The following is a 101,825-nucleotide window of genomic DNA, read 5'->3' as shown; positions in this document are numbered from 1 at the left end:
TTTCAGGGGATCACTTTGGCCTGGCGAAAGGGGGACACTTTGCTTTGGCAGAAAGGGATCACTTTCCTTTGGTAGAGGGGGACAGTTTCTGATGGTTTAGGGGGATCATTTTGGAGTGGTTTATCCAGCTACTGTCATAATCAAGCTAAATATTCCATTTTTTTATTAAGGAGTGGGAAGTCGATTTCTCGTTTTACTATTTCATCTACTTCATCAAAAGTGAGCAATCCGTACGCTTCAAATTCTCCACCATTTGGCACTTTGTACGTATATTCAAACAAATCACGTTTGTATATTTCTTCTAATACTGCGATTTGGTTTTCTGTTAAATATGGTTGATGTGTCCGCAATTGATTAAGCAAATGTGTTTTGATTTGCTCCTCAGAATCGCCTTCAAACATCGAATACTCATCCATTTCGGTTAATGACTCTAACAATTGTCTGAAAATAAAATCTTGAAAATTTTTAGCTTGTACCTCAAGTTCATCATCATCGTGTGGAAAAAAAGAAATCGGAATTTCGCCATTTTGTTCCAAATCGTACTGAAAAACATACATGTCTCCAGCTCCATTTTTGGCAAATGGAACTAATTTAAATTTTTCGTGGATATCGTACACTTCGTGATTGAGGATTTCTTCTATTCCACCTTTCCAATCAATCGGATCCCAAATTTCGATATCTGCCCCAAAAAGTAGGAGTGGAGGATTTTCTTTCAGTTTCGGAAAAACATTGGTGTACCAACCATTTTCTTCTGTTCCCCAATCGAGCATACCGTTAGTATATAGGCTTTTATAAATTTCGGGATAGCTGATATTGAGTTCTTTTTCAAGTTCGTTTAGAGACTTCATTTTTTCAAAAGTTTCATTAAAATTACTAAACGAATCATATTTTTTACTCACTGATAATGGCTAATTTATAAGCTTAAATAATATCTTTAAAGTAAGTTGTTAATTTTGGATTTATCATTTGTAACCTTTGTTGCAGTGCTTTTTGTAGGGAAACAGTTACCAGGTATTTTTGTTGAATAAAGTCTAATTTCTTTAGTAAAAAAGCGAATTTTAACCATTCTTCAAACGTGATTTCAATTTTTTTAGCGATCACATTATTTTCAATTTGTTCGTAATACATGATATGATTGTCACTTGTAAAAGACCAGTATTCGACTTCAATGCTTGTTGCAAAAATCCATTCATCTTTTTTTTGTGAAGAATTATTGATTTTTATTGCATCGTCCAAACTTAATAATTGACATTCTATAGCGATAAGTTGGGTGTTTTGTTTTGAAAGAATGTTTAAATATAGCTGCGATAAAAAATGAGGAAACACAAAATTTTCCTTAATTGAAGTATTCTTTTGATCAAGCAGATTAACAATCTCATTTAAAGTGAATACATCTAAATCAAAAGTTGGAGCAAGTTCATTTTTTGCTTTTATAGCATCATAACAAAGGACGCAGACGATTTTAAAATCACATGCATCTTCCCACTTTTCTCGTTCAGTTTCTGTGTCATTTTGCAATTGCCAACGTTCATTACAGGCATCGCACCAGGCCTCTGGTCTATATGCACCAATTTCAACTTCATGAAAACCTAAGTTTTCACTTTTTTTGCTTAGGTGCTTACAAACTATTGAAAAGGCTTGTAAGTAATGATTATCACATTGAATTAATTCTTCGTTCATAACTTTATTCTTACTTAACTAGAAATTCATTTAATTTTTCGATATGTTGTTTGTATCCTTTGGGATCATTTTTTTTGTGATGTTTGATCAATAAATCTTTAGATTTTGATAAAGCGATAAATTCGGTCATGTACGGAATTAAAAACGATTTATAGGGTTCACATTCTTCTATGTCATCGTCGTCTTCATCTGGTAATCATTCTTTTTCAATAGATTCAGCATATAATTTAAAAGCATGATAATAGCTGATAAAATGTTCTTTATTTGAGGTAATTAATTCAAAATCGTCTATCTCAATTTGAAGCTTGTTCATCAAAGAACTGTAAATATTGAAAATTTGTAAACGATCATTTTCTAAGTTATTAAATGAAAGATTAACGGCCTCAATCAAGTTTTGATATTCCTGTGATGAAATATAGTATTTAAGATTTTCTATGGTAACCATACTTTAATATTTCTTATTTTCGACTTTTATTTAACACAATTATCACTGCATTTACAATTTCGCATATCAATACCAAATTCTAGATTAGGCATATCGAAGAGAAAATCAACGTTTTTATTGTCTGTTAATTTCCCACCGTTTTCAATGTTTAGTTCTTTCAAATGGCTCAATTTTTTTAAAGGTTCTAAAGTTTCAAAGTCGCCCATGTAACTTAGGAAAATAGTATCTAAAGTCTTGATGTTAGCTATATTTTCGATGCAGTTTTCAACCTTTTTGCAGTTACTCAATTCTATATCTTTTAAGTTTGATAAATGAGGCATCCACGAAATATCTATTAAAGATGGAACTTTGACCAAATACAAGGATATTAAATTATTGAAATTAGTTAGGGAGCTCCAATCACAATCTTTACTTTTTTCGATGGATAAAGTTTCTAAAACGTTGTTTTCTGGAAAAATGAATTTAGGTTGATTAAAATTTTCCAACATAATCATTTTCAATTTTGGATGATTGAAAAGATTGACAAATCGTTTAGAGTAAGGCATTACAACTTCCTCTAAATTGGTAAAGTTCAGAAAATCAATCGGTTCTTTGCAGTGATGCGTACAATCTACAATTTCGAACCTTTTCAGATTTTGAAAAGCGTATAATTTTTCACTTTCACCGATTTCTATTTTGTTAAGATGTAAAATTTCAACTAGCTGAAAAATAGATTTGAAATCAGGATTTCCTAAAAAATCTTCCTCTTTTATTTCCCTCGAAATAATCAAATTTTTGATGTTTTTTTCGGTTATTAATTCTTGAACACTTTTAGCATCATCTCCTTTTTCTAAAACGATAAAATGATCTTTTCGTCCAGCTGTTGTTGTTCCTATGTACATGGTTTACGTATTACGTTCTACACAAATAAAATTTTTGTCACTTTTTGAATAATAAATTTCAATAAATGGTTCATTTTGAACACCAACCTGATAGACAAATTCTAGATTTTCGTCCCATTGCATAGGGATATCATCATCAGGCCAAATCATTGCCCAACCGCCTTTATAGGAATAGACTCCATCATTATTATACATTGGGTGATGATCCATCCAAAAATCAATATAACCTTCATCATGAATGGATTGGAGGTCAAACAAATCATCTTTATCGCAATCGTTTTGTTTTACAAAATCCTGAATTTCTTCATCTCCAAAATGCAAAAGATGTTCAAAATTGGGATAAACTAACTGGTTTTTAGTTGTTAAAGCTGTATAATTTTTCAAATCGACAGTAGATACATCAATTGGTTCGAAAAAATATTCGAAATCATTGTTTTCTGAAAGTGCCATCCATTGATTGTTATGATTAACAATAAAGGATATCGCTTCGTTTTCATTCGAATAGGCGACAATTTCGTCCGTTTCAGAGGCTTCCACAAAAACTTCTGCTTGGCGTACGAATGGTTTTGCTTTTTCTATAAAATTGGGAATGTTCATATTACTGGATTATTCGTATAATTTATCTAATAATGATTCAAATGTTGAAGAAACTTTCTTAGTAGCTCCATTCTTTTCATGAGAGCACAAATAAACACTTCCAAAATCATTTGATTGATTATCAATGTTTAATAAAATATAATCGCCGTTAACAGTATCGGCTATTGCTAAAAAGTTGTTCGGAAAAGATCGTATGTCATTATTGTTGTTCTGCCTTAAAGTGTACATTTCTACCTTTGAAAGAAGTGTGAAAAAATGACCTATCACAAAATTCTTCTTTGAGGTTAAATTGTAAACATTCTTTGAAGGACTGCCTCCATTCGTTTTTAATAAAAATAATTTGTATTCATCTGGAAGCAATACATTCGATTCATTTTCATACTGAATAATATCTTTGTCACTAATTTCAGTAGGATTTTTATACTCTTCTATTAATGATTTTTTTAACTTTTTATCATAATTAATACCTATTAAAGACAACTTTTGAAGTTGAGCTTCACTTTTTGAAATATTTTCAAAAATTATATTTTTATAATTCATTCCTATAGCTGTTTACTTGATTGTTTTTATTAATTCTTCAAATACATTATCAATGAATTCTATACTATTTTCGTTTTTTGATGTTGGATAAAGATTAGGAACGATTTGATGACTTTTGTTTTCTATTGTATTTCTACACCAAAGAAGTATATTTTTTATACCATGATTGGTCATAATATTATTTTCGTTTTCAAATTTTGGACAATAAAATCGAAGGTGAGCCCCATCTTTTTGTAAATGAATGGATAGAAATCTTCTATTTTCAATTTGGTTAATACCATAACTGATTTGAAACGATTGATTTGACGGAATTATTCTGATTTGCACCCCATCAAATTCTGTACGTCCCCATTCATCCAAAACATACCAATAATATTTTTGGTTGTCTAAAAGTAGTTTACGTTTTCCTTTACTATTGATTGCCATCAGAATAGATCTTCGTTATCTAAATAATCACTATAAATGGTATAATATTGAACAAAATTTCCTAATTTATCTTGTTCTATTAATTCTTCTAAAATAGCGATGGCTAAGTGAATAGGATCTTTTTCAGAACAAAATAAATGACTATTGCACTCGATACCGGCATAAGTGTAATCTTTTTTCATGCCAATACACCAATTCTTCAGGAACAAATCCAACGGAATTTCAACCAATTCGTGATTTTTCCATTCGGCTTGTTTGCATGCATTTGAATACGCTTCTTTCGACCAAAAACACAGCAATAAGGCATCTTCGCCATCTTCGTCTTCAAACTGATTCGAATATAAAAAAGCAAAACCACGTGGTTCTTTTAAGGTATAAACGATTTCGGTTTCGCAAACGGTTTTTATAAAACGGTTGTATTTGGCTTCTAATGTTGCGCTGTCTTTTAACATTTTCTATTCGTTTATAAGTTCATCTTCTCCAAAATCACCTTCCAACCAATCGTGGTACGCCATACACATCCCGTCACCATCTAGCGTATTGATTACTTCAACCACTTCTTCATTTTTAAAAAGCACAATATTACTTTGCAATTCCAAACGGTATTGCTCATTTTCTAAAGGGTCGAAAACGCCATCCATTTGCATCATCAAACCATAAACAGTATCGTTGATGCCTTTTATAATTTGTGCCTTTGTTGTTTCATCGGTTTCAGGATTTATTTTATCTAACGCATATTTTCGAATGTTTTCAAAAACTAAAAAGCCTGCGCCGTGTTGCATCCACAGTTCTTTTGCACGTTCTTTTTCAGGAGGATTTACTAAGGTATGTTTCATGTTGTTCTAAATTTCATACGGAAAATTTTTGCTTAAATTCGGGTGAATTTGATTCAAAGTTTCATTAAATTTCTTTTCATCATCCCTTTTAAACGAATCTTTATCAATGCATTCATCCATTTGTTGACAAAGATTTGCCATTTGCAACCATTGTTCAAATGTTATTGCCATGGGGGCAAGATCTTCGTCATAATCGTGATCGTAATAAAAAACGTATCCATTTTTGTCGAACAACCAACGATTTCCTTGTCCGTCACCTCCAAAACACCAATATTCCTGGCTTACAAACTCTTTAGATTCATTCACAGCTTCCACCGAATTATACAACACACAATCCGCTGAAATCTCAGTCGTTTTAATTTGTGTTACCAAATTTTTATAATGGTCGGAAAAAGGAAAATCTACCGTTTTCGGCCTCTTTTTGCTGCTCACAAAACCAACAGATGAGCCATTTTTACTTGAGGCCAAATGAATACATAAGAAACCAAAATCTTGTAATCCATGTTTTGCACAATGTACTTTCTCTTGAATCATTTTTTTGATTGATAATTTTCTTGAAATTAGGAAAGATTTTCTTGCTAAAATATCCCTTTAAATGGTGGTTTTTAGTGAAATCATTTTAATTAAATTAGACAAAAAATGTACCCGTATGAAAATTAAGATTTTTATTACTTTTTTGCTTTTCATTTTTGCTGGTTTTTCGGTGAAAGCGCAGCAGAATTCTGAATTAGAAAAAGCGATCAAAAAAACAATAACAGCGTTAAATAATCAAGATTTCAATACGTTGAATGCAATGATTTTAAAAGATTTTGGAGTTGCTGTTTTATTTCGTAGAGGTGCATTTGATAACTTGGCGCTTGTAGAAAAATTAAATAAAAATGAACCAATTCCTGAATATTTGCCGTATGATTTTTTTGGTAAAGTAAAAGCCAATCAAAGGGTGAAATATGAAACTTTACCCGAATTTGATTGTGATACAGAAAAGTTTACTAAAAAAGAAGGAATCTATTGTGATATGGCTTCAAAATACAAGGATATTTCTGGAACAGCACTTTCTGAAAACGAGTATTTAGAGGCGGGTTGGAAACCTGAGCATATCGAACAAATGAAAGAAATAGAAGCCAGTAGTAAAAGAATTGTCGCATATGGTAAGGAAGGAACACATATTTTCTATTTGACATGGTATAAAAATAATTGGTATTTAACGCTTTTGGATCGTTTTGAAGTGTGTAGCGCTTAATTATTGCCAGATTTTTTCTAAAACATTGAATAAGCGTATTGACAATTTAATATCAGCTATTAATGAAATTTAAAAAAGTAAGAGGAACAAACAGAAGACTAAGAGCGATCCAGACATGGGTAAAGAATAATAAAATATTGAATTTAGAACTCTTAGAACAACAACATCGTGAGTATGTCAAATTTTGGGTAAGACCATGGTCGGATTTTGTGATTGGCAATGGTTATGAACCGCTTAAGGGGCAACTAAAATCAACTTTTTTGGAAGGCTTGCAAACCATTTTTCGTCACTGGGATTTGCAATTGAAAACATTAAATAAACCTTATTATTTGAAAATTTGGCTGTTCGAAAATCAATTGGAACGATCACAAGTAGTTTGTGCCATCACCGATAAAATAAATTTTTATCACAATACTTTTTTAAAAAGGCCTTCTTCAAAATCTTTTGAATCGTCTTCTAAAAACTCGGGTATTCAACGTTTTGGAAATTTAGTTTGGGAAGAATATACCGAGATAGATATTTTACCAATAGATTTTCGAGATTCTGATTTGTACAAACCTATTGAAGAATCTAGAATCATTGGAACATATAAAATACAAAACGAGGATTATTACATTTTTGAAAAACAGAAAGTTTGGCTAGGTGAAAGTGAGTTATGAAAACAAGATACAAAACAAAAATAATGGTGATAGGTGCTGGACAAGCAGGACTTTTGGCAGCATATCACTTAAAAAAAATGGGGCTACAATTGGGGAAAGATTTCTTGATTGTAGATGAAGCTCCAAAAGCCGGTGGTGCATGGCAATTTAGATGGGATTCGTTAACGTTAAGTACTGTCAATGGTATTCACGATTTGCCTGGGATGACCTTTGCAGAAGCTTTGAATATAGAAAATAAAGATGTGCGTGCGAATGTCGCAGTACCTATATATTTTGAGGAATATGAGAAAAAATTCGATCTAAAGGTAATTCGACCTACAAAAGTACATCACGTTTCTTGGGAGAAAGATCGTTTTCATATTAATACCGATAATGGTTTATTTTCTTCGTTAGGGATTATTAATGGAACTGGAACTTGGGGAAATCCTTATATTCCGAAATATCCTGGTGCAGAACTTTTTAAAGGTGAGCAATTGCATACGAAAGATTATAAAAATGCTGAATATTTCAGAGGAAAACACGTTGTAATTGTAGGAGCTGGTATTTCAGCCATTCAACTGTTAGATCAAATATCCGAAGTTGCTACAACTACTTGGGTAACACGGCGATCTCCTCAGTTTAGAGATACAGCTTTTGATACTGATGCTGGCAGCAGAGCAGTAGCAATGGTAGATGAAAGAGTGCGAAAGGGTTTAGAGCCTTTATCCGTTGTTTCAGTGACAGGGATTCCAGTGACAGAAGAGGTTAAAAATATGGAAAAGCGTGGTGTTTTGAAACGATTACCTATGTTTTCGGAAATAACAGAAACGGGAATAAAATGGGAGGATGGTACAGAACAAATTGCGGATGTTATTTTATGGAATACAGGTTTTAAGTGGGATTTGAAGCACTTAGAAGCTGTTTTACCTTTTGAAGAAACTGGTGGAATCATCATGTCAGGACGATTAGCAACTGAAGTGGAGAAAAATCCTCGCATCCATTTAGTGGGTTATGGACCTTCAGCCTCAACAGTAGGGGCAAACCGTGCAGGAAGTGCCGCTGCAAGAGAGTTGTGGAAAACGTTGCGTTAACTAGACCATATTTAGTGCTTATCCAAACTATTTTGAATCATTGTATCTCAACCCCATCCCAACTGTTTCATTTTTGTAATCATAATATGCGTTAACCATCCCCCAATCAAATTCCCTTTGTTCGCCAATATTTTTGGTCAACCATTTTTCGTAGATTTTTAATCGTTTTTGTTCTTTTTCTCTTGAAAAATTTTCCCAAGATGGCTTTTTCTCATAAATTCCATAGAAATTGAATAAGATGGTTTGAATTTTATTTTCGTAAAAACATAAGGAAACATTAAATACCAATTGTTCCTCTTTGATCTCATGAAGATAGATCCATTTATAGCCATTTTGTATATCGTGGATTTGTTTTGGTGTAATTCCATCTATAAAATTTTCAAATTGTGAATTACGAGTGATTGTTTTCGTTTCAGAAATCTGAAAATCACCGTTTATTTTATTAATTATAGCAATCATACAAACGTTTTATCTCGGTTGAAAAACTTATTTTTTCGGCAGCAATAAAGACATTGTTTTGATAATATTCAGTGACAAATTCAAATAGCTGATAGCTTTCGATATTTAAAAAATGCTTTCATGCTTGCAATGTTTGCAAATTGTGGTAATGGTGTAACTCATTTCATTTTAAATTCAAATTGAAACTTTTTAGTAGGTTGTGCTAAAATTCTTTAAATGCATCATTTTCAAAATAATAAATAAAAGCTTCTAGTAATTCGTCTGGCGTTGCATCTTCTTTTTGTTCTTTCGCATTATAGACGACATCTTCAATCATCGCAGCTTCTAAAGTTTCTATCCAACCATTGTCTAGTAATTCTTGTGTTTGCTCTTCCTCTTCACTAAATTCATCATTTACAAATATTCCTATGGTTTCAAGATTCCAATTATTGCTTGAGTTGGGCAAGTAAAGCCACCCTTCGGGATTATTTTCAGTGTCAACTAAAACAGCGTAAATTTTTCTATTAATTAGCATAACTATTTTTTATCAGATTCGCGATATATTCCATTTTGATTGATTCTGCAATTCCATTACGCTATTGCTCCCCAACCTTTGGTAATCATATTTCGTTCTACTATACCTTCTGCAAGAAGATTCTCTTGATTTCCCATTTCGTCAACATCATCCATATAAATTTTAACAGTTAAACCTTCATATAGCCTAATTTCATTTCCTTCGGAATCATTTTTGACATCTGATTTTGATACGAGTACTAAATTGTGTTCCAGCATATCGTTAAAATCGACATATAGGCGTGTTTCTTTCATTTGCTTGCTTTTATCAAAAATAAACTAAAACTTAAAGGTAAAGAATCCCTGATTTTGGCTATTTTGAAATATAATATTTACCTTAATTTTGAAGAATTGATAAATATTTATGAAGACTTATACTTGCACTAAATGTGGCAAAATACATGAAGATTTACCATCTATTGGATTTTCTGAACCTTTTTATTATCAAATTCTGAATGAAGAAGATAAAGAAAATGGAGCACTAATTAATGAAGATTTATGCCGAATTGAACATGAAGATCAGACCGATTATTTTATTTATGCCGTGTTGCAAATCCCTATTCAGAATCATGACGAGACGTTGGATTATGGGGTTTGGGTTTCGGTAAGTGAAAAATCTTTTAAAGACTATTTTTTACAAATAGAAAACGATGAACCTGAGGAGAATACTTATTTTGGGATGATTAGTAATTGGATTGGCGATTACGAAACGGATACGAAAGGTTTGCATATGGATGTTGAAACTCAGTTGGGGAAGATCAGGCCGTTGTTAACGCCTCACGAATCGATGCATCCTTTGGTGTTGGATTGGAAAAATGGTATTACTTACGAAGAAGCGCAACGCAGAATTTCGAAAGCTTTTGGAAACGAATAATTGATGTTTACTCTTACATTTTTTAAAGAAAATAGCGAACAAAATCCTTTATCTAAAACACCTTACTGGACTTTGTTGGGAGATGAAAATGATTTGGAGAAAATTCCAGCTCACCATCGTGAACAATTGTTATTTCTGAATGAAAAGGTGTCAGATTTTATCTATCAATATGTGGAAGATTTACAGATTTTGAACAAAGATTTGTGGCAACCTTTTGACCATTTTCAATTTCAACATCAAGAAAAATATAAGTTGTCTTCGAATAAAAAGGCTTATAAAAAATGGTTGTACCAACGAGGAATTCCTTTCGCAGATTGGATTTTGGTAATACCTAATTTTAACGTTCATCCTATGTTGATGACCTGGAAAATGCTACTGAATTACGCCGAAGATATTTTTGCTATGTCTGATGATCTCTTAATTTTTGATTTTTCTCAAACTTGGTTTCTTTTCCATTATCATGAAAGAGAAACGACTTTAATAAAGCGATAAAGAATGAACGATTCTAAAATTTATGTTTTTAACGGAAATAATGCAGCCTTTCCGTCGGCTGTATTTTCTTCGTATAAAAAAGCTGAAAAGTGGATTCAACTACATCAACTTTCAGGTACTTTGACTGTTTATCCTTTGGATATTTCAGCATAAGATTGGGCAGTGGAAAAACAATATTTCAAACCGAAATCTGAAAAGGATAAATCGGCTATATTTATGTCAAAATTTAGCTCTGCTTATCAGGAACATTGGAATTTTATTGATGGTGTTACAGGTTAAATAGGCGTACTATTTCCTCATTCTCCTCATCAATCAGATCAATTGGAGCGACTTCGCTTTTGTTTTGAAGATTTGGATTCGCTCCATGTTTCAATAAAATTTCAATAATTTCTACAGAAACATCATTCATCACAGCACGCCAAAGAGCCGAATTTCCATAATTATCTTGCAAGTCGATGGAAATATTGTGCAACAATAATAAATTGATACTTTCCAAATGTTGTTCCTGAATCGCAAAATGCAAAGCCGAAAATCCAATGTTATCTTGATGATTAATGTTCGCTCCATTTTCCATCGCAAACTGTACTAATTCCAGATTATTGTAAAAAGTGGCGTTCAAAAGCAACGTTCTACCATCACGATCCAACGCTTCAATTCCAACTTCTGAAAAAAGAGCTTTTACATATTCATTATCTCCTTTTTCTATTGCTATAAAGCTATTGTCTATTCTTTTATCTTTCATTTTGTGTCGTATTACTCTTAGTTATCTTCTACTTTTTTGATGAGTTTTTTGAAATGTTTTAAATCCATACTATTTTATTTTAATGAATTAATCTTCGTATCTAACAAAAATCCAACCTTTAAAAGCTTCTAATTTGCCAATTGGCAAATGATTTTCTTCAATTATAATTTCTTGCTTCAAAAACTGTGGTGCTGAAGCCAAAATTTCAGTCACCGCCATATCCACAATTTCGTAGTCCTTTTCATTAGGCTTTCGGTTTAGATAAACGATAATTTTGATGGTAGTATCCAAAAAATCAAAAGCTACCGCTCGGAAACCTTCTGCAATATAACCGATAAAAGCATCTTGGATTATTCTTTTCAGTTGGATTTTATTCATAGTTTCAATTAAATGTAAAGGCTTTCAATTAATTCATTTACTTTTTGGGAGGCAGGTTGGTTAATTGCTATTGCCGAATTTTTTGTAATTTCTGGTTCGCCAGGAATTGTTAAGAAAAAGGCTATTTCTTGAATTTCATCACCATATTTTTGAATGATTTCTTCCTTTGCCAATTGCATGGCAATAGTGTAAAGTTGTAAACTTTTTTGTCGAATAGGTTCATAATCAAACCCTTTTTGAAATAGCGGAGCGATTGATTCATCATAATAATTAATTAAAATATCTGTGAATTTATTAAGCCCAAATGCTACATCCTCTTCTTCGATTCCCAAACACCATTCTTCAGCGTTCCATTCTCTGTTTTTGTGAATTTTCTTTAAACTTTCTGTGGTAGAAACAACCGAATAGGCAGTCAAAACATCATCATCCAAAATCAAAGCAAAACCATAAATATGTTGTTTTTTCTTTTGCATATAGTGAAATAAAAACTCAAAATCGTTGATGATAGCGGTTTTTAAAGTCAATACATTTTCCTCATGCCAATTGGGGTTTTCGGGAAGAATTTCTTCAGAATTTCCTTTCGGTTTCCAATAATTGTTGTGTTGACAAGCTCTTTCGATTTCGTCCATATCATCCGCACCTACTTCCAAATCAAATTTTGAGCTCAACAAACCTCTGATATACGCCAATTGAATTGCTACCTGATTTTCTATCACAAAATTGGCAATCGTTTCGTTTTCTTTTTCTGTATCAGGATTTAAGCCAAAGTGAGATTTTATTTTATCGAAAGAAACCACCATTTGATCTAATTTTTTGATGATTTCGATGCCTTCGTCACCACTTATCGTAATTTTTTTGGTCTTTTTCATCTTTTTGTATTTATCCATTCTAGTAAACATTTTTCATAGAAATTGATTGAAATGTTTTTTAGAATTTTATCTGTAAACATGTTTTCAATTTGGATGGTTTCTTTAAAGAAAGTTAAGTCAAAAGCGTTTCTAACGCCAATTTCTTTCATTTCCAACCCGCTTTTTTGAAATTCGCGTAATAATCCCAATTCATATTCACCCCCATTAGATTGTACATCCATCTGAAAATATTCTGACAGTAGTTGATATTCTTCAGTTATAATTAGTTCTTTGTAGCTATTTACGTCAAAGATTACTTTCATTTTATTATTCATTCAAAAATTTGCTCCAATCATCTTTTACGATGTTTTCGCTATTTTCTAAAAATTCGTCTAATGAATTCGCCAATTTTGCGATGGACTTATCATCATGCCAAAACTCCCAAATACTCCAATCTTTTAGGTGAAAGAAAAGTGCCGAATCATCTCCTAAACTTGCGAAATATAAATTATTAAAAAAATCTTTTCCTTCAATTTCTGTTGCTGTATCGCGATTGAAAAGTGTTGTAGTTTGGATGCGTTGAAAATAATCTTCCATAAAAACCTGAACCATTTGATACCTTTTGTGTTGTTTGTCGTAAGGTTGAAATAATTTCTGAAGCGAAAGGAAATCAACCTCATCACCGTTCGCAGTTTCTATCAATAAGATATTCTCAAAAGAGTGTAGTACCTGTTGATAAGAGTTGGGAATTGTTGTATTGGTTTCTTGTTCGAGTTGTTGAATTGATGGTGTCATTTTTTATTAATTTTTAATTTCGTTAATTGTTTCATCAATTAATTGATCTAATTTTTGATTACTGAAACCTACTTTATTTCCCACTTCGTACATCCAATCGAGATGATAGTCGAAATAATCAAAATCAATATGAGGATTTAGACTTAATTCAACCACTTTTAACTCTAAATCTGCGTTAATATCGTATCGTTTCTTTGACGTAGCTCGTAATTTCGTAATATAAGATGCGTTTTTATCCATTTGATCTTCCGAGATTTCAAAATCTCCATTATTCGTCCAATAGATGGTTGCCTCATCTGCAATTTGCTGTATTTTTTCGGGTAATTGATGATAAATTTTCCGAGTCATTTTTAACGCGACCAAAACATAAATCAAATAGGCTTTTTCCTTCGATTCTTCATCGAAAATATCGTACAATTTCCTCACTATTTGTGTTTTACATTCAACAAATGTACTTTTACACCTTTAGCTTTCAATTCCTCTAAAACAGATAAATCTTCAATATTTTGGATACTTTCCAAATTAATGGTTTTGATGCTTTTACATTTTTCTAAGGCAGATATATCCGTAAGATGACGACAACGAGCGAATCGAATATCTTTCAAGTTTTCTAGATTTTCTATACCATCTAGCGATTGTAATTTGGAAAAATAAATATGCAACGTTTCTAAACTTTTAAGTGGCTCAAATACTTTCAAATCTTCAAAAGGAAATTGTTTCGCAAAAACAATGGTTTTCAGTGTTTTGGATTCATTAAAATTTGATAGATCATTCCAATAAATACATCCCAATTCTTCTAAATGAGCTAATTTTGTAAAATCTAACGTGAATTTTTGCTTGTTATCGATATAAATTGCTTTTAAATACTCTAATTTATATATACTTTCAAAGTTGATGATGTCAAAATCTTTAGTGCCATTCTGAAAAGAAAAAACTTCCAAATGACTGCTTAACTTTTCTAATAAAGAAAAATCTAAAGGTTTTGCGAGCGATTCTGGTCCTAATTTATCACGAAGTTGAAACTCATAAATTTCATGTTCGGCTGCAAATGCAACGGCTTCTTCAAAATGATTGGCGTAGCAGAAAATCCTGCTTTTACCATCAATTGTTTCTCGTATTTGTCTGTCAAATTTTATTTCCATAATTTAAAATAGATTTTGAAGATATTCAGGTAAAGTCTTAGCTGTTATTTTTTCTAAAAATGAAGTAAAATCATCAGCAATCCATTCTACTTCTTCATATTCTGGCTCTTCACCAAAGTATATTTTTCCAAAATTTTCTTCAGAAACGCCAATGGCAAAAAATGCATATCCATTTTTAACCGAAAGAACAATAGGTAAATGAGCATCCCAAAATTGGGTAACAAGAAGCTGTCCGTTCAGGTCGCCTTCAAAAGCTTCTAAACTTTGTAACTCGAACTCATTCCATTTAAAGTCAGATTCTTCATTCGTTTCGTTAAAATCCGAAATACTATTGAACCAAGTGGTTTCACTCGCATTGATTAATGAAGAAAAAGATTTTATAAAAGCTAAATATTCGCTTGGAATACGAGGATATCGAGATGTAAATTCAGCATTTAGATCTTCGTTTGTATTTGATTTTATAATGAAATTGGAATTTTCTTTTAATGGATTCATATGTATTTTATTTAATTCCACATGGATTTTGGCACTGAATACGAAATTTGGAGGTAAATATTTGTAAGGAAAATGATTTTATAAAATGTTCTATTTCTTCGGTTTTCCTATTATGACTTTGTTTTTATTGTTTTTTCTTATCCGCTTTTGGTGAAGGCCAATTGTTGGAAAATTCTATTTCTACTGTATCATCTTGATACACATGCAATATTGTGAAATCACTAGTGATATTTTCCGGAATTAGAATTTGATTTTTAGATTTATATACTTTGCCAGTTCCAGCATCTGCCCAAGTTACCCAATATTTGCCTGGGTTTAGGGTGACGTCGGTTGATACGCCGCCAGCTCCCATACCATAATCTATCCCATCACAAACAATTGACATTGTAGCGTATGGCATATATGAAAATGCAGCAACATCCGATACGTGATTTGTTGATTTGCAAGAGTTTACTGTTAATAACAGTAGTAAAATTGATAACGTATAAATTTTTTTCATTTTGATAATTTTATTTTATTGTTCTAAGATTTTAAAGTAAATAGTTTCATTATTTTGTGGAAGCATTGAATAGAAAATTAATTGGATCAAAAGTCCTTCTAAATTTAAATTGGCAGCTGACAACATATTCTTTTAATTATTAAACCACATGGATTGTAACGTATTATAATTGAATTGAGTATTGATTTTAGTGAAACTGAATTCTATAGAAATCATCAAAACAAAATATATGGTTGTAAAAGCGAAAATCACACTGGTAACAATAGTCGAAACCCTATTGAATTTAATATTGAAACCCCTACAAATCAGTAGAAATAAGATGTAAAAAATGAATAGTTCTAATAAAAATTTCCCTAAATCCATTTGTACACTCAAACTATTAGCCCCGTCTTGTAAAACAGGGAAGAAGTGACCATATAATTTTGGCGACCATTCTACATGCTCTTGAACCATAGCTTCACCTTTCATCATCGTCACCACAAAAACAATAAAGGCAACAAAAAATGGAACGATGTATTTGTGAAAAATCAGCTTCATTTTTTTAATTTATTATAATTCAAATAGGAGAGGTTCTGCTTAGACATGATGGTACAATTCAGATTTTATCCTCTATAAAATCGATCGGTGATAAAATATTCTAATAATCCATAAATAAGTATACCTACTAAAATGCTTGATATTCCACCAATAATGAGGTAAAAAAGGACTGTTTTTTTACGCTTTATAAAATAATTAAACAGAAAAATTACTAAACTCATTATTGATCCAGAAACTAAACTAACTAGGGTACAAATAAAGATTAATAGACTGTCTGTGTTCATAATTTGTATTTTTAATTCAACTCAAAATGTAGCGGTGTCTGATAAAATTTGCTGTACAATTCGGCTTTAAATGATTTTTTAGGTATAAGAATGATTGAATTTTTCACCACATTTATTTTATCTACTAAGGCATAGACATCTTCATAAAAACGAATTGGAAACTGAAAAACTTGTTGAATGTTTACGATTTTGTCAATATACTTTACAAGCATTACAGATGTTTTATCATCGGGAGCGATTTGATAAGAAATCTCAACTTTGTAACTTTTAGTTTCCTTTGTTTTGTAATGAATCTCCGTTTTTTTGGCTTGTTCTTTTATAATAGAAAGACATTCGTCTAAAATGTTTTTTTGTTCTTCATTTGCAATAAGGTTCAATGCTCTAAAAATAGCTTCAACTACGTTGTTTTCTTGCTCTTTTAAAGATTTTGTGTTGAATTCTTCAAAATTGATCTGCACATCAACATATTGAATCCACGAAGTTGGTTTTCGATCCGAAATTTGCAATTGATCCGTCTCCAAACAATTGGTAAAGTTGATGTATAAATGATCTGCCTCCAAAAGTGTAAATTGCAATTCGTTCAGTTTTCTAGCGATACGAATGGCCCAAAATGTAAATGAAGTATCCGAATGCATCAGTTTCCCTAGTTCTCCAGGTAAGGAATTTTCCGAAACATTGGGCTGATTACTTTCGTATAAGCGTATATCTTTAATAACTTTAGTTTTCATTTTTTACTATTGTATTTTTAATATCAAAAGTTTGTTGAACCACTAGTTTAGGATTTTCTTTGTCTTTTAGGTATTGATCATAACTGCGATCTAGTCGTTCATGATACAATTCCACATGGATAACCTTCACATCCTCTGGGATTATGTAAGTTTCTTCCTTTGTATAATTGTAACCTCCAACATTTGCACTTTCTTTTCCTGGAATACGTTTAATTTCTACAAAATATTTTAAAGTAATTGTGTTCCCGTTTTGTTTCCCTTTTTCGAACCGTATTTTTTTTACCTTATTAATAGTATGTCCTCCAGATGAAATATTTCCTTGAATTAAAAAAGTCAATTTATCTTCGTACTGCATTTGCATTATAATTGCAGGCTCTGTGCGTTTCGTTTTGGGAATGTTTGTCGATCGGTTAATCACTCGACCAGTTTCTGGATCTTGAGAGGTGACACGAGCGGGTTGCGTAAGAATGGTTTCAATCTGAAGTTTTTTTTGTGCAGAACAGCTCAAAAAAGGCAATATCATCAGTATATAAAGTAGTTTCATTTTTATTTTAAAATTACTTTAATTTCTAAACAGAAATAATAGCTGATTTTGGCTATTTTTCAAAAGTTACCTGACTTAAATCCTTTAGTATTTGCAAAAATGTTCCTTTAGGTAGAACGATTTCATCATACGTTTTTTCAAAATCATTGGTAAAAAATATTCGTTCTGTATTTCCATTAAATCCAATAATTAGAGCAAAACCGTATTGAAATAATTCGCCAGAATTTATCCAAACCAAATTATTTTTTTCATAATTACCAAAATCAATTTCATCAATCGGGAGATTTCCTATGTCCAATTGTAGATTTTCAATCATAGGAATTTCAGACACTAATTCGTAAAAGAGTGAATTCAATGTGATATTAATTCCTTTGGCAGGATATGCTTTATCATCAATCCAGAAATTGAAAATACCTAAGTTTAAATTACCATTTACGATAAAAACAGTTTCCCATTGAATGAAAAAATCATCGTGATGTTTTATGAGCATATTGTTGGATTTAGAATTTCTTGTAAGTTTTCAAAATTGAGTTTTACCGTTTTAGTGGAATCGATGGCAATTAATAATTGATTTTTATTGTTTTTATCCAAATAAATTTCATTGATTCTGGCTCCTAATGTAGCTTCATGTTCTTCTTGAAAAACAAGCTTTACTTCTGCTATCCATTTCTGGCAAGTAATGACATTGGATATTCCAATAATTTTCAATTTTATTTGTTGATGATTGGGGTAGAAGACGGGATATAATGCAATGGTCAACACCAAATCGTTTTGTTGTAATACAACCGTTTCTAAGATTGCATCGTGGTAGTTGTAGGTTAAATTGTTCATGATAAATGAACCACTTCCACCGTTGCTCCCAAATTTTCTAACTGTTGCACGTCTTTTTCGATCCATTTAAGATAACCTTTTCTAAGAAGGATACGTTCTTGTTTGCTCATTTGCAAAGCTTCAGTTCCAGAAAGATTAAAATTTTCTTTCAGCAAAGAAACAATCTTCATTTTATTGGGACCTATGTTTGTGATGTACAATTCGGCTTCTTGCCAATCTGTTTCCTCATATTTTTGCGCTTGTTTTTCTTCCGTTCTTTCAGGTAAATTCAAAATACTTTCATGCACTTCTTCCCAAAATTCATTAGGCGAAACAATTTCGTTTGCTACAATTTTTATTAATTCTTCTTTATTAAATCGATGTTGATAAATCGTTTTTAACTTTTCTTGAAAAGCTAAAATTGAATTCGAAATCTGAATTGGTGACCATTTTCCAGCACCATGATAGGCAAAATAAACGGGGAAATTTTGTTGAACCTCATCAAAATCTATAAAAAAAGGATCTGCAAAATAATTCGTTGCAATCACAAGCCAACTTTCTTTAAAATCGCCCTCACTTTCTCCGTATAAAAAGGTATTCGTTACTGAATTATAGGCATAACCATCTTGAAAACCAAAAATAGCTTCTAATTTGGGGTAATTTTCGGGAAGACATAAGTTTTTAATTTTATAAGTGTTTTTGAAAAACGTGATCAATTCTGGAAATTGACTCATTTTTAAAGAAATTTTATCTTCTTCTAAATGATATATGTTCTGTTGATTCTCTAATGATTGATTATCATCGTATTCTTCACTGCCAAAAGAGAATTTTCTAGACATCCAATGCACTAAATTCCGATCTAGTATTTTAAAATCACTTTCAATCAAGGTTCCGTAAGACGTTAAATAGACTGTAGTATCCTTTTCATTAGTCGAAATAACTGCTACTTGACCGCCCGAATCATCGGCAATCGGAATATAATTAGGCAAATAATCAGTAAATTCATAAGTAGTGTAACGTTCTTCTATTTCTTCTTCATTTTGAAAAACACGAACGATGTCATAAACAATTTCTGAATCGAATTGTTGATGGAATTTGTCGATAAATTCTTGCCAGTGTTGTGGAATTTTCATGGTTAAATTATTTTTGGTAAAATGGAAATGCTTTTTGAAATAGTTCCACTATTTCAGGAGATTCTTCTAAAGCTTTCAAAACGGTTTTCTCTTTATAATTTACATCACCTAATGTACCTCCTCTTTTTGTTGCGATGCCATACAATGCCTTTTCTTGTTTTGCTGTTAAATTAGAATCGGGTACAAAACCAATTATTTTGAATATCTCATTATTTTGATATTTTTCAGTCGCTAAATCAAATATATACAATGGAATATCCTCCGTATCATAAAACTCTCGATGATATGATAGCACCATTGCAACAATTCGTCTTTAGTGATAGCACCTTCGAAAAAGGAAGTAATAACAAAACCTAAATCTTCGCTATCGTCTCTAGTTAATTTATACATATAATTTTTTTATCCTAAAATATCTTTAAAATGTCTTTTATAATTCACAGAATCCGTTAAATATTTTTGGCAGATATTGTAAAATCTAGCACCATCTTTTCGTTTATCTAAAGTTTTGAAAAGTTGCTCGACTTCATTCTCAAAACCTTTAATTTTTCTTTTGACTAAAGAATTAATTGTTGGAAATTGTAATCTCGGAATTAGGAAGAACTCAGGATGATTCGATATTATTTCAACAAATAAATGATCTAATTTATTTTCTTGTAACAGATAAATAAATCCTTCGCGACCACCTGCATATTTTTCATTCTCAAGAATTCTTTTTATCTCATGAACGATTTTGGAATTCTTTAAGTACTTTGGATAAAACAATTTAAATCCTTTTGTTAAACGTAAACCTAAAGTAGTTATCCAAAATTCATATTCATAAAGGCAGCCTTCGTAGTCATCATTAGGAATTTCAAAATGTTTAACGAAATAATCGGGCATTTTTTTCAAAATATCCAAAACACGTTCTTCAGAAACCATATTTTGATCGTCGATAAGCGAATTACACGTTTTTAGTGCCAAAGTTGATGGTTCCATATTATTCTAATTCAAGATTGATAAAACTTAATGCTGCTAAGTTGTGTTCTTTTATGTATCGACTTTCCCAATTATCAAACCCTTCTGGCTCGATAGAACTAATTCCCTTGTGCCAATACAATTCTCCATAAGTCAGCAACATCGCCCAATGGTATTCTAGCTCATGTTGATAAAAAAACAAACCTTCATAATCCTTATTGCGAATATCTTCGAGCAAACATTTGTAGAGATTCGAATTTTCTAAAATTTTTGATGCTTCCTCGGGAGCTTTATTAGCGTATTTTACCATGATTCCTTCAATGAGCATACACCAAGTCCGAAAATTGAAGATCGCTTGTTCTTTAGGATTTTCGGGATTAATGAATAGGATACTGTCTATTCGTTGCATCATTTAAAGCGTTTTTAAAGTTTCCACATTGGTTTCACCTCTTAATTCTGCAAAATAATTATCCAATGAATCACCTTTTAGCCAAGGTGTATGGGCAATTTCGAAGAATTTTGTTCCACGGATTTTTTCTTTTTCACAAGCGATTTTAAATTCTTCAGAGCAAATAGGTGTTTGATTTTTTATACCAATTTCGTCTAAAATAAAAAAGTCGACTTCTAAGTTTTCATTCGGTTTTAAGATTAATACATCTTCAATAGAATTGTATTCATCATATGTAAACTTGCTTTTTACTAGATCTATGGTATTTTCAATGGATAATATTTCGATTTGGATATAAAAAAATTGATTTTCTAATCTCAACTTGTGATTTCGATGTTCTACAACAACCAACGGAATGATATGATGAATTGGAATTTGAAATGATTTTAATATTTCCAAAAATTTAACTGAAACAACATAGCGATTGGGGTCATCATGAAGAATATCAAATGTATACTTTTTGAAGTCTTTTGTTACCATAAACAATGATTTGAAAGATTTAATATCACTTTTCCGGTAAAAGGGATAATCTTCATAATTCTTACAATGCGTTAAATCTTCCACAAAATAAGCTACCGAAACGATATTCTGGATCATGTTTTTTTCGGGTTGATACCCCATTACAAAGTAATTTTTCATGGTTTATTTTCTTTATTAAACTGTTGGTTTCTGTACTTTAATTGAAAATTACCTTGCTTCGCGTTAGGATTCCAACCCATTTGAAGAGCTGTTTCAATACCTAATCTTACAAAATCCGGCGTTACAATTTTGGGTTCGTAATCTTCGGGTTCGTTTTCTTTGTCATTCACATAAAGCCAAGAATCATAGTAACCAAAATCAATTTCTAACTTATTATTATAAAGCCCTTCTGGACAAATCTGGATAATGGAATTAAACTGCCATTTGTATACTTTATCTTCAATGACAATTTTCCTGAAATTTCTTCTGGTCATAGTTATTCAATATCAATCCATTTTTTTTCAAAAAATATGGGTTCACCACCAATATCTGTCGCATCAATGAACTTCATTTCTATAAAATCTCCTTTTGTTCCAACATATTTTAATTTAAACCCTTGATCATCCATTCCTGAAATATCATAATAGGCTCCATAAGGCATTTTGAAAGGATTTTTATCCACATCATTTGTATAAATAGAGAATAAAATCATTCTTTTTGATTTCAAATCAGGTTTTTGAAAGCCATAAAAGCGATGTTCTCCATATTTGCTAGAATATACCTTAAATAGACTATCGCCTTCACTTAATCTTATAAAGGCTTTGTTCACTTGCTCTCCAACTGAAAGAATGTTTTCGTTATTATCCTTTTCTATTTTTTCTAAAGGGGAAAGCTCATTGATTTTACTCGTATTAACAGAATCGATCGATTTACGAAGTATTGTATCTTTTTTTACAACCTCAGTTTTCTCTATTTCAGATTTTGGATTGCTACAACCTATTAAAAAAATTGCTAAAAGACCCATTAGAATATATCTTGTATTCATTATTTTATATTTTTTGATTTGAAAGTCTGATTGAAAAAGAAATTTTTCTAAAATTTCTTTTAATCAGTTCTTACTCTTTATATTCTTTACCTGTTAAAATATCGATGTAATAATAAATTTGTTTTTTATTTTCGGAGGTATATCGAACACAACCACTGCCATCAATTGAATCATATGATTTTGTACCTATTTGCTGTTTGGTTTTGTTGTTGTACAAAATGAATTTTCCTTCTTTTTCTTTCTGCAAAGCATAAATTTGGCGTTCTGAGTCTAAAATTTCAACGGTATAATTTTCGGGAGATAAAATCCACGATTTAGAATCGGCATTCCAAATTCCTTCTTTCAATTTCTTGTCATCTTTTGTTGTTTGGGTAATGTATTGATTACCTGATTGATAAACGTATGATGTTTTGCCAATTTTCTGATCTTTCTTCAGTTCATTCTCCGATAAAATCATGTATTTATCGGGCCAGACGACATAACCAACTCGATCTTGTATAAAGAAATCTTTTACAGAAACATTCTTTAGCAAATTTCCTGCTGTGTCCACATACAACCAATCGTACGCCCAAACGCTGTGATCGTAATTAAAACGACCCAACACAAAATAAGGCGAATTGTTGATGGAATACACCAACGAAACATCTTTCATAAAATTAATTTGTTCGGCTGTGGCATTTTTTATCTCTTTTGGAAAAGCTTTGTCATATTGCGGATACGGGAAAATTGCTGTGGTTTTGAGATCTTGAAAAAGTTGCGGAATTGGAGGAGCGTAACGATCTTGATTGATAGAATCTAAAACAAAAGGCTTGTTGTTTACCGAGATTTCAATACGATCGGTTCCTGTAAGGCCAGAAAATAAAGGCTTTTTAGCATCAATACTATAAATTTCAAATTGATTTTCGCTTGTGGGGATATATCTTTTTTGGTCTAAAGAAAGTTCGATATCGCTTCTTATTTTCTTGAACTTATTGTCTTTGATTTCGTACAAAATATCGTTCATCTCAAGGTGATTTTCATCCATTTTATTCGGATTTAGATAAAAATTATCTTCGTCATAAGGCACATCTTTACTCAACAAAACTTGTTGAGTTTCTAGCACACTGATTTCTATTTTCTTATAAGTTTTGGTCTTTTTAATATCACCGCCCATAATGTTCCAATCCCATTTCCACAAAGGCATTTTCTTTTCGTACTCAAGTTCTTTCATCATCAATGTTAACTGATTAAACACTTCTAATTCTATAGATTCTTCTGTGTAGTCAACGATAATATTTCCTTTGGTATCAATAACAGCCGACTTTCTATCCTTATTGTTAACAATCGTAAAACCTGTTAAAGTAAATTTATACGCACCAGCATAAGCCGTATTTATTTGTTGTTTTAAGTTGCTGTCCACATAAATGTAATCACCATTTTTAGTTAGATAAGGTATCCAATTCACTGTTTTTTGAGTTTGAATATTGATCGTGTTTTTTTGTCCACAAGCCGTTAAAAACAAAAGATTTAGACAAGAAAGAAGGATTAAATTTTTCATAAGATTTGTTTTGAAGTTTTTAAACTTCTTCTTTAAAAATAAATTCTAACCAAGGTTTCAAATCAACTTTTTTTGATAGTTGAAGTTTCAAATTAAACTTTCCATCATCAAAAATGAATGTTAAATCATCGTTTTCGTAAACATAAGAAGTCAATGTTGTGATTTCTCCATCGTAATCAATTTGCAAATCCCACTCAAAGTTTTCTAGAGGTTTTCCACCTTCCATTTCGCTGGATTGCCTTGTTAAAATCAGATAAGATTCGGGATTATTGCTACTATCAGAAGCAAATGAAACGACACAGCAATAATCTTCTATATAAGTGACTACTTTTTCAATTTTTAGAATCTTAGTCGTTCTGTCCATTTTCATCATCATTTTATTTCAATTTTAAATAGTTTTTCAAATCTTCTATTGTTGAGATTCCTTCTTTTATAAATACAGCTTTACCGAATGTGGGTTGATAAAATGATATTGTTTTACCATTTGTATTTTTGATGCGTAAACTACCTTCTACAAAATCATCCTTTGGTAAAGAAAGCCAAACTTCGATTAACTTTTGTTGACAGAATTGCGCCTGGTTTTCTAAAATTTCAACAGCTAACGGATTGTGTTTGAAAAAATATTTTTTTTCACCAATTGTCATCTCATCCGAAAACCCATTATCAATCGCAAGAAATGGGTGATTTTTGGTTAAAGGTTTTCCTACAAAAGATTCTTTTGCTTGTTCGTACCAAAAACCTTTGGTAATCACTTCAACAAATTCGTCATGAAAGCGGAAAAAATAATGAGTATAATCCGTCAACATTTCATCTACCGAATTGCCCCATTCATAAGCTTGTTCATAATGTTCTTTTTCATAGTGATAACGCTCGTGCAACCAATCTGAATTTTCTACTTTGTACACCCAAGTTCCAGGGATATAATCTTCAATTTCGGTAGGATCGTGATAAGGCGGGAGTTCTCCTCGACATATTTTAATAGCATCAAGATTCTGAATCGTTATTCGTCCAAAAGCTTCGTCTTCAGTTTCGAAATTGATGGACGTGAATTCGTCATTGTAAATAACAATCGGACTCAATACATAATCTGCAATAACAGGAATTTGTATAGGGATAATTTGTTCTTTATTACTTTCGTTTTTCATTCCAAATATTTATAATCGATTTCATGTTATTGTTCTCTAATTTATGGTATTAAAGTTAGGTATAGTTGATGTACTTGTTTATCCCTGATTTCAGCCAAAATGATTACTTGTAGAATCGATATTGTTAAATATCCCTTTTTTCGGCTATAGTAATTGTTTTGACTTAGATTTAATTTTGTCCCACATAAAAGAAGAAAAAACTATCTAATCATGGAAAAAAAGCAAATTAATTTAGGAGAAGTAAGTCAAGGGAAAACAGTTGCTATCGTATCATATCTTACAATAATAGGGCTTATTGTAGCATTGGTGATGAATAATAAACAACCAACTAGTTTGGGACGTTTTCATATTCGTCAAAGTATTGGTGTTACTGTATTAGGTATTGCGATAGGTTTTTTAACTTATATTCCTGGTATTGGAGGTATTATCTCCACAGTAGGGGGTATTATTTTATTGATTGCTTTGATATTGGGTATCGTTAGTGCTGTGAAATCTGAAGAAAAAGGATTGCCTGTTGTGGGAAGTTTTTTTCAATCTTGGTTCTCCATGATCTAAAAATAAATTTTAAGGAGTAGCTTTTAAAAGTTACTCCTTAAATTCCTATTTTGGGATTTAAATACAAAATCGACTTTCAACTACTAAAATTCCTGCACGGTTGAAGGTTTATATTTTGATTGAATTGCAGTTCTAAACTAAAATCTGGTCTATAATCCTATCCTTGATCCTCAATTGTCATTGTTGTAATTTTATGTGCTGCAAAAATTGTCACAATTTCATTCTTTAACTATATATCTAGAAAGCTGAGTAAAAGATTAGTTTCTTGCAATTCGTTAAAGTGTAAAGATCAACTTCCATTTGTTTGAAGAAGTGTTTAGATCGACGTTCACTTTTACGGTAATACCCTCATTTAACTTTATTTGGTAATACCCAAATCTCAGAATCTTTGTATTGATACCTATAATTAGGGTGACCAATATCTATTATGCTGTGTTTATACATTTGAAGTCGAGAATGAGCTCAATTTCTGCCGACATTTCTTTTAGGGATTTGGCCGTTTCAATTTCTAATTCATCAAGGTTTGATTGTTTAATAGGTCAACCAATTCTTTTGTAAACATAATACCTAGTTCTTTTTGTGCAGTATCTAACCTTTCTGTTGTTAAAGATGGCTGTATGTAAGGGACATATCTTGGTGTGCTCCATATATTTTTTTATAAAATTCAGTTTCTTTACCAAGTTTTTTAAATATTCTGAATTCATTTTTAATAACTTAAGTCCCTACAATATTAATTGGATTCAATTTTGGAAAATATTTTACCGTTCCATTCAATGGGTTTATTAGGCTGTTCTTTATCAAAAAATAGAAAAGAGAAATTTGCTTTTATAATTCTTTTTTTCCAATACATCTTATCCATTTCTAATTTTCCTTCAATGCACGGATATATTATTTTATCTCCAACATGAATACTTATTAATTCTACCGTAGGTATAAAATAGTGATCTTTTATGATTTTGATTTTTAGTGCGCTATGTGTAGCACTATTGAGCCTTGTAAAGGCTTCTATTGTATCTTTATCGATGCGTTCTGCTGTCATTTGTGTAGGATCTGTAAATTCTATCGCAGTACTTTGAGATTGCATTGTGGAGTAAATATGTGTGGTATCTACTACCTTGTAAAAAGCTTGCAATGAGTCTTCATAAATTTTGCCATTTTCGTCTTTCATCAGATCTGTTTCTGGAGGACAAATACCGTCACAACTTAATTGCCCGAATTTATTCTTATAAACACCCTCTGGGTAGCTCCATTGTTCAGTAAAACTAAAATCTCCCGCAACACTGTCTTTCCAAGTGATATCTATAGCGCTGCTTGCTTTTCTTTCCTTACATGCTCCATAGCAAAGGAGCAGTATAATACACAGTATAGCAGGACTTATATTTTTCATTTTGTTTAAGCTTTTATCATGCATTAACAATAGTGAACTAATAGTTTCTTTTCTTGTATAGGATCTCATAATAATCGAGTAAGGCATCCTCGTCTCGCACAAGTTCTGGAAGATTCTGATAGGTATACTTTTTATTTCTAGAGGTATCTATAATTATATATTCGGGCTGTGCGCTTTTTTTACTAAGGAATAACATCGCTTTTTTCTTATGCTGAAGAACAGCATAGCCTAAGTAGGAAATGCTTATATTCGTATTAAGCTGAATATGATCTTCAAAATAGGAGTCAGGGATGCTGCTAAGCAACGCTATATCCTCCGCTTCAATGGCATGAATCAACAAATTATCGAAAGAGCTGTCCAATTCTTTATCAAAATAGGTATTAGCATCTTTTGGGCTGTATAATTTTTTGTAAACTTCCTTTGCCAGTTCATAATTACTATCTGCCAGCATCGTTCTTATAAATAGGTTATTGATGTTTTCTACATAAGGGATCTCAAATGCGTAATAAGAACTCAGCAGGAAGTGAAACTGATAAGGAAACCTATCCTGATTGGCCATTACGGTATTCAACTTTTCTGGTGTATCTATAAACAGGTCAAATACGATTGACTCAATATCCTCACTTAAAATTTTGTAGGTTTTAATTTCCAATTCTTGCTGACGTTCAGGGGTGAGGTAAATATTTAATTGTGTATTGCTAATATCAAATTTAAAAGAGCTAAATTGATTATCGGGCCTTGTTAAATAGATGGTGTTATCTCTTATTTCAAGCATATCTGCTGACTTTAGACTTAAGAAGTAAGCATTATTCTGTTCCACAAGTAGGATGAATTTTAAATCACGGTCAACGCCAATGATACTATTTATAGTGCTGTTATTTATGGGCGTAGACAGTTCATCTTGCGTTTGCGCAAAGGCGGAAGCGAATGATATTAATGCTAGGAGTAGAATAGGTGCCTTTAAGCTTTTCATGGTTGAAAAAATGATATGTGTATAATCTTACAAATTTTAGGAATCTAAGCAGCATAAACAATCCCAAGAATCAGCTATTTTTAGCGGAAGGAGATTAAGCTATTTCTTCGATTTTTTTAAAAAATTCCAGTAGTAAGATAATTGCTTAGTGCCTTGTCATGGTTTTGTGTTGAGGTATATGTATAGGTCAAATGGGTTTTAATTTTATCCAATGAAACGACAATTTTGTCTAAAGCCATTATCATTTCTAAAGTTTCATTTTTTGTCAGTTTTATGGTCGAATGTTCTTCTTGCATACTTTTGTTTTTAAAAATTTATTATCCATAACCATTTGTTAATAGTATATGGAGGTTGATTTTTTGCTTCTTTGTGCTTTGAATGATTAATACAAAATCTTTATGATGTCCTTCGAAAAAACCTAAATGAGCTAAGTTTTCATCAATGTCATTAACTTTCCATAAAAAATTAGGAATGACTTGATAAAACAATACTTCTTCCTTAGATGGTTCAAAAAATTGAAAAAAATGATTCGTTAGGATTTCTGCTTCTTCAATAGAAACGAATTTCCCATTAATCGTTTTTGAAAAATTTTGACCATTTCCTGTTAATAATTCGATTATGTATTTCTTAGCATCAGCTTCTGAAATAGGGTAAAGAGCCAAATTGGTCTCCCCATTGTAAGTTGTTCCCGATAATACTTTTCTTCTTAATACATCATTCTCAATTAAAAGTTCGACATAATTGTCAAAACCTCTATCGCAATCGCTTTGTACTAAAGCTTGATGAAATTCACCACTTTTGAATTTTTCTAATAAGAAATCAGAGATTGTATAATTCACCGTATTTTCTTCCTCAAAAAAAAGATATAAAGAACTACTGTTTAGACTTTCGTCCAATTTATTGAGTAATTCATTTATTGTTTCTTTCATCATTTATATTTTTTATTTCAATCCAAGATTGCAGACATTTCTCATAAAAATCTATTGGAATATCACTAAGTAATTTATCCGTAAACATATTTTCAATCGTGACAGAATCTTTTTTGAAGATTAAAGGGAAAGCATTTCCGACTCCAATTTCTTGATAATCTTTATCACTTTCCTGAAACTGATGAAGTAACATTAACTCATATTCGCCACCAACAGATTGAATATCTGTGCTAAAGTATTCGGTTAAGAGTTTATATTCTTCAGGGACAATGAGTTCTTTGTAACCTTCCTTATCCAAGATTACTTTCATTCTATATGTTTTTATATTCTTTTAAAAATAAACATTACTCGTTGATACGTAGGGGTTACCAACAGTTATAATGTTTCACTTCCCTTAGTTTCTACAGCTTTTATCAGCCATTCTTCAAATGTACGCCAAGAGTTGAGTTCATCTGAAGTCGCTACATAATCGTCAATTGGATATTCGTGACAATACACATCAAAGTTTTTTTCTTCTTTTTTTGTGGTACAAAATCCCATCCAATCGCCCATACAAAGATGAGATCCGATAATTATAAATTGATCTTTCACTTCTTCTTCGCAATCTTCAATTTCTTGTTGAAACAGCGTGTTGTATTCTTTTAACTGTGCTAAATTGTACATATCAAAACCATCGATATATTTAGAAAAAAAGAACGATCCTGCACCAATTTCTTGAAGAAAATGATAATACGACTCTGGAAGTGAGTGATTCGTGTAGGATTTAATTTCTTCTAACTCAACATTAGAAATTCTTTCTACCTTAAAATTCAATTCTTCTGACGCTGTAATTTCTAAACCATCTTTCCACTTTTTGGTTTCCAAAACAACTTTACCGTTGGTAATCCAACTTTTTAAAGTTTCTATTGATTTAATAAATACTGTTGTAGCTTTCATTTTTATTCTTTTTTCTGTTTAAATAATCTTTTCAGAAGGGATTGTTTTTGTTTACCTTCTATACCTAATAAAACTTTATCAATTTCAATTTCGTTTATTTCAGCGTACTGCAACCATACTTCAAACTTTTCCTCATTTTCAAATTCTGATTCTTTTCGATAATGAAATAAAAGCTGTTTTACAGCATGCGGATATTCCATGATGTTCATTGCTTTTTCGAAATATGAAATGGCTTTTGCAATATTTATTTTTAAACCACCAAGCCCTTCTTCGTACATAATTGCATAATAAATGGGTGAATATGCTTCTGCGTAATCTTTTTTCAAGTAGGTTAACACTTTTTTATGCTCGTCTTTTTGGTAATAGATATACGTAAGCTTGTCATAATTGGTTTCATGCAGTTTGGAAGCTTTTAAGTAATACGCTAAAGCAATATCCAAGTCTTTTTCTACCAATTCGCCAAAATAATACAAATCACCTAAATTCGTCCAACCTAGTCCATTACCCAAATTTCCAGCTTGCGTGTAGGCTTCAATTGCCTTTTGCGTATCTTGCTCAAATCCATATCCATTCTGATAATGGTATCCTAAATTGTTCCAAGCATCTTTATTATTTAAGGTAGAAGCTTTTTTGTACAGTTCATTTGCTTTGGATACATCATAAAAATCTACATTCTCTTCATCAGCATACATAATGCCTAGTTCGGTCATGATTTTAGCATGATTGCGAGAAGCTCCTATTTCATAGACAGCTTTGGCTTCTGAAATATTATTTTCTCTAATAAAATTCAATCCCATTTGATACAGCGTATCTTCATCAAAAAGAGTGTAAAAGTCAATTCCTTGTTTCGTTTTCCATTTTTGAAAAAATTGTTCGAAAGCAGTTTTATCTTCTGTTGGTAGTCGATTGGCATGATTGTACAGATGACCTATTTCTGCTGAGGTAATAGTTCTCAGTTCATTATCGGGCTGTAAAACCAACAATTCATCCTCTTTATAAATAAGAACTTGATATCGATTGCGATCATAAGTTTCTGAAACATGGTTATAAATTGGACTCAAAAAATGAGTGTTAGCATCCCAATATTTCATTCCAGTTTTATATGTTATTTTTAGAAATTCGTTGTCTAAATGCTGAACTTTTTTGATGTTTTCATCGGGAGCAATTAACCATTTATCGTTTTTAGCATCGTACATACCAATACCAACAGCAGTTGTTAAAACAAATAAATCTTTCACATAATGATTAATCTGATCGAAATGAGCATGCGAAATAACTTCTGATGTTGCTACATGTTTTTCCGACTTTGTATCGTACAAAAACCATTGTTTTTCTTTTTTGTAAGCTAAAGTTTGATAATTGTCAGAGAAAAGAATTTGATCTACATCTTCCGCTAACAAATGACCATTCGGTTGAATAATTACAATCTTTTTTTGCCATTTATTTTGTTTAGCATAATAATGTTGATTCGCCAATGCAACCAAAGAATCTTCCACGAAAGAACCTAGATAAACCCCAGAATAAGAAAAGTAATCACGTTTTGAGCTTCCTTTTACTTTTTTGAAAAATAAATTGGGATATTCATGCTCATAGGGTTCCAAGTTTTCTTGGTTGATGATGACATGATTTTGAAAGTCAATTAGCTGATAAGAATTACCTTTTTTAGCATTAAAATATTGATGATTTAACCATTCCAAGTTATCATATGCTGTAGGAATGAGTATCAGACTATTCTCAATATTGATTAATCCATAGGCACCATTGCGTACGATGATAGCTACTTTTAATGTAGAAAAAATATCATCAGAATGAATACCATAAATCTCAAATACATCAAAAGCTTCATCATAAATAGGTTTTATAATTTCGAAACCACGATCATTGATGTATCCAAATTTGTTGTCCTTCTGAACAATTGCAGTATTAAACTCAAATTCATATATTTCATGGTATTGCGCAGGAACAATGATGTTATTTTTCAGATCTTTTAAACCTTTTAAATCATTTTCGATGAAAACTTCTGTATACACTTCTTTGTAGATTACATCGTTCCAATAACCTAAACCATAATTAATCCACTCCGTTTGTAAGGCGTCTAGAAAAGATTCGTAACCAAAACTTTTTACAAAATCTGTTAATACATCTAAGCTTCTAGTTGAGATTGCCTTTTCAAATAGTGTAATATTTTCTTTAATCTGTAACACCCAATCTTTAGCCTGGCTGCTGTGACTTTCTTCGTTCATATTAAATACATCTCTTCCTTCTATTAGGAAGGTATTAAAAGGTAATTCTTCTAATAAAGTAAACATTTGATGAACTGCTTCTGTAAAAGTAGCATTGCTATTTAATTGATATACTTCAGCTAATAAATCATAAAATTGCCTTAATAATTCAATTCCTTGTTTGCGATCTGCGTATAATTGTGATCTTTTTGAACGAATATTATGTCCAAATAAGGGTAACAATAAGGGAGGTAGTTCATAATTCCACTCGCCTAGATAATTTGGGTAGCTTTCTCCTGTAGAGAAATCAATATTATAGATGTAAATGCGATGCGCCATGAAGATTGATTATTATTCTTGGTAAACTTTTAGAATTTTGATTGCATATCAAAAATGAGAATAAATATTGAGTTAAAAAATCACTGTTTTAAGGGAATAATTTATTACAAAAGGGAAGTTCAGGTAGTTCTTTGTGTTGTTTTTAATTAAAAATTAACCTTGGTTTTTAGTTGAATTAGTTCTCATGATTAACATATTTTAAGATTAAAAAGGAGGTAGAATTTTAACTCAATATCAAGTTGTAAAAGTGTTTTATAGGGAGGTCACTTATAAATATGAAATTACCTTAATTTTTTGAAAAATTGAAAAGGCTATAGATGGTATATACGAGGAATATTAGAGAGGAGGGAATAGTCAATAGCCCAGTTAATTGAATTAAGAATAGGTATCCTAAATTCAGCGAACCCTATGATACTAAAGGTAAATTAGAGTTGTGGTTTTGATATCATTAACAATCCGACCTAACAGTATAATTTTACTGAATATTATTATAGGGCGGATTGTTTGTTGTGCATTAATGCGTTTGTTCTTTTATTGAGCTTTGAAACCTCTAACGGTACCTTTTATTACTGTAGCACCGTCTTTTTTCTGTGTAATAGCAATGGTATTTGTGCTATTTTTATTCCATACGACATCCTGCAATTTGATGGCGCTATAAGGATTCGGTATACTACTATCAGATCTAAATGTGAGAGGCTCAAGTGGCGCTTTTGATGATTTTGCTCCAAATAATGACACTTTTCCTGAAGGAGAGATAACAACGCGTATAGTAGGGTGTTTGAGTTCACCTATCACAGACCAAATTGATGGAACAGAAGAACTATTGGTAACCCCACCATTGATTGCGTAGCCCGCTATTCTTTGTCCTGTGCTATTTAAATAATGATCGTACATGTTATTGTCTTTAAATTGAATATTAGCTTTATTACCAGCTGCAGCTCTAAAGGCAGACTGAAACTCAATTTCATAGGATGGAGCTGTGGATGTTTCATGTTCAATTACCTCACTCGTTGTGGATAATATAGCTATTGGTCTATCATTAATAATTAAATTAAAAGAGTTGTCTAATTCATGAATATCTACGGTTAATCCATATGTAAGATCAGCTGCTGAATTGTACCTGTAGTAAGTGTCAGTTGCTGTTTCAGCCGGTACTGATCTAGAGAATTCGTGATTATTAAGCGCAGGTGTGTTTACATCGTTTGTAATAGTACCTGGAGTTGTTGACGGCTTGTATATTTTTATCGTTAAATTATATCTATATCCTGGTGTGATTTTGATGTTTTCAATAGGTATATTACCTAAAGTATGCTCATTAGTTCCTTCTGTAATCGTTATGGCAGGGATAGTAACTTTTGCTGTGGTAGTGTTGGGGGAAATCAAGATTGTAGGCAATGTTGATTTTTGTTTTTGAGAGGTTAAGTAATCTGGTGCAGTTTTGTTAAATAATGCTCTTTTAGTCGTCTGGGTTGAAGGTTGTGCAAAGACGATTGAGTTGTCATTCAAACTTAATGTTGCAGAAGATGAGATGTTGCTGAAGACAAGGTCATTTACATTGTATATGTTTCTAATGTCTGTACTAGGAATATCTTGACCATCTTCCTGTGAAAGTTTTACAGTTGTTGTTATTGAAGAAAATTGATGTTTCAATATAATGCTTAGCGTATTTTCTTGTGAGGCTATTATGCTAATACGTTCTTTAAAATACATCAAATCTTCTGTGATATCTTTTAATTTAGCTGTTGATAGATTGTTATAGTTCTCGAGTGTAGGAAGAGATGTCTTGCTATTGACCGAAAATGCTACAAAAATAAAATCTCTTCCTCCTGATACACTTAGTGCAGGTGTGCTGTTTTCTTGCCCAGCGATATATTCGCGATGATCAACGTATGTGCCATCTACATTGTAAACATATAAACTATACTTAGTTTCAGGTGTTAAATCTGAATGTTGAGGAAGTACCCCAGTATTAGCATTCTTATTAACGCTTTTTAAATTATTGTTTTTATTAGAAGTTAAAGTTGCAAAAGCAATAATTCCGTCTTCCAAATGAATGACTTGTTCTTGTTGTGTATTTGAATTTGGAACGCTGGCCATTAGATTAGACTCAGACGTATTGCTAACTTTTGGTATACTAATTTTTATGATTGTATTTTCTACAGGACTGTTGTTTTCAGAAGAATTCTTTTGGCATGAAAAAAGAAAGACAGTGTTTAGTAGTATGATTGTAATAAATAGTATGTTAAGATTTTTCATTTTCTCTTCTTAAATTAAAACCAATTGATAATTTTTTCATCAGAAGAATCGTCTAACCATTCTTCTCTAACCATAGTGTTGTCTTCTACTATTTTTAAAGTGCTAATAGATGAATTTGAAATAGTGTCCTCTATTTCAATAGAAAGCATAGTAATGCTAGGTGTGATATACTGTTTTTTCATTTTAATCGAATTGCCAAATTATCATCCCTGCGGATTGTTAATTTGGTTTATTTTTCATAGTTAATGTGTAAATCTCTATTAGTTGAGTGTCTAAGAGATTATTTGTGATTTTTACTTAGGGCGCAAAAGTAACAAATGAAATGATTAATAAAAATTTTTTTGCTTATAAAATAAACTTTTTTTAGTCATTTAATTCGCGGTGCTTCAACTTTTCTCTATTTTTTTTAAATTATTATCATACTTAATTCTATAGAATTTGAAGGTAAATACTTCTTATTGTGTCTAATTTTTGCAGCATCATTTGTTAATGATATCACGTTTGTCTGGCTTAATATGGGGATAGTTTTTTATTAGAATGACTCTGATAGAAGAGAATGAATGCTGAGTTAAAAACGACTTTAACTTTAAATTAGAAGTTTATCTTATCTATTTTTTTGATACAGATCATATAGGGTATAGGTTAGATGTGTTGATCAACAAATTTTCCTTCTTAAATTCTTGTATTAGATAAATATTCATTTATTATTGTGGTGTAGTCCTAAATGGTGAATGATATCTAGAGTTGGCATTATATTAACAACTTCTTACCAAGATTTAACCTGTTTAAGTTATTGTTGATAGATGTAATAAATATTTGTATAGATTTATCAACTGATTATAGCCAATTAATTTTATATGATTCAATTTAATACTGTGTAAAGAATTTTATTACACAAATCAATAAGTGTTTATTTAACACTTTATTGTTGAAATACAATTATACAACCTACAAATACCAATTATGAGAGACAATTATTACTTAAAATCAAACAAACTTAGGCGGTTATTAACAACGCTATTATGTCTCTTGATCGTAGCATCAGGTTATGCTCAAGAGGATTTGATACGAATAGCGGGGGTAATTACTGGAGCTGAGGGGCCAATATCGGGTGTTACTATTTCAATTAAATCAGGCAGGACACTAGGTACTACAAATGAAAAGGGGGCATTTCAATTTGAAGTTTCTAGATCATCTACTCTTTCATTTAATCATATGGCTTATGAGAATGCTGAAGTGAAAATGTCAGATTATCAACCCAATTCAATGGGGGTGTATGTTATTGATCTGATATTGAATGAAAAAATAGGCAATGCAATAGATGAGGCTGTAGTTGTTGGATTCGGAACGCAGAAGCGAGCTTCTTTAGTGAGCTCTATTACTGTTGTCAATCCAAAGGAACTTAAAGGTCCAAGTTCAAATTTGACTACTATGCTTGCGGGGCGAGTATCGGGGATGATAGCTTATCAGCGTTCTGGAGAGCCGGGGTCTGATAACGCTCAATTCTTTATTCGAGGATTAGGATCTTTTGGGTCGGGGAAAACAGACCCTTTAATTTTGATCGACGGTATTGAGTCGTCTGCAACCGATATGGCTCGCCTTCAACCAGATGATATTGCAGCATTTTCTGTATTGAAAGATGCAACAGCTGCTGCCGTTTATGGAGCGCGTGGCGCAAATGGTGTGGTGTTAATTACTACTAAAACGGGTGCCCAAGGAACTACGAAATTTATGGTGAGAGCTGAAGGTAAGTTATCGACTAATACAAAAAACATTCAACTAACAGATAATATTACATATATGAATTTGGCAAATGAGGCTGTGCTTACTAGACCGACTCCAAAACCATTACCATATACTCAAGCCAAAATAGAACACACATTAAGGGGGACGGATGAATATTTGTATCCTAATAACGATTGGATTAATATGTTAATTAAAGATTATACATTCAATCAAGGGTATAATTTGAGTGCTAGTGGTGGCGGTAGCCGTGCTAGATATTATGTCTCAGGAACGTATAATGTGGATAATGGTATCTTGAAAAAACATGGGACAAGTAATTTTAACAACAATATATCATTGACTAATTACTCATTACGCTCTAATGTAAATATTGATCTTACCAGCACAACAGAGGCTCGTATTAATTTGTACGGACAGTTCGATGATTATAATGGACCAATACGTGATGGTGCTGAATATTTCAGAATGGCATTATGGTCTAATCCAGTACAATTCCCAGCCGTGTATCCTGCTGATTATTTGCCATATATCCAACATCCATTATTTGGAGGACACGTAGTTATGGATGGTAATTCAACAAATGGTATATTATTATCGAATCCTTATGCGGAATTGGTCAGAGGATATAGACAATATAATCGCTCTACATTAATGCCTCAGGTGGAAATTAAGCAGAATTTGGATTTTCTAACCAAAGGATTGAATTTTAGAACAATGGCTTATGCAAAGCGTTATTCTTATGGTCAGACATCACGTTCATACAATCCATTTTATTACTCTTCAAGACTGGATCCCGCCACTAATGCTGTGAATTTAAGTGTTATCAATGATGGTACTACAGGTTCCGTAGGTCTAGTCGGCCAGGAATTCTTGGGATATGGATCTTCTGGCTCGGATATTAATGCAACATTATATCTTGAAGCTGCTGCAAATTATGCACGCATATTTGGTAAGCATAGTGTTTCGGGGATGTTAATTACGTTGTTTCAGGATTACAAAATTGCAAGAGATAATATTACATCTTTACAATTGGGGCTTCCACGTCGTAATAATGGGCTATCTGGACGTTTTACGTATGGTTATGATGATCGTTATTTGGCTGAAATTAACTTTGGTTATAATGGATCTGAACGCTTTCATGAATCAAAACGTTTTGGTTTCTTCCCTTCATTTGGTTTGGCATATAGAATTTCGAATGAAAAATTCTTTGAATCGTTGAAACCCGTTATTTCCGATATGAAATTCAGAGCCACATACGGCATTATAGGTAATGATGCCATCGGACGTGATACTGATCGTTTTTTCTATCTGTCAGAAGTAAATATTGGAAATTATGATTATTTGTCAACTTTTGGCTATGATTATGGCTATTCGCGACCTGGTGTAAGTGTAAGTCGTTATGCAAATCATGATATTTCTTGGGAGCAATCTCGGCAGATAAACTTGGGGGTTGATTTATCCTTATTAAATGGAAGTATTAATATCGTTGCTGATGCCTATAAAGATTACAAATCGCATATCCTAGAAGCTAGATCTCATATTGGCACTACAATCGGTTTGCAAGCTACACCGATGGCAAACACAGGCAAGGTAGAAAAGCAAGGTTTTGATATTGCGGTAGATTATAACAAGAGTTTATCAACAGGTTGGTTTTTTCAATACAGGGCAAATATGACATTTGCACAGTCAAAGATCACAAAAAGAGACGAGCTCTTGTATCCTGATAATATGGGATATCGGTATCAAGTTGGTCATTCAGCTGCTCAAGCATTTGGTTTAATTGCTGAAAGATTATTCATTGATGAATATGATGTCGCTAATTCACCTATCCAACAATTTGGCGATTACATGGCCGGAGATATAAAGTATCGTGATATGAATGGTGATGAAATGATTACTTCGAATGATGCTGTACCTATTGGTTACCCTACTTCTCCAGAATTCATTTATGGATTTGGTGGTACGACTGGATATAAAGGCTTTGATTTTTCGTTCTTTTTCCAAGGTTCAGGTAAATCTTCATTCTTTATTAACCCAGAAAATATTACACCTTTTGTGCGTAATGGTGGAGCACAAAACGGTTTATTAACAGCGGTCGCAGAGAGTCATTGGTCTGAGGAAAATAGAAATATGTATGCTTTTTTTCCAAGATTGAGTGATTATTTCGTAGGAAATAATAATCAACAATCGACATGGTGGATGCGTAACGGTGAATTTTTAAGACTTAAGAATATTGAATTAGGATTTAATGCCCCTCGTACATTACTTGAGCGATATAAATTAGGGTCAGTTCGCTTTTATGCGAATATGATGAATGTATTTACCATCAGCAATTTTAAGTTGTGGGATGTAGAAATGGGAGGAAATGGATTGGGATATCCTATCCAACGTACATACAATTTTGGTATTCAAGCAAATTTTTAATCATGAGAGCTACAAACATTAAAAAATATATAACACTAGCTTCTATATCGGCTGTATTGATAGGTTCAACAACTTCGTGTAAGAAATTCTTAGATATTGTACCAGATAACGTTGCTACTATCGAGTATGCATTCAGGCTACGAATTGAGGCAGAAAAATACTTATTTACATTATATAATTATATTCCAAAAGAGGGAAATGTATGGAGTAATCCAGCTTTTCTTGCTGGTGATGAGATTTGGATTCCTTATCAAACGAGTATATCGCCATGGTCATTTGAGATTGCACGAGGGAATCAACGTGTTACAGATCCATATGTTAATTATTGGTATGGAAATTATGATGCAAGCCGAGGTCTATATCAGGGGATAAGACATTGCAATATTTTTATTGATAATATGTCTAAGCCGAGTTTGGTGCCTGACATAAGCCCTACCGAACGAGCAAGGTGGATTTCAGAAGCTAAATTTTTAAAGGCATATTTTCATTTTTACATGATGCGGATGTATGGTCCAATTCCTATTATGGATGAAGATATTCATGTAGGCGCTTCCAAAGAAGTAATGGATGTGTCTCGAAATTCTGTTGATGAGTGCGTAAATTATATCGTTAATCTGCTTGAAGAATCTTATTCTGATTTGCCAAATCAAATTGTAGATAGAGAAAATGAGTTAGGGCGAATTACGCTGTCAATTGCAAAAGCTGTCAAAGCGCAGACATTATTGTTGGCAGCAAGCCCTTTGTTCAATGGTAATACGGATTTTTCTAATGTTAAAAACAAAGATGGTAAGGTTCTGTTTCCTCAAGAATATGATAATACAAAATGGGAAAGCGCAGCAGAGGCAGCGAAGGATGCTATAGATGAAGCCGAAGGTAATTTGCATCAATTATTTGCATTTACACAAGGAGGTAACCTTAATATATCTGATGCTACGAAGCTAGAGCTGACACTTAGGCAATCGGTGACGGAACGATTCAATGATGAACATATTTGGGCAGATCCTAATAGTTTGACAAGGGATTTACAGCGTGATGCTATGCCTCCTTTGAGTGCGGATGAAAATCATAATGATAACCGTAAAATATTTTCTCCTCCATTGAAGATTGCAAAAATGTTTTATACGAAAAATGGAGTGCCAATTAATGAAGACAAGACATTAAGTTTTTCAGATGATTCAGAGTTAAGGACAGCTACTCAAAATGATAGATTTTATATTGAACCTAATTTCATAACGGCTAGATTACATTTTGATCGTGAGCCGAGATTTTATTCGTCCTTAGCTTTTGATGGCGCCAGATGGTTTAAATATGATACACCAGGGTATTCGGATGAAAATTCAAAAGTAGTCCGCAGTAAAAGACCTGATTATGCAGGTAGTACGCATGCATTTCATTTTAATGAAACAGGTTATTTTATCAAAAAACTAATTGATTGGAACCAAGTTACGACTGCTTCGGGTGTAACTTACAAAACATATCCTTGGCCTAAGATTCGTTTAGCTGATCTGTATTTAATGTATGCGGAGGCATTGAATGAAGCTTATGGACCTACCAATGAAGTTGCATTTGAATATATTGATAAAATAAGGACTCGAGCAGGGTTAAAGGGGGTGAAAGAGTCTTGGAGTAATTATTCTATCAATGCTCTTAAATTTACTACAAAGGAAGGTTTTCGCGAGATAATTAGACGAGAGAGACTTATTGAACTAGCTTTCGAGGGACAGCGTTTTTGGGATTTACGAAGATGGAAAACTGCTGCAATAGCTCTTAATGAACCTATTACTGGATGGAATATGCAAGGTGAAAATACAGCATCATATTATGTGATTCGTACAATTTTTAACCAACGCTTTGTAGCTCCAAGAGATTATTTTTGGCCAATTAGTGAAAATACGGTTATTCAAAATTTGAACCTTGTTCAAAATTATGGTTGGTAATTAATAAGTTATATACTATGAAAAATTTTTTATATGGATTAATAATACTAATCAATATAGTATTATTAAATATCTCTTGTGAAGAGGAAACTATGCTAAAGCCATTGGAAAGCAATATGACTCCTCCAGGCAAAATTAGTAATGTATCCGTAACAAATAAAAATGGCGCGGCTGTACTTACATATTCCTTGCCTTCTGACGATGATTTATCATATGTCAAGGCTGAATATATTTTGCCTAATGGTACTATGCGTACTATTAAAGCATCATATTATACGAATCAAATGGTGGTTGATGGTTTTTCGGAACCAGGTTCTTTTAAAGTGAAATTATATGCTGTAAATCGCTCAGAGGCAATTTCGGAGCCCTTGGAAGTTACTGTTAATCCAGAAGAATCCCCAATATGGGATATTTATCGGTCATTAGAAGTTCAGCCGTCTTTTGGAGGATTGCAATTAAAGGCTTTGAATATTGAAAGAGCTAAGATTGCTATTCTCATCATGGAAAAGAATGAATATGGAGAATGGGTAGCTGACCCAAATAGTGTGTACACCTCAACAGATAAAATTCATGCTACTATGCGTGGAATGGATACAATTGCTAGAGATCTTGCCTTCGTTGTTCGTGATCGCTGGCTCAATAATACAGATACCTTATTTGCACAGATAAAACCATTGTATGAAACTGCTATTTCTAAATCAGGTTATAGAGGATTTAGATTGCCTGGCGATGCTCCTAATCATACATCTACATCACATACTGGTATGTGGGATGGAGATATCATGAATTGGCCGCGTATATATATGACACAAGCTGCCATTTCAGGCCCTCATTATACAACGGTAGATATAGGTTCTATGGCAAAATTAAGTCGTATCGTGATTTGGGATTATCCAGAATATTACAATGGTCGTACATACTATTATAAAGGCAATTTAAAAGAATTTGAAGTATGGGGTTCGAATAATCCTCCTGCAGATGGGTCGTGGAATAATTGGCATTTATTGGGATCATTTAATGCTACTAAACCTTCTGGATTACCATTTGGACAACAGTCGGATGAGGATTATCAAACTGCTGTAAATGGGTTGAACTGGGAGTTTGATATCAATGCTCCAAAAGTAAGGTATATACGTATTCGCAGTACTAAGAATTGGGATGGATCAAGTTACATGGCTATTGGGGAGATACAATTGTATGGAGATCCAAGATAAATTTAATTTTTAAGAACATGAAGAAGATAAATAATCATAGAATCCTTACATGTGTCGCTGTGTTGTTTTATTTAATATCAGCGGTATCATGTAAAAAAATGGACGACTATAAAAAATATATCGAGGATAAGCCGATTGTTAATTATACAGGAAAAGTTGATTCTGTCAAAGTATTTTCTGGAAAAAATAGAGTGCTAATAACTGGACTCTTGGTGTCCGATCCAAAGATTAAAGAGGCTCGAATCTATTGGGACGGTAGAAGAGATTCACTTTCGATTCCCATTACACGTACAGAAGGTGTAGATACTTTGAAAGCTAATATTTCAAACCTAGAAGATCGTGTTTATAATTTTGAGATTGTAACATTCGATAATGAGGGGAATAAATCTGTTCGAGTTTATGCATTTGGACGCTCATATGGCGATAATTATCAAATGTCACTAATTAATCGACCTATTTCAATGAATAGTTTAAAAGCATATGATAATACCTTCTCATCTACCTTTGGGAATGTCGACCGTACTTTTGGTATTTTCGCTACAGAAGTTAAATATAAAAATAAAGCAGGTCAGGAAAAGGTGGCTCGGCTTAATATTGATCAGTCCGTATTGAATTTTAATGATGTAAAAATTGGAGAGGCAATGTCGTACAGAAGCTTGTATCTACCTGATACATTATGTCTAGATACTTTCTATACTGCTTTTAGTGATTTCAAGCCCATATTAACTTTTTATAGAAATATGGGATATCCTTTTGCAGCGACCAATTTGTCAGGTAGATGGGGGGTATTGGCTAATTGGAATTCTAATGCAACAGCAAATGGTATAAGTGGGAGAGGAAGTTACGATCAAAATAGTGGTATAGGTGTTTTAGCAGCAGAAGCAGGCTGGGGCACGCCTAATATTAGTAATGGTAAAATACATCAGACTTCTACTTTACCGCAAGGAAAGTATAGAGTACAAGTTGAATTTAGACGTAATAATGTAACGAACAATGTAGATGCTACAAATAACCTCATTTATTTTGTGGTAACAAATAATGGCGATTTGCCAAATGTCGCTGATGTCTTAAATGCAAATAAACTAGCATCCTATGATCTGAAATGGATTCATGACGATTATCGTATTGTAAGTTTTGAATTCGATAACCCTACAACACAGGCTGTAACAATTGGTGTTGTAGTCAACTTGACAAGTTCAAGTAATCAATATTTTAATGTTAAAGGCATAACAATACATCAACTCAACTAAAATAAAAATGTGTGATAGATGCTCTATGATTTCTCTATAGAGCATCTATACGTTTTTTGATTTTCAATTTTAATAGTTATGATGAAATTTCTGTTTCTTCTAATAGTTCCATTTTTAGGTTGTGGGAAAACTAGTTCTTCTGCACCGGATAAGGGTAGTGGTATCGAAGTACCATCTATTGATTTTCCATCAGTGGGAAATATTTCTCTTTTCAGTAAATCAACTACGAAAGCTATCTTAAAATCAAAAGTGGAAAATACAGGAGGGGCATCAATTATCGAGCGTGGAATCTGCTGGGCAATACATAATAATCCAACAATAGATGATTCTAATGCACCTCCTAATAGTTTATCTGGAACTGGTGAATTTGAGGTAGAATTAACAAATTTGGAAGGAGGAAAAACCTATTATGCTAAATCGTTTGCTTCCAATAGTAAGGGAAGGTCTTACGGCCCATTATTTGAATTTAAATCGGAGAGTTATAATGACGCGAAGATGGGTTCAGCATCTGTTCTTTTCTATAAATTGAACAGTATAGAAGTAAGTTCTAAGATTGAAGATACGGGGGGCGCAAATATTATAGAAGCGGGTATTTGTTTTGGGACTACACAGAATCCAACTGTCGATAATAATAATGTAATCGCTGATAAAATAGAAAATTTAGCATTTAAAGTTAATGTTATAGATTTAGAATTGGGTAAAAGTTATTTTATTCGCTCCTATGTCAAAACATCGAAAGGAGTTTATTATAGTAGTCAAGGGGCTTTTCAAACATACAATAAGGGAAAAATAACCGTTAACTTCCATAATCAGTCAAATATTCCAACGGATGTGTTTGCAAGATTGAAAACAATGGCTGATCATGGTGTCAAATTGTTAGAAGAATATACAAGCATTGTAAAAACGGTAACAATTGAATATAATACTGGTGTAGGAACAGCTGACGCAAGTATATCTGGTTGGATGCGTTGGGGAAGTAATACTTCTTATCAAAAAACGGGTACATTTTTACACGAGTTTGCTCACGCTATTGGTGCAGGTACATCCAATGTGTGGAAGCAGACTCTTATTCAAAATGGAATTTATCTTGGACAAAATGCGAATTTGGCATTGCGCAAAGCTTCCAATGATTCTAGTGCACAATTGAAGGGGGATTTACAGCACTTTTGGCCATATGGCATTAATGGTGCACACGAAGATACAGGTAGAGAATCTGATTACATCATTACCTGTCTAATCATTGAAGGATTCAAAAGAGATGGGGTGCCAATTAATTAAATAATTTATTCAAATAATTTTTTCAAACATGCGTTATCAATCATTAATTATACTATTCATATTAACGAATTCCGTATATGCTCAACAACATGAAAAAAGTACTTATAAGTTAGTATGGTCAGAGGAATTTGATAAAAATGGAAAAGTAAATGAGAAAATATGGAATTACGAATATGGATTTGTTCGTAATCGAGAAGATCAGTGGTATCAAAAGGACAATGCTTATTGTAAGGATGGCTTTTTGATTATTGAATTAAAAAAGGAAATTAAACCAAATCCATTTTACGAGGACGGTAGCCAAGATTGGAAGAAATCTCGTAGAGATATTAAGTATACCTCATCATCATTAAATACTTCGGGTAAAAAATACTGGCAGTATGGTCGGTTTGAAATGAGAGCAAGAATTCCTGTTGGGTCAGGGCTGTGGCCCGCATTTTGGACATTGGGAGTGGATAAAGAGTGGCCTTCAAATGGAGAGATAGATATCATGGAATATTACCGAGGAAATATACTTGCTAATATTGCTAATGGTACTAATAAAAGGTGGACAGCGGAATGGCATAATGGCGTTAAATCTGTTGAGTCTTTAGGTGGTGAGATGTGGGCAAAAGAATTTCATGTTTGGAGGATGGACTGGGATGAAAACGAAATCACATTATATTTAGATGATGTATTGTTAAATAAAGTTTCATTAGAACGACTTGTTAACAAAGATGGAACTAATTTCAATCCGTTTAAGCAACCTCATTATGTGTTAGTGAATTTAGCATTAGGTGGAGATAATGGGGGGCAGATAGATGAATCATTGTTGCCTGCGAAATATGAGATAGATTATATCAGAGTTTATCAAAAGAAATAAAATATCCATAAAACACGGGAGGTTCTAAATCACAGAAGATCCTATGTTTTCTTAAATACTTTTATCTACAAAATTTCAAAATAGCTGCTTAATTATTGCGTATTATATGCACTCTAGGATTTCGTAGTTGCTATTCCTTGTATTTATAAGTCAAGCAGTAAAAGTTATTGGTCCAAAGCTTTCAATAGAAACTTTTAAAAGAATTACCATCATTTCTTAGATATTCAACAGTATTACTAGTTACCATTTCATTTATTGATAATGTGATTTGTTTATTAGGGAGATTATTTTTGAATTCTTATTAGGTGATAAATTACATCATTTAATCATGAAGTGGGTGATTTGTGGTTTGTTTATTTAATATTTTCTGTTTATATGTGTTTTGTCGAAAAAATATTTTGAATACCAATGGTGCTATTGAAAATAATTCTGATTTGATGCATTTTTGTGTAGTTGTTAAATAAGATTGATAAAGAGAAATGTCTACAGAGTCTATACACAGTAAATGTTTATCGCCAGAATTAGATAGTCGTTTCAAACATTTATGGTGTTTGGTGGGAAATACGCCTATGTTGGAATTGCAATATGTATATAAAGGCAAGCCGAATAGGATTTTTGTGAAGTGTGAAAATTATAATTTGACGGGAAGTATTAAGGACCGTATGGCATTATATATTTTGTATAAAGCATATAAAAATTGCCAAATAAGTCCAGATGATATGATTGTAGAAGCTACGAGTGGTAATACTGGTATAGCTTTCTCTGCTATAGGTAAAGCTTTGGGGCACGAGGTGAAAATTATCATGCCTAATTGGTTGAGTAAAGAACGTATCGATATTATCAAAAGCATGGGGGCTGATATTCAGCTTATCAGCAAAGAAGAAGGTGGTTTTTTAGGTAGTATCAAGTTGAGTGAGGAATTAGCTGCTAAGGGAGGTGTATTTTTGCCTAGACAGTTTGAAAATTTGTTCAATGCTGAGGCGCATGAGATGACTACCGGAAAGGAAATTGCTTTACAATTGGAGTCTAAAGGTTTGGTTGCAGATGCTTTTGTGGCAGGTGTAGGTACAGGAGGTACAGTGATGGGAGTGGGTAAGCAATTGAAAAATTATAACCCATTTGTAAAGATTCACCCTTTAGAACCGCAAGAAAGTCCTACGCTGACAACAGGGTACAAAGTAGGTGCGCATCGTATTCAAGGTATTTCCGACGAATTTATTCCTGCAATTGTAAAATTGGATGAGTTGGAAGAAGTCGTATGTGCTTCAGATGGTGATTCAATTATAATGGCGCAAAAAATTGCTAAACAGCTGGGATTAGCAGTTGGGATTTCATCAGGTGCAAATGTGATTGGTGCAATTAAACTGAAAGAGCAGTTAGGTGATGATGCGGTTGTAGTTACATTATTATGTGACGATAATAAAAAATATTTGAGTACTGATTTGGTAAAAGACGAGCCTGTGAAGGAAGGTTATATTTCTACAGATTTGGATTTTAGAGGATTCATGCCAATTGCGAGATTAGAAAAGCCATTATTTGGCTAATATAAATTTTTGTTTCATCCTATTTGTTTAGGATTGTTTGTGTTAGAATAGATTAAGCCGAGTGCTAACTCGGCTGATCTTATTTAAGAGAATAAAAAAACTAATGTTATGAAATTGTTTTTGAAATTATTTTTTGTTGTCTTTTTATTTTGGTCTACGACTCCTAGTATTGCTCAGGATACCATAATTAATTTAGATGACGTTGAATTTTCTGATGGCACATCATCGGAGGAGGCAAGTGTAGATAGCTCGGCTGTTGTCGACTTTGGCGATGTCGAGTTTACTGATGGACAAGATTCTAGTCAACTATCAGCTGCTACATCTCCGGTTGATTCTTTGCAGAATGCAGATATCTCTACTTCAAGTGAAACACAAAAAGAAGATGCTTCGTTGTGGGGAATTTTTATAGCAGGTTTGTTGGGTGGTTTCGCAGCATTTTTCATGCCTTGTATCTTCCCAATGGTACCGCTGACAGTGAGTTTCTTTACCAAAAAAGCAGGTTCTCGTTCCAAGGCTATTTCGCAGGCCTTTATGTATGGATTGTTTATTATTGTTATCTACGTGGCGTTGGGTATGCTTATTACCATAGCTTTTGGTCCAGAAGCATTAAATGAACTTTCGACAAATGGTATTTTTAACTTCTTCTTCTTCCTATTATTGGTTGTCTTTGCGACATCATTCTTAGGTGCATTTGAAATTACATTACCTAGTTCTTTTGTAAATAAAATTGATTCAAACTCTGATAAAAGTGGCCTTGTTGGACTGTTCTTCATGTCTGCAAGTCTTGCTGTAGTTTCATTCTCTTGTACAGGTCCAATTATTGGTACTTTGCTGGTAGAGGCTGCTACACGTGGTGAGCGTTTAGGTCCTGCGATAGGCATGTTAGGCTTTTCATTAGCATTAGCTGTACCTTTCGTGTTGTTTGCTATGTTCCCTTCTATGTTAAAATCCTTACCTAAATCTGGCGGTTGGTTGAATAGCATAAAAGTTGTTTTAGGTTTCTTAGAATTAGCATTAGCCTTGAAATTCTTATCAAATGTAGATTTGGCATACAACTGGAACTTATTGGATAGAGAGGTTTACTTAGCGTTATGGATTGTAATTTTTGGCTTATTAGGTTTGTACTTAATTGGTAAAATAAAATTCTCACACGATAGTAACTTAGAGTTTTTATCTGTTCCACGTACGATGTTTGCTATTATGGTATTCACGTTTGTAGTCTATATGATTCCAGGAATGTGGGGCGCTCCATTGAAAGCTATTTCCGCATTTTTACCACCAGTAGGTACGCAAGATTTTGACTTGGCATCGGGAGTGTCACATGCTCCGAATGCAGCTGGTACAGATGCTGCTAAACGCAAACATTACACATATTTCCATAGCAAAGCGACGATCAAAGGGTTAGATCCTTATTATGATTACGAGGAGGCTTTGGCTGCTGCCAAAGAACAAAATAAACCATTGCTGGTTGATTTTACAGGTTGGAACTGTGTGAACTGTCGTAAGATGGAAGCAGAGGTTTGGAGTGTGCCAAAAGTACGTGACATGATCAACAATGACTTCATCTTGGTAGAATTATATGTAGATGATAAGGTTTTAGAATTGCCAGAGAGTGAGCATTATGTTTCAGAAAAAACGGGCAAAAAAATCAATACAGTAAGTAAGCGCAATGCTGATTTTCAAATCACAAGATTCGAGAGCAATTCTCAACCATTATATGCACTGCTAGACACGAATGGAGAATTATTAGTTCCAACAAGTGGTGCTGTCTACAATGTAGATAAGTATGCTGATTTCTTGAAGTCTGGATTAGAAAAATTTAAAGCAAAGTAAGAAGTATATTCAACCTAAATAGAATCTAAGAATGCCCAACGATGTTGGGCTTCTTTAGTTATCTCTACTCCATATTTCATAAATTGGATCACCTTTTGAACTTTTTCCACTGTGATGCCATTCATTGTTTTTAATTTCTCCACTAAAATTTAATGTCGCTCCCACACGATTATTGTCTCTAGAGAAGAATAGTATGTTTTCCTGATAATTTCTATTTTGAAAAGTATATTTTCCTCCACCTGTACCGTAAAATCCTTTTTCAATCGGATTAATTGCTATCCATTGGAAGTAACCATCTACAAGTAATTTTATTGTCTTGCGATCAGCTCTTTTGATAGTATTCACCGTTTGGTTGTTTTGTCTTCCTGTAATACGCCACAACCCATCTAAATCTTGTTTAGACTTTGCTTGTTTTTGGAAAGGGGTATTATCTAAATACAAAGTTTCAGACTCAAATCGAATAGGAAAATGGTGTTCTTTCCCGATATTTGATGGGTTTTTATCATCAAATTCACAATTGACTACTAATTCGTTATTAGCTATTTTATAAGTACCACCCTGTGTATTTTTATACTCGCTCGCACTAAAAATAGTGTGGGTGATATAGCCGTCTGCAATTAATAATAGATGTTTATCATTATTGTTGGTGGCAATGTAAACACCTGTTGGATTTTGAGCAACTGCACAAGAGATGCTGCAAATAATAAGTAGCACTAATATTATCGTATTTCTCATAGCTAATGGTTGTTTTTAAATTTAAATATAGCCATTAAATATTTGAAAAACAATATGTTAAAATGTTTCTTCTTAGAAATGGTATGCAGTTTCGCTTTTGGTTTCAGATAACACAAAGTATGTTTGCACTGTGTTTACTTGTGGTAATACAGCTAATTTGTGTCTTAGAAACATATGGTACGCTTCCATGTCTTTTGTTGCGATGCGCAACATAAAGTCGTAGGATCCAGCCATTTGATAGCACTCCATGACCTCAGGAAATTTGGCGACTTCCTTCTCAAACTCATTAAGAGTTTCGAAAGTGTGTGCTTTTAAAAAAACTTGAGAAAATGAAATTAAACCAATGCCAATCATTTTTCGATCTAATATAGCTACTGTTTTTTTGATATATCCAGCTTTCTTGAGTTTTTTAACTCTTTCGTGGATAGCTGCTATAGATTTGTATAGTTTTTCAGCCAACTCCTTGTTGCTTAAGGTTGCATCTTCCTGAAGTAGTTTGAGCAATTTGATATCAGTTGGGTCTAAATTCATGACTAATAGGTTTTGATAATATCAAATATAGTTAATCACATGTTAATTATGTAATATTTACAGGTAATTTTTAATTTACCTGTAAATATTTAGCTATTGAAAGATTAATTCGGAACTTTATATAGATGGTTTACCAATAGTGAGATCTAAACTTTGTGATTGTATAATATGCGAAAAAAATTCTTTTAGATCATGATATTCATCTGGTAGAAATAACGCTTTATTCAATTGTGAAAGTATTTGAATTGATAACATACCTTCATTCTCCTTTATAATATAGAGATAGCGTGCTTCTTTGTTAGGTAATGTTAAGTGTAGATTTTTAGGTTTATTTGCAATTTTATATGCACTAGGAAGTTTAATATTTAGAATATAAGATTCTTCAATGTTAGATCCTAAGTCAACAGGATAAGTTCTTTCGTCAAGATTGAATGGGTTTTTAGATGTCCTACCAGTTATAAATGGAATAAATTTGAGTTCATTTTCTTTTTTAGATGCAAAATTATTGAATTCGATTTGATGCACCTCGCTTAGGATTTCTGAAGGATTGTCTAAGTGATCTATTTGATGATTTTTGATTTTGTAATGTACAGTCGATTCTTCTAAATTTTCGACATACTCTTCAATAGAATTGAAGCTTTTTATTTCTTCTCTTTTATTTGTTGCAAGATAGCCATTCCTATGTACGGTTAGTTGACCTTTTAGGTTTCCATTTTCATCCAAATCGCCATGGAATTCATAGCCTATTTTACTAACAAGATTTGATTTTAGTTCTATAGATTTGTCGCCATTTTCTTTGAATAGGTATCCTTGATAATTCACACAACGGAAAGGTATTTGGCCAAATGGGGAGTAAATATCGGAGGCATCTAGTAGGTATTCTTGTGAATCAATTAATACATGCGTAATGACATAATTGTAATCTGTAATTGTAGGTCTGAAGAGGGAGGGCAAGCCATTATCTCTTGTGGATAGAATAACGGGGTTAGCATCAATTTTTGCGGCTCTCAAAGCACTAATGAGCGCTAGATTTATGTCAGCGACATTTCCGTTTTTTTGTTCCAACGCTTCCTTTGCACCATTTTCACAAAAAAGTCCGTATGATTTATTCCATTTTATATGTGATTTTATGTAGTCATAAATTGCATTTGCTTTATCATAAGTATTCATGTTGTCTTTTAGAATGGTAGGAAGAATATTTTTAAAAAGACTTGCTCTGTTCAATTCTTTGCCAAATGATTCTGACTTAAAAAGTTGATCTTTAACGTCGGTCCAACTTCTTGAAAAATTATGTCTGGGACCAAATGGGATAGAAAATGAAGCTAGTTCGAAGGTTAATCTCCCCATGAAATTTTTAGCTGAAGTCATATAGTCTTCATTTATGAAGGCAGGAATGTCTTTTGCGATATAGGTGGTTTGAGTACCTCGCACATCACCTACTCCCGTAACAATCTTCGTATCATAAGGTAAGTCTTTTTTCGATTCAAGTTTCACATATCCTTTCATATTTACATTGTACAGGCATAATTCGGGTATTTCTGTTACAAATTCGGAATGTATTTTTGGAATAAAATCTTGAAATTTCCAAGACTCTAGATTATATAGAAATGGTGATTCTGTGGTGTAGCGTAATTCAACAATACAGTTTTCTTTTACATTTGGCAGAGCTATCTTTACCAAATTGATATTGTCTGTTGATTTTTCAGTAATTATATTTTTTTTGTCAAGGTCTGTTTTTTCAATTTTGCCTTCGGCTGATATATGGTAAGTCGTCCCTTTAATGCCATGAATAGTTTCGCTGCTATTGTTGCTGCTTTTAAATAGCGGGATTGTAAAGTTTCCATATTCTAACCCCTCTTTATTTTTAATTAAGATTTTGGTATGGTAATAAAACCGTAGTACCAGGTCTTGCTTAATTTCTTGGTATTCAACTCTTGCTTTCCCAAACTCTTGAAGTACAATCGCTTCAGCATGTGGGGCATAGGTGCTCTTTTCAAATTCCTCCTTCGCTATTTTTCCGTACGAAAAATCTTGAGAATTACTCACTAAATAGAAGCATATGGATAAGATGATTAAGTAATAACGTGTCATGGTTTAATTACGGTTAATAGTTTGTCTAATTTATTTATTTTTTACTATTTTGTGTAATGTTTATCTTTTGCTGATGTTCGTGTATTTAAATACTATATTTGTTAGTGATGTTATAAACCCATATGTTTATTTTAATATGAAATTTAAAAGAAATTGTAATTATGCTTTGTTAGCTGCTTTATCATTAGCTACAATGTTTTCGTGTAATTCTGAACAAACCAAAGAGAGCAAGGAAGAGATTCACAATCCTGCTACTCAAGTGATTCCAGAAGAGGCTAAACAAATTATTGGAAGATGGGATATTACTGTCGAGAAGGAAGGTAAGCAAGTACCTTCATGGTTAGAGGTGAAGCTTTCGGGATTCAATACAATTGTTGGCTATTTTGTAGCGGATGCGGGTAGTGCTAGACCTGTGTCTCAAATAAAATATGAAAATGGTAAGTTTTATTTTGAAATTCCACCGCAATGGGAAGGTGGTGATGGATTAATTAATGTAGAAGGTGCCCTAGAGGGTGGCAAATTGAAAGGAACTATCACAAGTAATAAAGGTAATGTCTTTTCATATGAAGGAGAAAAAGCTCCTTATTTAGTTAGGGAAGGTGATATGCAGTTAGGGCAAGCAATTGATTTATTCAATGGCAAAGATTTAGCAGGATGGAAAGCTTCTTCTGAAGATAATCAATGGGAAGTTAAAGATGGTGTATTGGTTAATAAAAAGGCTGGTGCGAATTTAATTTCTGATCAAACATTTGAAGATTTTAAATTAGAAGTTGAATTCAAATATGCAAAAGAAGGCAATTCGGGGATTTATTTACGTGGTCGATATGAGGTGCAAATAGAGGATTCACCATTAGATAGACACCCAGGGTCGTTGTATTATGGTGGTGTTTACGGATTTTTAACACCAAGCGAAATCAATACATTAGGTCCAGATCAGTGGAATAAATATGAAATTACGTTAAGAGGTCGTATGGTTACTATTGTTTCTAATGGTAAGACTGTGATCAATAATCAAGAAATTCCAGGTATTACTGGTGGAGCGTTAGATAGTAAAGAAGGGGCTCCTGGTCCAATTTATTTGCAGGGAGATCATACAGGTGTTGAATTTAGAAAGATAACAATTACACCAATAAAATAATCAAAAGGTGTTGCTCGTAAGAGTAACACTTTTTTTAATTAGTAATACCTCAATAGTAATGAGAAAAATAAAATTATCTATAATCTTCTTAATTTCTTGTGTATTAGGCGCTAAGGCGCAACAGGATTCAATCATAATGAGCAAGATTTACGATCATTCTTTTTATAAAGGACAAGCTTACGATGACTTGAGGTCGCTGACGAAAGATGTTGGAAACCGTATTTCAGGTTCGAAAAATGCTGAAATAGCTGTTAAATGGTCTTATGATTTAATGAAAACATTACCTTTTGATTGTGTTTATCTTCAAGATGTCCAAGTTCCTTATTGGGATAGAGGGAGTAAGGAGGTATTAAAGCTTGATGGAGGTGAAGATGAGTTTGAAATTTTAGCACTCGGTGGTTCTGTAAAAACGCCACAAGGTGGTTTAACAGCGGAAGTATTGGAGCTTGAGTTGTTGTCAGATTTACGTAAGTATGGCGAACAAGTAAGAGGGAAAATAGTATTTATCAATAAGCCATGGGATGAATCAATGGTAGAAACTGGTGTTGCTTATGGATTGAATAGTTTTCAACGAAGTAGGGGCCCTTCAGAAGTTGCAAAATTAGGTGGAGTTGGTTATATTTTTCGATCATTGGCGTCTTCGTCTCGGGATGATTTTCCACATACGGGAGGGACACGGTATACGGATGGGATAGATAGTATTCCTGCTGCTGCAATATCTGCAGTTGGCGCTAATAGATTAAGTTTAATTTTGAAAAGTAATCCTCGTCAAAAGGTATATTTTAAAATAAACTCGCAATGGAAGGGTAATGTTAATTCTCATAATGTAATTGCTGAGTGGAAAGGGCGGGTGTCTCCAGAGAAAATTATTACTATTGGAGGTCATTTGGATTCTTGGGATGTAGGAGAGGGGGCGCATGATAATGGGACAGGAATAACTGGTACTTTAGACGCGATCAGAACATTAATGAATTTGGGCTATAAACCTAATCATACAATTCGTTTAGTGTATTATATGAATGAAGAGAACGGTGTTCACGGTGCTGTAAAATATGGTGCTGATGCAAAGGAAAAGAATGATCAAATAATTGCTGCTATTGAAAGTGATGCAGGTGGTTTTGCTCCGAGAGGATTTGATATAAAGGCTTCTTCTAGTGCGGTTACTTGGATTCAACAAGTTTGGAAACCTTTATTTGAAAATAAATATTGGGTTTCTAGATTTTTAGAAGGTAGCCCAGGCGTAGATTCAGGTGTGTGGGGTAAACATTTTCCTAATACCATCATGTTTAATTTTAGGCCCGATCCACATCGATATTTCGATTTACATCATACGGCGAAAGATGTTTTTGAGGCTGTAGATAGGAGGGAGCTTCAATCTGGAGTTGCGGCGTTAGCCTCTTTACTTTATCTAGTAGATTCTCAGTACGAGAGCATTCCGAAATAGGTGTATACTTTATACACCTATCAAAACTATAACAATATCCTCGTTGTGATAAGCGGGGTAATAGCTCGCGATACTACCTGCATTTTTGTAGTCTCTTAATTCTTCATAAATACATTCTTTCAATTTACCCTTACCTTTTCCATGAATAAATTTTATTTCTGCATAATCCCAATATATCGCAGCATCTAAACTCTCTCTGAAAAGATCAATAGATAGTGTTAATAATTCATCAGCATCATAATCTTCCCAATCATCTACAAAAGAATCGGTATGCAGATCGACTGTTTTTGGAGGTTTTACTAAAGTTCTCATCTTTTAAAAAAGTAGTGGTTTGTCTGGATTAGTCCGAATGTAATCTAACTTGCTTTCAAACATAATAGCCATTTTTTTTGCTCTCCATATAGCTTCGTTGGCTTTCTCACCTTCAAATAGGCTATTTACCGTTTTTTCAAAAAGTGCTATCCATTGATCAAAATGAACTTTTGAAATAGGTAAATGTGCATGAGCAGGAAATGGTCTGCCATCATAAGTATATTCTTCAAGTAAGATTGTTTGCCAAAATCTATACATCTTTTCTAGATGTTGAGGCCAGCGATCTTGAATATTTTGATTGAAAATTATCCCCAACATATCATCTTCTCTTATTCGAGAATAAAAGCTGTCGACCAATATCTTAATATCGTCTAGGGATGTGATATCTTCTTTTTTCATGATGGTTTTAAGTAGTGTAAAGGTGCTATTTTATTGACTAATTTACATCAGTTTTGTGTAAATCTTTAACTGTTGTAATTTGATTGAAATTTATCTTTCAATAAATCAGCGCTTTTCTCAGCTATTTTTAATTATTGTTTGGAAATAATTAAAATCGCTGTATATTTGCATCACAATCAACAAAGGTGATACCTTTTCGGGGTGTAGCGTAGCCCGGTATCGCGCCACATTTGGGATGTGGAGGTCGTAGGTTCGAATCCTGCCACCCCGACAAAAGCCACTGAAATTCAGTGGCTTTTTCTATTTTCGGACTTTTTTTTATTTTTTCATAAAAATTCCACTGGACTGTTTTTTTATCAATATCGTGATTTGTTGTAGAATTTCATCATCTTATATGGGTCTATTTATAGCTAGTGATTTTTTTTTCAACCCTCAAAAGTTGTGCTTTTAGTTTGTCATACTTTGGACTATAATTTGAAAATTTTTGCTTGTCAGCTTTAGATATTTTTAAGTGAATCACTCTTTGAAATTTTCTCATTTAAATAGTAAGGCTATTGAGGATGGTTATCAAATTATCGTTTTATTTCATAAATGGTGTTTTTTCTGACATTATAAGGCTAGTGAAAGAGTTGCAAGATATAATATATGTATATAGTCAACTATTTTTGGCATATTTTCAACTTATTTTGTCCAAGTTTATAAATATGGTCTACTTATGGAAATAAATTCACCATGTGCAACTAGTGTTTAGATCCGTTTTTTTAAGCAACTGTATTCTTTTTTTAATTACTAGGATATGTAGTTGTGCGCTATAGCCTATAATAGCTTTTAGCGTAGTCGTACTTATTTTAAGTAGATTTGTAATACATTATGTTACACATAATTCCAATTTAACTAAATATCTATGAAATTACAATTCTACCTCGTATGGATAATATGTTTTTTCGTTTTCGAGCACTCTTATGGACAAGACCGTTTGATTACAGGAAAAGTATTTTCTGCCAGAGATTCTACTGTCTTAATTGGTGCTAGCGTACTCGTTAATGGGACTAATGTAGGATCTGCAACAAATCAAGCAGGGGAGTTTTCAGTTCAAATTCCTCCTAATTTTAGCACTTTGGATTTTAATATAGTTGGTTTTGAAAAACAATCCATTAATATTACAGGAAAAAGTTATTTAAATGTTTACCTACAGCCAGCTGATATTGGTATTGAAGACGTAGTAATTACTGCTTTTAATCAACGGGTGAAGAAAACAGATATGATCGGAGCTGTAACAACTGTTTCTCCTAAAGATCTAAAAATTCCATCAAGTAATCTTACAACTGCGTTGGCTGGACGTATGGCCGGGATGATTTCCTTTCAAACAAGTGGTGAACCAGGTGCTGATAATGCTAGCTTTTTTATTCGTGGAGTAAGTAGTTTTGGCGAAGGAAAAAGAGATCCTCTGATCTTAATTGATAATATGGAAGTTTCGGTTAATGATCTTGCAAGGTTACAAGTTCAAGATATTGAAAGTTTCTCTTTGTTAAAGGATGCTACTTCGACTGCAGTTTATGGAGCTCGTGGTGCTAATGGAGTAATATTGGTATCTACTAAATCTGGACAACAGGGGCAAGTGCAAATTATGTTAAATACAGAGGCGGCATTGTCTGCGCCAACAAGAATCGTAGAAACGGCTGACCCTATAACATTTATGTCGTTGTATAATGAAGCCTTATTAGCTAGGAATCCTTCTTCTGCTGTGTTTTATTCTGATGATAAAATACGAAATACGATGCTCGGACATGATCGAGTTTTGTATCCTCAAGTAGATTGGATGGATGTAATTATGAATGAGTACGCATTTACACAACGTAATAATATTAATTTAAGAGGGGGTAATAATTTAGCTCTTTATTATGTCTCGGGTACTTATAATAAGGATAATGGTCTTTTTAAGAAGAACGGAACAAGTAATTACAATTCTAATATTAGTTTAAATACGTATCAATTAAAAAGTAATATTGACTTAAATTTAACAGAGAAGACAAAATTTGTTATTCGCTTAGGTGGTACTTTTGATGAGTATATAGGTCCTATCCCTGGTGGTAGTACTGCGTATAATTATGCTGTAAAGGCAAATCCAGCACTTTTTCCAGCATTCTATGGTGATATTCCTGGATACGAATATATTAAACATACAAAATATGGGAATTTCGGTGATAATGGAGATTATTTAAATCCATATGCAGAAGTTTCTAAAGGGTATAGAGAGAGCTCTACATCTAATATGTTTGCACAATTGGAATTTAATCAAGATTTATCTAGTTGGTTAGATGGTTTGAAGTATCGAGCTATGTTTAATACAACTCGTTATTCCTCAATGAATTTGATGCGTTCGATTAATCCTTATTTCTATACGGCTGGAGCTGTAAATCCTGAAACTGGATTAGCAAGTATTCGCTTGTTAAATGAAACTCAAGGATCTGAATTTTTAAATTATAATGCTGGAGGTTTAGCTGATCGCGTAATTCGTAAGAATGTATATTTTGAAAATACATTGATGTATAGTAAGGTCATTGATGAAAAGCATGCTATTAATGCTAATGTATATGGATTGTTGCGTAATTCATTACATAATCAGGGGACTAATCTACAAGCTTCTTTAGCATTTAGAAATGTGGGGTTAGCAGGTAAGTTCGGTTATATTTATGATAGCCGTTATATGGCAGAATTTAATTTCGGCTATAATGGGTCTGAAAGGTTTCATAGAGATCATCGTTTTGGTTTTTTCCCATCTATCGGAGCGGCTTGGACTTTGTCCAATGAATCATTTTTTCCTTTAAAAAATGTATTCAATATGTTTAAGATTAGAGCCACATATGGGATGATCGGTAACGATGCTATTGGTAGTGATTCCGATCGATTCTTCTATTTGTCTCAGGTTAATTTGAATAACTCAAATAATGGCGTGCGTTGGGGTGAAGAAGGTGGCAATTTTGTGAATGGGGTCTCAATAAGTAGGTATGGTAATAATAGTATTACATGGGAAACGTCATATAAGACAAATTTAGGTTTAGATATTACTGCACTAAATAATAAAATAGAGTTGAACTTGGACGTGTTTCAAGAAACACGTAAAAATATATTGATGCCTCGTATCGATATGCCGATTACGATGGGGGTTCCTGTTACGCAATATGCTAATATAGGTGAAGCCTATAATAGAGGGTTGGATGCTACAGTAATAGTTAATCATAGGTTTACGCCTGATTGGTCAATTCGTGTGAACGGTAATTTTACATTTGCGACCGGAAAGTATACTAAGTATGAACAAATAGATTATGGTTTAGATTATTTATTATTTGAAGGAAAGCCTATTAATTCGCATTATGGTTATGTTGCAGATCGTCTATTTATTTCTGATGAAGAAGTAGCCAATTCACCTCAACAAAATATTGGTGGTGTATTAAGAGGTGGGGATATTAAATATTTAGATTTAAATGGTGATGGTCTAATTAATTTTATGGATAGAACGCCAATGGGATATCCTAATATACCAGAAGTTATGTATGGTTTTGGATTTTCCACGAGCTTTAAAGGGTTAGATTTTTCGATGTTATTTCAGGGGTCGGCAAGATCATCTTTCATGATTGATTATACATCTGCTGGTGTTCATCCTTTTGTTGATGTGGCTGTAACAGATGCTTTTAACGGTGTGTCAAAACGTGGGGTTAACCAGTTGTTACAAGTTTTTGCAGATAGTCATTGGTCTGAAAATAACCAAGATTTAAATGCATTAGCCCCAAGATTTTCAGTCAATCCTTTATCTAATAATACAGCTGCTAGTTCTTGGTGGTTACGTAATGGTGAGTATTTGAGATTAAAACAAATTGAATTAGGTTATACTGTACCTAATAAATGGTTGGAGAAGTATAAAGTAAGATCTCTTCGTCTATTCAGTACAATGACTAATCCTATGGTATGGAGTAAGTTTAAGGATTGGGATGTGGAATTGCGAGGGGGAGGTTTGAATTATCCAATTCAACGTGTGACAAACTTTGGTTTAAATCTAAATTTCTAAGATGATGAAAGTATTAAGTAAAATTTTTATTATATCAGCAATAGCATTTTCTACAATTTCTTGTAATAAATATTTGGAAATTATCCCAGATAATATTGCAGAAATAGATATGGCATTTAATATGCGAGAACCTGCTCAGCGTTACCTAGCAACTTGTTATGCACATTTACCTGTAAATGGAAATCCACTAAATGGAAATCCAAGTACTCCTGCTGGTGTTTTACCTACAGGCGGTACCAATCCTGCATTTTATGCTGGATTAGAAGCGCATCATTATTATGGAGACTGGAGCAACGGCTATATGGGGGTTATTCCTGCAGGAGGTCAAAATGCAGCATTGCCCACAGGTTCGTATTTTGAATTAAGTAGATTTTGGGAAGGAATTAGACATTGTAATATATTTTTAGAAAATATAACAAAAGTACCTGATATGTCTGAGATGGAGAAGCTAAAATGGACAGCAGAAGTGAAGGTCATCAAAGCGTATTTGCATTTTTTGATGTTTCAACAGGTAGGACCGATTCCAATTGTCGATGAAAATTTAGATTTGAATACAAGCTCTGAAGATTCAAGACCTTATCGAGAAAAGGTTGATGATGTAATTGATTACATTGTTGGGACTATAGATGAAGCAGCTGTAGATCTTCCAGAAATAGTTGATATGCCAATGACTGATGCTGGAAGAATTACTAAAATAGCAGCGTTGGGTATTAAAGCAAAAGTATTGTTAACAGCAGCTAGTCCGTTGTATAATGGGAATTCTGATTATACTAATTTTAAAGATCATAATGGAGAGAATTTCTTTAATCCGGTATACGATGCTAATAAATGGGTGATGGCTCGAGCTGCGTTGAAGGAGATAATAGAATTGGCCGAAAGCAATGGTTTTGAATTATTAAAGTACGCTGATGCTGATTATCCTTCAACTACATTATCTCCAGCGATGAAGCTTCATCTAAATTTGAGAGGTGTAGTTTCTGAACGTTATAATTCGGAAGTAATTTGGGCTAATCCTGCATCATACTTTAATAGTACTCAATTTAGCTATATGGTGCCAAAACTGGTTCCGTTGTTGACAGCTTATCCTACATATAGTGTTACAATAAATCATGCACTTGAATATTATTCTAAAAATGGAGTGCCTATTGATGAGGATAATTCATGGAATTATGATGGGCGTTTTAATGTGGTAAATACCGGGCAAATTAATTCATTGTTTGTTCAGAATTCTTATCAGACATTAAGTTTGAATTTAGATAGAGAGCCTAGATTTTATGCGAATCTAGCTTTTGATGGATCAAAATGGTATGGTCAGGGACGTTATGATGAGAATAATCAATTTTCGGTGGCTGTAAAGAATGGGGATCCGATGGTGTCAGCTCGTTCGGATTATAGCAACACAACAGGATATTACCCTAAGAAAAATATTCCTTGGGATTACGAAATTCAAGAAAGTAATGGTTCTGTTATTGCTAAACTTTATGCTTGGCCAGTAATTCGATTAGCTGACTTATACCTTTCTTATGCTGAGGTTATAAATGAGATAGATGGACCTACTGCAGAAGCTTTAGGATATATTAATAGAGTAAGGGAGCGAGCAGGACTTTTGACTGTAGAAGAAAGTTGGACTAGGTTTTCAAAATCTCCTAATAAATACTCTACTAAGGAAGGATTACGTCAGATTATACATAAGGAACGTAGTATTGAGTTGGGGTTAGAGGGAATTCATTTTTATGATGAATTGAGATGGAAAACAGCAGAGCAAAATCTAAGTGGTGCTGTATATGGATTAACAACAAGTGGTCGTATCCCAGCGGATTTTAATCGCATTTCAACAAAATATCAACGTCAATTCACGAAGAGAGATTATTTATTCCCGATTTCGTTACAGAGTATTTATACAAACAAAAACCTGATTCAAAATCCAGGTTGGTAAACTAAAAGAGCTATGAAAGTACAATATTTATTATTTGCTTTGACTACCTATTTCCTTTGTTCATGTACAGAAGAGATTGATTTTAGTCAAAAGCCAGGAGAAATCCCAAATATTATAGAAAACATATCATTTGTGCCATTACCAGGAAAGGTAGAGCTAACGATCAATACACCTCAAATAGATGATTATATATATACTAAAATTGATTTTACAGTCCGTGAGGGTGTTAATAAAAGTGTGAAAATTTCTAAATATGAGTCTAAAGTTGTTTTAGAAGGATTTGCGAAGGAAGGTGTTCATTCTGTAACATTAACACCATTTAGCAGGGGAGATGTTGCTGGACCTTCTAAGATTTTTGATGTAGAAGTCGCTAAACCCGGTTATATCCAAGCATTAGAAAGTTTAGATCCATATTTTTCATTTGGTATGATGGGAGTTCGTTTTACAAATCCTATGGAAGATAATTTGACAATTTATTTGGCAACGTATCACGAAGATGTGAAAGAAATTTTAACAGATCAAAATAAACAAGTAAGTGCAGCAGAAGGTAAGGTGAATTTTTTAGATCTTCCTATGAAAGATCAAAAGTATTATTTGTATATCGCTGATCGCTTTGGTAATAAATCAGACTCTGTCGTAATTGAAGGTAGTCCATTATACGAAGAGCAATTAAGTAAAAGTGGGTATCGTAATTTTGCACTACAGGCTGGATCTTTAGCGTATTATACATCCGAAACTTCTTTTGGTGTAGCTAATTTGTGGGATGATTTAGTGGGTAATGTAAATAATGGCACAGCATTTTTGAGTTACCAAGCTATCAACACAAATGCAAATCAGCATCTTAATTTTGCTATAGATTTTGGAAAGCAAGCTACTGTATCGAGATTTAAGTTAGTACATGCCGGTAATGATAATTATTGGTACAAAGCATCACATGCATTTGCTACACTGACTCCTAAGATATTTGAAGTATGGGGAAGTAATTCTCCTGTAGCAAGTAGTTTATTATTTGATGGTTGGGAGAAAATTAGTGATTTTGAATCAAAGCGTCCAGAAGGCTTATCTACGATCGAAGGAAATAGTTTAGTGACTACTACGGGTGAAGATTTTTTAATTGATGAGCCTAAAGGTCCTTATCGTTATTACAGATTTGTAATCAAACAAACTTGGAGTAATGCTACTTACGCGATGATCGATGAACTAACATTTTTTGGTTCTTATTAAAGTTGGAATATAAGTTATGAAAAAGATATTAATTTTATTGACTGTGCTATATGTCTGTTGTTTTCAGCAGTCATGTAATAAACCAGATGAGCATTTTAGAGATTTGATGGAAGTGGCTGAAACTAGAGTTTATCCAGGTGGTATTGATTCTATAATAGTGTCAAATGGTATAGAACAATTTACAGTAGACATTATGATTCCACCTAATGGAACAGCATCAAAGTTTGCTTTGGTCAATGGAGTAGATACGAGCTACTACGATTTTCCTCTGGATAAATCTGTGGTAAGTCAAAAGGTCGTTGTTAAAAATGTTAAGCCAGGACAAAATCCTTACGAGATTTTTACTATTAATACTCAAGGTAATGTGTCGCCTAAAAAGTATTTTTTCAATTCAAATGCTATAGATGCCAATATTAAGTTACAGAATTTGAATGTGAAGAGAGGGTTTAATAGAGCTAGATTAGATTTTACTCCACCTACAGGTAATTCTGTTGCCAAAATAGCATTAGCTGAGGCTGGCAAGGATACTATAATTTTAGATATTCCTTTCGGAAATGCTCCGCTACAATTAATTATCCCCAATTTGGAAGAAGGGAATCATAGTTTTGACCTTATATTGATAGCTAGTGATGGGTCGAAATCAAACAGTACCCCAATCTCAGTAAATGTTTATGGAGATAAGTATAAGTCCAGTTTGGTTACCGTTGGATTAACTAGTGGGGTTTATTATTCCACTTACTTTGATTATTATGTTTATTTGGCTAATATACCTTCTAATACAGAGATTGTTGGTCGGAAAATAAGGTACAAACCTTATTATGATACGGCTATTAAGGAAGTTACGTACAGTCTGTTAGCTCAACAATTTTGGTTAGCTAATTCAACGGGAGGTACTTATGCCACTTCTGGTTTTTATTATTGGAATGAGTATTTACCAACTAATGGAATAGATAAGGTTAATTCTCCAGAAATTTTTAAACCTTAGTTCTACTAAAAGAATTAAGCCTTTCTAAGGCACTACAATTCGCAATAGACAATAATTAGTGATAGGTAAATAATCAGTAACAAAGAAAAACTAACATTTGAGATGAAGGACGGTTAAAACTCTCCTTCATCTCTGAATGAATGCTAAATTTCAATTTTGCTGTGTTATTTATTCTTTTTTGAAAACCTCTTTTGTCTTATTATTTTAAGAAATGCTAGTTCGAAATATTTGTAATTGGATAAATTAGTGGGGGAATTTATAGTTTGGTCTATTTATTGATTATAAATTTATAAATAGGAGATTCTATGAATAAAATTATAACAATACTTTTCGTTGCAATAATAAGTCTTAGTGTTTCGTCTTGTTACACGAGTAATCGTTATCCACATGGACATTTGCCTCCTGGTAAAGCAAAAAAGGTTTACGGAGAAAAATCAGCTAAAAGACATGCCCCAGGTCAGAAAAAGAAGCATAGAAAAGGAGACAAATCAAAAGGGAAACATCACAAACATGATGTTTATTATGTACCGAGCTATAGTTATTAAAACAATAAAAGGTTCTCAATTGAGAACCTTTTATTGTTTTAATAAAGCGAATATTGCTTAGCAATATTCGTCAAATGCAGCGATAAGATTATCTGCTATCATTTGAGCAGGGCGGCCTTCGATCATATGTCTTTCGATCATGTGCACTAATTTACCGTCTTTAAATAGGGCCATAGCTGGTGATGATGGCGGATAAGGAAGCATGTATTGACGTGCTTTGTCAACAGCTTCTTTTTCCATGCCAGCAAAAACAGTAACTAATTTGCTAGGTTTTTTCCCATTTTCTACAGCAAAGCGAGCAGCAGGGCGCGCATTTGCAGCAGCACATCCGCATACAGAATTTACTACTACGAATACAGTTCCTTCCGAAGGAATTGCACTATCAACTTCTCCTACTGTTTTTAATTCTTGAAAACCAGCGTCTACTAATTCTTGACGCATTGGTGCTACTAAATATTCTGGATACATTTATCTTAATTTTAAAATTTAACAATTCATTTTAAAGCCGTAAAATATATGCTTTGAAACATACAAATATACTTTGATTCCAAAGTAAATGCAAGTGAGATTCCTCAATGAAATGTCAGATTTAGTTATATGCTTACCAAATTCAATAGAGCAGGCAAAGCTGATCAAATGTATGTGTATTATTTGAGTTATTTGTTTTTTCAGAAGTATTTATTGCTTTTTGTGTAAGTGGGGCTATTGCACAAAAAAATAAAAAAGGGTATTGAAATTCAATGCCCTTTTGGTTTGGTAAATGTATTAATATATTATTTGTACAATTTTATTTGTATAAGTATATTATTTTCGGTTTTGAATGTGATCTTTTCGTTTAGTAAGCCCATTACACAATTCTCAGCTGTATTGTTTTTTATACAATTCTTAACAAGCGTTATGCTGTCTAATAGATCTTGAATATGATCTTTAGTATTTTTCTTTTTCATAGATATTGAGTTAATAGTTTGGTTCCTATCTTTTCAAATGCAAATATACTATCAAATACACTGATAAACATATACCTAATAATAAGTATTTTATATTAAAGAATTGTATTAAAGCCACTTGCAGAGTGCCATTTTAGTGTTCTATAATAGTCGTGGACTAAATTTTCATTATCCGAAATAGGTATATAACAGGTTAATCCGCTGTGTTTGTTTATTATATGTCCATTAAATTTGGCTGTATTAGCCTTGTAGATTACAGCTTCATTTATAGCGTCTTTTAGCGTGTTTATTGTAGGTGTATTGTAATTTGTCTCCATGAAGTCTAAAAAATCGAAAGCAATTAGTGGATTGCTAAAACGATCAAAGTCCATACGTTGAATCTCATTTCTTTTAAAGTCATTAAATAGGGGGTGTTGAGATTGCATGGTGGCTTTTGTTAAGTTTGCGATGTTTTGCAACTTCGAAGCGTCTACAACGGAGATAGTTGCTGATTGAAAATTACCCGAAAGGCTGTTATAGTGGTTGTAATATTTGTTAGCAATATTGATGTAAGCCTGCGTTCCTTTTTCGAACAAATCATTTACCATTTTCTCATAAGGCATCCCATTTGAAATTACTTCTCCAGGTGAAACGATGAAATGTTCTGTTTTATCTTTTATTTCATATAACACTTCTACACTAGCCATTGAGCATGCGTCAAACATAATAAAGTCGAACACATTACTTGGAATAGCGCTATTGAGATTTTTTATATCCATCTCATTACCATTATCATTGCCAAATGATTTTAATTTAATAGGGCCTATATTGGCAGGTACCCATCCAGTAGCGTGTGACCATAGTATTAATCCGTAACTTTCTGATTCGTATGATGTAATTACTTCATTAATAATTTGTCTAAGTACAGTAGGGTCAGAAGAATTTTGATGTTCAAATTCTTTAATTTTTCTTTTTTCTTTTTTTCCTTTTATATTCTGGATTTGGTATAGGGCTGGTTTGCTATTGGGTAGTCTGGCGTACACTATCATATTTCCATCTACTTCTGCGATATTATTTTCAATCTGATCTAGGTTGTCGTATGCTTCATTAGAAAGGTTGTTGTTCGCTGCTAGATAAAGTAATACTGTACGAAATGTTTTTTTTTCTTCTGGCTCTGGATTTGAGTCTTTACAGCTAAATAAAAAGCTAATGATAAGAAGGGGTAGTAGCGAATTTAATATATGTTTCATGGTTGTAAATGGAAAATATAATACTATTGTTTTTTCGAGTGTAGATATGCTACAATTTACGGATTTAGCTTGTATTGCTAAAATATAAGTACAAAAAAAGGGTGGCATATGCCACCCTTTTCGTATAGTCCATCAATCTATTTTATTAGATATTTGGGTTAACTTTAACTTTGAATTCTTTAACAACTTCACCTTTAGTGCTTGTTACGTCACCTTGGTTAAATTTGTTAGTAACCGTTACTTTAAATACAAGGTTAATAGCTTGTTGTAAATTAGCACCTGTGTTTTCCCATACTAAGTCATTACCTGAGTAGTATGCACGGCTTGTTGATGCTAATGAAATGTTATTACCACTCATATCTTCTGCACGTACAAACTCAACTAGAGTAAATTGATAGTTGTTGGCAGTGTTGATATTAGACACTCCGTATTTACCCATTAATGAATTGTCTGCTGTGAATGTAGTTCCGTTATAGTTAAATAATACTGTATTGTTAAAGTCAGTTAATTTAACTAATTGTCTTACGTCAACAAGAGAAGTATTCGTTCCTGATGTTTCTTTGTCTTTAAATTCTCTGTATGGAGTTTTAATTTCAATAGCTTTAACAGGGTTTATGAATTTAACATTAAAGTCTTTACTAAAGTCAGTAATATCATATATTACACCGTTTACTTTTCTAGTTACTCGTAACGAAACATCACCATTGTTTACTTTTGTGCGAGCTGTAGCATCCGCATCATTAAGAGTTACCTCAGATCCATTAACTGCGATGTTATTCGTAGGAGTATTAACTGAGAATTCATATGTAGTATTTGGTTTCGTTGCGTCATTTACTGTAGTCTCAGTAAAATAATCCCAAAGATTTGCATTCAATTTCCAAGTACCTGCAACATCTTTACCGTTGATAATACCATAAGTTAAAGCTGTATCCCAGAATGGTGCTTTTTTGCTAATGTTTGTGATTAAATCATTAGTTACATTAACAGTTATTTTAACTTTTACCTCAGGATCAGATGAAGTTGATGATTTGTAAGTACCTTCTAAGATGTATGTTTTAGGCATTACTGTGTTTGCGATCGATATAACTCTATCTGTACCTTGTGTCGTATTATTCATGGTAGCAGTGTTGAATGTTATACCTACTGGATTTGTTGTAGCAGCAGTGAATGTGTATACAGCGTGGAAGTCTTGTGCAGTTTTTCCTGTTTTGTTGTATGCTGCATCAAGTGTTGTTGGTGTATCCCAAGTAATAGTTTTGTTTGAGTTATTTGCTAATACAACTTTGTGATTAACAGTACCAGTTACATCAATTACTTCTGCTTTATTTTGTATGAAAGCTACTTTAATATAACGAGTAGCGATTAAATCAGTTGATGCATTTCCAGCTCCTGAGTATAATCTAGCTCTAACTACTGCATGATTATTAACAGCTGCAGAGTTGTAAGTTTTACTGTTTGTAGTAGATATCTTAACAGAAATTTTACCCGTTTCAGTATCTAAATCTAACCAATCTCTCTTCTGTGGGTCTGTAGCCGCATAGTGATCTAAGTCGTATCTGATATTGTAGTCACCTAAACCGTAATCATCCATAGATTTAGTAACATTACCAACTTGTGTACGGTAGAAGAAACCGCTTAATTCAGTGTCAAGTACTACACCAACCTTGTTGTAAGCTGAATTATTATCTAAGTTCTCAGATGCATCGTTTTTGAAGTGCAATTGGAAATCTGCTTTAGTTCTTGCTGAAGCAGATACTTGAGTAAAGGCTAATGCTGAACTGCTGCTGCCGCCATCTGCGTATGCACCTGCTGTGAACGTAGGGGTAACTCCATTTAATAACGTTACTTTATCACCTGTTGTGTTGTTTTTAACAGCTTTTTCAATTGTAACTTCATCAATTTCAACAATTTCTTCTTTAGCTAAGTTGTAATTCGATGCAACGAATTTTTGACCTTCTGCTGCTTTTTTGTTTTCTACTTGAAGAGCTACAAATAAAGGTTGAGATGATTTGAAAATTGAACTTGTAGTATTTCCTGTTCCTTGACCTTTAGGTTTAATATTTACTGAAATATCTCCAAAAGTTTTTACTGAATTTACTACTGAGAAATCTGAACTAATAGCAGCGCCAGATCCAGTAGATCTAAAAGTAACTTCGTCAGTATATTTAGCTAATAAACCATTTGCATCAAAATTTGCAATAGCAACACCATAAGGGTTTAAGTTATACTTGACTGTACCGTAACCTTGTAACTTAGTAACCTTGTTAGTTACATCATTTACAATACGAGGGAAAAATATAACTGGAGTGTTATTTTGTGTATAAGTAGGAACTAATGCTAAGTTGCTTACGGCTACTTGTTCTTTACCTAAGAATACAGTTTCAGATACAACACCTTTTGAATCTGTGAAAACAACATTGTAACCACCATCAACAGCTACTAAAGTAATGTCTCCTGCGCTTGCTTGTACTCCAGTGTTAGTGTCGTTAATAAACCAATATGATTTACCGTCAGTACCTTTTTTAATTTGAGGAGTAGCACCGTCTTTACCAGCGGCTCCATTAGTACCATTAGTACCATTAGTACCATTAGTACCATTAGTACCATTAGTACCAGCAGCTTTTACAGTAGTTGCAGTCCAAGCTGTACCGTTTGTCGAGCTTTCCCACACTCCAGTAGTAGAGTTGATTCTCCATTGTGTACCTGGAGTGCCAGCAGCACCAGCAGCACCAGCAGCACCAGCAGCACCAGCAGCACCAGCAGCACCATTTACCACATCGTATGTAGTAGATTGTCCAGCTGCATTTTTGAATGTAATTCTAAAACCGCCTGAGATTGAAGTAACTGATTCAACTACGTTTGTCGCTGATAATGTTTGTAGTTGAGTTTTTAGTGAGGCAATGTCATTTTTGTTTTGATCGATGCCCTGTTCAAGTCGTGTGATGTCGTCATCATACTTCTTACAGCCTTCTAATACTACTGAGCTACTAATAGCTACAGCTAAGGCTAGTTTGGATAGATTTCTAATTTTCATATTCGCTTTTTGAGATTAGTTCGAATTATTGTTTTTTTAATAGTTTTAGATGTTAAAATTAATTTTTTGTAAAAATACAATATAATATTGCAGCAGCAAATTTTTTTTGAAATTTATTTACTGTATTTCTTTAAATCAAATATTAACTTATGTTTTTGTCCATCAATGTCAATTATTTCTACTTCATATGATGTTTTGATGTTTTTCTTCTGTATTATAATGTGTTCTTTTGCATAGTCTTTGTCTTTGAAATTGATGTTTTTTAACAATGCTAAGTTAATAATGTCTTGTTTAGTTATGTCTTCTGTATTATCTATTTTGTTCGTGTTACGATCATCAGATGATTGGCTTTTCATTCCATAGATTAAAGTTAACAGTTTACTATAAGTTGTCTACAATAAGTTGTAGATGTAAAATTACAATATAAAATTGTTTTATACAATTGTTTTATTGTTTTTAGTCAAATATTTTAGTTTTTGAAGTTTTGGTCTTATTTTTGTTTCATTGAATTACGAAAGAATCACTACTGTATAATTAATTTAATTAATAGCTGTATATAATAAAATGTCTAATTGGGAACGTCTTGAGAAAGTAATACAATATTTAGGATTTAATGTAAATTCATTTGCAAAGGAAATAGGTCTAAATCGTGCTGAAAGATTATATCAAATAAAGCGTGGAAATTACGCTATTAGCAAAAATTTAGCGGGTACTATTGCATCTCATTTCCCTGATATCAATGAGGCTTGGTTGATTACTGGTGAAGGTAATATGCTTAAGGATGGAGATAGTTATTGTAAGATTCCTTTATTTAATATTAGTTTGGATGATTTCAAGACGGATTTGTCATTAATGACCCCGGCTCATGAATTGGAGATACCTATATTATCAGGTAGTGATTTTGCAATAGTTAATGAAGGTGAAGCTATGTCCCCAGAGATTGAGCACGCAAGCATTGTTTTTGTAAAAGAAGTTGATAAATCTGCAGTTATATATGGTGATATATATTTAATTATTTCAGAACATATTAATCTAATTCGTTTTGTGAGGGGATTCGATGAGGTTAAATGGAAATTAGTGGCTAAGAATTCTGTTGATTATGATGATATCTTTATAGATCAACGTGCTGTGAAAGCTGTTTATAAAGTCAAAGGTGTGTTATCAATGGTTACAATGTAAAATTGTAAATAAAAATATTTAAAAGGTTTTATCGATGAGATTGAAACCTTTTTTTATTTGAAGTGTTCGTGTGTGTTGTTAGGATATTTATTTTGAATTACGAATAAACTCTTGGCAAATCTTTAACCCATATTTTAATCTCTCATCTCCCAAACCGCTTATTATTTGGTAATTCGCTTGTATAGCTCCAAGTTCCTCTTTCCATATTTTCATGAAATATTGTCGTTCATTGGGAAAATCGCGCAATAGATCATCTTCCCAAGGTAAATCAATATCCATTAGTAAATACAAATCATATTTTCTTTTAGTGATTTCTTGAAGGACTATAGGAGGTGTGTAATGGAATAGGTGATCGCACCAAATTTTCACCGTCAATATCGTAGTGTCACATATCAGAATATTGTTGTCAATGTTACTCGATATAGCTGTTTCTAGTGCCCGTTGTCCGTGAAACATATTTATCTCATCTTCTAGTGTATACTGTTTGTTGAGATTTTCGCAATAGTATCTTGCATATTCTGGCACACAAAAAGTGTTTAATTCTTTTGATAAATAATTGGCCATTGTAGATTTTCCTGTAGATTCAGGGCCTACTACAGCAATTTTTATGAACGAATTAGATGAATGTGACATTGATGCAATATTACATAATTCTATTGAACTATTGGGTGTTTAATGGGAAATTGGAATGAAAAAAGAGGGGAGAATGAGTCTTCTCTTCAGTCAAAATATTTGACTGAAAATTAATAGTAGTGACCAGTTGAAAATCTTTTATTGTACTATTCTGTTGGCACAGTTTGTACTAGCAAAAGATTCTGGCTTAGCTTTGAAAACAAACCCCATTCCCAATATATATCCCATTGCCTCCTTTAATGCGATATTAGATTCAAAATTTGGATTTGTATTGATATCTGCATGTACTTCTAGGTCCACTTCGTATTTGTCCAGTAAAGGACAAAGTTGATAAGCTGCTTCTATGGATTTATGTACTTCAAGGAGCATTCTTTCTTTGATGCTCATACGGTAGGATATTTTTTCTTTTTGTGTAAACATAAATCCGCCTTTATGTTCGCGGAGAAAGACAACGACAGTAGCCATTTCTATAGTATTTCGTTTGACTTGAGAGTCTGTGCCAATGTATACTTTAAGTTTGTTGCCTACCTGTCTTTCTCTAATGATTGCTGACTCAACAGCTTCGTTGATAGAGGAGCGAAGATTTTCGCCATTGTATTTTTGCCATCCCATACGTTGTAATTTTTTGTATTGAAGTTAGTAGTCTATTGTTCATTTTATATTAATGTATTGTGATATTATTAGTTATTTAATCTTTGTTGCCGTAGGCTAGATCTCCAGCGTCTCCCAGTCCGGGTACGATATAGGATTTACTGGTCAATTCGTTGTCAACATCACCAATCCACAGGTGAGCTTCTGGAATAAATGCACGCACATGCTGTACGCCTTCTTCGGAAGCAATTACAGCTGCAACATGTAGTTCTTTTATATTGTATTGACTCAATAGTTCTTTACAACATAAGACCAAACTTCGGCCTGTCGCTAGCATGGGGTCTGCTATGATAACAACTTTGTCGTCTAAGTTCGGTGTGTTTTCGTACTTTTTATGAATTTCAAATTCTCCACTTTTTTTAGTGTGACGAAATGCTGCAATAAAACCGGAATCTGCATGGTCAAAAATGTTCAAAAGACCTTGGTGAAATGGCAATCCAGCTCTTATTATAGTGATCAGTACAGGTTGTTCATCTAGGGTATGCATTTCAGAAATACCAAGTGGTGTTTCAATCTCTTCTTTAGTGTATGTTAAGGTTTTGCTTATCTCGTAAGCAATAATTTCGCCTAGTCGTTCCAGATTTTTGCGGAATCGCATTCGATCTTGTTGTATAGATACGTGGCGGAGCTCGCTGATGAATTGATTAGCTATACTGTTTTTTTTTGTTAGAATCGTAATCATAGCTGTCGAGTTTATTTTTCAATTTAACAAAAAATATCTAGATATGTTTATAAGACGTCACAATAAATCCTAAATGTTAGGAGTTGGTATAAAGAATTGGTATTTTTACGTTAGAGGCATTATATGAGATTTGAGCTTACATCTGAATATCAACCTACGGGAGATCAGCCAGCAGCAATCAAAGAATTGGTAGCTGGAGTACAACAAGGAGAGACCTACCAAACATTGCTTGGTGTAACAGGTTCTGGAAAGACTTTTACGGTAGCTAATCTTATTCAACAAACACAAAAACCAACACTTATTCTTAGCCACAATAAGACGTTAGCAGCACAGTTGTACGGAGAATTTAAGCAGTTCTTTCCCAACAATTCTGTCAACTATTTTGTGTCTTATTATGATTATTACCAACCCGAGGCTTTCATTGCTACTACAAATACGTATATCGAGAAAGATTTGGCTATCAATGAGGAGATAGAAAAATTGAGACTTGCAACCACATCGGCTTTGATGTCTGGTCGAAGAGATGTTATAGTCGTGTCATCTGTTTCTTGTATTTATGGTATGGGTAATCCAGAAGATTTCTCTAGGTCTATATTTCGCTTTGGTGTAGGTACTGTTATCTCGCGAAATGCGTTTTTGCATCGGTTAGTTGAAATCTTATATTCTCGCACGACAGCAGATTTCAAAAGAGGAACTTTTCGCGTCAAAGGCGATATAGTGGATATTTATCCTGCTTATTTAGATACGGCATATCGTATTTCTTTCTTTGGTGACGAAATAGATGAATTGTCAGAGATAGACCCAGTGAGTGGCAAAACCATTATCAAACACGAAACATTGTCTCTTTTTCCTGCTAATCTATTCGTAACACCGAAAGATAAATTCACTAGCTCTATTTGGTCAATTCAAGAGGAGTTAGTAGCTCGTAAGGAACAATTGGAGAGTGAGGGACGAATGCTGGAAGCGAAACGTCTCGAGGAGCGTGTGAATTACGATTTGGAGATGATGCGTGAGCTGGGCTATTGTTCTGGTATTGAAAATTATTCTCGATTCTTTGATGGTCGTGAACCGGGGATGCGTCCTTTCTGTTTATTAGATTATTTCCCAGAAGACTATTTGTTAGTTATTGATGAGAGTCATGTCACATTACCACAATTACGCGCTATGTATGGAGGTGACCGTTCACGTAAAATTTCATTGGTGGAGCATGGATTTCGATTGCCAGCAGCTTTGGATAATAGGCCATTGAATTTCCCTGAATTCGAGTCGTTGACGAATCAGACAATTTATGTGTCAGCTACACCTGGTGATTATGAATTGCAAAAAACTGAAGGTGTTTTCGTCGAGCAAGTTATTCGTCCCACTGGTCTTTTGGATCCGATAATTGAGGTGCGTCCAGCAATTAATCAGGTCGATGATTTCTTAGAAGAAGTCGATAAGGCTATCAAAGACGGAGGTCGTGTATTGGCTACGACATTGACTAAACGTATGGCTGAGGAGTTGACAAAATATATGTCAAGATTGAATATTAAAGTGCGTTATATACACTCGGAGGTAAAGACATTGGAACGTGTAGAGATACTACGTGGGCTTCGTTTGGGCGAATTTGACGTATTGGTGGGGGTGAACTTGTTGCGTGAAGGGTTGGACTTACCAGAAGTTACTTTAGTTGCTATTTTGGATGCGGACAAAGAAGGTTTTTTACGTTCAGAACGCTCATTGATTCAGACGATTGGACGTGCGGCTCGTAATGATAAGGGGCGTGTCATTATGTATGCCGATAAAATGACCGATAGTATGCGTGTAACAATTGATGAAACTAATCGTCGTCGTGAAAAGCAAATTGCCCACAATCAAGCGCATGGTATCATTCCACGTACGGTAGGTAAATCTAGGGAAGAAATATTAGAACAAACTTCTGTCGCTGATTACAAACCTGGAGAAGCTAAAGCTTATATTGAGCCTGATGCTTCGTCAATATTAGCTGCAGATCCATTGATGGAGTATTTGGGAGAAAAAGATTTTAAGAAAGCAATTGAAACCGTTCGTAAAAGAATGGAGAAAGCTGCAAAAAATATGGATTTCTTAGAAGCTGCCAAGCTTCGTGACGAAATGTTTGCGATGGAATCACAGTATAAAGAAAGATTTGGGTAACCAAATCTTTCTTATTGTCTTTCTTGATATAATTTTATACTATTTAGGCTCAATGTCCAACAGAAGTTTTCCTTGGACAAATTAAATTTTCCATTTGTAAACAAAGTATCATTACTATGATTTAAGACAATGCTGTTTTCTTCATCTGGAATAAAAATTTCAGCTTTGTTTTGTACAGAGTCAATGTACACGAATGCTGCGGTTTGATAAGATTTGCTTGTGTTCAAAATATCCATGGAGATACCCAATTCAAATGGACGTATACAATCATTTTTCAATTGAGACCAAGAATAACCTGCAGATGTCAAACATCCATTTTTATCTTTACTGCCTCCTATCATTGAAAGGGTGTCTGTATTCGTAGATGAAGTAGTCCGATTTGATTGACAACTAACAATTGATAAGAAACTAATAATAAATAGGTTAAATTTCATTTTTTTTGCATGATTAATTATTGTTGTTTTAAGCAAAAAATATTCCGAAATATGAATTGTTAAGTTTCTTTAGTTACTTTTGTTCATTTTGTAATGAACAATTGTTAAGTTTACGCAATTGGTAATGTAAGTAAGTTATAATTGAAAATGTGTCAATGAAGAAGGGTGTTTTAGTCATCAAATTCGGTTCTGCATCTGTGACTTCAGATGGAGAAATAGATGAAAGAATTATTTTAGAGATTGCTAGACAAGTTTCAGTCTTACAATCACAATACAATATAGTGATTGTATCATCAGGAGCGGTGGCTGCAGGCAAGAAATTTATCCCGAAGTACAAAGGAACTTTAGAGCAACGTAAGGCTGCTGCAGCAATAGGAAATCCACTTTTAGTTAGAAAATATTCTACTTACTTCAAGCCTTTTAAAATTGCCTTAGCACAAAGTCTTTGTGAAAGACATCATTTTTCGAATAGAGAACAGTTTTTACAATTAAAAAGTACATACGAGACACTTTGGAAGAGCAATGTTATTCCAATTGCCAATGAGAATGATGTTGTAAGTAATAAAGAATTAAAATTTTCTGATAACGATGAACTAGCAACACTAATAGCTACAGGTTTCGGGGCAGATAAATTATTACTTTGTACCTCTGTTCCAGGGGTATTAGATGCAGGTGGCAATGTCATCAAGGAAATTGATACCATTGATAAAAGTGTTCTATCATTAGCACGAAAAGACAAATCTTCTGTAGGACTTGGGGGAATGACTTCAAAGTTAAATTTTGCTCGTTTAGCAACTCAAATGGGAATTGAAGTGGTGATTTTCTGTATGCAAGGTGTTGATAGTATTATTAAAGCAGTGAATGGTGATGCGGGTACTGTATGCAGAGCACAAGAAAAGAAAGTATCTTCAAAACAAAAATGGATGGCCAGCGGTAGTCTAATCAAAGGTTTGGTTACTATAGACAAAGGAGCGCTAAATGCTTTACTTAATCGTAAAAGTCTACTTGCGGTCGGTATAATAGATATCATTGAGCATTTTGAAGTGGGAGAGGTGTTTCATATTGCTGATGAAGAGGGGACTATTCAAGCTGTCGCAAAATCAAAGATTGATTCATTGTCGATGAAAGCTAAAAGCAAAACAAAAAATTTGGAAATAGCACATGCAGATGATATTGTGCTTATATAAGAATTTATTATGAGAAGTATACAAGACCAATTAATAGCTGCACAAAAGGCAAAGAAATTCATAAACGCACTATCTAAGATAGAAAAGCAAGCGATTATGATTGGTATTTCTGAAGCATTACTAGAAGCAATTGATACTATAATTGATGAGAATAAGAAGGATTTGGATCGAATGGATTCCTCCGATTCTAAGTACGATAGATTATTGTTGACGAAAGAGCGTGTTATTGGATTATCAAATAGCGTGTTGAATGTAGCAAATTTGCCTGATCCTACTGGCGTTACATTAAGTTCAAAATCATTGCCAAACGGTCTGCAGATAGAAAAGAAATCGGTAGCATTGGGAGTAGTTGGGGTGATATATGAAGCAAGACCTAACGTGACTATAGATGTAGCTGCACTTTGTATTCAATCTGGTAATGTCTGTTTATTGCGTGGTGGCTCGGATGCAATTTACACGAACACTTGTTTGGTGAATTTAATTCAAAATGTATTATTAGGTCAAGGTGTCGATATTAATCTAGTGCAATTACTTCCAACGGAAAGAGAGTTGGTCTATGATTTGTTGACTGCAACGCAGTATGTGGATATTATTATTCCACGTGGATCACAATCTCTGATTGATTTTGTACGTGAAAATGCTAAAGTTCCAGTTATTGAAACAGGAGCAGGTGTATGTCATACCTATGTAGAAAAGACTGCTGATTTGGATAAAGCAGTTTCCATAGTTGTGAATGCAAAGACATCTCGTCCATCTGTATGTAATTCATTAGATACAATACTGGTTGATAAAGCAATAGCTTCGGATTTTGTTCAAAAACTAGTAAAACGGCTTATTTCTTTTCGAGTGGAAGTCTTTGCTTCAGATGATATTTATAATGATTTTCAAAATATGGATTATCCATTTTTAGTTAAGGCTCAAGAAGAAGATTTTGGTCGTGAATTTTTGGACTATAAATGTTCGATTAAAACTGTTGATGGGCTTTCAGAAGCTTTGGAACATATTGATAAATATTCTTCTAAACATTCGGAATGTATCGTTTCGCAAGATGCACTAAGTATTGAAACATTCTTGCAAGTTGTGGATGCAGCTGCGGTTTATGCTAATGCTTCTACTCGTTTCACTGATGGTGGTGAATTTGGTTTAGGTGCTGAAATTGGTATTTCTACACAGAAGTTGCACGCACGTGGACCTTTTGCTTTGGAAAAGTTAGTCACCGAAAAATGGTATATTCGTGGTGACGGACAAATACGATAACAGATGGGGATTCGATATGAGAAGGATACAATCCTGAATTGGATTAATGAAATGGGCAAATTCCTTCGTTTGCTAGTGGGTAAATGGGAAGGACAATTGGAAGATCTAAAGCCAGAAACTATTCCCAAAGGGTATAAGGAGTTTTTCAAAAAAGATCGCGAAGAATTGTTAAGTCTTAGTGAAAATGAAATTATTATTTTCGCTTCGTCGTTAGAACCCGAACAAATTAGACCGTTAGCCCAACTCCTCATGTATGATGGATTGTTCAATTCGGATAAAGAAATCTTACAAAAGGCGAAAGTACTTTTTGAATATCACATGAAATCTTCTGGAAGTTTTTCATTTGAAGATTACGGCTTTTTAAGTCAGATTGATAAAGCATTAAAATAGTTCTTCCGTCATGTTTTTGAAAGATGGACCTATCGGAATTTCTATATCATTAATAAATAAACTTAATCTTGTATATTTTGTGATGGCTTTTTTATTCACGATATACATTCTGTGTGAGCGAGCGAAATCTGGAGATAAACTTTCTTCCATTTCCATTAAAGTTATTCTACTTACGAATATTTTTCCCTCCGAAAGATATATTTTGCAATAATTACCAAACGATTGCAAATACAGTATATCCTTAAAGTTTACTTTCACATTTTCATAACCATCTTTTATAAAAAGAAAATCTTCCTCCTGTATATCTTTCACGGAATTTTGTAAAGCCAGTATATGTTGTGCTTTATTGCAAGCTTTTAAAAATCTTGTAAAGGAAAAAGGTTTCAATAAATAGTCAACAGCATCTAAATCAAAACTTTGTACAGCGTATTCGCTATAAGCTGTTGTAAAAACAATAGAAAGGGGCTTTGACAGGGATTGCGTCAATTCGATTCCCGAAATATCAGGCATATTAATATCTAGAAAAACCAGATCAATTTTTTCGTTTGCTATAAACTGAAGTGCTTCTAGCGGATTCGTAAAAGTTCCCTTCATGTTGAGAAAAGGAACTTTTTTAGCAAATTCTTTAATGATTTGCAATGCAATAGGTTCGTCGTCTATGGCTATAACATTCATTACAATTTGTCTTCTAAGTTTATCTTTAAATGTACGAAATACTGTTGAGGAGTTTTATGCATGACTAATTCATAATCGTTAGGATAAAATATTTCTAATCTACTTTTTACATTCTCCAGACCCACGCCACTTTTCTCTTTCTTTTGTTCTGCTATTGGATTGATACTGTTCGTCACATCAAAAAATAGGACATTTTCTTCTGTTTTTAAGCTGATTTCAATTTTTGATGGCGTTAGGTTACTAATACTAAATTTGTAAGCATTCTCTACAAAAGGTATTAGTAGCATAGGCACTATGCGAAAATCTTTCATAGATCTTTCTAGATTGACTACAATATTGTCATTTAAATCGTCTTGAAGTCTTAAGTTCTGTAAAACAATATAATCTTCTAAATAAGCAATATCACGATTGAGCGAAATGTAATCTTGTGTATTTTCATGTAACATAAAACGCATCATATCGCCTAATTTCTGTATGCCTATACTGGTACGATGTGCTTCTTCGACAATGGCAGTACCGTAAAGAGAATTTAACGTATTGAACAAAAAATGAGGATTTATCTGTGATTTTAAAAGATTCAAATTTGAATTTGTCGTATCTATAGCACCTCGTAAGTTTCCTATCAATTCACGTGTTTTTCTATTTGAATTATATTTGAACTGAGCTAAAGGTGCAATGATTAGGATGTTTATAGGAAAGCTAAAAATAAGAAATAAAAAAAAAGGTTGTTCAACTTCCATATGAAATATTCTACTTATCAAAATAAGAATAATTGATATGGGGATATATGATGTTAACGTAAATATAAATGTTCTAAAATAATAGTTATATCTATTTTGAGTTTTCGATTTGGGTAATAAGAAATAGGTAACATATATATAATTCGTCAGCGCTGATATGACCAAACCAGTCCAGGTGATATTTAAAAATTTTGCTGAATTACTAAATTGAATGAATAGAAATCCTATCAACCATAATGAACTTAAACTTAGTACTAATGTTTTAACTGTTTTTTGCTCTCCACTGATTTTTAATTGTGAAGCTTTAGCTATTAGGAGTTCTTTCAGAAGAAAATAGCCAATAACATACATCGTAAGTTTGAAAGCATGATATAATTCTCTAAAGAAAAAGTTATTATAAGCTTTTTGTAAGCTTGAATAAGTCATTAATTCGTATGCATCTAAGTGCGTTTTTGTAACTCCAAAAGCAGTACTCATTACGATAAGCGCAAGTGCTATATAAGCGATAGGTTTATAACTATTTTCTTTGCGAAATTGTTGTAGAATAAGGAAATTAAGCAGTAGAAAACCAATATATACTAATGTTGCATTAATGAATTTAGGAAAGAAGTAATTGTAAAAATAGGAGAAGGTCACTTTGGCTTCTATGAAATAAATTACTTCGGGTACATCATGCGCAATCGTATTTTTAAAATAAGTTGAAATGACTAAAATGTATATAATAGTCGCGATCCAAAATTCGATTTTGTTGATTAGGTCTTTTGTTGGTTTCATTGTGTTTGTCTTTTGATATGCACAATGATACTAAGATGTGAAAATTAATTTTCAGAATTGTGATGAATGGGTAAAATAATGTGATGAATACGGATATTTCGTGTTCATCACATTATTTCAGCACCTCTCTAGCAATTACCAATCTTTGAATTTCGGAAGTGCCCTCATAGATTTGTGTGATTTTAGCATCACGCATCAGGCGTTCTACGTGATATTCTTTTACATAGCCGTAGCCACCGTGGATTTGTACAGCTTCGATAGTCTGTTTCATAGCAACTTCCGAAGCATGCAATTTTGCCATAGCGGCCTCTTTGCCATATGGTAATCCTTGATCCTTTGTCCAGGCAGCTTTGTATGTCAAGAGTCTGGCTGCTTCGATTTCAACTTCCATATCGGCTAATTTGAATTGTATAGCTTGATGATTGGAAATGGGCTTACCGAAGGTTTTTCTTTCTTTCGAATAGGCTAAAGCTAAATCATAAGCACCTGCGGCAATACCTAAAGCTTGGGCTGCTATTCCTATTCGTCCTCCATCCAATGTTTTCATCGCAAACTTAAACCCAAATCCATCTTCACCGATGCGGTTTTCTTTAGGTACTTGTATGTCTGTGAACATTAATGAATGTGTGTCTGAGCTTCGAATACCAAGTTTATTTTCTTTTGGTCCGATTGTAAAGCCAGTAGCCCCTTTTTCTACAATAAGAACATTTATCCCTTTATGTCCTAGTTCTGGATTAGTTTGGGCAATGACGAGATAAATGTCTGCATTTCCTCCATTGGTAATCCAATTTTTTGTTCCATTTAATAAATAATAATCACCTTTATCTTCTGCTGTTGTATGCTGAGATGAGGCATCAGAACCAGCTTCTGGTTCTGATAACGCAAAAGCGCCTAATTTTTCACCTTTAGCGAGAGGAACTAAATACTTCTGCTTTTGTTCCTCTGAACCGTATTCGTTTAATCCCCAAATTACTAATGAATTATGTGCGGACAATATTACTGCAGCTGAGGCATCGATTTTTGCTATTTCTTCTAAAGCCAACACATAGGCAAGTGTATCCAAGCCAGCTCCACCATATTGCTCTGGTACCATAATACCCATAAAACCCAATTCACCCATTTTTTTTACAAATTGGTAAGGAAATTTGGCTTCTTCATCACGTTCGATGATACCAACCTTCAATTCTTGTGCAAATTCACGTGCAGCTGCACGTATAATTTTATGTTCTTCTGATAGTTCAAAATGCATGGTAATAAAGTTTAATATGGTTGCATACCCAAATATAGTTTTTTATGCTATGCTAGCATAATATTTTTGTGTAAATATTTTCTTATTTTAGACAATATATTTATGATAGAATTTTCAAATAACCAGATTCTTACTTCCAATTTACCTGATTGGCAGGAGGTAGAATTTGAGCAAATCTCACCGAAGTATAAAAATGTAGTTTTTATACGTTACCTATTGTTTATTGTAATATTAGTCATAGTTTGTTCGGTTGTGTATTTTGCTAATGGTCAGATTTTGCCTATAGAGTTTGTATGCATTATTTCAGGCATTTTTATATTTCTAATCGCCTTATTACTAGCTAATATTTGGTCAATGAGGTATTGGGGATATGCAGTGCGCGAAAAAGATATTCTATATCGTTCAGGAATATTCTCTAAAGCTGTTAAAATTATTCCATTTGCTAGCGTACAGCATGTGGATATCAATGAAGGCGCATTATCTAGAATATTTGGTTTGTCTAGTATTGAACTTCATACTGCAGGGGCGGGTGAGGGGCTTAGAATCCCTGGAATTGAGGCTGGAAAAGTTTCACAAATACAAGAGTTCATCTCCAAAAAATTAGTCACACGCCAAATGCATAGCTAATATGTACGACCAAAATTTATTTCGATTTCCTCAACGATTAAATTCTTTAGGTTATATATTGAATATTGTTAAGACTTTTGTACTAATTATTAGACAGTTCTTCTTTTTTATCCTATACCTGTTGTATAAATATTGGAATAACTTAGATGGCCTTTATATTGCATTATTCTTTATAGCACTTGTCTTGCTGACGGTAGTTATTGCTTTTATAAATTTTAAAACTTTCAAATTTTACTTAGATGAGGATTCTGAAGAGTTTGTGGTGCAGAAGGGCTTGTTTAATAAATCCAAAATTGTCATCAAATTTGTAAATATTCTGCAAGTGAATGTTACACAGAATATGCTTCAAAAGGCCCTATCCTTGTACAGCTTGACTTTGGATACAGCTGGCAGTGATAAGGTGGAAGTTGATTTATATGCTTTGGATGGGGGTACAGCAAAAGAGTTGAAAAATATTTTGTTATCCAAAATTGATAAAGCTTACACGCTTAATGGTGGAGATAGCATAGTTTCAGAACCACAGCTAGATCGTGTATTAACAATTCCTTCAAGAAATATTTTGTTAGTTAGTTTGTTTAGTAACTATAGACAGGGGCTAGCTTTATTTTTAGCCTTTTTGGTTTCTATTTACCAACATATACAAGATGTATTTGAGACTTTTGAGTTTGAAGAAGAAAATTTAGATGCAGAGGCTATGCGTATCTTTGTATTGGAATCATTATTCACCATGATAGCGATTGTAGTACTTGGATTGTTATCTATTCCTTTTATCATCAATATTTTCCGCTATTACATCAAGTATTACAACTTTACGATTATTAAAAATACTGTTGGTAATTTTAGTATGCAATATGGGCTAATTAAAAAGGTAAATACGATATTTAATAGCAAGAAAATCCAACAAGTTGTCTTTAAACAAAATCAGATACTCAAACGATTGAATATAGGTGTCTTATCGCTAAAACAATTGACGACAGATCAATCAAAGGCAGATAGAAGCAGTGTTGAGATGCCTGGTGTATCAATTATTGATCGTGATACAGTATATGCACTAGCATTTGGTTCAAATGTATTTGATAAGACAACTTGCATAAAACCAAAAAATGGATTGTTGACAAGTCGAATGATAAAAATGGTATTTTTCTATATGATGTTCTTAAGTGTAGTTATTATTTTGGATTATTTGACATTCTGGCTTATTTCTGTGCTTTGCGTTGCTTTACTGTTGAATACCCTTTATAATTATCTGTTTTATAGAAATTACACCTTGCTTTATATGGACAACTTTTTAATAAAAAGGTATGGCGTATGGAATGAGAAAGAAATTATCATCCCAATGCAAAAAATGCAAAGTATAAGTATATCGAAAACTTTTTTTCAAAACTATTCTCATACATCAAATTTGCATGTATCTACAGCAGCAGGCACAGTAAGTTTCCGATTTTTTGATGAAAGAGATATCCACAATTTGGCTAACTATTTGCTCTATACTGTAGAAAAATAAAACAATTTGAATAAAAATGTTTTATTCAAATAAAGTCTACTATATTTGTAGGGTTAATGGATTATTTAATTTTAAAATACTATAATATGAGTTTAAGATTAGGAGATGATGCGCCAGATTTTACTGCGCAAACCACTATTGGAGATATTAATTTTTATGAATACACAGCTGATAGCTGGGTAGTATTATATTCACATCCATCAGATTTTACACCAGTATGTACGACCGAATTAGGTCGGACAGCACAATTGAAATCTGAGTTCGAAAAACGTAATGTAAAAGTTTTGGCTTTGAGTGTTGATCCTGTAGAGGAGCATTTGGAGTGGATTAAGGATATTAATGAGACGCAAAATACTACTGTAGATTTTCCAATCATTGCAGACAAGGATCGTAAAGTGGCAGAATTGTACGATATGATTCATCCTAATGCATCTGCTACGGCTACAGTTCGTTCGGTATTTGTTATTGGTCCAGATCGTAAAGTTAAATTGACTCTTACTTATCCAGCATCTACAGGTCGTAATTTTAATGAAATTCTAAGAGTAATTGACTCATTACAATTGACAGCAGAGTACTCAGTAGCGACTCCTGCGGATTGGGTAGACGGTCAAGATGTAATCGTGGTACCAGCAATTAAGACTGAGGATATTCCCGCGAAATTCCCGAAAGGATTTAAGGAAATCAAGCCTTATCTTCGTGTGACACCACAACCCAATTTATAATACGCTTACTTGTAAAATAGTGTGTAATTCAAAAGCCAATTGTCATTAATTGGCTTTTTGTTAATATGGATTTTTTCTTTTTCTCAAAATAAAGGAAACTATTACAGCTGATATTATAATTATTATTAGATGAACAGCAAATTGCTTATAATCTATTGTATAATGCTCATTACTTGAGAAATACAGGAAAGACTGAGTTGCAATAAATAGTCCTAAAAAGATGAATAAATATATCCAAAAAGTTTTCATGTTAATTCTAAGTTATTAAATATCTAATATTCAAACAAATAAAAGATAAATAAAAAGGACACATCGCTGTGTCCTTTACAATATGTTTGATTTAAGACTAATTCACTTAGTATACTTTCACGATATAAATGAAGTCTTGTAACTTTTTAATTTGCTCTGTACGACTCAATTTATTTAATGAATTCTTATTGTTTAATACAATGTTACCTTTTAGAGATTCTGTAGGAATTCTATTTAATGTTTCAATCAATTCTTTTGTCTTAATTGCGAAAGCTGCTCCGTCAATACCTTTTTGTTTACCAGAAATGATACCTACTACATTACCCTGAGTATCCAATACGGGACCACCACTGTTTCCTGGGTTGACAGGGATGGAAATTTGGTAAGCAATAGTGTCTCCAGAATAGCCTGTATTCGAACTTAAGTATCCTTGACCATATACAGCTTCATCACGAGGGAAACCAATGGTGTAAATATCTTCACCTACATCTGTCAATTGTTTCTTAAATGTATAAGGGACAGTTTTTGTAGTTCTAAACGAAGAATCTGCTATGCGCAAGATGGCCAAATCTTTAGCGGCATCTGTATGTATAATTTCAGCACGAAATGCTTTTCCTTTTTGATTTTGTAATTGAATGGAATCCGCACCATTGACTACGTGATAGTTTGTAACGACATACCCATCTTTTGTCAATAAGAATCCCGTGGCACCAAAGTGAGATGAAATATCTTTTTTGGGTACTTCGTTTTTATTAATATTTTGGATTACTTTATTTTGAGCAGTAACATTACGCTTTACTGAATTCATTTCACGACGTAACGCGCTGTAATCTGATGTTGCTTTTTTAACATCAGTAAAATAACCTGTCAACCATAATGTCGTAAATACCGATATAAAAGCAACGGCAGCTGCAATACCTGTATTTATCTGCAATTTGCTCCAAAAAGAAATGACTTTGTTACCAAAATGGTTTTGTGAGCCATAAGATTCAATGTGAGTAGCTTCTTCTGCTAAGGCTGCTTTGAAATGATTTCTATTTTCACTTTGTTGAAAGGTAATTAAGAAAGTTTTATGTTCTTCCAAGATCTGTGCATACTCCGGATTTGATGCACAAAAATCTTCGAAGGCTTGAATATCAATTTGTTCAAGTTCTCCTCTTAAATATTGGTCTGCCCATTCAATGAATTTATGCCTTTGCATGTTATTCTGCGATTTTAATAGTAAAAAATATTTTTTTGAGACGTTGCAAGCATTTGTATTTTTGTGTCTTAGCGTTGTCACTATTTGTATACCCAAACTTATCTGTAATCTCTTGCATTGATAAGTTTTTAATATAAAAATCCTTTAATAAGGTCTGACACGGCTCACCTAACTGACTCATCGCTTCATTCATTTGATCAAATTTATTTTCGATCTCCTGGTGTTGCTGGATGTCATCTTCAACATGTAATATATCTTCAAAATCAGATATATCAGATGTATTAGTAGAATGCCCCTTTCTTGACAATTGTTTCAACCACAATCGTCTTGATACGGCATACAAAAATGTACTAAGCTTACTGTTTAACTCAAATTTTTGTTGAGTAATCTTATCATATAAGACCATTACCGCCTCTTGAAATATATCCTTGGCTTCATCATCAGTTCCATTGTTGCTGGTAATCATATGTGCTATAGAAGGGTAAAATAATTTGTACATCTTGTTGATTATACGATTATCACCTTTTTCTATGCCATTGATGATTTCAGAATCTGAAACTTCGGCTGATAATATATGCTTTATCTTACTCACTAATTAATACCCTAAAATCCAAATAGTAACCCTCTAAAAAATAAATTTAATATATGAAAAAAAAATCATCCAAACGTAATTGAATTTTTAGTGAAATCCCAAGAAACTTAATGAAATTGTTATGGATTTGTATTAACTTATTGTTATACAAGTTATTTAATTATTTATAATATTTTGACATATTCGTTCCTTATTATTTGTAGTTTTTGTAACTTAAAACAACAAAGTTTATCTATATGTCAGAAACTACAATTAAATATCCACATCCAAATGGAGAAATCACTGTCTTGTGGAAACCAAAATTATGCATTCATGCAGGGGTTTGTGTGCGTCTGTTGCCTATGGTGTACAAGCCAAAGGATAGGCCGTGGTGTAATCCTGAAAATGCGTCAACAGAAGATTTAATTAATCAAATAAATCAATGCCCTTCAGGAGCCTTGGGCTATGAAAGGAATAAATAAGTGTTAATTTATCATAGATTGCTTATATTTAAATAACCAATCTATGAATTTATGCCGGTATCAATTCTACGGGAAACAACTCCGCTATTGGAGGAGGATTGCTTTATGGTATTTGTACGGGAAAAATCTAATTTTGATTTTCCTTTGCACGTACATGCTGAATATGAACTTAATTTTATTGAAGACGCTAAAGGTGCACAACGTATTGTCGGGGATAGTATAGAAGAAATAGAAGACATAGAATTAAGCCTCATTGCTAATGCGGATTTAGAACATGGTTGGTTCATTCATAATTGTACATCACCAAAGATTAAGGAAATTACGATTCAGTTTCATGCTGATTTATTAAATAGTCAGATTCTATCCAAGAACCAATTTATTTCTATCAAGAAATTATTTGAAAAAGCTAAGTATGGTGTCACTTTTTCAAAATCAACGATCAAAGACATCAAATCATTATTACTTGACTTGCCAAAGGAGAGAGAGGGGTTTTATGCGGTAATCAAACTTTTTGAGATACTTTATAAATTATCGAAATCGATTGATTATAGAGCATTGTCGAGTAGGTCATTTCATAATAATTTACAAGATTACGACAGTCGAAGAATTAACAAAATAATTCAATTGCTCATGGAGAATTACCGACGCGACATCTCATTAAAGGAGGTAGGTAACTTAATAGGCATGACAGAGGTTTCTGTAAGTCGATTTTTGAAACAACGTACAGGAAGAACTTTTATTGATACATTAAACGATATTCGACTAGGTCACGCTAGTCGAATGTTAGTAGATACCACACATAGTATAGCTGAAATAGCATTAGCTAATGGGTTTAATAATTTATCTAATTTTAATAGAATATTCTTGAAGAAGAGAGGGGGCACTCCATCTGAATTTAGGAATAAATTTAGGGATCATAAGTTTTACTTATAAACTTACTGTAGGGTGCCGATGATAAAAAAATATTTTATTAAGTATCCATTTATTATATACAGGATGATAATTTGGTTTGAAATGTGTGATTAAAAGATAAAAAAGTATTACATAACTACTGCGCTATAACCTTAATTTTGAAATAGCATAACCAATTTTAATAAATAAAAATTTACCAGAATAGCATTTTACATTTTGTCATTTACTAAGACCCTTCTTGACTTTCGATTGAAAGTGGTGTGCTGATATTTGACAAAGAATAAATTAGACAATTATAACTGAAATACTTAATGAAAATATCAAATTGATATTTTCTGCCAATCTAAACATTTATTTATGAATAAATTGTACTACTTATTGTTGATTTTTTTGGTGCTTCCATTTCAATCAAAGGCTCAAACTATGCAGGTCACGGGGAAGGTCTCAAACATAGATGGAGGTGAAACGTTATCAGGGGTATCCGTAAAAGTTAAAGGCACCGGAAGCAGTGTTTTTTCCAATCAAAACGGTCAATATACTTTGACGACTACTCGTGGAAGTACGCTTGTATTTTCCTATGTCGGGATGATTACTAAAGAAGTTTTAGTGACCAATGCTGTTCTCAATGTTGAACTTTCTTCTAGTGAAAATACGTTAGAAGAAGTTGTAGCTATTGGGTATGGTACTGTCAAAAAAAGTGATGTTTCGGGAGCTTCCGTCACATTAGGCGAAGAAAAGCTTAAAGGTTCGGTGATTACGAATTTGGATCAAGCATTGCAAGGTAGAGCAGCTGGAGTTGCTACGGTATCTACTTCGGGTGCCCCAGGATCTTCTGTCTCTGTACGGGTGAGGGGACAAGCGACCATCAACTCTAAAGCTGAGCCATTGTATGTTATTGACGGTGTTATTATTCAGGGAGGAGGAACTAACGGACACGATTTTGGTATAGGCGACGCATTGGGAAATGGTACTGCTTCTACAATTTCACCGCTTTCAACCATTAATCCCGCCGATATTTTATCAATGGAAATATTGAAAGATGCTTCTGCTACAGCTATTTATGGTGCGCAGGGTGCAAATGGTGTGGTTTTGATAACAACTAAGAGAGGTCGTGCTGGTCAGGCTAAATTCAGCTATGAGGGCATGTCTGCTCTTCAAAATCAGATTGGTAGACTGAATATGATGAATTTGAGGGAATTTGCTCAGTTTAGCAATGATATGGCTGGCGAGGTTAATTCTCGAGATAATCGACCTGAGTTTTTAGATCCTTCTTTATTAGGTGAGGGGACGAATTGGCAGGAAGCGATCTTTCAGAAAGGATTGATGCAACAGCATCAATTAGCTGCACAAGGTGGTACAGAATCTGTAAAATATTATGTATCGGGCTCTTATATGGATCAAGAAGGTACAGTAATCGGAACTAATTTCAACAGGTATGCATTTCGATCTAATCTTGATGCACAATTAAAAAGTTGGTTTAAATTGGGTACTAATGTGATGTATTCATCTACTGATGAGCGTCTCAATTTGGTAGATAGTGATCAGGGGATTGTGAAATTTTCTTTAATGACTCCTCCTGATATCCCTATTTATGATATTGATGGAAATTATGCCAGTGTTGTACGGGAAGGATATACCACATTGAATCCAATAGCGAAAGCATTAAGTGATGATATCTTGTTAGCTCGTACCAAATTGAATGGTAGCATATTCGCTGATTTAACCATTTTGAAAAATTTGGTTTGGCACACAGAGTTAGGCTTTGATATTGGTGGTTCGAGAGCTGAACTGTTTGAGCCTACTCTGAAATTGGGAAATTGGAATAGAACAATAAATTCAAGTGCTTGGCAACGAAATAACAATAAATTTTGGCAGTTAAAGAACTATTTGACCTATACCAAAACATTTGGCAAATCGCATAATTTGAATGCAATGATTGGGCAAGAAGCTTGGGAATCATCGTATGAACACATGCGAATCAGTGCAACAAACTTACCGTCGAATGATGTGAAAAATCCGCGATTAGGTATAGATCCACAGATTAATTCAGGATTTGGTAGTTCGGCTATGTCGTCTTTTTTTGGACGTTTTATGTACAATTATGCTGACCGTTATATGGCGACTTATACTTATCGTCGTGACGGATCTTCAAATTTTGGTCCTAAAAATAGATGGGCTAATTTCCAATCTTTTGCAGCATCATGGCGTTTTACGAATGAAGAAATCTTTAAATCTGACAATTCTATCCTGTCCGATGGTAAGATTCGAGTAGGTTGGGGGCAAACAGGGAATTCAAACATTGGCTCTTATTTGTGGGGATCAAGTATATCAACGATGCCAACAGGCTTAGGTCCAGGTTATAGACAATCGAATATTGCTAATCCTTACATTCAATGGGAGACACAAGAACAGTGGAACTTCGGGTTAGATTTATCTTTTTGGAATGGTCGTGTGAATTTGACGGCAGATGCATATGATAAAACTTCCAATGATATGTTGATGTCATTGCAATTACCATCCTATATGGGTACAAGGGGAAATGCATCTTCTGCATTAGCGTCACCTATGGGAAATTATGGGTCCATCAATAACAAGGGATTAGAGTTTGCATTGAACACTAAGAATCTAAAGGGAGATTTCCAATGGAGTACAGATTTTCAGATTAGTTTTAATAAAAATAAATTAGTGGCATTAGATGGTACAGCTTCAGCACATATCGAGGGATATGGACAATGGAGTGATGTTGTAACTGTGACGAAAGTCGGAGAGCCGTTATATAATTTTTACGGCTATCAAGTGATAGGTGTATACAGAAACCTGGAGGATTTGCAAAATTCTCCAAAAGCAGAAAAATATCCATCCAATGGTGTATTTAATCGAAGTAATACAACCTGGGTAGGGGATTTGAAATATGCTGATTTGAGTGGTCCTGATGGTGTACCCGATGGTGTAATAAATACATATGACCGAACAAATATTGGTTCACCAATGCCAAAATTTACTTTTGGATTTAATAATACCTTTAATTATAAGAATTTCGATTTAAATATCTTTTTAAACGGAACTTATGGCAATAAAGTAATGAATTATGCTTCTAATGATTTATCCGATATGACAAGCGGTTGGAATAATCAATTAAGTATAGTAAATGATCGTGCTTTATTGGAGCAAATTAATCCTTCAAAAACCTATCCTTCGACAGTCAATGGAGTGACTGTAAATAATTGGTTTGAGGATATTTCGAATTTGCAGGTGAAAAATCCTGATACAAAGATTCCTCGAGCAATACATAATGATCCGAATGATAATGATCGCATCAGTGATCGCTATATTGAAGATGGTTCGTATTTACGTGTCAGAAATATAGCATTGGGATATACACTACCTAAATCGCTAATTCAAAAATGGAAAGTTGATCAAGTACGTCTGTATATAAATGTCCAAAATTTACACACCTTCACTGCATATAAAGGTTATGATCCTGAGATCGGCGTAAGTACAGCAAGTCCTAATGTGTATGGCTTGGATAACGGTCGTTATCCATCACCTAGAGTTTATTCAGCAGGTATTAATCTATCATTCTAACACCAACTATGAAACTCATGAAAAAATTAATATATACTACAAAATTTTTGTTGATCACCTGGTTTTCAATTTTTGTAACATCTTGTGGAGATTTTTTAGAACGGCCTACAATTGATAGTTATACGATTGATATTTTTTATCAGACAGATGAACAATGTTATCAATCCGTAAATCCTATTTACAATTCTCCATGGTACGACTTTCAACGTGGCTTCTTCAAAGTAGGAGAGGTGTTGTCCGGCAATTATTACTGGGGGTCGTCACCATATATGACATTTACGATTAATTCGACGGATCAAGATTTGGTGAATATGTCCGCATCACTTTGGTCTGTAAATGCATATTGCAATGGAATTATTGAAAATGTTGATATGAAATCAGGTCCCAATGTATCTGATTTGGCGAAAAAGACAGTCAAAGGGGAGGCATTAGTATGGAAAGCTATGACTTATTTTTATTTAGTAAGAACCTTTGGGGCAGTTCCAATAATTCATAGAAATTCGGAAGAGATATCTTCAGGTAATTATAACAGTTTTTATAAAGCACCTGTGGAAGACATATATAGCTATATCATAATGACATTGGAGCAGGCTATTGAATGGCTACCTTCTAAAAATCGTGACGGTCGCATAGATAAATATTCAGCTTATGGCTTACTATCTAAGGTTTACTTGACAAAATCTGGATATGGACAAAGTGGTGTTCGAGATCAAGGTGACCTGGATAAGGCTGCGGAGTATGCATTAAAAGTTATTGATGAAAGTGGTAGAACATTACTACCTGTGTATTCCGATATTTTCAGATTGAAAAATAATTTTTCTTCCGAAAGTTTATTAGCATGGCACTGGGTAGTATCCAATAATTGGACATCTCAAAATACATTGCAATCGGATTTGGCACTGACAGGGTTTTCGGAATTTGGAGATAGTTGGGGTGACTGGAATGGCCCATCTGCTGACTTGCAAGAAGCTTTTGGTGAGACACCACTCTCATTAACTCGCAACAATACTGATCGCCGTCGCAAAGCTACTATGATGATGTATTCGGATAAATACGAATATTTTTGGGCAGATAAGGGAGGTTTTGATTATTCGGACTTCAGTATCAATACTACAGGCGAATTTAGATCTCCTACAGGATCTAATAGTGTTAAGAATATTGTCGGTAATAATAATGATCATGTACTGGGAACAGGTACTAGTATGGCCAATATGGCTACTAGTCTGAGCACGCATCTTTTGCGACTTGCGGATGTTTACTTGATTTATGCAGAAGCTGTTTTAGGAAATGGCAATTCTACTACAAATGCTAAAGGATTAGAGTGCTACAATAAAGTACGAGCACGAGCAGGTTTTACAGCGATACGTACGAGTTATACTTGGCGTGATATCTGGATCGAGCGGAGATTAGAGTTGGCATGTGAAGGTGACCGTTGGTACGATTATGTACGTTGGCACTATTATGCTCCTCAAGCTGCCATAGCTGAATTAAAATCTCAGAAACGCGGAGCATTTATTGGTTTGGACGATTTTTATCAAACAGGTGTTTTGAATCCAGCAAATACGCGCTATGATGGAACGGCTCCAATTCCTAATATCACTGATGCACATTTTTCATTACCATTTCCAGATACAGATTTGTCAATGAATCCAAATCTTTTGAAAGATCCAGTGAAGTTTGATTTTAGCACAATTAGTTATTAATCTAAAACTTAGAAATAAATGAGAACAAAATATAAAATATTGAATGGGCTGATTTGTACGCTAGTTCTATTTAGTTTGATCACATTAGAATCCTGTAAAAAGGACGATCAGAGATTTCAATTAACAGAAGGTTCACCAGATATTCGTTATGTAAGAATGCCGGATGCTAATGTGAGTGATTCGTTATTGACTAGTGCATTCTTAGGGAATAGTATTGCTATTGTTGGGGAAAATCTTACTTCGGTGTCTGAGGTATGGTTCAATGACCAAAAGGGTATTTTGAATACCAGTTTGATTACCGATAATGTTATCATAATTTCTGTACCCAAAGAAATTCCATCATTGGTTACAGATAAGATCTACTTTATTAATAAGTCTAAAGCGGATACTTTAGGATATGATTTTAATATACTTGTTCCTAAACCTGCTGTTGTGGAAATGCTATGTGAATACGTAAATGCGGGAGATGTAGCCACTATACGTGGTAATTATTTTTTGCCAGTATCAGGTTCAGAAACTCCGACAGTCATATTTACTCCAAATATCAAGGCAACACAGGTTGTATCACATTCTCCGACGGAGATAAAAGTTGTAGTACCAGCAGGAGCGACAGAGGGACCTATAGCCGTGGAATCAAGATATGGATCTACTCGCTCTACTTTCCATTTTCGAGATACACGGGGGATGATTACTAATTATGATGCAGATTTCCCAATTGTAAACAGCTGGGGAAGGACTGGACGATTGGAAGAAGATCCTGCGTATATATTATCCGGCAAATATCTGAAACTGTCAGGTTCATTTACTAGTCCAGGCGAATGGACTGCTGGTAGCGAAAGTGAGGCATTGAGTCATTATTGGGGAAATGAGAATGGACATACAGGTAATATATTTACCATCGATCCAGCGACCGCTGTAATGAAGTTCGAAGCTAATGTACCAGCGAAGTGGAGCGCCATAGGATTGTCATTTATTTTTGCGGGTGCAGGGGCTACCAACGGACCTTTGTATGAAGATGCTAAGCCAAGAGGCATTTGGATGCCTTGGCGTAATACAGGAGACTATCAAACAGATGGTTGGGTTACTGTTTCTATACCTATTTCAGAATTTAAATATAATGGAGCAGGTACAGCTTTGGCTGAAATTCCTGCAGGGTTCGACAACCTTAACATTTTCTTAGCTAATAGAGGATTACCCTATGTTGGTACAGACTGTAATCCAGTTATTTTGATAGACAATTTGCGTGTAGTGCCACAATAGGTGATTTATTTAATGAATAAAGATATGTTACATACTATAAAGAATGGTTTATCGACTAAACTATTTGTATTTATTCTTATTGCAGTTAGTTTGTTTTCTGCCTGTGAGAAAGATGAAGTAAGTGTCGATACTGTCCAATTGGAAGTATTTGGTCCTTCACCAGTATTGAGGGGGGGCGAAATAAAATTTATTGGAAAAAATTTGGATAAGATTACATCTGTTCAGCTTGCCCAAGGGTTAGAAATTACGGATATTCAACGTGTTAGTAGTGAGGAGATTCGTATTCAGATTCCTCAAGATGCAGTGCCTGGACCTATAACATTAAAATATCCTGACGGTGAGATATTTACAAAGACTCCTTTGACTTTTTCTGAACCGATTGTTATTAACAAAGTTAGTCCAGCTGTTGTCAAAGCTGGAGATATAATGACTATCGAAGGCGATTACCTCAATCTTATCAATGAAGTAATCTTTACGCAAGATGCGGTAGTAGCTTTTGCTGATTTCAAATCTCGCACGAGAGGTAAAATTGAAGTGGTTGTTCCGAAAGAGGCTAAATCTGGAAAAATTAGTATTTCAAATGGTGCCGAAATTCCAATTGTTATTTTCTCCGAAACAGAATTAAATGTAACGTTACCTACGTTAACATCTGTTGCTCCTAATCCAGTCAAACCAGAACAGGAGTTAACAATTAAGGGATCGAATTTTCAGTTGGTAGAAAGTATTCTATTCTCTGATAATATCACTTCATCAACATTTGCAGTCAACGAATCACATACAGAAATCAAGGTTTCAGTTCCTGAAATGGTAAAAGAGGGGGTGATAAAATTAATAGCATTCTCTGGTGTTGAAGTAGAGTCCACAGTGTTAAAATTAATTAGCCCTGCAATAACTGAGGTAACTCCAAATCCTATTAAAAATGGGACTTCATTAAAAATAGAAGGCACGCATTTGGATTTAGTAACATCTATTGTGTTTGCTGGAGATGTAGAAGGTAGTATTACTGAGAAAAAGGAGAATTCGATTCTTGTTACTGTACCATTAAATGCGAAATCAGGGGTAATGACCTTGAATACTAATTCAGGAAAAACTGTTACAGCGCAGGTAAATACGATCTTGCCAACCATCTCATCTTTTAGCCCTACGACACTCATGGCTGGAGAACAAATTACAATAACAGGTACTAATTTGGATTTGGTGCGCAGTATCGTGTTTGGAGGTAATCAAATTGTAAGTAATGTTGTAGCAAATTCACCAACTACTATTCGTATCAATATTCCTATGACCGCAGAATCGGGGGTGATAAAGTTGATTACGTCTAATAGTTCAGAGGTAATTTCGAGTACTAGTTTGACTGTTACATCTCCTAATATCCCAGTTATTACAAAGATTACAAGTCCAGTCAAACCAGGTGATCTACTTCGAATTGAAGGTACGAAGTTACATTTAGTCGAAAGTATTTATTTCCAAAATAATGTTAAAGCAACTCAATATGTATCACGAAGCGAGACATTGATTCAAGTGTATGTACCAGCGAATGCTGCAAAAGGCAATGTCACGTTGAGATTGATGACCTTTGATAATAAAGAAGTGGTTTCTACTACTTTTGTGATATCTGGAACAGATCCTGTTGTAGATCAAAGTTATGTTTTCTATGATTTTGATGGCAAAAACTCGTGGTGGGGAAGTTTTGGAGCTATGGAGAATCAATCTAGCTTATCGATGAGCGGAAGTTATTTTAGAATTAATCAAAATCTTCCTGCTGGTTGGGCTGATTTCTTCTGGAGAAATAGTCAAAATGATTTTAAAACATCGGGTGTGACAGTAGCTGAATGGGCAATAAAGATGGATGTAAATGTATTGGGAAATACAACTCAAGAATTCAAATTTAGACTGAATGGATCTGATGGAGATTTTTGGGCAATTATTCCAGGATTTCAAAATAAGGGAGGATGGTATACCGTAACCATACCGTTGACAAATTTTAAAGATGGTAACGGAACAGGGACCAAGCAATTGCCAAGTGTACAAAATATTACGCAAGATTTCGGTCTAGCGACTAACGGTGAAGCTGGTTTTGTTAATATGTGTATTGATAATGTTCGTTTTGAAAAGATTAAATAAATAATTAAGCGAGAGGAATAGGAAACTCTATTCCTCTGCTTATTGATAGTAATATCCTATGCTAATGAGATTATTTGTTTTAATCCTAATTGTGTTTAATCAGTTGTCAATATTTGGCTGTTCAAGTTCTGAATCAATTGATGATAGACAGATTGGTACAAGACCACTGTTCATTCAATCATCGATACAGAGTGGTGCACAAGATGTCTCGTTTGGGGCTCAAACTATTACTTTGGTTTTTGATCAAAATATTGTTTTGGCCAACAATGACGCAATAACATTAAATGGCGACAAATTGTCGAATGTAGTAGCAGCATTCAAAGATTTAAAAATAACTGTTCCACTATTAAAATCTACTTCTTACACATTAAAAATAGCTAATAATGCCATAAAGGGACCAACGGGATTATTTGCCGACGCTATCACTGTCTCATTCCAAACAAAGGAAGGCACAGATCAATCTGTAAAGTCAAAATTAGTTGTATCAAGCGCATCTCCTCAAGCGGAAAAATTGTATGGTTTTTTGAGAGAAAATTTTGGAAAGAAAACATTGACAGGGGCAATGGCAAATGTCAGTTGGAATACAAATGAAGCAGAATGGATTTTCAAGCATACAGGTAAATATCCAGCACTAAATGGGTTTGATATATTGCATTTATACGCTTCTCCAGCTAGCTGGATTAATTATAGTGACACCAAAGTATTAGAAAATTGGTGGAATGCTAATGGAGTAGTTACGTTGATGTGGCATTGGAATGTGCCCGCTACTAATGGAAGTTCAGATTATAAATTCTATACCAAGGAAACTTCTTTTGATATATCGAAAGCGGTAGAAGAAGGTACGTATGAAAATGGGATCATTAAAGCTGATCTGGATAAGGCAGCTGATGTATTGGTTTTATTAAAAAATAAAAATATACCAATATTATGGAGACCGTTGCATGAGGCTGCAGGAAAATGGTTCTGGTGGGGAGCGAAAGATGCTGTATCTTATCGTAAATTGTGGGTTTTAATGTTTGACTATTTTCAGTCGAAAGGATTGAATAATCTAATATGGGTATGGACTAGTGAAACCAATGATAAGGAATGGTATCCAGGTGACGCTTATGTTGATATTGTAAGTTGTGACCTGTATAATAGAGTGGATAACAATACCATTCTTACAGTATATAATTACTTGAGATCTAATTATTCTGATAAGATTATCACATTGAGTGAATTTGGTTCGATTTCAGATTTTACGTCTCAATGGAATAGTGGAATATATTGGTCTTGGCTAATGCCTTGGTACGATTACAATAGGACGTTGGAAACGAATAGTGCCAATTTTGATGAACCCAACCATCAACATGCTAATATCAATTACTGGAAAAAAATTATGGCAAGCGACAATGTGTTGACAAGAGATCAATTGCCAAATCTTAAATAATCTACCTTATGAAATCTAAACTGCGCTATTTAGTTATTATCACAACATTAGCATTACTAAATTCTCTTGCTTTAGCAAATTGTTCGAAAGTATATAATGAGGAGCCTCTGGTAAATTTTGTAGAAAGAAATGGACGTCTATCGGTACAAGGAACAAAGCTTGTGAATCAAAAAGGAGAAGAGATCATGCTACGTGGAGTGAGTTTAAGTTGGCATAACTGGTGGCCTCGTTTTTATAATAAAGAAACAATAGGATGGCTCAATAAGGATTGGAACTGTAATTTGGTAAGGGCTGCGATAGGGGTGGAACCAGATGGTGCTTTGTTGAAAAATCCTGAATTTGCATATGAAAAATTATATACAGTCATCGATGCGGCTATTCAAAATGGTATGTATGTAATTGTTGATTGGCATAGTCACCATATATATACGGATGATGCAATGACATTTTTTAGTAAAGTAGCCACCAAGTACAAAAATGTGCCTAACATACTTTATGAAATATATAATGAACCGGAACGAGATAGCTGGGAAGAGGTGAAAAAATACGCTGAAACTATTATTCAATCAATTCGCAGTATCGATTCATCTGCGGTTATTTTGGTCGGAAATCCACATTGGTGTCAAGACATTCATTTGGTGGCAGATGACCCAATACGTGGACAGCAGAATATTATGTATACAGTACATTTCTACGCCGCTACTCATAAGCAGTTTTTGCGAGATAGAATAAAATATGCATTGAACAAACAGATCCCAATTTTTGTTTCTGAATGTGCAGGAATGGAGGCCACAGGTAATGGATTTCTTGACGTTAAGGAATGGTCAATTTGGCAACAATTCATGACGGAGAGAAAGATATCATGGGTAGCATGGTCACTGTCTGATAAAAATGAAACCTGTTCTATGATTAAAGATACTAATTCGCCTCATATGAATTGGCAGGAGGCAGACTTGAAGCCGTGGGGAACATTGATTAGAAATTCACTTAAAAACATAAAGTAGGCTTTAAATAGAGTATTATATGCTTGCTGTGGATTACACATGGCTGGGTATTCTTATGTCTAAAAATCTTAGATTATTTATAAAAAATAAATCGAAATGGAAGACTTGTTTCAATGGAGGCTAACCGAATTGGAGAGAGCGTATGAGCTTCTTATGCAGCAAAAAAACAAACCTTTATTACCCGGAAACGGAATTTTCGAAAGGTATAAATACCCAATTATCACAGCTAACCATACCCCTCTACATTGGCGATATGATTTAGATAGGAAAAGAAATCCATATTTAATGGAAAGATTCGGTATTAATAGCACATTTAATTCAGGAGCTATTAAATGGATGGGTAACTATCTACTAGTTGTTCGTGTAGAAGGCAATGATCGAAAATCATTCTTTGCAATTGCTGAAAGTGAAAATGGAATTGATGGCTTTCAATTTTGGCAATATCCTATCAATATACCAGAGACAGATGATCCAGATGTCAATGTGTATGATATGAGGTTGACACTACACGAGGATGGTTGGGTGTACGGTATATTTTGCACCGAAAGGAGGGATCATGGATCTCCAGCCGGAGATTTGTCCTCTGCAATTGCCTCTGCAGGGATTGTTCGTACTAAAGATCTTATACATTGGGAGCGATTAGCAGACATTAAGTCTAGGAGTCAGCAACGTAATGTCGTATTGCATCCTGAATATGTTGATGGTAAGTATGCTCTATATACAAGACCACAAGATGGATTCATCGAAGCAGGCAATGGTGCTGGCATAGGATGGTCATTAGTAGATTCTTTAGAAAATATAGATATTCATGGGGAGGTTATTATTAATCATAGATGTTATCATACTATTAAAGAATTAAAAAATGGGGAAGGACCAACTCCCTTAAGGACAGCAATGGGCTGGTTGCATTTGGCACATGGGGTGCGGTCTTGTGCAGCAGGATTACGCTATGTGTTATATTTATACTTGACAAATTTAGAAAAGCCATACGAAATAATTGCTGAGCCTGGCGGATATTTTATGGCTCCTGAGGGTGATGAGCGTATAGGGGATGTATCAAATGTTCTTTTTTGTAACGGTTGGATTGCAGATGCCGATGGTAAAGTTTATATTTACTATGCATCTAGCGATACTCGTATGCATGTTGCTGTTTCTTCCATAGATCGTTTGTTGGACTATTGTCTCCATACTGCGGCAGATGGATTTCGATCAGCTACTACCGTACGACAAGTAAACCAATTGATTTCAGGAAACCTGAATCAATAGTTTACAGACCAATAAAACAAAATGAGAATGATTTCTGATCAAGTAAGCCTAAAAGAAAAAATAGGTTATGGATTTGGTGACGCCGCGTCTTCTATGTTCTGGAAGTTGTTTGGGATGTACCTTATGTTTTTTTATACCGATGTATTTGGTATGGAAGCTAAGGTCGTCGGAACTATGTTTTTTGTCACCCGTGTTTGGGATTCTTTTTTGGATCCTATTGTAGGAATCATCGCCGATCGTACAAAATCTAAATGGGGAAAATTTAGACCTTATTTACTATATGCAGCTTTTCCTTTTGGCGTAATAGGTGTGTTTACATTTTATACGCCGTCATTTGGTGATTCGGGCAAAATTATATATGCCTATCTGACCTATTCACTGATGATGATCGTTTACTCTTTCATCAATGTGCCTTATGCAGCGTTGTTGGGGGTTATGAGTGCTTCTCCAAAGGTTCGGAACGTATTAGCTACATACAGAATGTCGTTTGCATATTTAGGTAGCTTCGTGACTTTGTTACTCTTTAATCCCTTAGTTAGTTATTTTGCAAATAATAATTTGTCAGGAAACGACCAAGAATATGGTTGGAGGATTGCAGTAATGGTGATTGCTTTTATCAGTGTTCTGTTATTTATTCTGTGTTTCTTATGGACGAAGGAAAGAGTTTTTTCGGATTCAGATCATACAGGCGCGTTGAAAGAGGATCTTAAAAATCTACTTCGTAATAAACCTTGGTGGATACTAACTGGGGCTGGAATTTTTACATTAGCATTTAATTCAGTTAGAGATGGTGCTGCATTGTATTATTTCAAATATTATGTAGAAGAGGGATCTTATAATCAGATACAAATTTTTCAAATTCCTTTTGTGCTTAGCGGTCTCTATTTTTCTTTAGGTCAGTTGGCAAATTTACTTGGGGTAATTCTTGCAGCTCCAATATGCAATCAGATAGGTAAGAAAAATACATTTATGATTAGTATGGTTGTCGCTTGTATGGCGAGTATAGTTTTTTATTGGATACCTAATCATGGTGTTTTTGAAATATTTATCTTACAACTAATTATCAGTTTCTGTGCTGGTTCAGTTTTTCCATTGTTATGGTCAATGTATGCTGATTGTGTAGATTATTCTGAAATAAGAACAGGAAGGCGTGCTACTGGATTAATTTTTAGTTCTTCGTCAATGAGTCAAAAATTAGGTTGGGCTTTTGGGTCAGCTTTGACAGGATGGTTGTTAGGTTATTATGGTTTTCAGGCTAATCAAGCACAAAGTGTAGAAACACTAAGTGGAATTCGGATGTTTCTTAGTTTCTTTCCAGCTATTGGTGCCTTTGTATCTGCGGTCTTTATATTCTTTTATCCATTAAATGAAAACCGAGTAAATCGAATAACACAATTATTGAATAGAAAGAATTCTATTTGAGAAGACAGTCAATATATAATAAAACAACAAAGAAGCTGTCCAAAAAGGGCAGCTTCTTTGTTTTATTTCGATTTTTAAGAAAACTTCTAATTGTTAAGCTGCATACTTGGATACAGAGGATATTTTGGATATTTTGTAATTATTGACAGTTTTGGATTCTGTTTTATTGCTAATAGAAGAGTTTATA

At 33.5% G+C, this 101,825-nt stretch carries 102 protein-coding genes, 1 tRNA gene and 1 pseudogene; 40 read left to right on the top strand and 64 right to left on the bottom strand.

Annotation, left to right across the window (positions count from 1 at the left end; translation table 11 throughout):
* Positions 1-140: 140 nt before the first annotated feature.
* From IPZ78_RS08855 to IPZ78_RS08810, 10 genes are all read right to left on the bottom strand, one after another.
* Positions 141-848 (bottom strand): SMI1/KNR4 family protein, encoded by a 708-nt coding sequence (locus IPZ78_RS08855; protein WP_225552811.1) that lies wholly within the window; start codon positions 846-848, stop codon positions 141-143.
* A gap of 73 nt (positions 849-921) precedes the next feature.
* Positions 922-1,680: a hypothetical protein gene (locus IPZ78_RS08850; protein ID WP_225552808.1), complete on the bottom strand. Its 759-nt coding sequence runs from the start codon at positions 1,678-1,680 to the stop codon at positions 922-924.
* Between the two features lie 196 nt (positions 1,681-1,876).
* On the bottom strand, positions 1,877-2,125 hold the full coding sequence (locus tag IPZ78_RS08845; RefSeq protein ID WP_225552806.1) for a hypothetical protein: 249 nt from the start codon (positions 2,123-2,125) through the stop codon (positions 1,877-1,879).
* 26 nt (positions 2,126-2,151) lie between these two features.
* A complete protein-coding gene (locus tag IPZ78_RS08840; RefSeq protein WP_225552804.1) occupies positions 2,152-3,006 on the bottom strand; it encodes a hypothetical protein in 855 nt (284 codons plus the stop codon).
* A gap of 3 nt (positions 3,007-3,009) precedes the next feature.
* Positions 3,010-3,603 (bottom strand): hypothetical protein, encoded by a 594-nt coding sequence (locus tag IPZ78_RS08835; protein WP_225552802.1) that lies wholly within the window; start codon positions 3,601-3,603, stop codon positions 3,010-3,012.
* 9 nt (positions 3,604-3,612) lie between these two features.
* Entirely contained in the window at positions 3,613-4,143 is a 531-nt protein-coding gene (locus IPZ78_RS08830; RefSeq protein WP_225552800.1) for an SMI1/KNR4 family protein, read from the bottom strand.
* Between the two features lie 12 nt (positions 4,144-4,155).
* On the bottom strand, positions 4,156-4,569 hold the full coding sequence (locus IPZ78_RS08825) for a hypothetical protein (RefSeq protein ID WP_225552798.1): 414 nt from the start codon (positions 4,567-4,569) through the stop codon (positions 4,156-4,158).
* Positions 4,569-5,021 (bottom strand): DUF2750 domain-containing protein, encoded by a 453-nt coding sequence (locus IPZ78_RS08820; protein ID WP_225552796.1) that lies wholly within the window; start codon positions 5,019-5,021, stop codon positions 4,569-4,571. Before IPZ78_RS08820 ends, IPZ78_RS08825 begins: the two co-directional genes overlap by 1 nt.
* Before the next feature lie 3 nt (positions 5,022-5,024).
* Complete coding sequence (locus IPZ78_RS08815; protein ID WP_225552794.1) at positions 5,025-5,405, bottom strand: hypothetical protein; 381 nt, start codon at positions 5,403-5,405, stop codon at positions 5,025-5,027.
* Between the two features lie 6 nt (positions 5,406-5,411).
* On the bottom strand, positions 5,412-5,939 hold the full coding sequence (locus IPZ78_RS08810; RefSeq protein WP_225552792.1) for an SMI1/KNR4 family protein: 528 nt from the start codon (positions 5,937-5,939) through the stop codon (positions 5,412-5,414).
* A 61-nt stretch (positions 5,940-6,000) separates the two neighbouring features.
* Between IPZ78_RS08810 and IPZ78_RS08805 the strand changes: the two genes are divergently transcribed.
* The 3 genes from IPZ78_RS08805 (at position 6,001) to IPZ78_RS08795 (ending at position 8,374) form a co-directional block, all read left to right on the top strand.
* The gene (locus tag IPZ78_RS08805; RefSeq protein ID WP_225552790.1) at positions 6,001-6,645 is read left to right on the top strand and encodes a hypothetical protein; all 645 of its coding nucleotides are present in this window, start codon (positions 6,001-6,003) and stop codon (positions 6,643-6,645) included.
* 62 nt (positions 6,646-6,707) lie between these two features.
* Positions 6,708-7,304 carry a hypothetical protein gene (locus tag IPZ78_RS08800; protein ID WP_225552788.1) on the top strand — a complete coding sequence of 199 codons (597 nt, stop codon included), beginning with the start codon at positions 6,708-6,710 and terminating at the stop codon, positions 7,302-7,304.
* A complete protein-coding gene (locus IPZ78_RS08795) occupies positions 7,301-8,374 on the top strand; it encodes an NAD(P)-binding domain-containing protein (protein WP_225552786.1) in 1,074 nt (357 codons plus the stop codon). The genes IPZ78_RS08800 and IPZ78_RS08795 overlap by 4 nt, the downstream gene beginning before the upstream one ends.
* A gap of 27 nt (positions 8,375-8,401) precedes the next feature.
* On the opposite strand, the gene IPZ78_RS08790 is transcribed toward IPZ78_RS08795, so the two are convergent.
* The 3 genes from IPZ78_RS08790 to IPZ78_RS08780 form a co-directional block, all read right to left on the bottom strand.
* The gene (locus tag IPZ78_RS08790; RefSeq protein ID WP_225552784.1) at positions 8,402-8,833 is read right to left on the bottom strand and encodes a hypothetical protein; all 432 of its coding nucleotides are present in this window, start codon (positions 8,831-8,833) and stop codon (positions 8,402-8,404) included.
* A gap of 202 nt (positions 8,834-9,035) precedes the next feature.
* Positions 9,036-9,347: a DUF7716 domain-containing protein gene (locus tag IPZ78_RS08785; RefSeq protein WP_225552782.1), complete on the bottom strand. Its 312-nt coding sequence runs from the start codon at positions 9,345-9,347 to the stop codon at positions 9,036-9,038.
* A gap of 56 nt (positions 9,348-9,403) precedes the next feature.
* Positions 9,404-9,640 (bottom strand): hypothetical protein, encoded by a 237-nt coding sequence (locus IPZ78_RS08780; RefSeq protein WP_225552779.1) that lies wholly within the window; start codon positions 9,638-9,640, stop codon positions 9,404-9,406.
* Between the two features lie 109 nt (positions 9,641-9,749).
* On the opposite strand from IPZ78_RS08780, the gene IPZ78_RS08775 reads away from it, so the two are divergent.
* From IPZ78_RS08775 to IPZ78_RS17425, 3 genes and pseudogenes are all read left to right on the top strand, one after another.
* On the top strand, positions 9,750-10,259 hold the full coding sequence (locus IPZ78_RS08775) for a DUF2199 domain-containing protein (RefSeq protein ID WP_225552777.1): 510 nt from the start codon (positions 9,750-9,752) through the stop codon (positions 10,257-10,259).
* Positions 10,260-10,262: 3 nt separating this feature from the next.
* Entirely contained in the window at positions 10,263-10,751 is a 489-nt protein-coding gene (locus IPZ78_RS08770) for a hypothetical protein (RefSeq protein ID WP_225552775.1), read from the top strand.
* A gap of 3 nt (positions 10,752-10,754) precedes the next feature.
* Positions 10,755-11,030 (top strand): annotated as a pseudogene (locus tag IPZ78_RS17425) (DUF7710 domain-containing protein).
* Here the strand turns inward: IPZ78_RS17425 and IPZ78_RS08760 are convergent.
* The 24 genes from IPZ78_RS08760 to IPZ78_RS08645 all read right to left on the bottom strand — a co-directional run bounded on the left by IPZ78_RS08760 (position 11,020) and on the right by IPZ78_RS08645 (position 25,274).
* Complete coding sequence (locus IPZ78_RS08760) at positions 11,020-11,493, bottom strand: ankyrin repeat domain-containing protein (RefSeq protein ID WP_225552771.1); 474 nt, start codon at positions 11,491-11,493, stop codon at positions 11,020-11,022. The pseudogene IPZ78_RS17425 and the gene IPZ78_RS08760 overlap by 11 nt on opposite strands.
* An 87-nt stretch (positions 11,494-11,580) precedes the next feature.
* Entirely contained in the window at positions 11,581-11,871 is a 291-nt protein-coding gene (locus tag IPZ78_RS08755; RefSeq protein ID WP_225552769.1) for a hypothetical protein, read from the bottom strand.
* Positions 11,872-11,879: 8 nt separating this feature from the next.
* Positions 11,880-12,740 carry a DUF4303 domain-containing protein gene (locus IPZ78_RS08750; RefSeq protein WP_225552767.1) on the bottom strand — a complete coding sequence of 287 codons (861 nt, stop codon included), beginning with the start codon at positions 12,738-12,740 and terminating at the stop codon, positions 11,880-11,882.
* Positions 12,737-13,042 carry a hypothetical protein gene (locus IPZ78_RS08745; RefSeq protein ID WP_225552766.1) on the bottom strand — a complete coding sequence of 102 codons (306 nt, stop codon included), beginning with the start codon at positions 13,040-13,042 and terminating at the stop codon, positions 12,737-12,739. Before IPZ78_RS08745 ends, IPZ78_RS08750 begins: the two co-directional genes overlap by 4 nt.
* 4 nt (positions 13,043-13,046) lie before the next feature.
* Positions 13,047-13,514 (bottom strand): SMI1/KNR4 family protein, encoded by a 468-nt coding sequence (locus IPZ78_RS08740; protein WP_225552764.1) that lies wholly within the window; start codon positions 13,512-13,514, stop codon positions 13,047-13,049.
* A 6-nt stretch (positions 13,515-13,520) separates the two neighbouring features.
* Entirely contained in the window at positions 13,521-13,940 is a 420-nt protein-coding gene (locus IPZ78_RS08735) for a hypothetical protein (protein WP_225552763.1), read from the bottom strand.
* On the bottom strand, positions 13,940-14,656 hold the full coding sequence (locus tag IPZ78_RS08730) for a leucine-rich repeat domain-containing protein (protein ID WP_225552761.1): 717 nt from the start codon (positions 14,654-14,656) through the stop codon (positions 13,940-13,942). Before IPZ78_RS08730 ends, IPZ78_RS08735 begins: the two co-directional genes overlap by 1 nt.
* A gap of 3 nt (positions 14,657-14,659) precedes the next feature.
* Positions 14,660-15,151, bottom strand: a complete 492-nt coding sequence (locus IPZ78_RS08725) for an SMI1/KNR4 family protein (protein WP_225552759.1) — start codon at positions 15,149-15,151, stop codon at positions 14,660-14,662.
* Positions 15,152-15,275: 124 nt separating this feature from the next.
* Positions 15,276-15,650: a hypothetical protein gene (locus IPZ78_RS08720; protein ID WP_225552758.1), complete on the bottom strand. Its 375-nt coding sequence runs from the start codon at positions 15,648-15,650 to the stop codon at positions 15,276-15,278.
* 132 nt (positions 15,651-15,782) lie between these two features.
* Entirely contained in the window at positions 15,783-16,187 is a 405-nt protein-coding gene (locus IPZ78_RS08715; protein ID WP_225552756.1) for a hypothetical protein, read from the bottom strand.
* 295 nt (positions 16,188-16,482) lie between these two features.
* A complete protein-coding gene (locus IPZ78_RS08710; protein ID WP_225552754.1) occupies positions 16,483-17,199 on the bottom strand; it encodes a hypothetical protein in 717 nt (238 codons plus the stop codon).
* Entirely contained in the window at positions 17,189-17,743 is a 555-nt protein-coding gene (locus IPZ78_RS08705) for a hypothetical protein (RefSeq protein WP_225552752.1), read from the bottom strand. Before IPZ78_RS08705 ends, IPZ78_RS08710 begins: the two co-directional genes overlap by 11 nt.
* Positions 17,744-17,795: 52 nt before the next feature.
* The gene (locus IPZ78_RS08700; protein WP_225552750.1) at positions 17,796-18,233 is read right to left on the bottom strand and encodes an Imm42 family immunity protein; all 438 of its coding nucleotides are present in this window, start codon (positions 18,231-18,233) and stop codon (positions 17,796-17,798) included.
* The gene (locus tag IPZ78_RS08695) at positions 18,224-18,574 is read right to left on the bottom strand and encodes a hypothetical protein (protein WP_225552749.1); all 351 of its coding nucleotides are present in this window, start codon (positions 18,572-18,574) and stop codon (positions 18,224-18,226) included. Before IPZ78_RS08695 ends, IPZ78_RS08700 begins: the two co-directional genes overlap by 10 nt.
* Positions 18,571-19,686 carry an SMI1/KNR4 family protein gene (locus IPZ78_RS08690; RefSeq protein WP_225552747.1) on the bottom strand — a complete coding sequence of 372 codons (1,116 nt, stop codon included), beginning with the start codon at positions 19,684-19,686 and terminating at the stop codon, positions 18,571-18,573. The genes IPZ78_RS08695 and IPZ78_RS08690 overlap by 4 nt, the downstream gene beginning before the upstream one ends.
* Positions 19,687-19,693: 7 nt before the next feature.
* Positions 19,694-19,984, bottom strand: coding sequence for a hypothetical protein (locus IPZ78_RS08685; protein WP_225552745.1), 291 nt, complete (start codon positions 19,982-19,984; stop codon positions 19,694-19,696).
* A gap of 101 nt (positions 19,985-20,085) precedes the next feature.
* Positions 20,086-20,661, bottom strand: coding sequence for a hypothetical protein (locus tag IPZ78_RS08680; protein WP_225552743.1), 576 nt, complete (start codon positions 20,659-20,661; stop codon positions 20,086-20,088).
* A 1-nt stretch (position 20,662) separates the two neighbouring features.
* Complete coding sequence (locus tag IPZ78_RS08675) at positions 20,663-21,052, bottom strand: hypothetical protein (protein ID WP_225552741.1); 390 nt, start codon at positions 21,050-21,052, stop codon at positions 20,663-20,665.
* The gene (locus tag IPZ78_RS08670) at positions 21,053-21,727 is read right to left on the bottom strand and encodes a hypothetical protein (RefSeq protein ID WP_225552739.1); all 675 of its coding nucleotides are present in this window, start codon (positions 21,725-21,727) and stop codon (positions 21,053-21,055) included.
* On the bottom strand, positions 21,724-22,041 hold the full coding sequence (locus tag IPZ78_RS08665; RefSeq protein ID WP_225552738.1) for a hypothetical protein: 318 nt from the start codon (positions 22,039-22,041) through the stop codon (positions 21,724-21,726). The genes IPZ78_RS08670 and IPZ78_RS08665 overlap by 4 nt, the downstream gene beginning before the upstream one ends.
* Before the next feature lie 2 nt (positions 22,042-22,043).
* Positions 22,044-22,592 carry a hypothetical protein gene (locus tag IPZ78_RS08660; protein ID WP_225552736.1) on the bottom strand — a complete coding sequence of 183 codons (549 nt, stop codon included), beginning with the start codon at positions 22,590-22,592 and terminating at the stop codon, positions 22,044-22,046.
* Positions 22,593-22,662: 70 nt separating this feature from the next.
* The gene (locus tag IPZ78_RS08655) at positions 22,663-24,129 is read right to left on the bottom strand and encodes a hypothetical protein (protein WP_225552734.1); all 1,467 of its coding nucleotides are present in this window, start codon (positions 24,127-24,129) and stop codon (positions 22,663-22,665) included.
* Between the two features lie 19 nt (positions 24,130-24,148).
* Positions 24,149-24,505 carry a hypothetical protein gene (locus IPZ78_RS08650; protein ID WP_225552732.1) on the bottom strand — a complete coding sequence of 119 codons (357 nt, stop codon included), beginning with the start codon at positions 24,503-24,505 and terminating at the stop codon, positions 24,149-24,151.
* 1 nt (position 24,506) lies between these two features.
* Positions 24,507-25,274, bottom strand: coding sequence for a hypothetical protein (locus tag IPZ78_RS08645; RefSeq protein ID WP_225552731.1), 768 nt, complete (start codon positions 25,272-25,274; stop codon positions 24,507-24,509).
* 210 nt (positions 25,275-25,484) lie between these two features.
* On the opposite strand from IPZ78_RS08645, the gene IPZ78_RS08640 reads away from it, so the two are divergent.
* Positions 25,485-25,829 carry a DUF4870 domain-containing protein gene (locus IPZ78_RS08640; RefSeq protein ID WP_225552729.1) on the top strand — a complete coding sequence of 115 codons (345 nt, stop codon included), beginning with the start codon at positions 25,485-25,487 and terminating at the stop codon, positions 25,827-25,829.
* Between the two features lie 730 nt (positions 25,830-26,559).
* On the opposite strand, the gene IPZ78_RS08635 is transcribed toward IPZ78_RS08640, so the two are convergent.
* The 9 genes from IPZ78_RS08635 to IPZ78_RS08595 all read right to left on the bottom strand — a co-directional run bounded on the left by IPZ78_RS08635 (position 26,560) and on the right by IPZ78_RS08595 (position 35,053).
* Positions 26,560-27,216, bottom strand: a complete 657-nt coding sequence (locus IPZ78_RS08635) for a hypothetical protein (RefSeq protein WP_225552727.1) — start codon at positions 27,214-27,216, stop codon at positions 26,560-26,562.
* A gap of 37 nt (positions 27,217-27,253) precedes the next feature.
* Positions 27,254-28,189, bottom strand: a complete 936-nt coding sequence (locus IPZ78_RS08630; protein WP_225552725.1) for a hypothetical protein — start codon at positions 28,187-28,189, stop codon at positions 27,254-27,256.
* Positions 28,190-28,305: 116 nt separating this feature from the next.
* Entirely contained in the window at positions 28,306-28,485 is a 180-nt protein-coding gene (locus IPZ78_RS08625) for a hypothetical protein (protein ID WP_225552723.1), read from the bottom strand.
* Positions 28,486-28,506: 21 nt separating this feature from the next.
* On the bottom strand, positions 28,507-29,121 hold the full coding sequence (locus IPZ78_RS08620) for a hypothetical protein (protein ID WP_225552721.1): 615 nt from the start codon (positions 29,119-29,121) through the stop codon (positions 28,507-28,509).
* Positions 29,099-29,428 (bottom strand): hypothetical protein, encoded by a 330-nt coding sequence (locus IPZ78_RS08615; protein ID WP_225552720.1) that lies wholly within the window; start codon positions 29,426-29,428, stop codon positions 29,099-29,101. Before IPZ78_RS08615 ends, IPZ78_RS08620 begins: the two co-directional genes overlap by 23 nt.
* A gap of 65 nt (positions 29,429-29,493) precedes the next feature.
* Positions 29,494-30,054, bottom strand: coding sequence for an SMI1/KNR4 family protein (locus IPZ78_RS08610; RefSeq protein WP_225552718.1), 561 nt, complete (start codon positions 30,052-30,054; stop codon positions 29,494-29,496).
* 2 nt (positions 30,055-30,056) lie between these two features.
* Positions 30,057-32,615 carry an SEL1-like repeat protein gene (locus tag IPZ78_RS08605; RefSeq protein WP_225552716.1) on the bottom strand — a complete coding sequence of 853 codons (2,559 nt, stop codon included), beginning with the start codon at positions 32,613-32,615 and terminating at the stop codon, positions 30,057-30,059.
* Between the two features lie 531 nt (positions 32,616-33,146).
* On the bottom strand, positions 33,147-34,871 hold the full coding sequence (locus IPZ78_RS08600; protein ID WP_225552714.1) for a hypothetical protein: 1,725 nt from the start codon (positions 34,869-34,871) through the stop codon (positions 33,147-33,149).
* A gap of 14 nt (positions 34,872-34,885) precedes the next feature.
* Positions 34,886-35,053 (bottom strand): hypothetical protein, encoded by a 168-nt coding sequence (locus tag IPZ78_RS08595; protein ID WP_225552712.1) that lies wholly within the window; start codon positions 35,051-35,053, stop codon positions 34,886-34,888.
* Positions 35,054-35,834: 781 nt separating this feature from the next.
* On the opposite strand from IPZ78_RS08595, the gene IPZ78_RS08590 reads away from it, so the two are divergent.
* The 8 genes from IPZ78_RS08590 to IPZ78_RS08555 all read left to right on the top strand — a co-directional run bounded on the left by IPZ78_RS08590 (position 35,835) and on the right by IPZ78_RS08555 (position 48,956).
* On the top strand, positions 35,835-39,041 hold the full coding sequence (locus tag IPZ78_RS08590; protein WP_225552710.1) for a SusC/RagA family TonB-linked outer membrane protein: 3,207 nt from the start codon (positions 35,835-35,837) through the stop codon (positions 39,039-39,041).
* Between the two features lie 2 nt (positions 39,042-39,043).
* Positions 39,044-40,978, top strand: coding sequence for a RagB/SusD family nutrient uptake outer membrane protein (locus IPZ78_RS08585; RefSeq protein ID WP_225552708.1), 1,935 nt, complete (start codon positions 39,044-39,046; stop codon positions 40,976-40,978).
* A gap of 17 nt (positions 40,979-40,995) precedes the next feature.
* Positions 40,996-42,192, top strand: coding sequence for a DUF5000 domain-containing lipoprotein (locus tag IPZ78_RS08580; RefSeq protein ID WP_225552706.1), 1,197 nt, complete (start codon positions 40,996-40,998; stop codon positions 42,190-42,192).
* A 17-nt stretch (positions 42,193-42,209) separates the two neighbouring features.
* Positions 42,210-43,442, top strand: a complete 1,233-nt coding sequence (locus IPZ78_RS08575) for a DUF4998 domain-containing protein (RefSeq protein ID WP_225552704.1) — start codon at positions 42,210-42,212, stop codon at positions 43,440-43,442.
* Between the two features lie 78 nt (positions 43,443-43,520).
* A complete protein-coding gene (locus IPZ78_RS08570) occupies positions 43,521-44,720 on the top strand; it encodes a hypothetical protein (RefSeq protein ID WP_225552703.1) in 1,200 nt (399 codons plus the stop codon).
* A 28-nt stretch (positions 44,721-44,748) separates the two neighbouring features.
* A complete protein-coding gene (locus IPZ78_RS08565) occupies positions 44,749-45,579 on the top strand; it encodes a glycoside hydrolase family 16 protein (RefSeq protein WP_225552701.1) in 831 nt (276 codons plus the stop codon).
* Between the two features lie 479 nt (positions 45,580-46,058).
* On the top strand, positions 46,059-47,123 hold the full coding sequence (locus tag IPZ78_RS08560; protein WP_225552698.1) for a PLP-dependent cysteine synthase family protein: 1,065 nt from the start codon (positions 46,059-46,061) through the stop codon (positions 47,121-47,123).
* A gap of 108 nt (positions 47,124-47,231) precedes the next feature.
* A complete protein-coding gene (locus IPZ78_RS08555) occupies positions 47,232-48,956 on the top strand; it encodes a protein-disulfide reductase DsbD family protein (RefSeq protein WP_225552696.1) in 1,725 nt (574 codons plus the stop codon).
* Between the two features lie 54 nt (positions 48,957-49,010).
* Here the strand turns inward: IPZ78_RS08555 and IPZ78_RS08550 are convergent, their stop codons facing one another.
* The 3 genes from IPZ78_RS08550 to IPZ78_RS08540 all read right to left on the bottom strand — a co-directional run bounded on the left by IPZ78_RS08550 (position 49,011) and on the right by IPZ78_RS08540 (position 52,313).
* The gene (locus IPZ78_RS08550; protein ID WP_225552694.1) at positions 49,011-49,691 is read right to left on the bottom strand and encodes a hypothetical protein; all 681 of its coding nucleotides are present in this window, start codon (positions 49,689-49,691) and stop codon (positions 49,011-49,013) included.
* 72 nt (positions 49,692-49,763) lie between these two features.
* Positions 49,764-50,222, bottom strand: coding sequence for an Lrp/AsnC family transcriptional regulator (locus IPZ78_RS08545; protein WP_225552692.1), 459 nt, complete (start codon positions 50,220-50,222; stop codon positions 49,764-49,766).
* A 117-nt stretch (positions 50,223-50,339) separates the two neighbouring features.
* Positions 50,340-52,313 carry a DUF3857 domain-containing protein gene (locus IPZ78_RS08540; protein WP_225552690.1) on the bottom strand — a complete coding sequence of 658 codons (1,974 nt, stop codon included), beginning with the start codon at positions 52,311-52,313 and terminating at the stop codon, positions 50,340-50,342.
* A 136-nt stretch (positions 52,314-52,449) separates the two neighbouring features.
* Here IPZ78_RS08540 and IPZ78_RS08535 point away from each other — a divergent pair, with 136 nt between their 5' ends.
* A complete protein-coding gene (locus IPZ78_RS08535; protein WP_225552688.1) occupies positions 52,450-53,451 on the top strand; it encodes a 3-keto-disaccharide hydrolase in 1,002 nt (333 codons plus the stop codon).
* Positions 53,452-53,509: 58 nt separating this feature from the next.
* A complete protein-coding gene (locus IPZ78_RS08530) occupies positions 53,510-54,895 on the top strand; it encodes a M20/M25/M40 family metallo-hydrolase (RefSeq protein ID WP_225552686.1) in 1,386 nt (461 codons plus the stop codon).
* Between the two features lie 9 nt (positions 54,896-54,904).
* Here IPZ78_RS08530 and IPZ78_RS08525 read toward each other — a convergent pair whose 3' ends face one another.
* A complete protein-coding gene (locus tag IPZ78_RS08525) occupies positions 54,905-55,207 on the bottom strand; it encodes a hypothetical protein (RefSeq protein ID WP_225552684.1) in 303 nt (100 codons plus the stop codon).
* A 3-nt stretch (positions 55,208-55,210) separates the two neighbouring features.
* Positions 55,211-55,606: a group III truncated hemoglobin gene (locus IPZ78_RS08520; RefSeq protein ID WP_225552682.1), complete on the bottom strand. Its 396-nt coding sequence runs from the start codon at positions 55,604-55,606 to the stop codon at positions 55,211-55,213.
* 197 nt (positions 55,607-55,803) lie between these two features.
* Between IPZ78_RS08520 and IPZ78_RS08515 the strand changes: the two genes are divergently transcribed.
* The 5 genes from IPZ78_RS08515 to IPZ78_RS08495 all read left to right on the top strand — a co-directional run bounded on the left by IPZ78_RS08515 (position 55,804) and on the right by IPZ78_RS08495 (position 63,817).
* A tRNA-Pro gene (locus IPZ78_RS08515) sits at positions 55,804-55,877 on the top strand.
* Positions 55,878-56,510: 633 nt separating this feature from the next.
* The gene (locus tag IPZ78_RS08510; protein WP_225552680.1) at positions 56,511-59,672 is read left to right on the top strand and encodes a SusC/RagA family TonB-linked outer membrane protein; all 3,162 of its coding nucleotides are present in this window, start codon (positions 56,511-56,513) and stop codon (positions 59,670-59,672) included.
* Between the two features lies 1 nt (position 59,673).
* Positions 59,674-61,608: a RagB/SusD family nutrient uptake outer membrane protein gene (locus IPZ78_RS08505; RefSeq protein WP_225552679.1), complete on the top strand. Its 1,935-nt coding sequence runs from the start codon at positions 59,674-59,676 to the stop codon at positions 61,606-61,608.
* Between the two features lie 12 nt (positions 61,609-61,620).
* Positions 61,621-62,832: a DUF5000 domain-containing lipoprotein gene (locus tag IPZ78_RS08500; RefSeq protein ID WP_225552677.1), complete on the top strand. Its 1,212-nt coding sequence runs from the start codon at positions 61,621-61,623 to the stop codon at positions 62,830-62,832.
* 16 nt (positions 62,833-62,848) lie between these two features.
* Positions 62,849-63,817 carry a DUF4998 domain-containing protein gene (locus IPZ78_RS08495; protein ID WP_225552675.1) on the top strand — a complete coding sequence of 323 codons (969 nt, stop codon included), beginning with the start codon at positions 62,849-62,851 and terminating at the stop codon, positions 63,815-63,817.
* 602 nt (positions 63,818-64,419) lie between these two features.
* Here the strand turns inward: IPZ78_RS08495 and IPZ78_RS08490 are convergent.
* The 4 genes from IPZ78_RS08490 to IPZ78_RS08475 all read right to left on the bottom strand — a co-directional run bounded on the left by IPZ78_RS08490 (position 64,420) and on the right by IPZ78_RS08475 (position 69,928).
* Complete coding sequence (locus IPZ78_RS08490; RefSeq protein WP_225552673.1) at positions 64,420-64,830, bottom strand: BrxA/BrxB family bacilliredoxin; 411 nt, start codon at positions 64,828-64,830, stop codon at positions 64,420-64,422.
* Positions 64,831-65,404: 574 nt separating this feature from the next.
* Positions 65,405-66,538 carry a clostripain-related cysteine peptidase gene (locus IPZ78_RS08485; protein ID WP_225552671.1) on the bottom strand — a complete coding sequence of 378 codons (1,134 nt, stop codon included), beginning with the start codon at positions 66,536-66,538 and terminating at the stop codon, positions 65,405-65,407.
* A gap of 145 nt (positions 66,539-66,683) precedes the next feature.
* Entirely contained in the window at positions 66,684-69,572 is a 2,889-nt protein-coding gene (locus IPZ78_RS08480; RefSeq protein ID WP_225552669.1) for a hypothetical protein, read from the bottom strand.
* A gap of 113 nt (positions 69,573-69,685) precedes the next feature.
* On the bottom strand, positions 69,686-69,928 hold the full coding sequence (locus tag IPZ78_RS08475; protein ID WP_225552667.1) for a hypothetical protein: 243 nt from the start codon (positions 69,926-69,928) through the stop codon (positions 69,686-69,688).
* Between the two features lie 208 nt (positions 69,929-70,136).
* On the opposite strand from IPZ78_RS08475, the gene IPZ78_RS08470 reads away from it, so the two are divergent.
* Complete coding sequence (locus IPZ78_RS08470; RefSeq protein ID WP_225552665.1) at positions 70,137-70,751, top strand: S24 family peptidase; 615 nt, start codon at positions 70,137-70,139, stop codon at positions 70,749-70,751.
* Positions 70,752-70,838: 87 nt separating this feature from the next.
* Here IPZ78_RS08470 and IPZ78_RS08465 read toward each other — a convergent pair whose 3' ends face one another.
* The 3 genes from IPZ78_RS08465 to upp all read right to left on the bottom strand — a co-directional run bounded on the left by IPZ78_RS08465 (position 70,839) and on the right by upp (position 72,717).
* Positions 70,839-71,384 carry an AAA family ATPase gene (locus tag IPZ78_RS08465; RefSeq protein WP_225552663.1) on the bottom strand — a complete coding sequence of 182 codons (546 nt, stop codon included), beginning with the start codon at positions 71,382-71,384 and terminating at the stop codon, positions 70,839-70,841.
* Positions 71,385-71,522: 138 nt separating this feature from the next.
* Positions 71,523-71,996, bottom strand: coding sequence for a ribonuclease H-like YkuK family protein (locus IPZ78_RS08460; protein ID WP_225552661.1), 474 nt, complete (start codon positions 71,994-71,996; stop codon positions 71,523-71,525).
* Between the two features lie 76 nt (positions 71,997-72,072).
* Positions 72,073-72,717, bottom strand: a complete 645-nt coding sequence (gene upp, locus IPZ78_RS08455) for a uracil phosphoribosyltransferase (protein WP_225552659.1) — start codon at positions 72,715-72,717, stop codon at positions 72,073-72,075.
* 123 nt (positions 72,718-72,840) lie between these two features.
* On the opposite strand from upp, the gene uvrB reads away from it, so the two are divergent.
* Entirely contained in the window at positions 72,841-74,871 is a 2,031-nt protein-coding gene (gene uvrB / locus IPZ78_RS08450) for an excinuclease ABC subunit UvrB (RefSeq protein WP_225552657.1), read from the top strand.
* A gap of 11 nt (positions 74,872-74,882) precedes the next feature.
* Here uvrB and IPZ78_RS08445 read toward each other — a convergent pair whose 3' ends face one another.
* A complete protein-coding gene (locus IPZ78_RS08445) occupies positions 74,883-75,305 on the bottom strand; it encodes a hypothetical protein (protein ID WP_225552655.1) in 423 nt (140 codons plus the stop codon).
* Between the two features lie 155 nt (positions 75,306-75,460).
* On the opposite strand from IPZ78_RS08445, the gene proB reads away from it, so the two are divergent.
* The 3 genes from proB to IPZ78_RS08430 are packed head-to-tail and all read left to right on the top strand — an operon-like array spanning position 75,461 to position 78,139.
* The gene (gene proB / locus IPZ78_RS08440; RefSeq protein ID WP_225552653.1) at positions 75,461-76,492 is read left to right on the top strand and encodes a glutamate 5-kinase; all 1,032 of its coding nucleotides are present in this window, start codon (positions 75,461-75,463) and stop codon (positions 76,490-76,492) included.
* Between the two features lie 9 nt (positions 76,493-76,501).
* Positions 76,502-77,749 (top strand): glutamate-5-semialdehyde dehydrogenase, encoded by a 1,248-nt coding sequence (locus tag IPZ78_RS08435; protein ID WP_225552651.1) that lies wholly within the window; start codon positions 76,502-76,504, stop codon positions 77,747-77,749.
* Between the two features lie 3 nt (positions 77,750-77,752).
* Positions 77,753-78,139 carry a hypothetical protein gene (locus tag IPZ78_RS08430; protein WP_225552650.1) on the top strand — a complete coding sequence of 129 codons (387 nt, stop codon included), beginning with the start codon at positions 77,753-77,755 and terminating at the stop codon, positions 78,137-78,139.
* On the opposite strand, the gene IPZ78_RS08425 is transcribed toward IPZ78_RS08430, so the two are convergent.
* From IPZ78_RS08425 to IPZ78_RS08415, 3 genes are all read right to left on the bottom strand, one after another.
* Positions 78,131-78,814, bottom strand: a complete 684-nt coding sequence (locus IPZ78_RS08425) for a LytR/AlgR family response regulator transcription factor (RefSeq protein ID WP_225552648.1) — start codon at positions 78,812-78,814, stop codon at positions 78,131-78,133. The two genes, IPZ78_RS08430 and IPZ78_RS08425, sit on opposite strands and share 9 nt — an antisense overlap.
* The gene (locus IPZ78_RS08420) at positions 78,814-80,328 is read right to left on the bottom strand and encodes a sensor histidine kinase (RefSeq protein WP_225552645.1); all 1,515 of its coding nucleotides are present in this window, start codon (positions 80,326-80,328) and stop codon (positions 78,814-78,816) included. Before IPZ78_RS08420 ends, IPZ78_RS08425 begins: the two co-directional genes overlap by 1 nt.
* A gap of 112 nt (positions 80,329-80,440) precedes the next feature.
* Positions 80,441-81,577, bottom strand: a complete 1,137-nt coding sequence (locus tag IPZ78_RS08415) for an acyl-CoA dehydrogenase (RefSeq protein WP_225552644.1) — start codon at positions 81,575-81,577, stop codon at positions 80,441-80,443.
* Positions 81,578-81,679: 102 nt separating this feature from the next.
* Between IPZ78_RS08415 and IPZ78_RS08410 the strand changes: the two genes are divergently transcribed.
* The 3 genes from IPZ78_RS08410 to IPZ78_RS08400 all read left to right on the top strand — a co-directional run bounded on the left by IPZ78_RS08410 (position 81,680) and on the right by IPZ78_RS08400 (position 84,430).
* Positions 81,680-82,204: a PH domain-containing protein gene (locus IPZ78_RS08410; protein ID WP_225552641.1), complete on the top strand. Its 525-nt coding sequence runs from the start codon at positions 81,680-81,682 to the stop codon at positions 82,202-82,204.
* Position 82,205: 1 nt separating this feature from the next.
* Positions 82,206-83,708 (top strand): PH domain-containing protein, encoded by a 1,503-nt coding sequence (locus IPZ78_RS08405; RefSeq protein ID WP_225552639.1) that lies wholly within the window; start codon positions 82,206-82,208, stop codon positions 83,706-83,708.
* Between the two features lie 86 nt (positions 83,709-83,794).
* Entirely contained in the window at positions 83,795-84,430 is a 636-nt protein-coding gene (locus tag IPZ78_RS08400; protein ID WP_225552637.1) for a peroxiredoxin, read from the top strand.
* A gap of 355 nt (positions 84,431-84,785) precedes the next feature.
* Here IPZ78_RS08400 and IPZ78_RS08395 read toward each other — a convergent pair whose 3' ends face one another.
* On the bottom strand, positions 84,786-85,880 hold the full coding sequence (locus tag IPZ78_RS08395) for a S1C family serine protease (protein ID WP_225552635.1): 1,095 nt from the start codon (positions 85,878-85,880) through the stop codon (positions 84,786-84,788).
* A gap of 1 nt (position 85,881) precedes the next feature.
* Positions 85,882-86,472: an RNA polymerase sigma factor gene (locus IPZ78_RS08390; protein WP_317197575.1), complete on the bottom strand. Its 591-nt coding sequence runs from the start codon at positions 86,470-86,472 to the stop codon at positions 85,882-85,884.
* A gap of 236 nt (positions 86,473-86,708) precedes the next feature.
* On the opposite strand from IPZ78_RS08390, the gene IPZ78_RS08385 reads away from it, so the two are divergent.
* The 10 genes from IPZ78_RS08385 to IPZ78_RS08340 all read left to right on the top strand — a co-directional run bounded on the left by IPZ78_RS08385 (position 86,709) and on the right by IPZ78_RS08340 (position 101,638).
* A complete protein-coding gene (locus IPZ78_RS08385) occupies positions 86,709-86,933 on the top strand; it encodes a (4Fe-4S)-binding protein (RefSeq protein WP_225552633.1) in 225 nt (74 codons plus the stop codon).
* A gap of 51 nt (positions 86,934-86,984) precedes the next feature.
* Complete coding sequence (locus tag IPZ78_RS08380; RefSeq protein WP_225552631.1) at positions 86,985-87,866, top strand: AraC family transcriptional regulator; 882 nt, start codon at positions 86,985-86,987, stop codon at positions 87,864-87,866.
* Between the two features lie 336 nt (positions 87,867-88,202).
* Positions 88,203-91,430 (top strand): SusC/RagA family TonB-linked outer membrane protein, encoded by a 3,228-nt coding sequence (locus IPZ78_RS08375; protein ID WP_225552629.1) that lies wholly within the window; start codon positions 88,203-88,205, stop codon positions 91,428-91,430.
* Positions 91,431-91,447: 17 nt separating this feature from the next.
* Positions 91,448-93,133, top strand: a complete 1,686-nt coding sequence (locus IPZ78_RS08370; RefSeq protein ID WP_225552627.1) for a RagB/SusD family nutrient uptake outer membrane protein — start codon at positions 91,448-91,450, stop codon at positions 93,131-93,133.
* 18 nt (positions 93,134-93,151) lie between these two features.
* The gene (locus IPZ78_RS08365) at positions 93,152-94,393 is read left to right on the top strand and encodes a glycan-binding surface protein (protein WP_225552625.1); all 1,242 of its coding nucleotides are present in this window, start codon (positions 93,152-93,154) and stop codon (positions 94,391-94,393) included.
* Between the two features lie 24 nt (positions 94,394-94,417).
* Positions 94,418-96,517 (top strand): glycan-binding surface protein, encoded by a 2,100-nt coding sequence (locus IPZ78_RS08360; protein WP_225552623.1) that lies wholly within the window; start codon positions 94,418-94,420, stop codon positions 96,515-96,517.
* Between the two features lie 64 nt (positions 96,518-96,581).
* Positions 96,582-97,946 (top strand): glycosyl hydrolase, encoded by a 1,365-nt coding sequence (locus IPZ78_RS08355; RefSeq protein ID WP_225552621.1) that lies wholly within the window; start codon positions 96,582-96,584, stop codon positions 97,944-97,946.
* An 8-nt stretch (positions 97,947-97,954) separates the two neighbouring features.
* The gene (locus IPZ78_RS08350; RefSeq protein WP_225552619.1) at positions 97,955-98,950 is read left to right on the top strand and encodes a glycoside hydrolase family 5 protein; all 996 of its coding nucleotides are present in this window, start codon (positions 97,955-97,957) and stop codon (positions 98,948-98,950) included.
* A 96-nt stretch (positions 98,951-99,046) separates the two neighbouring features.
* Entirely contained in the window at positions 99,047-100,216 is a 1,170-nt protein-coding gene (locus IPZ78_RS08345; protein ID WP_317197574.1) for a glycoside hydrolase family 130 protein, read from the top strand.
* Between the two features lie 21 nt (positions 100,217-100,237).
* Complete coding sequence (locus tag IPZ78_RS08340) at positions 100,238-101,638, top strand: MFS transporter (protein WP_225552616.1); 1,401 nt, start codon at positions 100,238-100,240, stop codon at positions 101,636-101,638.
* Positions 101,639-101,825 lie beyond the last annotated feature (187 nt).

This window comes from Sphingobacterium bovistauri (genome assembly GCF_020295405.1).
In the GTDB taxonomy this organism is placed as follows: Bacteria; Bacteroidota; Bacteroidia; order Sphingobacteriales; family Sphingobacteriaceae; genus Sphingobacterium; species Sphingobacterium bovistauri.
This window is presented reverse-complemented; position numbering and strand designations above follow the sequence as displayed.

What these genes read in the sequence shown, in the direction of transcription:
- IPZ78_RS08855 (WP_225552811.1), bottom strand. Translation starts at nt 848, where the DNA reads ATGAAGTCTCTAAACGAACTTGAAAAAGAACTCAATATCAGCTATCCC.
- IPZ78_RS08850 (WP_225552808.1), bottom strand. Translation starts at nt 1,680, where the DNA reads ATGAACGAAGAATTAATTCAATGTGATAATCATTACTTACAAGCCTTT.
- IPZ78_RS08845 (WP_225552806.1), bottom strand. Translation starts at nt 2,125, where the DNA reads ATGGTTACCATAGAAAATCTTAAATACTATATTTCATCACAGGAATAT.
- IPZ78_RS08840 (WP_225552804.1), bottom strand. Translation starts at nt 3,006, where the DNA reads ATGTACATAGGAACAACAACAGCTGGACGAAAAGATCATTTTATCGTT.
- IPZ78_RS08835 (WP_225552802.1), bottom strand. Translation starts at nt 3,603, where the DNA reads ATGAACATTCCCAATTTTATAGAAAAAGCAAAACCATTCGTACGCCAA.
- IPZ78_RS08830 (WP_225552800.1), bottom strand. Translation starts at nt 4,143, where the DNA reads ATGAATTATAAAAATATAATTTTTGAAAATATTTCAAAAAGTGAAGCT.
- IPZ78_RS08825 (WP_225552798.1), bottom strand. Translation starts at nt 4,569, where the DNA reads ATGGCAATCAATAGTAAAGGAAAACGTAAACTACTTTTAGACAACCAA.
- IPZ78_RS08820 (WP_225552796.1), bottom strand. Translation starts at nt 5,021, where the DNA reads ATGTTAAAAGACAGCGCAACATTAGAAGCCAAATACAACCGTTTTATA.
- IPZ78_RS08815 (WP_225552794.1), bottom strand. Translation starts at nt 5,405, where the DNA reads ATGAAACATACCTTAGTAAATCCTCCTGAAAAAGAACGTGCAAAAGAA.
- IPZ78_RS08810 (WP_225552792.1), bottom strand. Translation starts at nt 5,939, where the DNA reads ATGATTCAAGAGAAAGTACATTGTGCAAAACATGGATTACAAGATTTT.
- IPZ78_RS08805 (WP_225552790.1), top strand. Translation starts at nt 6,001, where the DNA reads ATGGTGGTTTTTAGTGAAATCATTTTAATTAAATTAGACAAAAAATGT.
- IPZ78_RS08800 (WP_225552788.1), top strand. Translation starts at nt 6,708, where the DNA reads ATGAAATTTAAAAAAGTAAGAGGAACAAACAGAAGACTAAGAGCGATC.
- IPZ78_RS08795 (WP_225552786.1), top strand. Translation starts at nt 7,301, where the DNA reads ATGAAAACAAGATACAAAACAAAAATAATGGTGATAGGTGCTGGACAA.
- IPZ78_RS08790 (WP_225552784.1), bottom strand. Translation starts at nt 8,833, where the DNA reads ATGATTGCTATAATTAATAAAATAAACGGTGATTTTCAGATTTCTGAA.
- IPZ78_RS08785 (WP_225552782.1), bottom strand. Translation starts at nt 9,347, where the DNA reads ATGCTAATTAATAGAAAAATTTACGCTGTTTTAGTTGACACTGAAAAT.
- IPZ78_RS08780 (WP_225552779.1), bottom strand. Translation starts at nt 9,640, where the DNA reads ATGAAAGAAACACGCCTATATGTCGATTTTAACGATATGCTGGAACAC.
- IPZ78_RS08775 (WP_225552777.1), top strand. Translation starts at nt 9,750, where the DNA reads ATGAAGACTTATACTTGCACTAAATGTGGCAAAATACATGAAGATTTA.
- IPZ78_RS08770 (WP_225552775.1), top strand. Translation starts at nt 10,263, where the DNA reads ATGTTTACTCTTACATTTTTTAAAGAAAATAGCGAACAAAATCCTTTA.
- IPZ78_RS08760 (WP_225552771.1), bottom strand. Translation starts at nt 11,493, where the DNA reads ATGAAAGATAAAAGAATAGACAATAGCTTTATAGCAATAGAAAAAGGA.
- IPZ78_RS08755 (WP_225552769.1), bottom strand. Translation starts at nt 11,871, where the DNA reads ATGAATAAAATCCAACTGAAAAGAATAATCCAAGATGCTTTTATCGGT.
- IPZ78_RS08750 (WP_225552767.1), bottom strand. Translation starts at nt 12,740, where the DNA reads ATGAAAAAGACCAAAAAAATTACGATAAGTGGTGACGAAGGCATCGAA.
- IPZ78_RS08745 (WP_225552766.1), bottom strand. Translation starts at nt 13,042, where the DNA reads ATGAAAGTAATCTTTGACGTAAATAGCTACAAAGAACTAATTATAACT.
- IPZ78_RS08740 (WP_225552764.1), bottom strand. Translation starts at nt 13,514, where the DNA reads ATGACACCATCAATTCAACAACTCGAACAAGAAACCAATACAACAATT.
- IPZ78_RS08730 (WP_225552761.1), bottom strand. Translation starts at nt 14,656, where the DNA reads ATGGAAATAAAATTTGACAGACAAATACGAGAAACAATTGATGGTAAA.
- IPZ78_RS08725 (WP_225552759.1), bottom strand. Translation starts at nt 15,151, where the DNA reads ATGAATCCATTAAAAGAAAATTCCAATTTCATTATAAAATCAAATACA.
- IPZ78_RS08720 (WP_225552758.1), bottom strand. Translation starts at nt 15,650, where the DNA reads ATGAAAAAAATTTATACGTTATCAATTTTACTACTGTTATTAACAGTA.
- IPZ78_RS08715 (WP_225552756.1), bottom strand. Translation starts at nt 16,187, where the DNA reads ATGAAGCTGATTTTTCACAAATACATCGTTCCATTTTTTGTTGCCTTT.
- IPZ78_RS08710 (WP_225552754.1), bottom strand. Translation starts at nt 17,199, where the DNA reads ATGAAAACTAAAGTTATTAAAGATATACGCTTATACGAAAGTAATCAG.
- IPZ78_RS08705 (WP_225552752.1), bottom strand. Translation starts at nt 17,743, where the DNA reads ATGAAACTACTTTATATACTGATGATATTGCCTTTTTTGAGCTGTTCT.
- IPZ78_RS08700 (WP_225552750.1), bottom strand. Translation starts at nt 18,233, where the DNA reads ATGCTCATAAAACATCACGATGATTTTTTCATTCAATGGGAAACTGTT.
- IPZ78_RS08695 (WP_225552749.1), bottom strand. Translation starts at nt 18,574, where the DNA reads ATGAACAATTTAACCTACAACTACCACGATGCAATCTTAGAAACGGTT.
- IPZ78_RS08690 (WP_225552747.1), bottom strand. Translation starts at nt 19,686, where the DNA reads ATGAAAATTCCACAACACTGGCAAGAATTTATCGACAAATTCCATCAA.
- IPZ78_RS08685 (WP_225552745.1), bottom strand. Translation starts at nt 19,984, where the DNA reads ATGGTGCTATCATATCATCGAGAGTTTTATGATACGGAGGATATTCCA.
- IPZ78_RS08680 (WP_225552743.1), bottom strand. Translation starts at nt 20,661, where the DNA reads ATGGAACCATCAACTTTGGCACTAAAAACGTGTAATTCGCTTATCGAC.
- IPZ78_RS08675 (WP_225552741.1), bottom strand. Translation starts at nt 21,052, where the DNA reads ATGATGCAACGAATAGACAGTATCCTATTCATTAATCCCGAAAATCCT.
- IPZ78_RS08670 (WP_225552739.1), bottom strand. Translation starts at nt 21,727, where the DNA reads ATGAAAAATTACTTTGTAATGGGGTATCAACCCGAAAAAAACATGATC.
- IPZ78_RS08665 (WP_225552738.1), bottom strand. Translation starts at nt 22,041, where the DNA reads ATGACCAGAAGAAATTTCAGGAAAATTGTCATTGAAGATAAAGTATAC.
- IPZ78_RS08660 (WP_225552736.1), bottom strand. Translation starts at nt 22,592, where the DNA reads ATGAATACAAGATATATTCTAATGGGTCTTTTAGCAATTTTTTTAATA.
- IPZ78_RS08655 (WP_225552734.1), bottom strand. Translation starts at nt 24,129, where the DNA reads ATGAAAAATTTAATCCTTCTTTCTTGTCTAAATCTTTTGTTTTTAACG.
- IPZ78_RS08650 (WP_225552732.1), bottom strand. Translation starts at nt 24,505, where the DNA reads ATGATGATGAAAATGGACAGAACGACTAAGATTCTAAAAATTGAAAAA.
- IPZ78_RS08645 (WP_225552731.1), bottom strand. Translation starts at nt 25,274, where the DNA reads ATGAAAAACGAAAGTAATAAAGAACAAATTATCCCTATACAAATTCCT.
- IPZ78_RS08640 (WP_225552729.1), top strand. Translation starts at nt 25,485, where the DNA reads ATGGAAAAAAAGCAAATTAATTTAGGAGAAGTAAGTCAAGGGAAAACA.
- IPZ78_RS08635 (WP_225552727.1), bottom strand. Translation starts at nt 27,216, where the DNA reads ATGAAAAATATAAGTCCTGCTATACTGTGTATTATACTGCTCCTTTGC.
- IPZ78_RS08630 (WP_225552725.1), bottom strand. Translation starts at nt 28,189, where the DNA reads ATGAAAAGCTTAAAGGCACCTATTCTACTCCTAGCATTAATATCATTC.
- IPZ78_RS08625 (WP_225552723.1), bottom strand. Translation starts at nt 28,485, where the DNA reads ATGCAAGAAGAACATTCGACCATAAAACTGACAAAAAATGAAACTTTA.
- IPZ78_RS08620 (WP_225552721.1), bottom strand. Translation starts at nt 29,121, where the DNA reads ATGATGAAAGAAACAATAAATGAATTACTCAATAAATTGGACGAAAGT.
- IPZ78_RS08615 (WP_225552720.1), bottom strand. Translation starts at nt 29,428, where the DNA reads ATGAAAGTAATCTTGGATAAGGAAGGTTACAAAGAACTCATTGTCCCT.
- IPZ78_RS08610 (WP_225552718.1), bottom strand. Translation starts at nt 30,054, where the DNA reads ATGAAAGCTACAACAGTATTTATTAAATCAATAGAAACTTTAAAAAGT.
- IPZ78_RS08605 (WP_225552716.1), bottom strand. Translation starts at nt 32,615, where the DNA reads ATGGCGCATCGCATTTACATCTATAATATTGATTTCTCTACAGGAGAA.
- IPZ78_RS08600 (WP_225552714.1), bottom strand. Translation starts at nt 34,871, where the DNA reads ATGAAAAATCTTAACATACTATTTATTACAATCATACTACTAAACACT.
- IPZ78_RS08595 (WP_225552712.1), bottom strand. Translation starts at nt 35,053, where the DNA reads ATGAAAAAACAGTATATCACACCTAGCATTACTATGCTTTCTATTGAA.
- IPZ78_RS08590 (WP_225552710.1), top strand. Translation starts at nt 35,835, where the DNA reads ATGAGAGACAATTATTACTTAAAATCAAACAAACTTAGGCGGTTATTA.
- IPZ78_RS08585 (WP_225552708.1), top strand. Translation starts at nt 39,044, where the DNA reads ATGAGAGCTACAAACATTAAAAAATATATAACACTAGCTTCTATATCG.
- IPZ78_RS08580 (WP_225552706.1), top strand. Translation starts at nt 40,996, where the DNA reads ATGAAAAATTTTTTATATGGATTAATAATACTAATCAATATAGTATTA.
- IPZ78_RS08575 (WP_225552704.1), top strand. Translation starts at nt 42,210, where the DNA reads ATGAAGAAGATAAATAATCATAGAATCCTTACATGTGTCGCTGTGTTG.
- IPZ78_RS08570 (WP_225552703.1), top strand. Translation starts at nt 43,521, where the DNA reads ATGATGAAATTTCTGTTTCTTCTAATAGTTCCATTTTTAGGTTGTGGG.
- IPZ78_RS08565 (WP_225552701.1), top strand. Translation starts at nt 44,749, where the DNA reads ATGCGTTATCAATCATTAATTATACTATTCATATTAACGAATTCCGTA.
- IPZ78_RS08560 (WP_225552698.1), top strand. Translation starts at nt 46,059, where the DNA reads ATGTCTACAGAGTCTATACACAGTAAATGTTTATCGCCAGAATTAGAT.
- IPZ78_RS08555 (WP_225552696.1), top strand. Translation starts at nt 47,232, where the DNA reads ATGAAATTGTTTTTGAAATTATTTTTTGTTGTCTTTTTATTTTGGTCT.
- IPZ78_RS08550 (WP_225552694.1), bottom strand. Translation starts at nt 49,691, where the DNA reads ATGAGAAATACGATAATATTAGTGCTACTTATTATTTGCAGCATCTCT.
- IPZ78_RS08545 (WP_225552692.1), bottom strand. Translation starts at nt 50,222, where the DNA reads ATGAATTTAGACCCAACTGATATCAAATTGCTCAAACTACTTCAGGAA.
- IPZ78_RS08540 (WP_225552690.1), bottom strand. Translation starts at nt 52,313, where the DNA reads ATGACACGTTATTACTTAATCATCTTATCCATATGCTTCTATTTAGTG.
- IPZ78_RS08535 (WP_225552688.1), top strand. Translation starts at nt 52,450, where the DNA reads ATGAAATTTAAAAGAAATTGTAATTATGCTTTGTTAGCTGCTTTATCA.
- IPZ78_RS08530 (WP_225552686.1), top strand. Translation starts at nt 53,510, where the DNA reads ATGAGAAAAATAAAATTATCTATAATCTTCTTAATTTCTTGTGTATTA.
- IPZ78_RS08525 (WP_225552684.1), bottom strand. Translation starts at nt 55,207, where the DNA reads ATGAGAACTTTAGTAAAACCTCCAAAAACAGTCGATCTGCATACCGAT.
- IPZ78_RS08520 (WP_225552682.1), bottom strand. Translation starts at nt 55,606, where the DNA reads ATGAAAAAAGAAGATATCACATCCCTAGACGATATTAAGATATTGGTC.
- IPZ78_RS08510 (WP_225552680.1), top strand. Translation starts at nt 56,511, where the DNA reads ATGAAATTACAATTCTACCTCGTATGGATAATATGTTTTTTCGTTTTC.
- IPZ78_RS08505 (WP_225552679.1), top strand. Translation starts at nt 59,674, where the DNA reads ATGATGAAAGTATTAAGTAAAATTTTTATTATATCAGCAATAGCATTT.
- IPZ78_RS08500 (WP_225552677.1), top strand. Translation starts at nt 61,621, where the DNA reads ATGAAAGTACAATATTTATTATTTGCTTTGACTACCTATTTCCTTTGT.
- IPZ78_RS08495 (WP_225552675.1), top strand. Translation starts at nt 62,849, where the DNA reads ATGAAAAAGATATTAATTTTATTGACTGTGCTATATGTCTGTTGTTTT.
- IPZ78_RS08490 (WP_225552673.1), bottom strand. Translation starts at nt 64,830, where the DNA reads ATGTATCCAGAATATTTAGTAGCACCAATGCGTCAAGAATTAGTAGAC.
- IPZ78_RS08485 (WP_225552671.1), bottom strand. Translation starts at nt 66,538, where the DNA reads ATGAAACATATATTAAATTCGCTACTACCCCTTCTTATCATTAGCTTT.
- IPZ78_RS08480 (WP_225552669.1), bottom strand. Translation starts at nt 69,572, where the DNA reads ATGAAAATTAGAAATCTATCCAAACTAGCCTTAGCTGTAGCTATTAGT.
- IPZ78_RS08475 (WP_225552667.1), bottom strand. Translation starts at nt 69,928, where the DNA reads ATGAAAAGCCAATCATCTGATGATCGTAACACGAACAAAATAGATAAT.
- IPZ78_RS08470 (WP_225552665.1), top strand. Translation starts at nt 70,137, where the DNA reads ATGTCTAATTGGGAACGTCTTGAGAAAGTAATACAATATTTAGGATTT.
- IPZ78_RS08465 (WP_225552663.1), bottom strand. Translation starts at nt 71,384, where the DNA reads ATGTCACATTCATCTAATTCGTTCATAAAAATTGCTGTAGTAGGCCCT.
- IPZ78_RS08460 (WP_225552661.1), bottom strand. Translation starts at nt 71,996, where the DNA reads ATGGGATGGCAAAAATACAATGGCGAAAATCTTCGCTCCTCTATCAAC.
- upp (WP_225552659.1), bottom strand. Translation starts at nt 72,717, where the DNA reads ATGATTACGATTCTAACAAAAAAAAACAGTATAGCTAATCAATTCATC.
- uvrB (WP_225552657.1), top strand. Translation starts at nt 72,841, where the DNA reads ATGAGATTTGAGCTTACATCTGAATATCAACCTACGGGAGATCAGCCA.
- IPZ78_RS08445 (WP_225552655.1), bottom strand. Translation starts at nt 75,305, where the DNA reads ATGAAATTTAACCTATTTATTATTAGTTTCTTATCAATTGTTAGTTGT.
- proB (WP_225552653.1), top strand. Translation starts at nt 75,461, where the DNA reads ATGAAGAAGGGTGTTTTAGTCATCAAATTCGGTTCTGCATCTGTGACT.
- IPZ78_RS08435 (WP_225552651.1), top strand. Translation starts at nt 76,502, where the DNA reads ATGAGAAGTATACAAGACCAATTAATAGCTGCACAAAAGGCAAAGAAA.
- IPZ78_RS08430 (WP_225552650.1), top strand. Translation starts at nt 77,753, where the DNA reads ATGGGGATTCGATATGAGAAGGATACAATCCTGAATTGGATTAATGAA.
- IPZ78_RS08425 (WP_225552648.1), bottom strand. Translation starts at nt 78,814, where the DNA reads ATGAATGTTATAGCCATAGACGACGAACCTATTGCATTGCAAATCATT.
- IPZ78_RS08420 (WP_225552645.1), bottom strand. Translation starts at nt 80,328, where the DNA reads ATGAAACCAACAAAAGACCTAATCAACAAAATCGAATTTTGGATCGCG.
- IPZ78_RS08415 (WP_225552644.1), bottom strand. Translation starts at nt 81,577, where the DNA reads ATGCATTTTGAACTATCAGAAGAACATAAAATTATACGTGCAGCTGCA.
- IPZ78_RS08410 (WP_225552641.1), top strand. Translation starts at nt 81,680, where the DNA reads ATGATAGAATTTTCAAATAACCAGATTCTTACTTCCAATTTACCTGAT.
- IPZ78_RS08405 (WP_225552639.1), top strand. Translation starts at nt 82,206, where the DNA reads ATGTACGACCAAAATTTATTTCGATTTCCTCAACGATTAAATTCTTTA.
- IPZ78_RS08400 (WP_225552637.1), top strand. Translation starts at nt 83,795, where the DNA reads ATGAGTTTAAGATTAGGAGATGATGCGCCAGATTTTACTGCGCAAACC.
- IPZ78_RS08395 (WP_225552635.1), bottom strand. Translation starts at nt 85,880, where the DNA reads ATGCAAAGGCATAAATTCATTGAATGGGCAGACCAATATTTAAGAGGA.
- IPZ78_RS08385 (WP_225552633.1), top strand. Translation starts at nt 86,709, where the DNA reads ATGTCAGAAACTACAATTAAATATCCACATCCAAATGGAGAAATCACT.
- IPZ78_RS08380 (WP_225552631.1), top strand. Translation starts at nt 86,985, where the DNA reads ATGCCGGTATCAATTCTACGGGAAACAACTCCGCTATTGGAGGAGGAT.
- IPZ78_RS08375 (WP_225552629.1), top strand. Translation starts at nt 88,203, where the DNA reads ATGAATAAATTGTACTACTTATTGTTGATTTTTTTGGTGCTTCCATTT.
- IPZ78_RS08370 (WP_225552627.1), top strand. Translation starts at nt 91,448, where the DNA reads ATGAAAAAATTAATATATACTACAAAATTTTTGTTGATCACCTGGTTT.
- IPZ78_RS08365 (WP_225552625.1), top strand. Translation starts at nt 93,152, where the DNA reads ATGAGAACAAAATATAAAATATTGAATGGGCTGATTTGTACGCTAGTT.
- IPZ78_RS08360 (WP_225552623.1), top strand. Translation starts at nt 94,418, where the DNA reads ATGTTACATACTATAAAGAATGGTTTATCGACTAAACTATTTGTATTT.
- IPZ78_RS08355 (WP_225552621.1), top strand. Translation starts at nt 96,582, where the DNA reads ATGAGATTATTTGTTTTAATCCTAATTGTGTTTAATCAGTTGTCAATA.
- IPZ78_RS08350 (WP_225552619.1), top strand. Translation starts at nt 97,955, where the DNA reads ATGAAATCTAAACTGCGCTATTTAGTTATTATCACAACATTAGCATTA.
- IPZ78_RS08345 (WP_317197574.1), top strand. Translation starts at nt 99,047, where the DNA reads ATGGAAGACTTGTTTCAATGGAGGCTAACCGAATTGGAGAGAGCGTAT.
- IPZ78_RS08340 (WP_225552616.1), top strand. Translation starts at nt 100,238, where the DNA reads ATGAGAATGATTTCTGATCAAGTAAGCCTAAAAGAAAAAATAGGTTAT.